We start from the raw sequence: 94,451 nt of genomic DNA on the forward strand, positions 1-94,451 counted from the left end.
AAATAGATCGCCGACAGCGCCGTCAGCACGCCGCAGATGACGTAGGCGGCGATGATTACCCGGCCGGTGCGGATGCCGGAATATTTCGCCGCTTCCTCGTTTTTGCCGATGGCGTAGAGATAGCGGCCGAAGACCGAGCGGTGCAGCACTACCCACATGACGACGGCGATAACGATCAGCGCGATGAAGCTGTTCGGTAGGCCATAGGAGCGGCCGGCGGTCAGGAATTCGAGCGTCGGAAAATTCTGCCCGAAGGCGAAGCCCGCCGTGCCGTCGGCGGTGTAGAAGCGCGCCACGCCGCGATAGATGAGCAGGCCGCACAGCGTCACCACGAAAGGCTGCAATTTGAGCCGCGTGATCAGCCAGCCATGCACGAAGCCGATGACGGCGCCGAGCGCGATGATCAGCACGAAGGCCAGCGGCCAGCTCACCTCGCGCACCGCGATGAAGTCGATGAACAGCGTGCCCAGCAGCGCAATCACCGAGCCGACCGACAATTCGATGCCGCCGGTGATGATGACGAAGGCCTGGCCGATCGACAGGATGCCGAACAGCGCGACCAGGTTGGAGGTGTTGGCGAGATTGATCGCCGACAGGAAGCGCGGATTGATGGCCGTCACCACCGCGCCGACCACCAGGATCAGGATCAGCAGGCCGAGATCTTTCTTGCTCATTGCGCTGCTCCCGCCGCTTGCAGCAGTTTCGGCTTCTTGCCGACCGCCAGCAAGAGCACGTTTTCCTGGCTGAAATCGTCCTTGTCGAGGATGCCGGAGATCTGCCCCTCATGCATGACCGCGATGCGGTCCGACACGCCGATCACTTCTTCCATGTCGCTGGAGATCATCAGCACGGCGACGCCGGCATCGGCGAGCGCCCGCATCAGCCCGTAGATCTCGGCCTTGGCGCCGATGTCGATGCCCCGCGTCGGCTCGTCCAGGATCATCACCTTGGGGTTCATTGCCAGCCATTTGGCCAGGACCACCTTCTGCTGGTTGCCGCCCGACAGGGTGCCGGTGCGGGTAAGCACCGACGGGGCCTTTATGCCGAGGTTCTTCTTCTGCTTTTCCGCCGTCGCGAGCTCGGCGCCGACCGAGACCAGCGAGCGCCTGGCATGGGCCGGCAGGTTGGGCAGCGAAATGTTTTGCGCGATCGAGAGATCGAGCAATATGCCGGTCAGCTTGCGGTCCTCCGGCACGAGGAAAATGCCGTTCGCCACCGCGTCGGCGGCCGATGTCACATTCAGCGGCTTTCCGTCGAGCGTGACGCTGCCGGCCAACCGCTCGTCGATGCCGAACAGCACGCGCGCCAACTCCGTGCGGCCGGAGCCGACCAGGCCCGCCAGGCCGAGGATCTCTGCGCGCCTCAGTTCGATGCTGACCGGCCTATCCGGATAGGTGCCGGTGCGGATCGCGTCGGCCGACAGCGCAACGCTGCCCGGAGCCCGCGCGGCTTCGCCGGCCTTCTCGCGCTCCTTCAGCATGCGGCCGATCATCAGCCTGACCATTTCGTCGTGGTTGATCCGGTCCTTCGCCAGCGTGCCGGCCAGCGTGCCGTCGCGCAGCACCACGACGCGGTCGGCGACGCGCTCGATCTCATGCAGCCGGTGCGAGATGAAGATGACGCTGATGCCTTCGGCCTTCAGCCCCTTGATGACGTCGAGCAGCTTTTCGGTCTCGGCGATCGGCAGGCTGGAGGTCGGCTCGTCGAGGATCACAAGGCGTGCCTTGATCGACAACGCCTTGGCGATCTCGACCATCTGCTGCTGGGCGAGCGACAGCGACGCGACAGGGGCGTCGGCCGAGAAATTGGCGCCGACGCGCTTCAGCAGTGGCGCCACCATCTCGCGCAGTTTCGCGCGGTCGACCAGCTTCAGCGGTCCGGCGCGCAGCGGCTCGCGGCCGAAGAAGATGTTGGCGGCGACGTCGAGATTTTCGAAGAGGTTGAGTTCCTGATGCACGAAGGCGATGCCGGAGCCGATGCTGTGCTCGACGGTCAGCGCGTCATGTGCTGCGCCATCGACGGTTATGGTGCCGCTGTCCGGCCGCGTCACGCCGCCGAGGATCTTCATCAGCGTCGATTTGCCGGCGCCGTTTTCGCCGACCAGACCGATGACCTCGCCGGGCCGGACCTCCATCGAGAACCTGTCCAGCGCGACGACGCCCGGATAGGTCTTGCGCACGGCATCCAGGCTCAGGAACGGAGCAGTGATCGGTTGAGTGGTGTCGGTAGAGGTCATCGCGCCTAAGTTTACCGCACGGGGCAACTGCCGGTGGCCACAGACTGACGGGCCTTGGCGGGTCCGTCAATACGAACGCCGGCTCAAGGCGAACCTTGAGCCGGCGCAACAGTGCTGAGCTTACTTGCCCTGCATCGCCTTGAGGTTGGCGGCGTAGGCGTCCACGTCATCCTTGCCGATGATCTTGGTCGGGATGATGATCAGGTTGTTGGCCGGGATGCCCGACTTGTCGCCCTTGAGATAGGCGGCCATCAGCTTCATGCCCTGATAGGCCCATTCGAACGGCTGCTGCACCACGGTCGCGGCGACCGTGCCCTCCTTGACGCCGCCCAGCGTGATCGGATCATCGTCGAAGCCGACGACGGTGATCTGGCCGAGCTTGCCGGCGTCGCGCAACGCTTCATAGATGCGCGGCGTGTTGTACGAGTAGAAGCCGACCATGCAGGTGATGTCGGGGCTGGCGACCAGCGCGTCCTCGACATTCTTCTTGGCGCGCGCCTGGTCGATGTCGTCGCCGCGCACATCGACCAGCTCGATCTTGCTGCCCGCGAGCCCGTCCTTCATGCCCTGGATGCGCTCCTTGGCGTTGTCGGCGCCGAGCAGGCCGACGAAACCCAGGCACTTGCCGCCGTTGGGCATCGCTTTCTTGGCGATCTCAGCCGCCTGCTTGCCGGCATCGACGTTGGACGAGCCGATATAGGCGACGCGCTTGGTCTGCGGCGCATCCGAGTCGGTGGTGAACAGCGCGGTTTCCGACGCGATCTTGTTCAGCCCGTCGGTCGAGGTCTTGGGATCGACGGCCGAGACCATGATGCCCTTGACGCCTGCCGTCACCAGATCGTCCATCAGCCGCTGCTGGATGGCGACCGAGGACTGTTCCGGATATTTGAGCTCGAGATTGTAGTCGGGCAGTTCGCCCTGCGCCTTCTTCACGCCGGCTTCCGCCGCCTTCCAGAAGTCGGACGCGCCGTTGACGACGAAGGCCAGCGTCGGCTTGTCGTCCGCGCGGGTTACCGCTGTGGCCGCAAGCCCGATGAGCAAGGCCGACGCGGCGACAGATGCATTACGGATCATGGATTTCATAGTTCAACCTCCCTTGTAGAACTTGCCTTGTAGAACTCGTTGCCGATGTCTCGGCTGCGGCCCGGACAACCCTCCTCCTCAAGGGTACGGCGCAAAGGTCCGCCGACTTAAGAACGGTGCCGATCCGGCCGCGATGGGGACACTAGACACTCATGTGACGTTCGTAAATAGTCCGATTTGTCTGACATTTTCGTGAAGATGGGGCGCGAGCCCGGACCGGCGATCCCGCCGGGTTTCGAGCGAGCGTCCCTCACACCCGCCGTCACCCAACGGAAGCCCGGGCGGTGACGACGAGTTGACAGTAGAACGCTGACGGCTATTAGTAAAGAGTATTAGTTATAAGACCAAGACGCGCGCTTTCGAAGCGCAGGAGTTGCTGGTCGAAGGACGCGCGGGGAGCGAGGAGAGTGAGCGCGGCAAGTCTTGCAGCCGCGCAGAAAACACAGGAATTGTCAGCATTGCTGACCTTGTTTGGCCGGTTTCGTCGCGAAGCGGCGCAGCCAGCGATTTGCATGTTGCGCTTGCTAATATATATAAGCCAAGGCGATCGCAGTAACGTACGGACCTTGACCATCTGGCCATTGCCGGCCTTTGCTTTAGGGCCGGCTGGGTTTTGGGAAACGACCATGAGCGAACCGACGGAACTGCGCGATCCTCCCGGGGCTTCCAGGCGCCGCAAGCCGGCCGCCAAGCCCAAGGGGCGCGTCACCATGACCGACATTGCGCGCGCCGCCGGCTGCTCGCAGGCGACGGTCTCGTTCGTGCTCAACAATTCGCCGGGCATCAGGCTGTCGCAGCAGACCCGTGACCGGGTGATCGAGGCGGCCAGGGCGCTGGGCTATTCGCCACCGGTCTTTTCGGCGTTGCGGCCGCCGGTGACGCCGTTCGAAAGCCTGGACGGCGTCATCGGCTTCGCGGTCGACCAGCTCGCCACCAGCCCCGAGGCGGTGGTCGCCATCGAGGGGGCACGGCAGGCCTCGTGGAATGCCGGCAATGTGCTTCTGGTGGCGCAGACCATGGGCGACGCAGTGATGGAGCCGCGCGCCATCCAGGCACTGACAAGGCGCGGCATCTCGGCGCTGATCTATATGACCATCTTCACCCGCGAGATCGCCGCGCCCGATTTTCTCTACAGCCTCGACATCCCGGTCATCCTGCTCAACTGCTATACCGCCGATTATGCCTTCCCGGCCGTGGTTCCCTCCGAGATCGCTGGCGGCCAGAGCGCGACCAGGCATCTGATCGCCCACGGCCATCGCCGCATCGCCACCATCACCGGCGAGCCGTGGATGCAGGCCGCTCAGGATCGGCTCAAGGGCTACCGCCGCGCTCTAGCCACCGCCGATATCCCGTTCGATCCGGAACTGGTGGTAGAGGGCGACTGGTCAGCCAGCGCCGGCTACGCCGCGACGGTCAAGCTACTCGGGCTCAAGGAGCGGCCGACCGCCATCTTTTGCCAGAACGACCGCACGGCGATCGGCTGCTACGAGGCGCTGAAGGAAGCCGGCCTGCACATCCCGCAGGACATCTCCGTGGTCGGCTATGACGATGAGGAGATCGCCCGCCATCTCTTCCCGCCGCTGACGACCTCCATCCTGCCGCATCTGGCGATGGGCCAATGGGCGATCGAGCAGCTCGAAACACCGCCGACGCCCGGCCGCGGACGGTATCCGATCACCAAGCTGGAATGCCCGCTGGTGGAGCGAGAGAGCGTGGCAGACGTGAAGGGATAGGATGTCCCAGCCCGCAAGCCAAAATCGAAATGTATTGACATTGTACCGACGGCCGCTAGATCTCTTATCCTGAGATAGGAGGGTTCGATGGTGCAGTCCGGTCATGCTGGCGGCAATCACGACGCAGCACGCAAGGATGACGTAATTCAAATCCGCGCTTCGGCGGGGACGAAGGCTATCCTCAACCGCGCGGCGAGCTTGCGCGGGCAAAAACTGTCGGAGTTCATGCTGGATAGCGCCCGCAGGCAGGCCGAGGAGACCATTCTCGACCAGCGCGCCTTCTTTCTCGATACCGACGCGCATGAGAAATTTCTTGATCTGCTTGATGCTCCGAACGAACCATCGGACGAGCTTCGGGCACGTATCACGCGCAAGCCAATCTGGGAGCGCTGATGCCCGCCGGGCAGCCGCAGGGATTGCGGGTATGCGCTCCGGAACGGCTGAGCGTCAGCCATGACGTTTCCGAATTTCAAAATGGCAAGCATTCGTCTCTCGATGACTGGCTGCGAAACCGTGCCTTAGTTGGCGAAGGGCTGTCCGCGCGAACCTATGTCGTTTGTGACGCGGGCACGAAAAATCGTGTTGTCGGTTACTATGCGATCTCCACGGCGATGGAAGAACGGATCGCGCTGCCAAGCGCCAAGCTGCGCCGGGGCATGCCCGAACAGGTTCCCTTGCTGCTGATAGGCCGTCTGGCGGTCGATCAGGCGTTCCAGGGAATGGGCCTCGGGGGCGACCTGCTTTCCGATGCGCTGCGGCGTTGCCTCGCGGTTTCGGATATTGCCGGGGTTCGTGCCGTGGTGGCACACGCCATCGACGACGGCGCCGTTGGTTTCTACCAGCGTCACGGCTTCATTATGTCTCCGCTGGGCGAGCGCGTCATGCTGATGCCGATCGAGACGATACAGGCGCTGTTCTCGAAAACTTGAGGCGAGCTGTGCAGGCCACTGCAATGACGAGGAGATCGCCCGCCATCTCTTCCCGCCGCTGACGACCTCCATCCTGCCGCATCTGGCGATGGGCCAATGGGCGATCGAGCAGCTCGAAACACCGCCGACGCCCGGCCGCGGACGGTATCCGATCACCAAGCTGGAATGCCCGCTGGTGGAGCGAGAGAGTGTGGGGAGCGTACCCGCACAATTCCGGTGACCCGGCCCCGAGACCGGCTTATGATGGGTGGGCGTGTGTTCCTTCCCAACAGGAAAAACGCTCATGTGGCCGAACCGCCGCTTATGCGATCTCTTGAAGATCGAGCATCCGATCATCCAGGCGCCAATGGCGGGCTCTGCGACGCCGGAACTCGCCGCCGCGGTGAGCAATGCCGGTGGGCTGGGGTCGCTCGGATGCGCATCGATGCTGCCGGATGGCCTGCGCAACGCTGCGCGCCAGATGCGCGCCTTAACCGGGCGTCCCTTCAACCTCAACTTCTTTGTTTTTCCCAGGCCCGACACCCGCGACGCCGTGCTGACCCGGGTCATCGAAAGGTTGCGGCCCTACTACGAGGAGCTGTCGCTCGACGAACCCTCGCGGAGGCTTCCGCCGATCGGACCGGGTTTCGACGAAGAAAAGCTTGAACTGCTGCTCGAGATCCGCCCGCCGGTCGTGAGCTTTCATTTCGGCATTCCGGATGCGGCTGCCATTGGCAGGCTGAAGCATGCCGGGATCGCAATCATCGGCACCGCGACGAATGTCGCCGAGGCGCGCAAGCTCGCCGACGGCGGGGCCGACGCGGTCATCGCCCAGGGCTGGGAGGCGGGAGGTCACCGCGGTTCGCATGCTCCCAATGGTCCTGGCGACGGCGTTGGAACGATGGCGCTGGTTCCCCAGGTAGTCGATGCCGTCGAGCTCCCGGTCATTGCCGCGGGAGGCATCGCTGATGGCCGCGGCATAGCGGCCGCTTTCGCGCTAGGCGCCAGCGGCGTGCAGATCGGCACCGGTTTCCTGTCCTGCGACGAGGCCGGCACGGACGCACCGCGCCGCGCCCTGATCCGCACCGCGACCGACATGGACACGATGGTCACCGATGTCTTCACCGGCCGCGCGGCGCGGGCGAGACGCACCCGCTACGTCCTGGAAATGGAGGAGAGCAGGGTGCCCCTTCCGGACTTTCCGCAAATGGTCGCGCTCAGCGCTCCGCTCAGCGACGCCAAAGAAGATTTCGCCTTTCATCTCTATGGGCAGGCGGCGGCGCTGAACAGGGAGCTTCCGGCCGGCCAACTGGTGCGAACGCTCGTGGCCGAAACAAGCGAAGTGTTCGACGCTCTCTCGACCGGCAAAACGACGCCTGCGTGAGCGAAGTCTCCGTCGTCGCGGTCCCCGATGAGCTTTCTCCCACGCGTCGAGGCTGGATTGCGAAAGATCAGCCGGCAAGCAGGGATGCCATACGGTCTCGATCGATGATGTTGGGATTCGGCGGCAAGGGACGACCGTCCAGTTCGGCCAGTTTTGCCGCGATATGCGGTCTGGCGACGACATCCTGCTGCAGCGAAACGCACATGGCGATCTCGATCACGCCGCGAAACACGTCGGCATCCTCGCTTGCGGCAGCGAAAAGCCGGGCCATGACCGGATTCGGCGGCGGAACAGGAAGGCCGTCCGCCAGGGCGTTCATCTCCGCGATCCGGGCACGGTCGGCGGCGATCTGGTTGCGATAGAACGGCCCGACCTGGCGCTCGGTCTCGGCATCATATTCTCGCGAGAATCCGGCAGGGTCGTCGATGTGCCGGCGAGCGACGTTCCTGAGCACCTGCGCGTGCAGAAGGCCGACGCTCAACCCCCGCCCGGCGGACGGATTGGTGCAGGCCCAGGCATCGGCCACAGCCGCAAACCCGGTGACGACAGGCTGGCCGTTGACGACAAACCGCCAGTAGCGGTCGAGAACACCCGCCATCAGCAGGACATGCGTGATCGGCTCGCCGTCAAGCCAATGGGCCTGCATCGGACACGCCATGACGACACGGCGGAACGTGGCGGTGTCGCGCAAAGCCCGCATGGCCTTGTTTCTCGCGGAGGTGAACAGGGTGACCGACCAGGTGTCGTTGTCGCCATCCAGGGTGAGAATCGAGAACAGCCCCATCGGAGTGAGCAGGCGGCCCTTTCGGCGCGGCCGCTGCTTGCCCGTGAAATAGCGAGTGAAATAGACGAAATTGCTGTCTTCAGCTTCCTCGCTCGGACTGCGGCCTCCGGCGGCAACGATCCATTCGCAGGCAGGGCTTCGCCGCCCCATCGCATCGATCACCAGGTCGGCACGAATCTCCTCGCCGGACGTTGTGCGAATGCCCGCAATATGCGGCACGCCGGGAATGGCTGAGGCTCCGGTGATCAGCTCGCGAACCTTGATTCCCCGCCGGACCGTCACATTGGGCGCAGCTTGCGCCATCTCGGCTACGGCCCACTCGATCACCGGCCGCCTGCCGGTGACGAAGCGCATGGCTTCGTCGCCCGGGCGGGGCGCCCTGTCCGTTATTGTCGGGGGCAACGATCGAGGGTCGAAGAAATCCATCCAGACGCAGCCGGCGCGCAGCAATTTGTCCGTCAGCCCCGGCAGCTCCTGGTCGGCGACCATCCGGAAACGCGAGCTGAGGTTATGAGGCTGCCTAAATTGCGCAACACCTGGGCGCTCCCAGTCCCATCCTTGAATGGAACTCGAAGGCCGATCCGCTGGATCAGCCTCGAGGACCGTCACGTCATGACCGTCGCGGCCAAGCATGGCCGCTGTGCACAACCCGATTACGCCTCCACCGCAAATCAGGATCTTGCTCACCCCGTCCCCCAATTTTCGCGAGGGTCCGGCGCTATATTAGCTTCTGTACACATTCCCAGCAACGTGCCTGGCCGGCGGCGCCCACCCGCTCCAACCCTTGTGTGCGACCACGGAACGATCAGCTGCTTTCGTTGCTTGGCATGGCTTCCGCGCAGGTCTAGGCTGAAGCCAGCGAAGGGAGGGCGGGATGACATCAAGCTTCACCGTTCACGCGGCGTCCGGCTATGAGCAGCTCATGGGGCGATGGAGCAGAAGACTCGCGCCCAAGTTCATCGACTTCGCAGGTCTGGCCGGCGGCGAAAAAATCCTCGACGTCGGCTGCGGCACCGGCAGCCTCACCTTCGAACTGGCGAAATCAGGCGATCTCGGCGAGATCCAGGCCATCGACTTCTCGCCGGTCTTCGTCGCGGCGGCGAAGGAGAGGAACACCGATCCGCGTGTCACCATTCAGCAGGCGGATGCCACCGCCCTGCCGTTCGCCGACGATGCGTTCGACCGCGCGCTGGCGCTGCTGGTGCTGCACTTCGTGCCGGAGGCCGGCAAGGCGGTGGCCGAGATGCGCCGCGTGACGCGGCCGGGCGGCGTGGTCGCGGCCGTGGTCTGGGACCATTACGGCGGCATGACCGGCATGCGCATGATAATCGACACTGTCGCGGCGCTCAGCGAAAGCGGACGCCAGATGCGCAGTCGCTATTGCTTCCAGCCCATGATGCAGCCGGGCGAGATGAAACGGACCTTTGTCGAGCAGGGTCTGGTCGATGTCAGCGAAGTCGAGCTGATGATCCGCATGGACTACGCGGATTTCGATGACTTCTGGGCGCCGATCGGCGCCGGCGAAGGCCCGCTCGGTAAATACATGACCACGCTGGACGCGGCCGAGCGAACCAGCACGGAGGCCGCAGTTCGCGATGCCTATCAGGCCGGCCGGCCCGACGGCCCGCGATCCTTCGCCAATGTAGCCTGGGCCTGCCGCGGCATCGTGCCCTGAAATCGCATCGACCGCGGCGGGGTAGCGGCTCAGTTGCCGCCGGCGGCCGCGGCATTGATCTCCCAGCCGTCGACCCAGACCTGCCGCAGCCGGTCGCCTTCGCCCTTGAACCACAAGCCGGTCTCTCGGCAATCCTCAATGCGATCGCTGCGGAAATTGCGGATGGCCTGCCGCAATTCGCACCAGGCGACGATGTTGGCGGTCTCGGCATAATAGATCAGCGCAACCGGACGGATGATGCGGTCGCTCGCCCGCCCCGCTTCGTCGCGATAGGAGAGGCTTAGCTTCTCCTCGTCGCGGATGGCGCGGCGGACCAAAGCGAGGTCGACAGCGGAAGCGGAGGGTGCGGCAAAGCCCCAGGCATGGAGCGCGTTGGCGTCGAGCGTCTGCCGTAAAGGCGGCGGCACGGCGCCGGCGATCTTGGCGCCGACGCGTTTGGCGGCCTGCTTGAGCTCCTCGTCGCCGGTGCGCTCGAGCAGCGCCAAGGACAGCACGATCGCCTCCATCTCCTCGATGGAAAACATCAGCGGCGGCAGGTCGAAGCCGGGGCGCAGGATGTAGCCGATGCCGCGCCCGCCCTCGATCGGCACGCGCATCGCCTGCAGGGCCGCGATGTCGCGATAGACCGAGCGCACGGTGACTTCCAGCTGCCCGGCGAGCATCGCCGCCGTCACCGGCTTCTTGGCCAGCCGCAGGACCTGGATGATCTCGAACAGCCGCGAGGCCTTGCGCATTTCCTTGGCCCGATCAGAACGCAACTGACACATCCTCGTCAGTTGGAGTGACCTATAGAGTCGCCTACCCGCTTGAAAAGCAACCGATTCCCTTTTCGCGCAAGCGGATAATGCGACAGGCAACTGACATGAGCTATGCCGAAAACCTCTGGCTGTTCTTCGTGCTTGTGTTCGGCATCATCGCCGTTCCGGGCATGGACATGCTGTTCGTGCTGGCCAATGCGCTGGCCGGCGGCAGCAACAGGGGCCTGGCCGCGACCGCCGGCGTCATGCTGGGCGGTGCAGTGCACACGCTGAACGGCGCGATCGGCGTCGGCCTGCTCATGCATTTCGTGCCGATCCTGTTCACGCCGCTGCTGGTCGCCGGCGCCGCCTACATGGCTTGTATCGGCATTTCGCTGATACGCAGCTCGATCACCGTCGGCGATGACGGGCCTGCGGGGAGCCGCTCGGCCTGGAAGGCGTTTCGCCAGGGCCTGGTCACCTGCCTGATCAATCCGAAAGCCTATCTCTTCATCCTTGCCGTCTATCCGCAATTCCTGAAGCCGGCTTACGGCCCGATCTGGATGCAGGCGGCGATCATGGGATTGCTGACGGTCGCCACGCAGGCCGCGATCTATGGCGGGCTCGCCGTCACCGCCGGCCACAGCCGGAGCCTGCTGGTCGACAATCCGAAGGCGACCATATTTGCAGGCCGCGCAGCGGGGCTGCTGCTGTTTGCCGTTTCGATATTCACGGCCTGGGAGGGGTTGAGGGCGGCGTGATCGCCGCCCTCGCCTTTCCGCTCAAGCCGCGCCCTGACGGCTGGCGAGCATCTCGCGCCTCGCCGACCGGCGCCATTCGACGGCGCCGGCGAGGCCGTGCAGGACCGTCTCGGTGGTCGCCCAGTCGATGCAGCCATCGGTGATGCTCTGGCCGTAGACGAGCGGCTTGCCGGGCACAACATCCTGGCGGCCGGCGACGAGATTGCTCTCGATCATGACGCCGATGATGCGCTCTTCGCCCGCTGCGACCTGGCCCGCCACGTCATGCGCGACCTTCGGCTGGTTCTCCGGCTTCTTGGCGCTGTTGGCGTGGCTGACATCGATCATCAGCCGCGGCGCGACGCCGATGCGGCCAAGTTCGGTAGCGGCGGCATCGACGCTTGCGGCATCATAGTTCGGCGTGATGCCTCCGCGCAGGATGACATGGCAGTCCTCGTTGCCGGTGGTCGCCGCGATGGCGCTGCGGCCGCCCTTGGTCACCGCCATGAAATGATGCGGCTGGGCGGCCGATTTCACCGCCTCGCCAGCGATCCTGAGATTGCCGTCGGTGCCGTTCTTGAAGCCGACGGGACAGGAGAGGCCCGAGGCCAGCTCGCGATGGATCTGGCTTTCGGTGGTGCGCGCGCCGATCGCGCCCCAGGCGACGAGGTCGGCGATGTATTGCGGCGTCGTCATGTCGAGGAACTCGGTCGCCGCCGGCAGACCGAGATTGTTGACGGCCGACAGCACGTTGCGCGCCATGCGCAGACCCTTGTCGATGTTGAAGCTGCCGTCGAGGTCGGGATCGTTGATCAGGCCCTTCCAGCCAACCGTGGTGCGCGGTTTCTCAAAATAGACGCGCATGACGATCTCGAGCCGGTCGGCCAGGGCCTCGCGCAGCGCCGCCAGACGGCTGGCGTAGTCCACGGCGGCGACCGGATCGTGGATGGAACAAGGGCCGACGATGACAACAAGTCGATCGTCGGCCCCCGTGAGGATGGAATGGATGGCGTTGCGCGAGGCGGCAACGGTGCGCGTCGCAGTGAGCGAGCGCGGTATCTCGCGCATCACCTCGTCCGGCGTGGTCAGTACCTTGAGTTCCTTGACCCGAAGGTCGTCTGTGGTGGTCAACACGGCTTTCTGCTCCTGGTTTAGGAGACCTGCCGGCTTGAAACAAAAAAGCCGCCAGGTCTGGCGGCTTGTCGGATTTTTTGATCTGGAGTTTTCAGATCGAGCGCAATCCTCCCGCCGCCAGCGAGCTGTCATAAAAGTACCAAAACGAGGCGGTCAGGTGGATCATGCGGCCCATATAATCGATGCGTGGGCGTTTGTCACGTGCCGATGATGCTGCCTGAAGGTGATCGCCTGAAAGAGCGACGGCCGCGCTTGGAAGTGCCAATTGTCAATACTGGCGCTACTGGCGCTGCCCTCGTTGCCCTGCCGGGCATTTCTCCCCTTATAGTGACGGGTAGAAAGGGGTGGCCGCAGCGCGGTTCTTACTCTCCGACCACGCCGGCGATGTTCTGGTCGTAATCGACCAGAGAACCGGTCATGACGCCGGCTTGGGGGCTCAGCATATAGGTGATCAGCCGGGCGAGTTGCGCCGGCTTGACCAGTTGGCCCATGGGCTGCGCGGCCTCGGCCTTTTCCAGCCAGTCGTCCGGCGCGTCATGCCACTTCTTCTGCACGATCGCCTCGCCCTCGGTGTCCATCCATCCCGGCAGCACAGCATTGCAGCGGATGCGGTTCTTCCGATAGGAGCTCGCGACATTCTTGGTCAGCGTCATCAGCGCGCCCTTGCTGGTCGAATAGGGCGTGAGGAAGGACTGGCCGGCATGCGCCGACATCGACAGCACGTTGACGATCGAGCCCGGCGCTTTGCGTGCCAGGAGATGCGCGACCAGACCCTGCATCAGGAAGAAGGGGCCGCGCACATTGGTGTCGAATATCTGGTCGAAGAGTTCTTCCGATGTCTCCACCAGCGAGCCGCGCGCGGAAGTGGCGGCCGCGTTGACCAGCGCGTTCAGCGTTCCGAAATGCTTGATCGCGGTCTCGACGGCGCGCTTGCAGTCGGCGACCTTGGCAACATCGGCGCTGATGAAGATGGCGTCGACGCCGTTCTTCTTCAGCGCCGCGACCGCCCTGTCGCCCTTTTCCTGCGAGCGCCCGATCAGGGCCAGCGCGCGGCAGCCCTCATCGGCCAAGGCTTCCGCAACCGCGAAGCCGATGCCCTGCGCGCCGCCCGTGACGATGGCGCGCGTTTCTGAATTGCGACCGGCCAAACCGTTCATCGCTGTGCTCCTCAATCCGTATTCAAATTTCAATCGACGCGGATGGTCTTGCCCGTCTTGGCCGACTGCAAGGCCGCGTCGGCCAGCTTCAGCGCGATCAGCCCGTCCTTGCCGCTCGGCGCCGCCTTCTTTCCGGCAGTTGCCGCGGCGATGAACGCCGCGATCTCGTTGGCGTAGGCCTCGATGTAGCGCGTCATGAAGAAGTCGTGCAGCGGCGGACGGGTGTAGCCCTTGTCGTTGGCCAGTTCGATCGACACCGGCCGCTGGTTCTCGGCCGCGACCATGCCCTTGGAGCCATGCACCTCAATGCGCTGGTCATAGCCATAGGTGGCGCGGCGCGAGTTGGAGATGACGGCCTGCTTGCCGGAGGCGGTTTCGAGGATGACGCTGACGCTATCGAAATCGCCGGCTTCGCCGATTTTTTTGTCGACCAGCACCGAAGCGTGCGCGCTCACCGCGACGGGCTCCTCGCCGAGCAGGAAGCGCGCCATGTCGAAATCGTGGATGGTCATGTCGCGAAAAATGCCGCCCGAGCGGGCGATGTAGTCGAGCGGCGGGGCGCCCGGATCGCGCGACGTGATGGTGACCATCTCGACGGTGCCGATGGCACCGTCGTCGATCGCCTTGCGCACGGCGGCGAAATGCGGGTCGAAGCGGCGGTTGAAGCCCACCATCAGCGTGGCTCCGGTCTGCTCGACCACCGCAAGACATTTTTCGACGCGCTTGACGTCGAGGTCGATGGGCTTCTCGCAGAAGATCGCCTTGCCGGCCTTGGCGAAACGCTCGATCAGATCGGCATGGGTATCGGTCGGGGTGCAGATGATGACGGCGTCGATGTCCTTGGCCTGCTCGATGGCATCGACCGTGCGGACTTCGGCGCCATAGGCGGAGGCCAGTTCCGTCGCCGCTTTCTCGAAGGCGTCGGCCACGGCCACCATTTTGGCCTGCGGGTTGGAGGCAACGGCGCGGGCATGCACCTTGCCGATACGGCCGGCGCCGAGAAGAGCGAAGCGTAGTGTCATGGAATGTCCTTCGAGATGGTGTTAAAGGCTCGCCCGCGCCTTCCGGCGCGGACAATTGGTTGGTCCCGTCGCGACGCGCCGTCAGGCGGCCTGGAGCTCCGCCTGTCCGGTCTTGGCGCCGGTGATGTAGGCGACGATGTCGTTGCCGTCGGTGTCCTGCTTGCGCAGATTGGCGACGATGCGGCCGCGGCGGAAGACGACGATGCGGTCGACCAGGTCGAACACCTGGCGCATGTTGTGGCTGACCAGGATCAGCGGCTCGCCGTTCTCCTTCAGCGTGCGGATGATGTTTTCGACCTGCGCGGTCTCCTGCACGCCGAGTGCCGCCGTCGGCTCGTCCATGATGATCAGCTTGGAAGCGAAGGTCGCGGTCCTGGCGATCGCCACGCATTGGCGCTGGCCGCCCGACATGTGGCGGATGGTGCTGGACAGGTTCGGGATCTTCACCGCCGTGCGGACAAGCGCTGCCTCCGTCGCCTTGCGCATCGCCTTGCGGTCGAGGATGGAAAAGGGGCCGAGGTTGAACAGCACCTTCTCGCGGCCGAGGAACAGGTTCGACGGCACGTCGAGATCGTCGGCCAGCGCAAGGTTCTGGAACACCGTCTCGATGCCCGCCTCGCGCGCCTCGATCGGGCCGGCAAAGTTCACCTCCTTGCCGTCGAACCAGATCTTGCCTTCGGTGCGCTGCTCGACGCCGGTGATCTGGCGCACGAAGGTCGACTTACCGGCGCCGTTGTCGCCCATGATGGCGACATGCTCGCCCTTGCGCAGCTCGAAATTCGCCTCCTGCAAGGCGTGCACGCCGCCATAATGCTTGGTGAGGTTTTCGGTCTTCAGAACGATGTCGGACATGGTCATGCTCCTATCGCGCGGCGGCGCTGGCGCCATTGATCGAGAACGACCGCGCCGACGATGATCACGCCCTTGACCATCTCCTGATAATAGGCGTCGAGGCGCAGGAAGGTGAAGCCGGAAATGATGACGCCGAAGATCAGCGAACCGATGACCGTGCCGATGATCGAGCCGCGACCGCCCGACAGCGAAACGCCGCCGATGACCGCCATGGCGATGGCGTCGAGCTCGTACATGACGCCCATGCCGGCCTGGGCGGTGAGGTTCTTGGAGGACAGCACCACCGCGGCGATCGCGGCCAGGATACCGGCGATGGCATAGACCAGCACCTTATGGTTGGCGATCTTGATGCCTGACATGCGCGCGGCATCCTCGTTGGAGCCGATGGCGTAGCAGTGCTTGCCGTATTTCGTGTAGGTCAAAATCAGCTGGAACAGGACCGCCAGCGAGATGAAGATGACGACAGGCATCAGGCCCTTGCCGATGGCCGCGAAACTTTCGGTCGGGAACGAGATCGGCTGGCCCTTCGACCACCATTTGGCAATGCCGCGCGCCGTGACCATCATGCCGAGCGTGGCGATGAAAGGCGGAATGCGCGTGTAGGCGATAAGGAAGCCATTGATCAGGCCGGCGATCAGGCCGCAGCCGATCGCGACCAGCAGCGGCACGATGACCGGCAGGTCGGTCCAGCCAAAGTCGATGAACATCGCCTTGGGATTGGGATTGCCGTTGACGGTCGCAACCTGGGCGAAGCTCATGGCGATCATGGCGGTGGCGCCGACGATCGAGCCGGAGGACAGGTCGATGCCGCCGCAGATGATAACCTGGGTGACGCCGATGGCGATGATGCCGACGATCGAAACCTGCAGGATGATGATCTGCAGGCGCTGCTCGTTGAAGAGCCCGGAGACGTTCTCGCGGGTGTTGAACAGGAAGCTGTCGCCGAGGAAGACGCGGCCGATCAGCTCGAAGGCACCGACCAGGATGACCAGCGCCAGGAACACGTTGAACTCGGCCGGCCACGGGCGCTTCTTGGCGTCATAGCTCAGCCCGCCAATGCCATGCGATGTCTGTGACACGTCTTCTTCCTCCGAATGACCACGCCCGTCCTCCCGCTCGGTCGGGCGGGAGGGGAGAGGAGCGGCGCCGCTTCGTCAGCAGCCGATTTCAGCCAGTCCGATGCGTCGCAGCACCACTCCGCGGTTCGTTCTCGCAATTCCGTACGGAAAACCGCTGCGCGATTTTCCCCGGAATTGCGCGGGCGCAGCTCAGTTCTTCTTCAAGAACCTGTCGATGTTCGCAGGGGTGACGAGCTGGAACGGGATGTAGACCTTGTGTTCCACCTTTTCGCCCTTGGCGAGCTTCAGCGCGGCGTCGAGCGCGCCGGCGCCCTGACCGGCCGCGTCCTGGAAGACGGTCACGTCGAGATCGCCCGCCTGCATCGCGGCCAGCGCATCCTGGGTGGCGTCGACGCCGCCGACGACGACCGACTTCATGTCGATGTTGGCCGCCTTCATCGCCTGGATGGCGCCGATGGCGCTTTCGTCATTGTTGGCGATGACGCCGTCGAACGGCTTGCCCGACGACAGCCAGTTGGTCATCAGGTTCTGCGCTTCGTCGCGCTTCCAGTTCGAGGTCTGCTTGTCGATGATCTTGATGAAGCTGCAGTCCGGCGTGGCGATCACTTCCTCGATGTCCTTGGTGCGCTGCACCGCGGCCTGGTTCGAGAGCTCGCCCATGATCACATAGACATTGGCTTCCTTCTTGCCGGCTTCCTTGAGCAGGCGGCAGGCTTCCTTGGTCTCGAGCGTACCGGATTCGGCCTCGTTGGAAGCGACAAAGGCCTGGTTGTCGGGCAGTTTGTCGACATTGACCGGCTCGCGGTTGACATAGACCAGCGGGATCTTGGCCGCGGCGGCCGCGTCCGACATGGCCTGCGTGGCCGAGGTGTCGACCGGGTTGACGATGATGGCGTCGACGCCCGAGGCGGCGAAGTTCTTGATCTGATCGAGCTGCTTGGCGACGTCGTTCTGCGCGTCCTCGACCTGCAGCTCGACGCCGCTCATGCCCTTGGCCTGCGCGATCATGCCGTTGCGCAGCACGGTGAGGAAGTTGTCGTCGAAAAGAGCCATCGAAACGCCGATCTTGGCGGCGAAGGCGGATGAACACATCAGCGCCGAAAGCGCGACGCCCAAAAGAAGTTTCTTCATTTTATTCTCCTCCACTTGGTGTCCGGCTGCACCCATTGAACCGGAATCCCCGGTTTGCCCGAGGAATCTCCCTGCGGCCATGCGGCGTCGCCAATTCGATTGGACCGCCTCTTCCTCCGTTCGAACAGGCGTTCCGGAACGAAAGAACCAAAAAGCCTAGTTAGTGAAATATTTATTCCATTTCGTTTGGGAAACGTCAAGGGCGATTCCGACCGGGGCGGCCGGTTTTCGATCACTATCGACGTGACGAAGACCAAAAATCGTCGAAACTTGCACCCGAATCCGAATGAACCGCGATGAAAGAATCCATCAGCCTGATAAATTCCATCACACGGGTTACATCGCTGTAGGCGCCTAGATGTTTTCCGGCAGATAGATGTCGAAAGGCAGGAAGGTCTGCCCGGGCGCATTGGCAGCACCGCTTTCGATGGCATGCGCCATCAGCCCGACGAGTTCCCGGCAGAGCGCCGCGAGCGGAGTCGAGATCACCATGGTGAGGATGTTGTCGGCAAGCGCCGCGCGCGAGACGGCGTTGATTTCGTTGCAGATGACGACCGGCATCTCGGCCGGGCGCGCCGTCCGCAGCGCCGAGACCGCGCCTTCCATGCCGCCGCCAGCGACATAGCAGCCGGCAAGATCGGGATGGCGCGCCAGAAGGTCGAGCATGGCGTCATGCGTCACGTCGTTGGCCTCGAGGTTGACCAGCGTCTCCATCACAGTGAAGTCCGCCGCATGCTCGCGGAAGAAAGAGCGGAAGCCGATCTCGCGCAACTCATGGCCGTGGAAGCGGTGGCTGCCGACGAAGAGCGCGACCTTGCCGGGCTTCCTGGCGGCCTTGGCGATCATCCAGGCCGCGCTTCGCCCGACCTTGCGGTTGTCGAGCCCGACATAGCCTTCACGGATGCCGGCGGCAAAATCCGACAGCAGCGAGAAGACCGGCTGGCCCCTCGCCTTCAGCGTCTCCACGACCGCCGTCAGCGTCGGATGATCAGGGCCGACGACGGCGATGGCTCTCGACTTCGCCGCCAGGCTGCGCATCTGGGCGGCGATCTCGTCGGGCGCCAGCGAAGCGACGAAGTCGACCGTCGCGACGCCGCGAAAGCGTTGCGATTGCGCGACCGCGAGTTCAAGCTCCCTGGCGAAATCGCCGTAGAAGACATCATTGCCCCTGAGCAGCAGGAAGCCGAGCCGGTATTCCGGCAATTCCTGGCGCATGCGCTGCTTGATCAGCCCGGCCGCGTGATAACCGATCTCGGTGGCGGCGTCGTAGACCCGGCGCGCCGTCTCCTCGCGCACCGGCAGGCGGCTGTTCAGCACCCGGTCGACGGTGGCGACGCTGACGCCGGAGACGCGCGCGAGATCGGTGATGGTCGGCCGCTTTGCCATGAATGCTTCCTCGCTTGTCCGACTAACGATATCTCATTCTGATAGGAAATGATAGAAACTATCTTTGTGATGTTGAAGCTATCAGACCTTGCGGCTATGCTGAAGTCGAAAGTCAGCGATGCGCGAGCCCCGCAGGGTCGGGGCGGTCGCCAAGGCGCTGGCGGAGGAACCCCAATGACGGCAATCACGTCTTCGGCGGCGTCGCCGCGCGACTACAGCCTGACCGGTCGCGACGCCAGGCTCGCGGTCGAGAACGGGCTGGCTGCGGCCGAGTGGTACCACACCGAAGTCCCGCGCAAGCAGATGAAGGCGCTGATGCAGCGCTCGGACCAGCCGGCGATCCGCGACACCATCATCTGGCTGACCGCGTTCATCGTCAGCGCCGCGGGCGGCATCTGGTTCTGGGGCAGCTGGTGGTGCGTGCCGTTCTTCTTCGTCTACGGCACGCTCTACGGCTCCTCGACCGATTCCCGCTGGCACGAATGCGGCCACGGCACGGCCTTCCGCACGCAGTGGATGAACGATGCCGTCTACCAGCTCGCCTGCTTCATGATCATGCGCAACCCGGTGACCTGGCGCTGGAGCCATACGCGCCACCATACCGACACGATCATCGTCGGCCGCGACCCGGAGATCGCCGTCATGCGCCCGCCGGACCTTTTGCGCGTGGTGCTCAACTTCTTCGGCATTCTCGACGCCTGGCATGCCATGGTCGACATGGTCCGCAACGCCGCCGGAATCATCAGCGCGGCGGAAAAGACCTTCATTCCCGAGCAGGAACAGCCGAAGGCGATCCGTGTGGCCCGCATATGGCTCGCCATCTATCTCGCGACCATCGCCTTGGCGCTCTATCTGCATTCGTGGTTGCCCCTGATGCTTGTCGGCCTGCCTCGCCTCTATGGCGCCTGGCATCACGTCATGACCGGCCTGCTGCAGCATGGCGGCCTCGCCGACAATGTCATCGACCATCGGCTCAACAGCCGCACCGTCTACATGAACCCGGTAAGCCGCTTCATCTACTGGAACATGAACTACCATGTGGAGCATCACATGTTCCCGATGGTTCCGTACCACGCGCTGCCTAAGCTGCATGAGATGATCAGGCACGATCTGCCGGCGCCGACGCCGTCGATCCTGGCCGGCTATCGCGAGATGATCCCGGCCTTCCTGCGCCAGCTGCGCAACGAGGACTATTTCCTCAAGCGCGCGCTGCCGCCGACGGCGAAGCCCTACCGGGAAGAGCTGCACAACGACAATCCGGTGGCGGCAGCGGCCGAATGATCTGCCGAAGAGCCTAACCAACCGATTTTCGCGGAGGACGAGATGAGCGACTGGGTCGAGGCCTGCGCGGCTGGAGACATCGACGAAGAGGACGTGATGCGGTTCGACCATGGCGGCCGCACCTTCGCCATTTACCGCAGCCCCGACGACGAATATTTCGCGACCGACGGCCTGTGCACGCATGAAAAGGTGCATCTGGCCGACGGGCTGGTGATGGATGACATCATCGAATGCCCGAAGCACAATGGCCGCTTCAACTACAAGACCGGTGACGCGCGCGGCGCGCCGGTCTGCGTCAATCTCAACACCTACCCGGTCAAGGTCGATGCCGGAAAAGTGCTGATCCAGATCGGATGAGACCATGCAGGCGGGGATGGTGATCATCGGGGCGGGCGAATGCGGCGGACGGGCCGCGCTCGCTCTGCGCGATCTGGATTTCGAAGGGCCAGTGACGCTGGTCGGCGACGAGCCGCATCTGCCCTATGAGCGGCCGCCGCTGTCGAAGGAAGCGATGACCGGCGAGGCTCCGGCCATCAAGGCGATCGCCACCGACGCGCTTTTCGCCGAACGGTCGATCCGCCACATCCATTCCGTCCGGGCCGTCGCGATCGATCGTGCCGCGCATGTCGTGCAGCTGTCGGACGGATCCTCCCTTTCCTACGACAAGCTTTTGCTGGCGACCGGCTCCGTGCCGCGCCAGCTGCCGATGTCGGGCCTCGGGGGCCGTTGCGTTTATCTCAGGACCTTCAACGACGCCTTGGCCATCCGCGCCCATCTCAACGCCGGCAACCGCGTCGCCATCATCGGCGGCGGCTTCATCGGCCTGGAGCTTGCCGCTTCGGCGCGCAAGCTCGGCGCCACGGTCGCCATCATCGAGGCGCAGCCCCGCATCCTGATGCGCGGCGTGCCGGCCGAGATCGCCGAGATCATCCACAAAGCGCATGCGGCCGAGGGCGTTACGATCCGCACCGGCCAAGGGATCGCGGCGATCGCCGACGACGGCAACGAAGTCGCCATCACACTGGCCGACGGGCAGACGATCGTCGCCGATCTCGTGGTGATCGGCATCGGCGCCGTGCCGGTGACCGCGCTTGCCGCCGAGGCAGGGCTTGCGATCGACAACGGCATCGCGGTCGACGAGCATTTGCGCACCGCCGACCCGGATGTCTTCGCCGCCGGCGATTGCTGCTCGTTCCCGCTCGCCGTCTATGGCGGGCGGCGCGTGCGCCTCGAAGCCTGGCGCAACGCGCAGGAACAGGGCGCCTTGGCCGCGAAGAACATGCTGGGCGCCGGCGAGGCGCATGCCGCTGTGCCGTGGTTCTGGTCGGATCAGTATGGGCTGACCCTGCAGATCGCCGGGCTGTCCGATGAAGGCAAGAGCATCGTGCGGCGCGACCTCGACGACGGCGCCTTCATCCTGTTCCACCTGGCCAAGGACGGCAGGCTGGTCGCCGCCAGCGGCGTCGGTCCCGGCAATGCGGTGGCGCGCGACATCCGCCTGGCGGAAATGCTGATCGCTAAAAGGGCGAGCCCGGCGCCGGAAGCGCTCGGCTCGCAAGCGGTCAAGCTGAAGTCGCTGCTGGCGGCGTGAACTGTCGCGCCAATTGTTGATCGCGGCGCTGCCCCTCATCCGCCTGCCGGCATATCCTTCGTCATTCTAGGGTCTGCGCGCGTCGCTTCGCTCCTTGCTCCGCCCTAGAATGACGAAGGGATAGGGTCGCGGGCCTTGAGGGGCAGCGCGAATGTGACGCGCCTAAAACAGCGCCTTCAGCTCGTCCAGCTTATCGTTGACCAGCCAGCCGTAATAGTTCTCCTCGGGCAGCTTTTCCGGCTCGCCGGCGGCGCGGCGCTTTTCGTTCTCGGCCTTCAGCGCATAGGCGCGCTGTTCGGGGTTGCCGACATTGTAGAGTGTGGCGGTCAGGCCCGGATTCTTCGAGATGTCGACGCCGGCGATGCTGCGGTAGGCGTCGATCGACTTCTTGATGGTCGCGGCGACGTAAGGCAGCGTCAGGTCGGGATCCATGATGGTCTTGTAAACGGTGTTGGGGTCATCGACATCAAGCCTCGGCAGGCCGGAGACCTTGTGCACCAAATCGCTCATCTGCAGCGCGGTCAGTGGGTTCAACTGGCCGAGACCGAAGGTCTGGCCGGCATAATAAGGCTGGAAGAAGGTGGCGCCGAAGCGGTCGTTGGGGAAATCCTCGCCGCCGACGGTCTTGCCGCGGAAGGAATGGTTCCAGACCTGCTCGCGGCATTCCCAGAGATCATAACTATCGTCCACGCCGGCGCATTTCTTGAATTCCGGCCGCTGGATGAAATCCGAGATGTCCTCGCCGTGATAGGCGAAGGAAAGCTTGCTCGACAGGTATGAGATCGCCTTGACGTAATAGGTCTGCAGGCGGTCGTAGGCATCGACATTGTAGGTATGCTCGCCGACGATGGCGCCGACGATGTGCATCGGGTCGATGCCGTAGGCAGCCGCCACCTTCCTGATCTTGCCGCGCAATTCGGCATCGTTCTGCAAGAGCGCGTAGACCTTGCGGTACTTGGCCTGGAAGGTGGTGTTGGTGGCCTGGGTGCGCCGGCTGGAGGCGCCGGGGATGTCCGGCTGCACGCTGTTGCGGTTGCCTGGAGGCACGATGGTGGCGGCGTCGGCGGTTGCCACCGCCGCCGCCAAGGCCATGCCGAGAAAAAGCAGGATAAGTTTCTTCATACGCCGCCGCTTTCGAATGCGCGGCAAACTAGGTAAAGCGCATGGCAGAGTCGAGAGAAGGCTTCGAGCGGCCACCAAAAATCGTGGCCAGATGCTTCCATTTGGCCACACTTTGGATTGGGGAAGGGCGTTTCAGGCCGGCTTGAAGGCCAGCCCGAAACCCCGATAGAGCTTAAAGGATGAACCGCGACAGGTCGGTGTTGCGCGACAGGTCGCCGACATGCTTCTCGACATAGGCGGCGTCGATGGTGACCGCCGTGCCGTGGCGGTCGGGTGCATCGTAGGAAATCTCGTCCAGCACGCGCTCCATCACCGTCTGCAGGCGCCGCGCGCCGATATTCTCGACGCTGGCGTTGAGATCGACGGCGATGCCGGCGAGCGAATCGATGGCGTCGTCGGTGAAGGTCAGCTCGACGCCTTCGGTCTTCATCAGCGCGATGTACTGCTTGATGAGGCTCGCTTCGGTCTCGGTGAGGATGCGGATGAAATCCGCCTTCTCCAGCGCGCGCAGCTCGACACGGATCGGCAGGCGGCCCTGCAGCTCGGGCAGCAGGTCCGACGGCTTGGAGACGTGGAAGGCGCCCGACGCGATGAACAATATATGGTCGGTTTTGATCGGCCCGTATTTCGTCGCGACCGTGGTGCCTTCGACCAGCGGCAGCAGGTCGCGCTGCACGCCTTCACGCGACGGGCCGCCCGAAATGTCGCTCCTGGCGGCGATCTTGTCGATCTCGTCGAGGAAGACGATGCCGTCATTCTCGGCCGATTCCAGCGCCCTGCGCACCACCTCGTCCTGGTCGAGCAGCTTGTCGGACTCGTCGTTGACCAGCAGCGCATAGGAATCGCGCACCGTGGTCTTGCGGGTCTTGGTCCTGCGGCCACCCATCGCCTTCGACAGCATGTCGTTGATGTTGAGCACGCCGACATTGGCGCCCGGCATGCCGGGAATCTCGAAGCCGGGCATGCCGCCATTGCCGGTGTCGGCCACCTCGATCTCGATCTCCTTGTCGTCGAGCTCGCCGTCGCGCAGCTTCTTGCGGAAGGAGTCGCGGGTCGCCGGGCTCGCCGTCTTGCCGACCAGCGCTTCCAGCACGCGTTCCTCGGCGTTGATTTGGGCGCGTGCGGCGACATCCTCGCGCATCTTCTCGCGCGTCAGGCCGATGGCGACCTCGACGAGGTCGCGCACGATCTGCTCGACGTCGCGGCCGACATAGCCGACCTCGGTGAATTTGGTGGCCTCGACCTTGACGAAGGGGGCGCCGGCGAGCCGCGCCAGGCGGCGCGAGATCTCGGTCTTGCCGACGCCGGTCGGGCCAATCATCAGGATGTTCTTCGGCATCACCTCTTCGCGCATCTGGCCTTCCAGCTGCTGACGGCGCCAGCGGTTGCGCAAGGCGATTGCAACGGCGCGCTTGGCGTCCTTCTGGCCGATGATGAAGCGATCGAGTTCCGAAACGATTTCGCGGGGAGAAAAGGTGCTCATGTTACTCAAATTCCACTTTGCCACTGCCTGATAAACTCGAACGGATGCAGCAGCATGATCACGTTGAGCGTCAGATTGTCCCGGATGATGTAACCCGTGCCGAGCTCGAAGATGAGCGCCAGGGCCACGATCACCCATATAGGTAGCTTTCGCGCCATCACAAATCCCAGCGCCATGAACAGCGTGTCGGACACCGAGTTGATGATCGAGTCGCCGTAATAGTTGAGCGAGATGGTTCCGGCGCGGTAGCGCTCGATGATGAAGGGGCTGTTTTCCAGGATCTCCCAGCCGCCTTCGACGAGGACGGCGAAAGCCAGCCTCAGCCCGACCGGCGAGCGCGGGAACAGCGCCCAGGACAGCGCATAGAACAGGAAGCCGTGGATGATGTGCGAAAGTGTGTACCAGTCGGCGATGTGCTGGGAATTCTCCGAGCTGTTGACCACGCCGTGCCAGAGTCTCACATAGCCGCAGGTGCAGATCGGCGGATGGCCCATGCCGTACAAGGCGCCTGCCTGGAAGAGGATCAAAGCGAGCACGAGCAGCATGCCCATGCGCCAGCTGTCCTCATAGGCCGAAAGCGTCTTGTCCTCTCCGGATGCGGTCATTCAGTCAGTCCCCAGATTTTCGTCGTCCTCGGCCGTATCGACGGCCATCAGCACGACGTCCCCATATTGCGAATGCCTGCGGCCGATCGGCCTGAAGCCGGCCTTCTCATAGGCGCGGATGGCACGGCCATTGTCGGGATGCGGATCGATGATGACGCGTGGCGCGCCTTCCTCGAACAGCTCCTCGACGAACTGGCGCACGATGGCCGAGCCATGACCGATGCCGACCAGTTCCGGTGGGCCGATCGTGAGATCGATACCCAGCGTGCCGAAGGGCTGGTCGGCATAAGGATGATGGTCCTCCATATGCGGATCATAGCTCTGCAGATAGGCGATCGGCCTGCCGTCGAGCTCGACGATCAGCGGCTCCACCGAGACCGAATCGATATGCTCGCGGATCTCGGCGATTTCCTTTTCCGGATCGTCCCACCATTGGGCGACATGCGGCTCGCGCAGCCAACCGGCGATCATCGGCAGGTCTTTTTCCGTAACCGGCCGAAAATCATATGTATCTACTGGCTCGACCAAGGGCTTGTCGGAAAACCGGCGGCCAGCTTTCGCTTTCGCGATCCTTCGGTTCAGGATCATGGTCGTTCAGGCGGCATCGAGCGTTTCGACGACAAAATTGTTGTTGGTGTAGACGCAGATGTCGGACGCGATCTGCATGGCCTTGCGGGCGATCTCCTCGGCATCCTTGTCGGTGTCGATCAGCGCGCGGGCCGCGGCCAGCGCGTAATTGCCGCCGGAGCCGATGGCCATGACGCCATGTTCGGGCTCCAGAACGTCCCCATTGCCGGTCAGCGCCAGCGAGACAGACTTGTCGGCGACCAGCATCATGGCTTCCAGCCGGCGCAGATAGCGGTCGGTGCGCCAGTCCTTGGCGAGCTCGACGCAGGCGCGCGTCAGCTGGTCCGGATATTGTTCGAGCTTGGCTTCGAGCCGCTCGAGCAGGGTGAAGGCGTCCGCAGTGGCGCCGGCAAAACCGGCAATGACGCTGCCGCCCTTGCCGATGCGGCGTACCTTGCGGGCGTTGCCCTTCATGATCGTCTGGCCGAGGCTGACCTGGCCGTCGCCGGCGATCACGACCTTGTTGCCCTTGCGCACGCTGATGATGGTTGTGGCGTGCATGGTGAGTTCATTCGACATTTGAGCTCCGATGCGCGCTATCCCTTGAAAAGGCGATTGGCGCGGTACGAGTGGGTTTGATCGGCCATATGTATGCACAAGGCCAACGATTGCAAACCACCCCAGACCGAGCCGATAGCGGCCGGAATGGCAACTGGCAATCGCCGGATCATGCTGGTAGAAGGCTTTCGTTTTCAAGCCCCGGCGCCTCCGAGCAGGGCAACAAGGACAAAGCGATGACGCGTTCGGCCGAAGTCAGCCGCAAGACCAAGGAAACCGAGATTTCGGTCTCCGTCGATGTCGACGGCAAGGGAAAATCCGACATTTCGACCGGCGTCGGCTTCTTCGACCATATGCTCGACCAGCTGTCGCGGCATTCGCTGATCGACATGACGGTCAAGGCCAAGGGCGACCTGCATATCGACGACCACCACACGGTCGAGGACACCGGCATCGCGATCGGCCAGGCGCTGAGCAAGGCGCTGGGCGAGCGGCGCGGCATCATGCGCTATGCCTCGATCGACCTTGCCATGGACGAGACGCTGACCAGGGCGGCGATCGACGTCTCCGGCCGGCCGTTCCTGGTCTGGAAGGTCGGCTTCTCGTCGCCGAAGATCGGCACGTTCGACACCGAGCTGGTGCGGGAGTTCTTCCAGGCGCTGGCGCAGAACGCCGGCATCACGCTGCATGTGACCAACCACTATGGCGCCAACAACCATCACATCGCCGAAACCTGCTTCAAGGCGGTGGCGCGCAGCTTGCGCGCGGCACTCGAGCCTGATCCGCGCCAGCCGGATGCAGTGCCGTCCACCAAGGGATCCCTGAAAGGTTAGCCCTATGGCGATCTATGTCGTGATGGCGCCGCCGGCCGGCAACAAAGCCCAGGACGTAAGGTTCGTGCGTGACAGCTTCACCTGGCCGGGTTTCCTGGTCGCGCCGCTCTGGCTCGCCTGGCACTGGATGTGGATCGAGGCGGCCCTGACCTTCATCGTCATGGCGATCCTGTCGGTGGCCGGCAAGAGGCTCGGGCTCGAAGGGGCTGGATCGCTGCTGTCGCTGCTGGTCTCGCTCTATGTCGGCTTCGAAGGCCAGGGCCTGCGCATCGCCTCGCTGCGGCGGCGTGGCTGGCGCGAATGGGGCGTGGTCGAGGCCGGCAATCTCACGGATGCCGAGACGCGCCATGCGCTGGAAACCGGCGAGGTAAGCGACGAGCAGCCAGCCCTGCCGCGCATCGTCCCGGATGCATCGCAGGCACGTCCGCCGCAGACAGGCATGGCGCTCGGCCTGACCCATACACCTGGAAGGCCCTGACATGCGGGTGGCCATCATCGATTACGGCTCGGGCAATCTGCGCTCGGCCACTAAGGCCTTCGAGCGCGCCGCGCATGAGGCGGGCCTTGCCGCGACGATCGAGCTGACGGCCGACGCCGAACGCGTGCGTTCCGCCGACCGCATCGTGCTGCCGGGCGTCGGCGCTTATGCCGATTGCGCCGCCGGACTGCATGCGGTGTCAGGCATGTGGGAGGCAGTGGAGGAGGCGGCAATCGCCAAGGGCCGGCCTTTCCTCGGTATCTGCGTCGGCATGCAACTGATGTCGCAACGCGGGTTGGAGAAGACCGTCACCAATGGCCTCGGCTGGATCGCCGGCGAGGTCAAGGAGGTCCAGCCCTCCGATCCGGCGCTGAAGATCCCGCAGATCGGCTGGAACACGATTGAACTCCAACGCAAGCACCCGCTTTTTTCCGGGATCGAGACCGGTCCGAAAGGGCTGCACGCCTATTTCGTCCATTCCTACCATCTGGATGCGCGGAAGGCGGACGAGGTGCTGGCGACGACCGACTATGGCGGCGCTGTGACGGCGGCAGTAGCGCGCGACAACCTTGCCGGCACGCAGTTCCATCCCGAGAAGAGCCAGGCGCTCGGCCTGGCGCTGATCACCAATTTCCTGAAGTGGAGGCCCTGAAATTGAGCAAGAAGGGCTATTGGATGGCGATGATCGATGTCCGCGATCCGGATGTCTACAAGCAGTATATCGAAGCGAATGCGGTCGCCTTCGCGAAATACGGCGCGAAGTTCGCGGTCCGCGCGGGCCGCTACGAGAGTCCGGAAGGAGCGACCGGCAACCGTCACGTGCTGGTGGAGTTCGAGTCCTACGACAAGGCGATCGAATGCTATCATTCGCCTGAGTATCAGCACGCCTCGAAGTTCCGGCTCGCCGCTTCGACCGGCCATTTCGTCATCGTCGAGGGCGCCTGACCCATGATCCTGTTTCCGGCAATAGACCTCAAGGACGGCCAATGCGTGCGCCTGAAGCACGGCGACATGGCCACCGCCACCATCTACAACGACGACCCCGCCGCGCAGGCCAAGGCCTTCGAGGACCAGGGTTTTGAGTGGCTGCATGTCGTCGATCTCAACGGCGCCTTCAAGGGCCAGAGCGTCAATAGCGCGGCGGTCGGCGCCATCCTGAAGGCGACGAAGAACCCGGTGCAGCTCGGCGGCGGCATCCGCACCCTGCCGCAGATAGAGGACTGGCTGGATCGCGGCCTCGCCCGCGTCATCCTCGGCACCGTCGCGGTGCGCGAGCCGGAGCTGGTCAGGCAAGCCTGCAAGGCTTTTCCCGGCAAGGTCGCCGTCGGCATCGACGCCAAGGGCGGCAAGGTGGCGGTCGAAGGCTGGGCCGAGGCCTCCGAGCTCGGCGTGATCGAGCTTGCCAAGCAATTCGAGGGCGCGGGTGTCGCCGCCATCATCTATACCGACATCGACCGCGACGGCGTGCTTTCCGGCATCAACTGGGACTCGACGATCAGCCTCGCCGACGCGGTGTCCATTCCGGTGATCGCATCCGGCGGCCTCGCTTCGATCGCCGATATCGTGCGCATGACCATGCCCGATGCGCAAAAGCTCGAAGGCGCGATCTCCGGCCGTGCCCTATATGACGGACGCATCGACCCGGCCGAGGCGCTGGCGATCCTGCGTGGCGAGCGGGCGGAGGCAAGAGCGTGAACATTTCGATCATCCTGGCCTCCTATGACAGCGGCCATTTCCACGGCGGCTGCGGCCAGGGCCCGGACGCGCTGATCTCGGGCGGGCTGGCCGAGGCGCTGAAGCTCGCCGGCCACGATGTCGAGGTGAGCGACATCGGCAAGGTGGTCGAGGACGAAGAAGAGCGCGAGATCGGCACCGGATTTGCGGTCTGCAACGCGGTTTCGGGCGAAGTCCGCATGGCGCTGGACAGGAAGCGGTTTCCAATCGTGCTGGCCGGCAACTGCCTGACCGCCGCCGGCGCAGCGGCAGGTGCCGGCGCCGACGCCATCATCTGGGCCGACCAGCATGGCGACCTCAACACGCCGGAAACCACCACAACGGGCTTTCTCGACGGCATGGCGCTGGCGACCGTGCTGGGTCTCTGCTGGCGATCGATGGCGGCGCAGATCCCGGGGTTCAAGCCGGTCGATCCGGCGCGTTGCGTTCTGGTCAATGCGCGCGACCTCGACAGCGCGGAAAAGGAACTGCTGGAGAAGCTGCCGATCATCCGGACCGAATGCCCGGACTGGAAGAGCGCGGCGCAAAGACTGAGGGCCGACGGTGCACGCCAGGTCCACATGCATGTCGATCTCGACGTGCACGACCCCGAGAAGCTGCAGGCCAATCGCTACACCACGCCCGGCGGTCCGGCGCCGGAGCAGATACGTACCGCCATGTGCGGCCTCGCCGGGCCGCTCGCCATCGCCGGGCTCACCATCTCCGCCTACGATCCGGCCTTCGATCCCAGGGGCGACGTGCCGCCGTTGGTCGGCGCGCTGGTGGTCGACCTGCTCTCGACGCTGGAGGGCAAGTGATGCTCAAGGCCCGCGTCATCCCCTGCCTCGATGTCAAGAACGGCCGCGTGGTCAAAGGCGTCAATTTCGTTGATCTCGTCGATGCCGGCGACCCGGTCGAAGCCGCCAAGGCCTATGACGCTGCCGGCGCCGACGAGCTCTGCTTCCTCGACATCACCGCATCGTCCGACAACCGCGAGACGATCTTCGACGTGGTGGCCAGGACGGCCGAGCAGTGCTTCATGCCGCTCACCGTGGGCGGCGGCGTGCGCCAGGTGGCCGATATCCGCAAGCTGCTCCTGGCCGGCGCCGACAAGGTATCGATCAACACTGCGGCGGTGAAGAACCCGGATTTCGTCGCGGAAGCGGCCGACAAGTTCGGCAACCAGTGCATCGTCGTGGCGATCGACGCCAAAAAGATGTCGGCGGCAGGCGAGGCCGACCGCTGGGAGATTTTCACCCACGGCGGACGCGAGAAGACGGGCATCGACGCCATCGACTTGGCAAGGCGCATGGTCGAGCGCGGCGCCGGCGAGATCCTTTTGACCTCGATGGACCGCGACGGCACCAAGGCGGGCTACGACATTGCGCTCACCCGCGCGATTGCCGACGCCGTGCGCGTGCCGGTGATCGCTTCGGGCGGCGTCGGAACGCTCGATCACCTGGTCGAAGGCATCCGCGACGGCCATGCGGGTGCGGTGCTTGCCGCCTCGATCTTCCATTTCGGCACCTACACAATTGCCGAGGCCAAGGCGCATATGGCCAGGGCCGGCCTGCCGATGCGGCTGGACTCGGCCGTCCAGCCGGCTTAAACGACTGTTATGGCAGACTTTTCGCTCGCCGATCTGGAAACGATCATCCACCAGCGCGCCCATTCCGGCGACGCGGAATCGTGGACGGCGAAGCTGTTCGCCAAGGGCATCGACAAGGCGGCGCAGAAGCTCGGCGAGGAAGCGGTCGAGACCGTGATCGCCGCCATCCGCGGCGACAGGCAGGCGCTCGTTTCGGAAAGTGCCGATCTTCTGTATCATTGGCTGGTCGTTCTCGGCATTGCGGGCGTCCCGCTCGACGACGTGCTGAAGGAGCTCGAGGGCCGCACCAGCCGCTCGGGCATCGCCGAAAAGGCAGCCCGATCAACGGATTGAAAGAAACGGGATAGAGCATGATGTCGCCCGAAAACCGCTTCACACTTTTCGGCATCATGCTCTAGGAGGGCAGGAAACCCGATGGACCAGCTGGCTGCGACCGAGAAGTACTCCCCGTTTCGATTCTTCTCCGCCGAGCAATGGTCGCAGTTCCGCGCCGACACGCCGCTGACTCTCAGCGGGGACGAGATCGACCGGCTGCGCTCGCTCAACGACCCGGTCGACCTCGAAGAGGTCAAGCGCATCTACCTCTCGCTTTCCCGGCTGCTTTCGGCGCATGTCGAGGCGAGCCAGCTGCTGTTCAGGCAGCGCCAGGCCTTCTTCAAGGCGCAGGACGTCACCAAGACACCCTTCATCATCGGCATTGCGGGCTCGGTCGCGGTCGGCAAGTCGACCACAGCGCGCGTGCTGAAGGAGCTCCTGGCGCGCTGGCCGTCGAGCCCGAAGGTCGACCTCATCACCACCGACGGCTTCCTCTTGCCGAACGAGATCCTGCGCCGTGAAAACCTCATGGAGCGCAAGGGCTTCCCGGAGAGCTACGATGTCGGCGCGCTGCTCAGGTTCCTGTCCGGCATCAAGTCGGCGCAAGGCAGCGTCCGGGCGCCGGTCTATTCACACCTGACCTATGACGTCATTCCGGGCGAGTTCGTCACCATCGACCGGCCAGACATCCTGATCTTCGAAGGCATCAACGTCTTGCAGCCGGGCAAGCTGCCGAAGGACGGCAAGATCGTGCCGTTCCTGTCCGACTTCTTCGATTTCGCCATCTATATCGATGCCGACGAGAAGCTGATCCATCAATGGTACATCCAGCGTTTCATGCGGCTGCGCGAAACCGCCTTCCGCAATCCGGATTCCTTCTTCCACCGCTATTCTCAGCTTTCGCAGGATGCCGCGCGCGCCATCGCGGAGGGGCTCTGGGCCAACATCAACCTGAAGAACCTGCGCGAGAATATCCTGCCGACCAGGGCGCGGGCCGACCTTATCCTGCGCAAGGGCACTAACCACCTGGTCGAGGAAGTGGCGTTAAGGAAACTTTGAGCGGCGCGTGAGGCAGCCGGTTTTTGGGTTTTTTAAGAGATTCCTGCAAAAAGCCCATCGGACAACGGGCAAGGTTTCATGCAACGGCTGCTGGCATTGCCAAAGCCATATTTGTTTGTTTTCGGGGCCGCATTTGTTGCGGCAGTGGCGCTGGGCTGGCCAATTGGGGTCGCGATCGTTGCGCCAGGGCTGGACCCGAACCTTGCCGACAAGGATTTCGCCAACTACTGGCTGGCGTCCCGATTGCTGCTTTCCGGCAAGGTGCAGGACTTGTTCGCTCCTTGGAGCGTCTATTTCGGCCACCTTCGAGAGACCTTTGGCAGCGGATATCCGTGGCACAATTGGAGCTATCCGCCACATTTCCTCTTCCTGATCTGGCCGCTCGGATTGTTCGGCTACGAGACCGCGCTCCTGCTCTTTCTGACGACGACAGGCGTCGCCTTCCTAATCGCCTACCGTGCGTTCATCGGCGAACGCAGTCTGGTTGCGTGGGTCGCTGCAATGCCCTTCATGGCTCTCAACTTCTGGGCGGCCCAGAACGGTTATCTCTGTGCGGCCCTGGCGCTCGGCGCGCTGGCGCTGCGCGAAAAGCGGCCCATCGTTGCCGGCATCTTGCTCGGGCTGCTGACGATCAAGCCGCAGCTCGGCCTGCTGTTTCCGTTCCTCCTGGTGGCCGAGCGACGCTGGAGCGTCATCGCCTGCGGCATCATGACCGCGCTGCTGCTGGTGATGGCCTCGACCGCTGTCTTCGGGCTCGAATCGTGGCGCGGCTACATCCAGAATGTCGTGCCGTACCAGAATGCGGTCATGGGGCAGCTCCGGGGGCTGTTCCTGGCGATGATGCCCTCTGTCTATGGCGCGCTTCGCAACTGGGACTTCGGTCCGGCCCTGGCGCTGATGCTGCATCTCACGGTGGCCCTGCCCGCCGCGCTGGTGGTGATCATGGCGTTCTTCCGAGTCAAAGACGCGCGCCACCGCGACATACTCCTGCTGGTCGGCACATTCATCATCACACCCTATGCCCTGACCTATGATCTCGGCTTGCTTGCCGGCGCGCTGGGGCTGATGGTGTCGAGAAATCCGTCGTCGCCTGAGAGCGGGGCACGGCTCAGCATCATCACCTTTGCGATGCTGCTTCCCCTCGCGATGATCCATTTTGGATTGCTGAAAATTCCACTCGCCACAGCCGTCCTGTTCGCGCTCTTTTTTGTGGCATTGCGCGACGCCGGTCTTACGCTTGACCTCCTGCGGCGTGGAAGCATCAAAATGGACGCGGTGTCGTAGATCTGCTGGTGCCTGAGCAGCTAAGCCAGGGACGGCTCCCCGGAGAGTTCAGCCTTCCGGCCTCTCGTCCATATCGAAATCAGCATCCAGGCGCCGAGCGAGAGCGGCACCAGAACACCTACGAAAAACCCGGCATTGTTCAGGATATGCGCGAAAAGGGGATAGAGCCAACATAGCGCGAGAAGAAGCCGGGGCGGTCTGGACGCCATTGTGAACAGCATGGCGACCGCGACCGCGACACCGATCATGTCGTAGGTGTAGCCGTAGGGCGTGGCAAGGATTGCAAGGACAGCGGTAAGCGCCACGCGTTCCCGATGCGGGACCCGGCGCCCCGGCCACCAGAGCCAGACCGTCGCGGCGATGGAAGCGATCGTCGCGATCGCCTGCACACCATAGGCCGCGGCCAGCCCAAAGCCGCTTACCCTCGCGGTGAAGAACACCGTGACCGCGTTATAGTGGTAGGGCTGCGGATAAGGTGCCTCCATGATCGCCGTCATCAAGGGACGGGTTTCGGTCAGGAACAGGCGCCAGACATCGAAGCCGAAGAACAGGCCGGTGGCGACAGCGATCACGACCGTAGTCGCGACGGCGGCGAACATAGCACGCCAGTTGCCGCTGGCGGCCAGACAGAAGGGCACCAGAATGCCGAGATGCGGCTTGATCGTCAGCAGGCCGAACAGGATACCGGCCAGCAGCGGACGCCTGGGCGCTACGGCGAGGCCTCCGATCAACAGCGCGGTGGTCAACGCGCCGTTCTGGCCGAACACCGAGTTCCAGATGACGGCGGGACTCAAGACGATCGCCAGTTCCACCGCAATCCCGAGCTTCAGCGGTCGGATTGCCCGCCGCAGACACAGAACGGTTCCAACCGTCCAGATCAGATAGGCAGGCAGGATCGGCAGGGTTGCAAGCGGAACGCCGAGCAAGAGAATGCTCGGCGGGTAGCTCCATTCCTGATTTGGAAGATCGGGCGAGAACATGGCGCGCAGCGCGGCGCGGTAGGCATCCACGTCGAAAAGGACGGCAACGTGGCCTTCCATGGCCATGCGGGAGCCGGCCCAGAGATTGGTGAAATCCCAGTAGGGAAGCTTGTGCGAGAGCAGCGACAAGCCGTCGGGACGGTAGGCCCACAATGTGCGCAGGTAAAACTCGGCCATCCAGAAGCCGATCACCGTCACGATAGTCACGGCGGCCATGTCCAAGAGGCGTCGGATCCTGATTCGGGTCGGTTCCATGGCAATCCCGGCTGTCCGATCTTTTCTTACGCTTTTGTGCTTAAGATCGCGTTGCCCGGCGCCAGGCGTGCTCAGCCAGGCACCGTCACCCGCCGCAACGTCAGATTGATGCGGCCGCCATTCTTCAGCAGCGCCGATGTCGCGGGATAGACGCGGTCGACGCCGTGGAAGGCGAGGCGCCCTTCGCCGCCAAGCACGACGACGTCGCCGCTCTTCAGCCTGAACGACTTGGTGCCGCCCTCGCGCTTGTCCTGGCCGACCCGGAAGAGGCAGTCATCGCCCAGCGAGACCGACACCACCGGCGCGTTGAAATCCTGCTCGTCGCGGTCCTGATGCAGGCCCATTTTGGCATCCGCCGCATAGAAGTTGACCAGGCAGGCCTCGGGCGGATGCGGATAGGCCGAAACCTCGCGCCACACTTTCAGCAAGGCTTCCGGGATCGGCGGCCACGGCTCGCCCGTCACCGGATGCGCGGGCTGGTAGCGATAGCCGCGCTCCTTGTCGGTGACCCAGCCAAGCGCGCCGCAATTGGTCATGCGCACGCTCATCTCCTTGCCGGTGCGCGGCATAGCCGGCACGTAGAGCGGTGCGGCCTGCACGACGCGCCTGATCTCCTCGACCAGCGCTTCCTGGGCCGGGCGCGCGAGGAAGCCCGGCATATGGCGGACGCCTTTGGGCAGAACGAGCATGGTCGATCCGTTTTATCCCCAGAGTCGGATGATTTCAGGTCGAACCGACCTGAAATCATCCGACTCTAAATCAAAGAGATAGAGCACGATGTCGTCCGAAAACCGCTTCACGCTTTTCCGCATCATGCTCTAAGCCATGGCATCCTTCAAAAAAGACGGCGACCCGAAAACTGCGGCTTGGCCGGATCAGTCGCTTTCCACCCGACCGCGCAGCTTTTTCACCGTCGACCGGCCTGCCTTGCTCTTGAGGCGGCGCTCCACGGCGCCTTTGGACGGCCTGGTCTTCTTGCGCGGCGGCGGTGGCGGCTCGGCCGCCTTGGCGATCAAGGCCGTCAGCCGCGACCGCGCGTCGGCGCGGTTCTGCTCCTGGGTGCGGAAGCGGCCGGCCTCGATGACGATGACGCCGTCCTTGGTGGCGCGCTGACCGGCTAGCTTGAGGGCGCGCTCGCGGACGCGCTCCGACAGGCCGGATGCGTTCGCCGCGTCGAAGCGCAGCTGCACGGCGGTCGCCACCTTGTTGACGTTCTGGCCGCCCGGGCCGGAGGAACGGATGAAGTCCTCATGCAGGTCGCCAGGACGGATGACCGCTTCGCCGCTGATGATGATGTCGTCGTCGCTCGCCATGCACGCAGTCATGGCGCGGCGGCGGCAAAAAGAAAAGGCCCGGCGCAAGCCAGGCCCTGGAGGTGACTGCTATTCAGCCGCTTCCTGCAGGCGCGGCGCGGCGCCGAGGATGGTGGCGTCGACGTGACGTTCGAACTTCTCGAAATTGGTCGCGAACATGTTGACCAGCTTCGCAGCCTGGCGGTCATAGGCAGCCTTGTCGGCCCAGGTCGAGCGCGGGTCGAGAATGGCGCCGTCGACACGCGGAACCGCCACCGGCACCTCGAAGCCGAAATTGGCGTCGGTGCGGAACTCGGCCGACTTCAACGAACCGTCGAGCGCGGCGCCCAGCAAGGCGCGCGTCACCTTGATCGGCATGCGGCGGCCAGTGCCATAGGCGCCCCCGGTCCAGCCGGTGTTGACCAGCCAGCAATCGACGCCATGGCTGGCGATGAGCTCGCGCAGCAGGTTGCCGTATTCGGACGGATGGCGCGGCATGAACGGGGCGCCGAAACAGGTCGAAAAGGTCGCCTCCGGCTCGGTGACGCCCTTTTCCGTGCCGGCAACCTTGGCGGTATAGCCCGACAGGAAGTGGTACATCGCCTGCGCCGGCGTCAGCCTGGCGATCGGCGGCATGACACCGAAGGCGTCGGCGGTCAGCATGATGATGTTCTTCGGGTGACCGGCGCGGCCGGTCTTAGAGGCGTTGGGGATGAAATCCAGCGGATAGGCGCAGCGCGTGTTTTCGGTGAGGCTGCCGTCATTGAAGTCCGGAACGCGACCGGCGTCGAGCACGACGTTCTCCAGCACCGTGCCGAAGCGCTGCGTGGTGGCGAAGATTTCCGGCTCCGCCTCGGCCGAGAGCCTGATCGTCTTAGCGTAGCAGCCGCCCTCGAAATTGAAGATGCCGTGCGGACCCCAGCCATGCTCGTCGTCGCCGATCAGCGTGCGCGACGGATCCGCGGAGAGCGTGGTCTTGCCGGTGCCGGACAGGCCGAAGAACACCGCCGCGTCGCCGTCCGGCCCCTCATTGGCCGAGCAGTGCATCGGCATCACGCCCTTTGCCGGCAGCAGATAGTTCAGCATGGTGAAAACCGATTTCTTCATCTCGCCGGCATAGGAGGTGCCGCCGATCAGAACGATCTGGCGGGTGAGATCGACCGCGATCACCGTTTCGGTGCGGGTGCCGTGACGCGCCGGATCAGCGCGGAAGGAGGGCAGGTCGATGATCGTCATCTGCGGCACGAAACGCTCGAGCTCCGCGGCTTCCGGACGGATCAGGAGATTGCGGATGAACAGCGAATGCCAGGCGAATTCGGTGACGACCCGGGTCGGCAGCTTCAGATCGGCGTCGGCGCCGCCGACGAGGTCCTGCACGTAGAGGTCCTTGCCGGCTGCATGGGCTTTGAAATCGGCAAGCAGCGTCTCGAACTCACCCGGCGATATCGCCTTGTTGTTGTCCCACCAGACATGCGGACCGGTGCCGTCATCGCGCACGACGAATTTGTCCTTCGGCGAACGGCCGGTGTGCTGTCCGGTCTCGGCGACCAGCGCGCCCCGCGCGGTCAGCCGTGCCTCGCCGCGCCGGATCGCTTCCTCATAGAGTTCGGCCGCGCCGAAATTGTAGCGCACCATGCCCGTGGTCTTCAGGCCGATCGCGTCGATGGCGCAGTCGGGGTTGCGTTTGCCGGCTTCCGACATCAAATTTCCTCTCTGGATTTGGCCGCATGTGACGGGAGATTTCCCGGAGCCCCGCACAGGGCTGCCAAGTTCAGAACCAGAAAAGCCGAATGATATCAAATCATTAATCGATTTAAAAAATTTGAAAGTTGTTTAAATCGTTTATATGTGCAAAAAACCATAGAGGTTGCCCAAAGGATTGGCAGGCTCGGTTTGTCCAATCCCACTATGGGTGCGATCGTGTGTAACGGCAGGCCGCCCGTGACTTCGGACACGGCCCGTGCCACATTTTGTACCCAATTTGTCCTGCAAAAGCCCCTTCTCGACGACAGAAGGGACAGCTCATGAGGGAGCCGCTTGAAATGGCAACAATCGCGCTTGTCGACGACGACCGCAACATTCTGACCTCGGTGTCGATCGCGCTCGAGTCCGAGGGCTATCGGGTCGAAACCTACACCGATGGCGCGTCGGCGCTGGAAGGCCTGGCGGCGCGGCCGCCTAATCTTGCCATCCTCGATATCAAGATGCCGCGCATGGACGGCATGGAACTGTTGCGCCGCATGCGCCAGAAGTCGGACCTGCCGGTGATCTTTCTGACGTCGAAGGACGATGAGATCGACGAATTGTTCGGTCTCAAGATGGGTGCCGACGACTTCATCCGCAAACCGTTCTCGCAGCGCCTCCTTGTCGAGCGCGTGCGCGCGGTGCTGCGCCGCACCAGCGCCCGTGAGGCGGCGGCCAAGGCGCCCACCCAGCAGGCCCGCTCCCTCGAACGCGGCCAGTTGGTGATGGACCAGGAGCGGCACACCTGCACCTGGAAGGGCGAGCCGGTGACGCTGACGGTAACCGAGTTTCTCATCCTGCATTCGCTGGCGCAGCGCCCCGGCGTGGTAAAAAGCCGTGATGCGCTGATGGATTCGGCCTATGATGAACAGGTCTATGTCGACGACCGCACCATCGACAGCCACATCAAGCGGCTGCGCAAGAAGTTCAAGGCCGTCGACGACGACTTCGAGATGATCGAAACACTTTACGGAGTCGGATACCGGTTCCGCGAGGCATAGGCAGTAGTGAGTAGGCAGCAGGGACTAGTCGGCAGTCAGTTTTGAATGGTGCTAGCGGCCGCTCAGCCACCATTTTCTCTATTCCCCTGCTGCCCCACCGCCTACTCACCAATTAAGCAGGGCCTGCTATTCGATGGCAGTGGAAGTAGAGCGAGGCAGACGGGCGGGGGCGGCAAGGCGCCCGCCGCGGATCGTGCCCGCCTTCGTATCGAAATTCACGGTGCCGATGCGCCGGTTTCTCGGCCATCACATCTTCTCCAGCCTGACGCGGCGCATCCTGTTCCTCAACATGGCCGGCCTCGCCGTGCTGGTCACCGGCATCCTCTATCTCAACACCTTTCGCGACGGGCTGATCGACGCGCGCGTCGAAAGCTTGATGACGCAGGGCGAGATCATCGCCGGCGCGATCGCGGCTTCGGCGACCGTCGAGACCGACTCGATCAGCATCGACCCGGAAAAGTTGCTGGAGCTGCAGGCCGGCGAGAGCCTTGGGCCGGGTTCCGACCAGCTCGACAATCTCGATTTCCCGATCAATCCGGAACGCGTCGCGCCGGTGCTCAGGCGCTTGATCTCGCCGACGCGCACACGCGCCCGCATCTATGACCGCGACGCCAATCTGCTGCTCGATTCGCGGCATCTCTATTCGCGCGGCCAGATCCTGCGCTACGACCTGCCGCCGGTCGAGGACGAGCAGCCGGACCTCCTGGAACGGGTCGAGAAGTTCATCTTCGATTTCTTCCGCAACAAGGACCTGCCGGTCTATCATGAGCAGCCCGGCGGCAATGGCGCGGCCTTCCCGGAAGTGGTCAAGGCGCTGACCGGCAGCCCCTCGACCATCGTGCGGGTGAGCGAGCAGGGCGAGCAGATCGTCTCCGTCGCGGTGCCGATCCAGCGCTTCCGCGCCGTGCTCGGCGTCTTGATGCTGTCAACCGAAGGCGGCGACATCGACAAGATCGTCGCGGCCGAGCGCAAGGCGATCCTGCGCGTGTTCGGGGTGGCGGCTCTCGTCACCGCGATCCTGTCGTTGCTTCTGGCATCCACCATCGCCAATCCGCTGCGCCGGCTTTCCGCCGCCGCCGTCAGGGTGCGGCGCGGCGTCAAGAGCCGCGAGGAAATCCCCGATTTTTCCGACCGCCAGGACGAGATCGGCAATTTGTCCATCGCGGTGCGCGACATGACGAATGCACTGTATGCAAGAATCGAGGCGATCGAAAGCTTCGCGGCCGACGTGTCGCATGAGCTGAAGAACCCGCTGACCTCGCTGCGCAGCGCGGTCGAGACGCTGCCTTTGGCGAAAAATGATACGTCTCGCGCGCGTCTGATGGAGATCATCCAGCACGACGTGAAGCGGCTCGACCGGCTGATCACCGACATCTCCGACGCATCGCGGCTCGACGCCGAGCTCGCGCGGGATGATGCGGCGACGGTCGACCTGAAGAAGTTCATCACCGACCTCATCGCGGTCTCGCGCGAGACGACGCGCAACAAGAAGGCGGTCGAGATCGAGCTCAAGGTGGCCAAGCTGCCGGCCGGCGCTCGAGGCTATTTCGTCGTCGGCCACGACCTCAGGATCGGCCAGGTCATCACCAACCTGATCGAGAACGCGCGCTCCTTCGTGCCCGACGAGCATGGACACATCGCGATATCATTGGCTCGCGCGGGCAAGTTCAACATCATCACCGTCGACGACAACGGCCCGGGGATCCGGGCCGAGACGATCGACCGCATCTTCGAGCGCTTCTACACCGACCGGCCGGCGGGCGAGGCGTTCGGCCAGAACTCCGGCCTCGGGCTGTCGATCAGCCGTCAGATCGTCGAGGCGCATGGCGGCACGCTGACGGCAGAGAACATCCCCGGCACCAAGCCCGGCGAGATCAAGGGCGCACGTTTCGTGGTGACGCTGCCCGCGGAAGGCTGATCGCCGAACCGAACATGCCGGACACCGCCACAAAACCCCGCAACATCCATGGGACGGCCCTCCTGATCGGCGAGCGCGGCGTGCTGATCACCGGGCCATCCGGAGCCGGCAAGACGACGCTGGCGTTGGCGCTTATCGATCATTGCCGCACCCGCGGCGTGTTTTCCCGGCTGGTCGGCGACGACCAGTTGTTTGCGACCGCGCATGGCGGCCGGCTGGTGTGCCGCGCGCCGTCCACCATCGCCGGACTCTGCGAGGTGCACGGCATCGGGCCGCGGCCGCTGGCCTTCGAGCCGGCCGCCGTAATCGATCTGGTGGTTCGGCTTGTCGAACCGGCCGACATGGCGCGTCTGCAGGACGAAGCCGCAGAGACGATCCACGGGTGCCGGCTGCCGCGCATCGATGTCGCCCGGCAAAATGTCACCGCCGCGCTGCCCATGCTGATGGCGCGGCTGTCGATCCGGCCTTTTTCGTGATCCGCCCGGGGTTTTTTGTTGCGATGCGTCAAAATGGCCCGGACCGCCGCAATTTTGGGCTTGTCAACCGGCCGTGCGTCGACAAGATAGCGCTCCCGCCGCCTGGAATGGCTGGCGAACATAAGATACGCCTGTGAAGCGGCGATGACGGGAGCCACCAGAGAATGATCGGACTCGTGCTCGTGACGCACGGTCAACTCGCCACCGAGTTCCGGCATGCCGTAGAGCATGTCGTCGGGCCGCAAGACAATTTCGAAACCGTGGCGATCGGCGCCGACGACGACATGGAGCAGCGCCGGGCCGACATCGTCGACGCGGTGGCGCGCGTCGACACCGGCGCCGGCGTCATCGTGCTCACCGACATGTTCGGCGGCACACCCTCCAACCTAGCCATCTCGGTGATGGAATCCGGCCGCACCGAGGTCATCGCCGGCATGAACCTGCCAATGCTGATCAAGCTCTCCTCGATCCGCAAGGGCGACAACATGGCCGCCGCGCTCGACGAAGCGCAGGCGGCGGGCCGCAAATACATCAACGTCGCCAGCCAGCTCCTGAGCAGCAAATGAATGCATCGGCGCCGCAGACGGACGAGGTTGTGCGGGAGTTCCCGATCATCAATCAGCGCGGCCTGCATGCGCGCGCTTCGGCCAAGTTCGTCCAGGTCGCCAGCGGCTTCGACGCCACCATCCATGTCGAGAAGGACGGCGTGAAGGTCGGCGGCACGTCGATCATGGGCCTGATGATGCTGGCGGCGAGCCCGGGCTATTCGATCCGCGTCATCGCCAGCGGCCCTGACGCCGTGCCGGCCATGGACGCGCTGGAGCAGCTGGTCGCTTCGCGTTTCGGCGAGGAAATCTGATCGCGCAACGCTCATATGTTACGCTCTCAGGACATGCGCGCATAAAGATTTCTTTATGTCCCATTGTCGTATGGCGGCCAATCTGCTAGTCAGGCCGGCAACCGCGCCCTTCCACGCGCCTCCCGGCGCCGGCGCGCCTTTGGGAAAAAATCACACCGGAGCACTGCCATGACGGGTAGCAAGGACTATGTGGTCGCCGACATCTCGCTTGCCGGCTGGGGCCGCAAGGAGATCGAGATCGCCGAAACCGAAATGCCGGGCCTGATGGCCTGCCGCGAGGAGTTCGGCGCCAAGCAGCCGCTCAAGGGCGCGCGCATCACCGGCTCGCTGCACATGACCATCCAGACGGCGGTTCTGATCGAGACGCTGAAGGCGCTGGGCGCCGACATCCGCTGGGCCTCCTGCAACATCTTCTCGACGCAGGATCACGCGGCCGCGGCGATCGCCGAGGCCGGCGTCCCGGTCTTCGCCGTCAAGGGCGAGTCGCTCGAGGATTACTGGGACTACACCGACCGCATCTTCCAGTGGACCGACGGCGGCACCTCCAACATGATCCTGGACGATGGCGGCGACGCCACCATGTACATCCTGCTCGGCGCGCGCGCCGAGACCGGCGAGGACGTGCTATCCAATCCCGGCAGCGAGGAGGAAGAAATCCTGTTCGCCCAGATCAAGAAGCGCCTGAAGGCCTCGCCCGGCTTCTTCACCAAGCAGCGTGAAGCGATCCGCGGCGTCACCGAGGAAACCACCACCGGCGTCAACCGCCTCTACCAGTTGCAGAAGAAGGGCCTGCTGCCCTTCCCGGCAATCAACGTCAACGATTCCGTCACCAAGTCGAAATTCGACAACAAATATGGCTGCAAGGAATCGCTGGTCGACGGCATCCGCCGCGGCACCGATACGATGATGGCCGGCAAGGTCGCAGTGGTCTGCGGCTATGGCGACGTCGGCAAGGGCTCGTCGGCCTCGTTGCGCGGCGCCGGCGCCCGCGTCAAGGTCACCGAGGTCGACCCGATCTGCGCGCTGCAGGCGGCCATGGACGGCTATGAGGTGGTGACGCTGGAGGATGCGGCCCCCACCGCCGACATCGTCATCACCACCACCGGCAACAAGGACGTCGTCACGCTCGACCACATGCGGGCGATGAAAGACATGGTGATCGTCGGCAATATCGGCCACTTCGACAACGAGATCCAGGTCGCGGCGCTGCGCAATTTGAAATGGACCAACGTCAAGCCGCAGGTCGACCTGATCACCTTCCCGGACGGCAAGCGGATGATCCTTCTGTCCGAAGGACGCCTGCTCAACCTCGGCAACGCCACCGGACATCCGAGCTTCGTCATGTCGGCTTCGTTCACCAACCAGGTGCTGGCGCAGATCGAGCTCTTCACCAAGCACGGCCAGTATCAGAACCAGGTCTATGTGCTGCCCAAGCACCTCGACGAGAAGGTGGCGCGGCTGCATCTCGACAAGCTCGGCGCCAAGCTGACGGAGCTCTCCGGCGAACAGGCCGCCTATATCGGCGTGACGCCGCAGGGCCCGTACAAGCCAGAACACTACCGCTATTAACCAAAGCGAAATTATCTACCAGATATTGAAGCCGGGTGGTTGACTTTCCGCCCGGCTTTATTTTTTGCGCCAATGATTCTTCACGCCGATTCCGGCAGGCGTTATTGTTGTGATTCGCGGTCCGGGGACATGTTGGGCCGGGGACGCATTCAGGGCGGTCTTGCATTCAAGCGGCGAAGAGGACCAAGACATGCCGGGGGATTACCCGCCACGCGCGGGAAAGGCCGTTTCCGGCGGCCATAGGGATTCGAACGAGACCGGCCCCGCCGTGAGCGGCGGAGGCTTTCGTGCCGGCTTGCGGCTGGCCTCGCTTCTTGCCACCTCGGCGCTTGCCGGCCCGCTGCTTGCCTTTACGGCCCACGCCGAGACAGGCATTCCGGGAAAGGCCGCGGCACCGGTCGACACCGTCGAGGTCATGCAGCTCGCCATGTTCGTCGGCGTCATGGGCGCCGCGCTTGTCTCGGCCATCTTCCTGATCCGCGAGCGCGCCCGCACCGCCTCGCAGAATGTCCAGCTCAGGGCCCGCATCGCGGACGTCAACGCGGCGCTGCAGCGTTCCGAAGCGCTGCTCAACCTGCGCGACCAGCGCCTGATCGTCTGGACAACCGACAACAAGAAGCCCGAGCTCATCGGCAGCCTGCCGCTGGAGAGCGGCGCGCCCGACGACAGGTCAGCCTTCCTCGCCTTCGGCCGTTGGCTCATGCCGCGCTCGGCGGCAGCGCTGGAGCACGCGGTCGCCGCGCTGCGCGAACAGGCGAAGGCCTTCGACCTGGTCATCGAAACGCAGGCCGGCGTGCCGCTGGAAGTGCATGGCCGCAAGAGCGCGGCGCATGTGCTGGTGCGCTTCGTGTCGCTCTCGGAGACGCTGCGCAACCAGGCCAGGCTGAAGATCGAAAACCAGCGGCTCAGCGCTGACTACGACACCCTTGTCGGCCTGCTCGACGCGTTGAAGATGCCGACATGGCTGCGCGCCGCGGATGGGCGATTGCAGTGGGTCAACCGCGCCTATGCCGAGGCGGTGGAGGCCGAAAGCCCGGCCGCGGCGGTGCGCGACGCCAAGGAATTCCTTGGCGGCCAGGCGCGCGAGCAGATCGCCGAGCAGCACAAGACGCGACCGGTCTTCGAACAGACGCTCTCCACCGTGATCGAAGGCGACCGCCGCATGTTCGCGGTCACCGACTTCGCCGGCACCGACGGCTCGGCGGGGCTTGCCTGCGACACAAGTGCGGCCGAGACGATCCGCGCCGAATATGAGCGGACCGTGCGCAGCCATGCCGACACGCTCGACCAGTTGAACACCGCTGTGGCCATCTTCGACACCGACGAAAAGCTGCGCTTCTTCAACCAGGCCTTCCAGAAGCTTTGGGGCCTCGACTCGGGCTTTCTGCTCAGCGCTCCTTCCAACACGCTGCTGCTCGACCGGCTGCGCAGCGAAGGCAGGATCGCCGAGCAGCCGGAATGGCGGCGCTGGAAGGAGAACCTGCTCAGCGCCTATCGCGCCGTCGAATCGCAGGAGCATTGGTGGCACCTGCCGGACGGCAAGACGATCCGCGTCGTGGCGAACCCGCAGCCGAAGGGCGGCGTCACCTGGGTGTTCGAGAACCTGACCGAGAAGATGGACCTGGAAAGCCGCTACCAGACCGCCGTGCGCGTGCAGTGCGAGACGCTGGACAATCTCGCCGAGGGCGTGGTGGTGTTCGGTCCGGACGGGCGGCTGCGGCTGTCCAATCCGGCCTTCGTCGCGCTGTGGGGATTGACGGCGGAAGCGGTCAAGCCGAACGTCCATGTTTCGGCGATCCGCGACCTGTGCGACCAGCGTGCGGCGAACAGCCCGTGGGGCGGCTTCGTCGCCGCAGTCACCGGCTTCGACGACGAGCGCCGCGACCGCCGCGGCCAGATCGAGCTGATGAACGGCGACGTGCTGAGCTACGCGGTGATCCACCTGCCCAACGGCCAGGTGATGATAACCTTCGTCGACGTCACCGATACCGTCAATGTCGAACGGGCGCTGAAGGACAGGAACGAGGCGCTGGAGAAATCCGACCAGCTGAAGAATGAATTCGTGCAGCACGTTTCCTATGAACTGCGCTCGCCGCTGACCAACATCATCGGCTTCACCGAGCTTCTGTCGCTGCCCGCGACCGGGCCGCTGACGCCGAAGCAGCGCGAATATGTCGAGCATGTCGGCTCGTCGTCATCGGTGCTGCTCACCATCGTCAACGATATCCTCGACCTGGCGACCGTCGATGCCGGCATCATGCAGCTCGACATCTCCGAAATGAACGTCGACCGGACGATCGCCGCGGCCGCCGAGCTGGTCGCCGACCGGCTGGACGAGCATCAAATCCAGCTCGAGATCGATGCGGCGGAGGCGCCGGCGAGCTTCCATGGCGACGAGACCCGCATCCGCCAGATCCTCTACAACCTGCTCAGCAACGCGGCGAATTACGCGCCGGAGGCAAGCACGATCCGGCTCACCTGCCGCCGGCTGGCCGACGGCGTCGAGTTCTCCGTGCATGACGACGGCCCGGGCATGCCGCCGGACGTGCTGGAATCGGTCTTCCGCCGCTTCGAGCCGCGCACCAATGGCGGGCGGCGGCGCGGCGCGGGGCTCGGGCTCTCGATTGTCAAGAGTTTCGTCGAACTGCATGGTGGAACCGTGCGCATCGAGACCGGCAAGGACAAGGGCACCACGGTGATCTGCACCTTCCCGGACAAGCCTTCCGGAATCCCCGGTACGCCGGCGGGTATCCGCGACGCGGCCGAGTAGCGCGGACTATATGGCAGGAACGGTGTTGGAGCGTTTTCTCGCCGACGAGGCGGCAACGGCAAGGCTTGGCGAGGACCTCGCCATGGCGTTGCGCGCGGGCGATGCTATCGCGCTGAAAGGCGATCTCGGCGCCGGCAAGTCGACGCTGGCGCGTGCGCTGATCCGGGCGCTTGCCGACGACACCAGCCTCGAAGTGCCGAGCCCGACCTTCACGCTGGTGCAGAGCTACGACACGCGCGTTCCGGTGCATCATTTCGACCTCTATCGGCTGTCCGCACCGGACGAGCTCGATGAGCTCGGGCTCGACGACGCGCTCAACCAAGGCGCGGCGCTCATCGAATGGCCGGAACGGGCCGCAGACCGCTTGCCGGGAAACGCGCTGTGGGTCGGTCTTGCCGAGCAGGGCGAAGGCCGCGTGGCGCGGCTTTCCGGGCTGGGGCTGGTTTTCGAGCGCGTGGCGCGATCATTGGCGATGCGCGATTTCCTGGCCACAGCCGGCTGGGGTGACGCCAGCCGCCGCTATTTCGTGGGCGACGCCTCGGCCCGCTCTTACGAGATCGTCGCGCTGCCGGACCAGGCGCCACGCGTGCTGATGAACTCGCCGCGCCTGGTGCTCGGGCCGCCGGTGCGCGACGGCAAGCCCTATGCGGTGATCGCCCACACGGCGCAATCCGTCACCGCCTTCGTCGCCATCGACCGGGCGCTCTATGCTGCCGGCGTCAGCGTGCCGGCGATCCATGCCCAGGACCTCGACCAGGGTTTTCTGCTCATCGAACATCTCGGCTCGGAAGGTTTTCTCGGCCACGACGGCCAGCCGATCGTCGAACGCTACGAAGCGGCGGCCGAGCTGCTGGCCATGATGCATGGCAAGGCCTGGCCCACGCGCATGGAAGCGGCGCCCGGCGTGTTCCATGACGTGCCGCCTTTCGATCGGGAAGCCATGCTGATCGAGGCCGATCTCTTGGTCGACTGGTATGTGCCTTGGATCACCCGCGAACCGGCTAACGACGAATTGCGGGACGGCTATCACAAGGAATGGAATGCGGTGCTCGACCGCCTCGCCGGCAGCGAATACACGCTGATGCTGCGCGACTTCCATTCGCCCAACATCATCTGGCGCGCGGAGCGTTCCGGCCTCGACCGGCTCGGCATCGTCGACGTCCAGGACGCGCTGATCGGGCCGGCCGCCTATGACGTCGCCTCTTTGGCCATGGATGCGCGTGTCACCGTCCCGCCCGAGATCGAGCGGCGGACGGTTGCTGCCTATGTCGCGGCCAGGCGCGCCGCCGGCGCTTTCGACGAGGCCGGTTTCACCGAGGCGTATGCGATCATGGCGGCGCAGCGGAATTCGAAAATCCTCGGCATCTTCGTGCGGCTCGAAAAGCGCGACGGCAAGCCTTACTATCTGAAACACCTGCCGCGAATCCGCGACTATCTGAGGCGGGCGCTGGCGCATCCGGCGCTGGCCGGCCTGAAGGAATTCTACATGGCCCACGGCCTGCTCAAGGAACGGGTTCCATGAGGCCGACGACCGCGATGGTGCTGGCGGCCGGGCTCGGCAAGCGCATGCGGCCGATCACCGACACGATGCCCAAGCCACTGGTGAAGATCGCCGGCAAGACCCTGCTCGACTGGGGGCTGGACAGCCTGAAAGCCGCCGGCGTCACTAAGGCTGTCGTCAACGTGCACTATCTGCCGGAGCAGCTCGTCGCGCATGTGGCCGACCGCAAAGCGCCGAAGATCGTCATCTCCGATGAGCGCGAAGCGCTGCTGGAATCGGCGGGCGGCATCGTCAAGGCGCTGCCGTTCTTGGGCAGCGAGCCCTTCTACGTCATCAATGCCGATACCTTCTGGATCGACAGCGGTCAGCCCAGCCTCGAGCGTCTTGCCCTTGCATGGGACGCCGCGAGAATGGATATTCTGCTGATGCTTACCGATCTCGACTCAGCGACCGGGCACTGCGTCGGCACGGATTTCCTGGTTGCCCCCGATGGAGCTCTACGGCGCTCGAAGGGTGATCCAACGGGGTTGATCTATGCCGGCGCCGCCATCATCCATCCGCGCATCTTCAAGGACGCGCCCACAGGCTCGCACTCACTCAACGCCTATTTCGACAGGGCGATCGCCGCGGGGCGCCTGTTCGGCATGAAGATGAACGGACGCTGGATCACCGTCGGCACGCCGGACGCGATCCCTGCCGCCGAGGCGGCCGTCGCCGGCGCCTTAGCGAAAGCGGTATGAGCGGCACGCGCCGCGTCTTTTCCATCCCACCCGGAGCGCCGTTTCTGCCGACGCTGGCGGGGGCGTTGCTCGACGGACGCCTGATCCCCGGCTTCCGCTTCGATGGCGAGCCGCTGGCGCTGGCCGATGCCACCATCTACGTGCCGACGCGGCGCGCCGCACGGGCGCTGCGTGGCGCCTTCGTCGACATGCTTTCCGGATTGGGAGGGGGCAGACGCTCTGCCATCCTGCCGACGGTGCGGCCGCTCGGCGAGTTCGACGAGGATGAGGCGGCCTTCGACCCGGAAGCGGCGCCGGCAATAGATCTGGCGCCGCCGATCGCGACGCAGGAGCGGCTGTTGTTGCTGGCGCCGCTGGTGCGGGCCTGGAAGGAAAGCCTCCCCGCGCATGTGAGAGAGCGGTTCAACGAGGAATTCGTCGTGCCGACCTCGGCCGCCGACGCCATCTGGCTGGCGCGCGACCTTGCCCGGCTGATGGACGAGATCGAGACCGAAGGCACGGATTGGGCGAAGCTCGCGACGCTGGTCACCGGCAACCTCGCCGGCTGGTGGCAAGTGACGCTCGATTTCCTCGGCATCGTTACCGACAATTGGCCGGAACTGCTCAAGGAGCGCAACCGTTCCAATCCGGCCGCGCATCGCAGCGCGCTGATCCGCCTGGAAGCGGCCCGGCTGAAGCGGAATCCGCCGGCCGGGCCCGTCATCGCCGCCGGCTCGACCGGCTCCATTCCCGCCACCGCCGAACTGCTTGCCGTGATCGCCGGCCTGCCCAACGGCGCCGTCGTGCTGCCCGGGCTCGACCGCGAACTAGACGATGCATCCTTCGCGGCGATCACGGCGCCCGGCGCGCGTCCGGCAACGCTCGGCCACCCGCAATACGGCCTCGCCAAGCTAATCGGCGGCATCGGCATTCCGCGCCGCGACGTCGAGGACGTCGTCGCCGCGCCACCGCCGCTCGCGTTGCGAGCGGCCCTTGTCGGCGAGGCGCTGCGTCCGGCAGAGACAACCGAATACTGGACCGAGACGCGGCCGCGCTTCACCGCATACAACATCGAACAGGCGCTTGCCGGCGTGACGCTGGTGGAAGCGGCGAACGAACGCGACGAGGCGGCGGCAATCGCCATTGCGTTGAAGCGCGCCGTGGAGGCACCGGGCAAGCGCGCGGCGCTCGTCACCGGCGACCGCGCGCTGGCGCGGCGGGTTTCGGCCGAGCTCCTGCGTTTCGGCGTCGTCGCCGACGATTCCGGCGGCGCGCCGCTCATCAACACACCGGCCGCCAGCTTGCTCAGGCTCGCGCTGAGCGCCGCCTTCCGGCCCGGCGATCCCGTCGGCCTGCTTGCCTTGCTCAAGCATCCGCTGCTCGGGCTCGGCCTCGAACGCCCGACCGTGCGCAAGGCGGCCGAGCTTGTCGAGCTGGTGGCGCTGCGCGGCGGCACAGGCCGGCCCGATGTCGCATCGCTCGGCGCGCTTTTCGAGGCACGGCTGGCGGAGCTGAGCGGCGACACAAGGCAGCCCTTCTGGTTTTCGCGCCTGACGGTGCGCGGCATCGAGCAGGCGCGAGGTATGCTTAGCCGCCTTACCAATGCGCTCCTGCCCCTCACCGCGATGCGCGATGCGAAAGACGCCGACATCGCGACGTTGACCAGCGCCAGCGTGGTTGCGCTGGAGGATCTTGGCCGCGCTGCCGATGGAAGTCTGGCGGAGCTCTATGCGGGTGACGCCGGCGAAAAACTCGCCGAGCTGCTGCGCGGACTGGTGGCGGCGTCGTCGCCCTTCACTTTCGCCGCTTTGGAGTGGCCCGACGTGACGGAGGCGCTGATCGCGCCCGAGACGGTGAAGCCGGCGCAAGGCACCGACCGCAACATCGCCATCTGGGGCGCGCTGGAAGCCCGGCTGCAGAATGTCGACACGCTGGTCATCGGCGGGCTCAATGAAGGGGTTTGGCCGCGCAAGCCCGAGAGCGACCGCTTCATGTCGCGGCTGATGAAGACCGGCATCGACCTCGAGCCGCCAGAGCGGCGCATCGGCCTTGCCGCGCATGATTTCCAGATGGCGATGGGCGCTGGCGAAGTGGTGCTGACGCGTTCGGCGCGTTCGGGCGACGCGCCGGCGGTACCGTCGCGCTGGCTGCAGCGCATCCTGACCTTCATCGGCAAGGAGCCGGCGGCAGCACTTCGCGGCCGCGGCGACGCGCTGCTTGCCTGGGCGCGCGCGCTCGACGCCGGCGAGAAGAAGGATTTTGCCTCCCGCCCGCAGCCCAAGCCGCCGCTCAGCATGCGCCCGCAGCATTTCTCGGTCACCGAGATCGAGACGCTGCGTCGCGACCCCTACGCAGTCTACGCACGGCGCATCCTCGGCCTGATGCGGCTCGAGCCATTGATCCGCGATCCGGGTGCCGCCGAACGCGGCACTTTGTTCCACGAAATCCTGCATTTGTTTTCGCGGCGGGTGGAGGATCCAAGGGCGTCTAACGCGCTGCCAAATCTCATCGAGGCCGGCCGTCTCTGCTTTGCCGAGGCAAAGCTTCCGCCTGATATCGAGGCCATCTGGTGGCCGCGTTTCGAAAAGCTCGCCGAAAACATCATCGAATGGGAGCACACCCGCGCCGATGCCGTTGCCAGGCGCTACGCCGAGGAGCGCGCCGAGAAGACGGTGGTCGGCCGCACCGGGGTGACGCTTTCCGGCTATGCCGACCGCGTCGACCTGCTTGCCGGCGGCATGGCCGACATCCTCGACTACAAGACCGGCTCCTCGCCCTCGAAAGCGCAGGCGCACACGCTGCTGTCGCCGCAGCTTGCGCTGGAAGGCGCGCTGCTCAGGCGCGGCGCCTTCAAGGAGCTTGGAATTCGCGAACCGTCGCAGCTTGCCTTCGTGCGGCTGAAGCCGAATGGCGAGGTGTTCGAGGAGTCGATCCTCGAATACAACCGCAAGCCCCGCACCGCCAACGATCTCTCCGAGGAAGCCTGGGCGCGGCTGGAGCGGCTGCTCTTCCACTATGCCGACCCGACCACCGGCTATCTGTCGCGCGCCCTTCCCTTCCGCGAGGGCGAAGCGGACGGCGACTACGATCATCTGGCGCGCGTGCTCGAGTGGTCGGCCGGCGGCGCCAGCGAAGACGAGGCGGAAGGATGAAATATCCGATCCCCTCCGATACCGCCGCCAGCCAGGCCCGCGCCTCAGATCCCGCCTATTCCGCCTGGGTGTCGGCCAATGCCGGTTCGGGCAAGACGCATGTCTTGGCGCAGCGCGTCATCCGGCTCCTGCTCAACGGCACCGATCCGTCGAAGATCCTCTGCCTCACCTATACGCGGGCGGCCGCCGCCAACATGTCGAACCGCGTGTTCTCGACCCTCTCGGAATGGACGGCGCTGCCCGATGCGGAGCTGGCGGTCAGGATCGCGGCGCTGGACGGCCGCGGCGCCGACCGCGACATGATGCGGCGCGCGCGGCGGCTGTTCGCCGAGGCGCTCGAGACGCCGGGCGGGCTGAAGATCCAGACCATCCACGCCTTCTGCGAATCCGTGCTGCACCAGTTCCCGCTCGAAGCCAACATCCCGGCGCATTTCGAGATGCTCGATCCGCAGATGGAGGCCTCGCTGTTCGCCGATGCCCGCCGCGACATGATCTCCGGCGCAAGCGCCGGCGTCGAAGGGCTGGCGGAAGCCTTTGCCACCGTGCTGGAACGCGGCGGCGAGTTCGGGCTCGATTCGCTGCTTGCCGAGATCGTCGGCAAGCGTGACGAATTGCGCGACTTCATCGCCAAGCTCGGCAAGGAGCGGGACTTCCGGCCGCTCTTCGGCGAGTTCGGCTTCAGGCCCGGTCAGACGGCCGAAGGCATCGCCGCTTCGCTCTGGCCGCTGCCCGGCTTCGACCCCGGCCAGTTCGCCGAATTCGCACAGGCCGCCGAAGCCGCCGACGCGCGGCAGGTGCTGAACAATGTGATCCCCTATGCACGAGGCGCATTCGCCGAAGCCGACCCGATCCGTCGGCTGCGGCTTCTGGCAAAGGCCTTTCTCAAGGCCGACGGCGACCCCTATGAGCCACCAAAGATCTTCAGGAAGGCGCTGGTCGACCGGCTGCCGGATCTGCCGGAACGCTACCTCGCGGCGGCCAATGTGATCCTCGACGTGTCGGACCGGCTGGCGCTGTTCCGCATGCTGGAAGGGACAGCGGCAGCGCTCACCGTCGCCGGCTGGCTGATCGCGCGCTATGAGCAGTTGAAGCGCGGGCGGGGTTTCCTCGACTTCAACGATCTCATCACCCGCACCGTGAGCCTACTGTCGCGACCCGATGCCGGACCATGGGTGCAGTTCAAGCTCGACCAGGGCATCGATCATATCCTGCTCGACGAGGCGCAGGACACCAGCCCGGACCAGTGGGAGGTGGTGAAAAAGCTGACCGAGGAATTCTTTGCCGGGCTTGGCCAGCGCGAGGCGGTCACGCGCACGATCTTTGCCGTGGGTGACGAGAAGCAGTCGATCTATTCCTTCCAAGGCGCAGCGCCCGATTCCTTTGCCGAAAGCCGGCTGTTGTTTGCCGGGCGCGTGCGCGATGCGGAAGCCGCCTTCGCCAATCTCAAGCTCACCTGGTCGTTCCGTTCGACCGACGACGTGCTTGCCGCCGTCGATCGCGTCTTCGCCGAGCCTGGCGTCAGGCGCGGCATCAGCCACGATCCAGACCCTCTGAGCCACAAGGCGATCCGCAATGACGCGCCGGGCTATGTCGAGGTGTGGCCTTCGATCGGCGCTGAGATGGTCGAGGAGCCGGACGACTGGACCTTGCCGGTCAACCATGCCAGCGCGCCGGCGGTGCGGGTGGCCGAGCATGTCGCCACGACCATCCAAACCTGGCTGCGCAGCGGCGAGGTCATCGAAGGCAAGGGCAGGAAGCTGACCGCGGGCGACATCCTCGTCCTGGTGCGCAAGCGCGATCGCTTCGTGCATGCGCTGTCGCGCAGCCTCAAGAACCGGCAGATCCCGGTCGCCGGCGCCGACAGGCTGAGCCTGCCCGGCCATATCGCCGTGCAGGACCTGATCGCGCTTGGACATTTCCTGATCCAGCCGGAGGACGACCTGTCCCTGGCCGCGGTGCTGCGCAGCCCGATCTTCGAGGTCTCCGAAGAGACGTTGCTGACGCTGTCCGGCGGGAGGCCGAAAGGCCAGTCGCTGATTGCCTCGCTCCGGCAACATGCGGCCGAGGATGTGGCGCTCGCCGCAGTCGTTAGCCAGCTCGACGGCTGGGCAACCGAAGTGGCCTTCAAGCCGGTGTTCGAATTCTACGCCGCCGCGCTGGCGCGCGACGGCCTGCGCCGCAAGATGACGGCGCGGCTCGGACCGGAGGCCGGGGATATCCTCGACGAGTTCCTGAGCTTCTGCCTGGCCGAGGAACGCACCGGCCTGCCGGGGCTGGAGTCCTTCCTGTCGACGCTGGAAAATGCCGGCCCCGAGATCAAGCGCGAGATGGACCAGACGCGCGACGAGGTGCGGGTCATGACCGTGCACGCCGCCAAGGGTCTCGAAGCCCCGGTGGTCTTCCTGGTCGATGGCGGCTCGGCGCCGTTCAGCGATCAGCATCTGCCGCGGCTGATGCCGTTCGAGAGCTCCGGCGCGCAATGGAAAGGCAAGGGCTATCTGTGGCGCTCGGCCAGCGATGTCGCCAATGGCGTCTCGAAGGCGGCCTCGGTCCGGGCGCGCGAACTGGCCGACGACGAATACCGGCGGCTGCTCTATGTCGGCATGACGCGCGCCGAGGACCGGCTGATCGTCTGCGGCTATCACGGCAAGCGTCAGCCCAGCACCGGCAGCTGGCATTCGATCGTCAGCAGGGCATTGCTGGGCGCGCCCGAGAGTTTGGAGCGGCGGCATCCGGCAACGGCCGAGGTGGCCGTGCACCGGTTCCACATGACGAAATTGCCGCCGGTGGCGCTGACCAGCGCCGACGAGGCAGGGCCGTTCGAGCACACAGCGCCGCTGCCTGAAAACCTGTTTCGGCCGCTGCCGCCCTATGAGGAGCTGCCGCGGCCGCTTTCGCCTTCCGGCGCGTCGGCGCTGATCGAGGAAGCGAAAGACGCTGCGCCCGATACACGCTCGCCGGTGCTCGACGCTGCGGCCGAGCCCGGCTTCGCCGTGGTGCGCGGGCTGGCGCTGCACAAATTGCTGCAGATGCTGCCCGGCATCGCGGAGGCGGAGAGGCAAGGCGCGGCCGAGCGCTACCTGGCGCGCGCCGGCGCCGGCTGGCCGGATGGTGAGCGCGACAGGGCGCTGGACGCCGTACTTGCGATCCTGTCCGACGGCCGCTTCGGCGCGTTGTTTTCGCCGTCGTCACGCGCGGAAGTCGCGATCATGGGCAGCCTCGAGGTGAAGGGCAGGCTCCGCTCGATCTCCGGCAAGATCGACCGGCTGGCCGTCACGCCGGAAAAGGTTTCGATCGTCGACTACAAGACCAACCGGCCGGCGCCCAAAGGCCTGACGGAAGTGCCACCGGCCTATGTGCTGCAGCTTGCGCTCTACCGGGCGCTGCTTGAGCCGCTCTATCCGGGCCGCGAGGTGACGGCGGCGCTGCTCTTCACCGAGGCGCCGCGCCTGATCGAGCTGCCGCCCAAGGCCATGGACGATGCCCTTGCCCGACTCACGGGAGCGTGACACAAGAACTGCTTGAACATCGCCGCTACAACCACCACATTTGGTGCAACCCGCGTTTTCGAAAGGATTTCAGCATGGCCACCGTCAAGGTCGACAAGGGCAATTTCCAGGCCGATGTGCTCAACGCCAAGGAGCCGGTCGTGGTGGATTTCTGGGCAGAGTGGTGCGGCCCGTGCAAGATGATCGCCCCGGCGCTGGAAGACATCGCCAAGGAGCTCGGCTCGAAGGTGAAGGTCGCCAAGCTCAACATAGACGAGAATCCCGAGCTTGCCGCGCAGTTTGGCGTGCGCTCGATCCCGACGCTGATGATCTTCAAGGGCGGCGAAGTGGCCGACATGAAGGTGGGCGCCGCGCCGAAGACGGCGCTGTCGCACTGGATCAACGGCGCCATCGCCTGAGCCAATCCGGATATCTAAGGAACGAGCCCGGCCAATCGCGCCGGGCTTTTTCTTTGGCGTCATCGCTCGACGCGCTCTGGCCCTCGCACGCAGGCACGTCATACTCTCTGCTTCAGAAAAAGGAGAGCGCCATGACCGGGACAGCCAAGGCCACAGTTCACGTCGACAATGAGCGCGTCATCGTCACCGAGTACCGCTTCGCGCCCGGCGCCAACACCGGCTGGCACCGCCATGGCCACGACTATGTCGTGGTGCCGCTGATGGACGGCAAGGTGAAGCTGGTGACGAAGGACGGCGAATCCTTCGCCGAGATGAAGCAGGGCGCGCCCTATTTCCGCCGGGAAGGCGTCGAGCACGACGTCATCAACGCCAATGACGGCGAGTATGCTTTCATCGAGATCGAGCTGAAGTAGGCCGGCCGTGATTGCCGGCTTGCGCGGTTCCTTTCCGGCCTCGTGCGGGATGTCGTGGGTCTAGCACCTCTCTTCGCCTTTGCCGGTTTTGCGGCCGTGGCCGCTTATGTCCAGACCCTGACAGGCTTCGCCTTCGGCCTTGTGATGATGGGCGCGATTGCGCTTGCCGGCTTGCTGCCGCTGCCAGACGCAGCCGCCATGGTCGGCATGCTGACCCTGGTCAACGCCACGCAGATGCTGATCCAGGGCGGCTGGCGAGAGATTGCGCGTCGGGAGCTACGGCTTATCCTGGTCGCAAGCCTGCCTTCGCTGCTCTTGGGTTATGCCCTGTTGGAATGGCTGGCGGACACAAGGGCCGACCTGCTGAAAATCGGCCTCGGCGTGGTCATCATGATGTCCAGCCTGCAACTGGCGATCAAACCCGCCGGTTTGGCAAAACGGTCATCGGACGCGAGTTTCGTCGGCTTCGGTGTCGTTTCGGGCCTGATGAGTGGGCTGTTTGCGACCGGCGGCCCACCGCTCGTTTATCATCTCTTTCGCCAGCCAATGCCGCACGAACGTGTCCGCGAAACGCTGGTGACCGCTTTCGGCGCCGCGCAGGTGGTGCGGCTTGTCCTGGTGGCGGCAAGCGGCAACCTGCCGACCATGTCGCCTGTCGCGCTCCTCCTCGCCATACCGGCCGTAATGCTGATGACCTATGCAGCGCGGCGCTGGCCACCGTCATTATCGCAAGGGACGATGCGAAAGATCGTCTTTGTTCTGCTTTTCCTGTCAGGGCTCTCGCTGGCGCTGCCCGCCGCGATGCATCTTGCGGTCTAACTTCAACTGTTCATGCGAGCGACGTGTCGCTCCAATCTACCAGTCGGCGGCACGATCGCCGCCGGTGAATTGTGCGCTTTTGGCTGTGTATTCGAACAGCTCGATCTTCACGCCGTTGGGGTCGGTGATCCAGGCCTGGTATGTGTCGTCGCAGGCGAGCTTTTTCGGCGTGACCGCGACGCCCTTCGATCGGATATGAGCGATGGCCGCCTCGATGTCTTCCACCTCAAGGCAGAAGTGGTTGATCTGGTTTGCCTCGCTGTAGCTGGCTTCGCGTTTCTCGAACACCTCGACATGGCTGCGGCCGCCACAGTCAAGATAGAAGCCGAAAATCCTGCCGTCGCGCAGGAAATTGAAGCGTGTGTCCATGCCGAGCACATCGCGGTAGAAGCCGCGCGTCGCCTCCAGGTCGCGCGCGAAGATGCAGACATGGGCGAGCTGCTTCACCTTGATCATGGCCGGTTCCTTTCGACCCCCGCCGAAATCCGCAATGCTGTCCCGGTTTCGCCTCAGGTCGGCGGCGTGCCGTTTTCGGCCAGCACGGCGCCGGCGAAATAGAGCGAGCCACCGATCAGGATGCGCGGCGCCGGACCGTCCCAGCTGTCGCGCAACAGCATCAGCGCGCTGGCGACGGAGCTGACCGGCTCCGCCGACAGGCCGGCCTCTTCGGCACGCAATGCCAGCTCGTCGTTGGGAACGCCGGCGTCGCTGCTGGTCACCGGCACGGTGTAGACGTGGCGGGCGAGGCCCTTGAAGGCGCTGAAATAGCCGGTCTGGTCCTTGGTGTTGATCATGCCGGAGATCAGGACCAGCGGTCTCGGATTCTTTTCCTCCTGCTCGGCCAATGCCTCGGCGATCACGATGCCGGCACCGGGGTTGTGGCCGCCGTCCAGCCAGATCTCCGCGCCCTTCGGAGCCAGATCCACCAATTTGCCCTGCGTCAGCTTCTGCATGCGTGCCGGCCAGGCGACATGGGTCATCGCCCGCTCGGCGGCGCGGTGGCCGATCTCGAAGCCGGCCGCCTTGACGGCGGCGATCGCCGCCGCGGCGTTGGCGTATTGATGGCGCCCCGGCAGGCGCGGCGAAGGCAGGTCCATAAGCCCGTCCTCGTCCTGATAGACCATGCGGCCGTTTTCCTCGAAGGCGAGGAAATCCTGGCCATAGACCACGGTCGGGCAATCCAGCCGCTCGGCCGTCTCGATCAGCACCTGAAGCGCGGTGTCGCTTTCCTGGGCGCCGATCACCACCGGGCAGCCGCGCTTCATGATGCCGGCCTTTTCGGCGGCGATCAGCTCGACGCGGTCGCCGAGATAGGCTTCGTGGTCCATCGATATCGGCATGATCACCGAAACGGCCGGCCGCTTGATGACATTGGTGGCGTCGAAGCGGCCGCCAAGGCCGACCTCGATGATCGCCGCCTCCGCCGGATGCTCCGAAAACAAGATGAAGGTGACGGCGGTGAGGATCTCGAAGACGGTGATCGTCTGGCCCGCATTGGCCTCGGCGACGCGCGCGATGGCCTCGGCGAAAACATCGTCATCGACGAGCTTGCCGCCGCCTTCGGCCGCCAGCCGGTAGCGCTCGTGCCAGTTCACCAGGTGCGGCGAGGTGTGGACGTGGACGAGGTGGCCGGCCGCCTCCAGCAGCGCGCGCGAGAAGGCGGCGCAGGAGCCTTTGCCGTTGGTGCCGGCGATGTGGATGACCGGCGGCAGCCGGTCCTGTGGGTTGCCTAGGCGTTCGAGAAGCCGCGTGACACGGTCCAGCGAAAGGTCGAAGCCTTTCGGATGCAGCGTCATCAGATGTTCGATTTCGCGTTCGGCGGCGAGCGTTGTCATGATGGAATCCTAGAGCGGTTCATCATCTCACGGAATGCAGAACCGCTCTCTCTTTTTTGTTGACGCAATTCCGAACGGAAACCGTTTCACACTTTTCCTGGAATTGCTTTGGCGCACGGCCCCGAAACCGTGAATCGGTTTCGCAACGGCCATGCACAAATCTGAGGCTACAGCACGCAACAAGCGGCGCAAATCGCGGTTCGCGGCGAACGATGTCGCGCCAAGCCGATATCGCTTCAGGCCGATCTCGCCTCAGGCTTGCGGCCGCGCCTCCGCGTTGACCACCGCCGGCGGCAAAATCTCCGGCTCGAGCGGCTTCTCGGCCGGCGGCATCTTGAGCAGCATTTTCAGCAACCGCGCGATGGTCTGGCGCATCTCCAGCCGCGACACAACCATGTCGACCATGCCGTGCTCCATCAGATATTCGGCGCGCTGGAAGCCGTCGGGCAGTTTTTCGCGGATGGTCTGCTCGATGACGCGCGGGCCGGCAAAGCCGATCAGCGCGCCCGGCTCGGCGATGTGGACGTCGCCCAGCATGGCGTAGGAGGCGGTGACGCCGCCGGTGGTCGGGTTGGTGAGCACGACGATGTAGGGCAGGCCGGCTTCCTTCAGCCGATCGACGCCGACCGTGGTGCGCGGCAATTGCATCAGCGACAGAATACCTTCCTGCATGCGGGCGCCGCCGGAGGCGGCGAACAGGATCAGCGGCCGCCTGCGCTGCAGCGCCACCTCGAAAGCATGCACAATGGCCTCGCCGGCAGCCATGCCGAGCGAGCCGCCCATGAAGGCGAAGTCCTGCACGGTGACCACCACCGGCAGGCCTTCGATGGTGCCAACCGCGTTGAGGATAGCGTCTTCCAGGCCGGTCTTCGTCTTGGCCTCTTTCAGGCGGTCGGTATAGCGCTTTTCGTCGCGGAATTTCAGCGGGTCCTGGAAGACCTTGGGATTTTCCAGCGTCTCGTATTTACCGTCGTCAAAGAAGTATTTCAGCCGCTCCTTGGCCGATATCTTCATGTGATGGCCGGAAGCCGGGATGACGAACTGGTTGGATTCGAGATCCTTGTGGAAGATCATCTCGCCGGTCTCGGGATCCTTGATCCAGAGGTTTTCCGGCATGTCGGTGCGCCGGCCGAGCATCGAATTGATCTTCGGGCGGACGTAATTGGTGATCCAGTTCATGCTTTCGGCTCCTGTCCTGGAAAGGACTTTAAGCTATTCCAGGAAAAGTCTGTGGCGGTTTTCCGGCCGGAATTGCGCAGCGAAGAATTAGTCAGGCTATTCGGCGGCGGCAAGGCGAGCCGAACGGACGCCCTGGGCAAGCCCGCTGACCAAAGTGGCGACGGCTTCCGCCGGATCGGCTGTTTTCTCGCCCTTGGGCCCCAGCACATTGGCGATCGCGTTGACGATCGCCGTGCCGACGACGACGCCGTCGGCTGAGGCGCCGATGACACGCGCCTGCTCGGCGGTTTTGACGCCGAAGCCGACGCAGACCGGCAGCGCCGTATGGCCCTTGATGCGCGTGACCGCCGCAGAGACCTTGGCCGTGTCGGCCAGCGCCGAGCCGGTGATGCCGGTCATCGAGACATAATAGACGAAGCCGGAGGTGTTTTCCAAAACCTTGGGCAGGCGCTTGTCGTCGGTGGTCGGCGTCGCCAGCCGGATGAAGTTGACGCCGGCCTTCAGCGCCGGAATGCACAGTTCCTCATCCATCTCCGGCGGCAGGTCGACAACGATCAGGCCGTCGATGCCGCTGGCCTTGGCGTCGGCGAGAAAGCGGTCGACGCCATAGATATAGATCGGATTGTAGTAGCCCATCAGAACGATCGGCGTCTCGTCGTCGCCGACGCGGAATTCGGACGCCATCTTAAGCGTCTTGGCCAGGGTCTGCCCGCCCTTCAGCGCCCGAAGGCCCGCCGCCTGGATCGCCGGGCCATCTGCCATCGGGTCGGAAAAAGGCATGCCGAGCTCGATGATGTCGCTGCCTGCGCCCGGCAGCGCCTTCATGATGGCCAAGGCGGTGTCGTAGTCCGGGTCGCCGCCCATGAAATAGGTGACCAAAGCCGGGCGGCCTTCGGCTTTGAGCTTCGCCATGCGGCGGTCGATGCGGGTGGTCATTGTCAGATCTCCATGCCCAGCATGTTGGCCACCGTATGCACGTCCTTGTCGCCGCGGCCGGACAGGTTGACGATGACGAGCTGATCCTTGTCCATCTTGGGCACGATCTTCATCGCGTGGGCAATGGCATGCGCCGATTCCAGCGCCGGGATGATGCCTTCGACGCGGGTGGTGAGCTGGAAGGCTTCCAGCGCCTCGTCGTCGAGGATCGGCTCATATTGGACGCGGCCGGAATCGCGCAGCCAGGAATGCTCGGGACCGACGCCGGGATAATCGAGGCCGGCCGAGATCGAATGGCCGTCGAGGATCTGGCCGTCCGAATTCTGCAGCAGATAGGTGCGGTTGCCATGCAGCACGCCGGGCTTGCCGGCACTCATCGAGGCGCAGTGCTCGATGCCGTCAAGGCCGCGCCCGCCGGCTTCGATGCCGATGATGCGCACATCCTTGTCGTCGAGGAAGGGATGGAACAAGCCAATGGCGTTGGAGCCGCCGCCGACGGCGGCGATGATGACGTCGGGCAGCCGGCCTTCCTGCTCCAGCATCTGGGCCCGGGCTTCCGTTCCGATCACCGACTGGAAGTCGCGCACCAGCTCCGGATAGGGATGCGGGCCGGCGGCGGTGCCGATCAGGTAGTAGGTGTCCTCGACATTGGTGACCCAATCGCGCAGGGCCTCGTTCATGGCATCCTTCAGCGTGCCATGGCCGGCGGTGACCGGCCGCACTTCGGCGCCTAGCAGCTTCATGCGGAAGACGTTCGGGCTCTGGCGGGCGACGTCGGTGGCGCCCATGTAGACGACGCAGGGATAGCCAAAGCGCGCGGCGACGGTGGCCGAGGCGACGCCATGCTGGCCGGCGCCGGTCTCGGCGATGATGCGCTTCTTGCCCATGCGCTTGGCAAGCAGGATCTGGCCGAGGCAATTGTTGATCTTGTGCGAGCCGGTGTGGTTGAGGTCCTCGCGCTTGAAATAGACCTTGGCGCCGCCGAGATGCTTTGTGAGGCCCTCGGCGAAATAGAGCTTTGACGGCCGCCCGGCATAATGGGTCGACAGGTTCTGCAGCTCGGCCTTGAACTCGGGATCGGTCTTGGCCTTGTTCCACTGCTCTTCCAGATCGAGGATCAGCGGCATCAGCGTCTCGGCGACGAAGCGGCCGCCGAAAATGCCGAACATGCCCTGCTCGTCGGGCCCGGTGCGGAAAGAATTGGGCATTGCCGGCTTGTTCATCGCCGATCTCCTGATGTGAATTGTATTCAGGCGGCGCGGTCGTCGCGCGCGGCCCTGGCGGCCCGGAAAAACTGCTCGATCAGCGCCGGATCCTTGACGCCCGGAGCGCTTTCCACGCCGGACGAAACGTCTATTCCGGGCGGGCTTGCCTGTCTCAGGGCATCGCCGATATTGGCGGCGTTGAGCCCTCCGGAAAGCATGTATTCGACGCCGGCGTCAAGGCCGGCAAGGATGCGCCAGTCGAAGGCGACGCCGTTGCCGCCCGGAAGTTGCGACCCCTTCGGCGGCTTGGCGTCGAAGAGAAAACAGTCGGCGACGCCAACAAAGGGTTTTACCCGCTGCAGATCCGCCGCCTCGCTGACCGACAACGCCTTCATGACCGGGAGGCCATAGCGCGCCTTCAGTTCCGCCACCCGCGCGGGCGTTTCCGAGCCATGCAGCTGCAGCATATCCGGCTGCATTTTGGCGACGATCTCGTCGAGGAAAGCATCATCGGCATCGACGGTGACGGCGACTGCCTTGGCCTTGCCGCGCGCCGCTTCGCGCAGGCGCCCGGCCTCGGCGGGTTCGACATAGCGCGGGCTTTTGGCGAAGAAAATAAAGCCGACATGGCTGGCGCCGCCGGCGAGGGCAGCGGCCATCGCGGCGTCGGTCTTCAATCCGCAGATCTTGATGTCGAGCGTCATGGCGCGGGCTTGGCACGAAACGGGAAAAGAGTCGAGAAAAAGCATGCTGTTGCCGGTCCGGCGGAAAACACTACCTTCATATAGGAATCACAGGCGGGAGCAGGATAATCATGGCCGACCGGACCGTCGCCGAACTGAAGCAGAAGATCGCGCAGGCGCGCGAGGTGATCGCGCATCTGATGGACAAGGCCGCCTTCAACGGCGCCGAGGCGCACCGGGCGCTGGATTATTTCGGCAGCGATACGTTTGATCGGGATTTCTTGCCGTGGCCGCATACCGAGGAAGGGCTGCGGCCGGAAGAGCTGAACGCGGCGAATGACGATTGATGGTCTGATGGGTACAGGCGGATAGCAGAGAGGTCGGCGGGACAGCACCCCTCTCTGGCCTGCCGGCCATCTCCCTGCAAAGGGGAGATCAGCAGCTTCGGCGATGAGCGCTTCCTGCAACGCCGGAGATTGGCGAAAGCTGTGGCGATAGCCAATCTCCCCCCTTGCGGGGGAGATGCCCGGCAGGGCAGAGGGCGGTGTGAAGGAACGCGGCCTAGCCGTGCTACTCAAACACGATCGCCTGCAGGGCCCCACCATTGCGCTTCAGCCAGTCCTTGCAGCGGTCGGTGTCCGGGCAAAGCTTTTCGCACAATCTCCAGAATTTCGGGCCGTGGTTCATCTCTTTCAGATGCGCCACCTCATGCGCCACCAGGTAGTTTATCACCGCCGGCGGCGCCATCATGATGCGCCACGAGAAGGAGAGATTGCCCTCCGAGGTGCATGACCCCCAGCGGCTGGAGGTGTCCTTGTACCTTATCGCCTTGGCGCGCTTGCCGATCGCCTCGGTGTGCTTGACCACCAGTCTCTCGATCTCCTTCTTGGCCTCGCGCTTGAGGTGGTCGGCGATGCGGCGCGGCAGATGGATACGCTCGCCATGGACGATCAGCAACGGGCCGCGCTCGTCGCGCGAGACAGTGATGGTGCCGCGCCTGGAAGGCTCATGGACGATGCGGTGCGGCACGCCGCGGATCGGGATCCTGATGCCGGGGCGCACCTGCGGCCTCGTCGGCACTTTGGCCAGCCGCTGTTCCAGCCAGTCCTGGTGGCGGTCCAGGAATTTCTCCACCTCGCCCCGGCGCAGGCCGGGCGGCACGGTGACGCGCAGGCCCTGGCCGCCGGAATCGATGCGCAGCGTGAGCCGCCTGGCCCTGGCGCTTTCGACGATTTTCAGCGGCAGCGTGCGGCCGGCGACGCAATGTTCGCGCTCCACGACAGGCGTGGGCTTTGGCTTGGTCAGGTTGCGAAAGAAGCCGAGGGTCATGGCTGGACGATACGCGATTCGAAAAAAACGGCCAGTGGAGGGAAGCTACATAGGGAACAAAAAAGAAACGGCGCCGCTAAACGCGACGCCGCATATCATACCGAGACGTGTCGCCGGATCTCAGTCGTCGAGCAGGTTGGTACCTTTGCCGCCTTCCGGACCCGCCTTGTCGGTCGAGCCGGTCGAGGTCGGCGCGGTCGACTTGTTGCGGTTGGCCATGAAGCGGTCGAACTCTTCCTGGTCCTTGGCGCGGCGCAGTTCGCGGGCGTACTCGTCGAACTCGGAGAGCATCTCGTCGAGCTTGCGCCGCTCCTCGGCGAGGCGCTCCAGCTCCTTCTCGCGCCAATCGTCGAAGGCGACGTTGCCGGTGCGGGCCGAGCCGTGGCCCCAGCGGGCCGCCTTCTCGGAGCGACGACGGCAACCGGCGAAGATGCCGTCCGTGGCGCGGTTAACGTCACGCTTGAAGCCTTCCAACCGGTCGCCCCAGATGATGTAGGCGAGCATGGCTAAGCCGAGCGGCCAGAACACCATGAAGCCGATGACCATCAGCGCGATGGTGGCCGGCGTCCAAGCCGGACGGATCAGTGCACTTGTGTTCATTTTCTCCCAATCCTTCCATTGGAGACAGCCAAACCGGCTGCGTGGAATCGAAATGGGAAGGCGAAATCGGCGATTCAAGACAAGTCCGGCCAAAACCGGCGAAACATCTGAAATGATTATCGCTTTTTGAGCTTTTCCAGGAAAAGCACTGCCATTCCGGCAACCAGCCCCCAAAATGCCGCGCCGACGCCGAAAAGCGTGAGCCCCGAAGCCGTCACGGCGAAGGTCACGGTGGCCGGCATGCGTTCGGCCTCGTCCTTGAGCGCGATCGACAGCGCGTTGGCCAAGGGCGCCGTCAAGGCGAGCCCCGCGACCAGGACGATCAGGCTTTGCGGCAGGACGGCGAAGATCGCCACCAGCGAGGCGCCGAAGATCGCGAAGATGAGATAGGCAAGCGCGTAGAACGGCCCGGTCTTCCAGCGTTCGGCCGGGTCGGGGTGGACGTCGGGGCCGGTGCAGATTGCCGCCGAGATCGCCGCAAGATTGGTGGTCGCGGCGCCGAACGGCGCCGAGAGCAGCGAAAACAGACCGGTGACGCCGATCAGCGGACCGGGCTCCGGATGATAGCCGGCGGCGCGCAGCACCGCGAGGCCGGAAAGGTTCTGCGAGGCCATGGTGACGAGATAGAGCGGCAAGGCAAGACCGATAATCGCCGAGGCGGTGAATTGCGGCGCAATGAACGTCAAGGTCGACAGTTCCGGCGCCGGCAGGCTGCCGACGCGGCCGGTGAGGAAAGCGGCGAGGCCGCCGCCGATCAGCACCGCCAGCACCGACAAAGCCGGATTGAACAGGCGGATGACGAAGAAGGCGGCGATCAGCGGCAGGATCAGCCAAGGGTCGGCGGGAATGGCCTTCACCGCATTGACGGCGAAGCTGACCAGGATGCCGGCCAGCATGCCGGACGCGACCGAGGCCGGGATTTTCGCGATCAACCTGGTCAATGGCTTGAATAGGCCGGTGGCGACCAGAAGGACGCCGGTGACCATGAAGGCGCCGATAGCCTGCGGCATCGTGAAACCGCTGGAGGCCCCGATCAGCGCCAGGCCAGGCGTCGACCAGGCAGTGATGACCGGCATTTTCGTGCGCCAGGACAGCCACAGGCATTCAATGACCATGGCCAGGCAGATCGCGGTGACACCGCTTGCGGTCTCGATCTGGGTCGCGCCGACCGGCTTGGCGGCGGCGATGACGAGGGCGAGTGTGCCGCCGAAGCCGACGATTGCCGCGACGAAGGCGGATATCGGGATGGAGATGCGCATTATGCGGCGGCCCGCCTGACCATGTCGCCGACGGTCCGTGTGAGCATTTCGAGATCCTCGGGACGGGACAGGCGATGGTCGCCGTCGGGGATCAGCGACAGCGTCACGTCGTCGGCGGGCAGCATCGCGGCCAGCTTCAGCGCATGGCCGGACGGCACATCCGGATCGGCCAGGCCCTGCAGGATGTGCACCGGGCAATGCGTGTCGATCGGCCCGGTCATCACCCGGTTGGCGCGGCCATCCTCGATCAGCGCGCGCGTATAGATATAGGGCTCGTCCGAATAGTCCGACGGTTCGGCGAAGAAGCCCTTTTCCTCCAGATCGCGGCGTTGAGCGTCGGTCAGCACCGGCTCGATCAGCTCGACGGTGAAGTCCGGCGCCGGGGCGAGCAGCACCAGGCCGGCAACGCGCGTGTCGCCCGCCTTGTGCAGTTCCTGCACCATGCGCAGCGCGATCCACGCCCCCATCGAGGAGCCGACCAGGATTTGCTTGCCCTTGCTGAACCGCCGGAAGACCGCAAGGCTCTCGCCCAGCCACTTGGAGATCGTGCCGTGAGCGAATTCGCCACCCGACTCGCCATGACCGGAATAGTCGTGGCGCAGATAGGCATGGCGCTCGCGAGCGGCCCAGGCGGCAAGCGCCTCGGCCTTCGTGCCAAGCATGTCGGACTTGTAGCCGCCGAGCCAGACCACGCCGGGCGCCGCGCCGGGCGCCTGTCTGACGGCGATGTTCGACCCGTCCACATCGATGAAAACCGGAGCGCTGGCGGCCATGAGCTTGTCCTTTCGGCCGGTCTTTTTGGCACAGGCCGGGGTTCAACGAAAAGTGCTCGCGGCGTTTCTTTGCTTGGTGCAGACAATTGCCGGACAGGAGGTGATTTTCCGGCGCGGCTATGCTATTGACTCCGGCCGCGCGCTCACCACATAGGCGCGTCCACCTGTTTGAACCTAAAGAACCCCTGAACGAAACGGCCGAGGAGACCACGACCATTCGCAGACCTTTCAAAGCAGCGGCACCCACCAAGGATGGGCCGCGCTCCAACCGAGACATCCGGGTGCCCCGGGTCCAGCTTATCGACGCCGACGGCCAGAACCGAGGCGATGTTTCCATCAACGACGCATTGCTGCTGGCCGAGGAGGCCGGGCTCGATCTGGTCGAGATATCGCCCAATGCGGTGCCGCCGGTCGTCAAGATCCTCGATCTCGGCAAGCTGAAATACGCCAACCAGAAGAAGGCGGCTGAAGCGCGCAAGAACCAGAAGGTCATCGAGATCAAGGAGATCAAGATGCGCCCGAACATCGACAGCCATGACTACGAGACCAAGATGAAGGCCGTGCGGCGCTTCTTCGAGGAAGGCGACAAGGTCAAGCTGACGCTGCGCTTCCGCGGCCGCGAGATGGCGCATATGGAGCTCGGCATGCAGCTCCTGAACAAGGTGCGCGAGGAAACCTCGGCGATCGCAAAGGTCGAGGCGGAGCCCAAGCTCGAAGGCCGCCAGATGATGATGGTTCTGGCGCCGCGCTAAATCCCGCCAAAATCATGGTGCAAGGCGTCCCGGCGATCGGCGGGGCGCCTGTTTTCTATCCGATCGCTCTCAAACTCGCGATCGGGTCCCCGATCGCCTGCAAATCTCGACGATCAAGTTCCTCGATCGCGAGCAAATCGACGATCGGGTTTCGCCATGACCGATGAAGTGAAGTCCCAGCCCGCCGAGCAAACAGAAGGTCTCGGCGGCTACCAGCACATGCGCCGGATCGTGCTGGCGGTGCTGGTCGTGGTGCTGTTCTGCGCGCTTCTGTTCGGCCAATCGAGCTTCCCACCCGAGACCTGGATGCACGAGTCGATCGAGATGTTCGGCGTGCTTCTGATCTTTCTCGGCATTGTCGGGCGGCTGTGGTCGACACTCTATATCGGCGGGCGCAAATCCGCCGAAGTGGTCACGGGCGGGCCTTATTCGATCACCCGCAACCCGCTCTATCTGTTTTCGACCGTGGCTGCCGCCGGGGTCGGGGCGCAGATCGGCTCGTTCAGCGGCATCATCCTGTTCTCGCTGCTTTGCGCCGGCGCCTTCCACATCGTCATCCTGCGCGAGGAGCGGTACCTGAAGGAAGTGCTCGACGCGCCCTACCAGGCCTATCTCGCCAAGGTGCCGCGCTTCTTCCCGAACCTGGCGCTCTACCAGGAAGGCGATACCGGCAGCTTCAAACCGCGCCTGCTCTTGAACACGCTGCTCGACGGACTGGTGTTCCTGGTCGCGCTGCCGGCCTTCGAGCTGATCGACAGCATGCAGCAGTCGGGGGTGCTGCCGGTGTGGTTCACGCTGCCCTAAGAGTTGACGGACAGAAGCACTATCGAATTGCCGGGCTAACTTTCGAACATATTAATAGTCTGGCTACACGAATGGTGTAGCGATGATCGTGGCAAATAAAGCGCCGGGGGTGCACTGTGTCGAGCATCAGGTCGGCACCACCACATTTGCGAATGTTTTCCACACGGAGCAAAGCTTGAGGATGAGGACTGCCGTTGCCGCCGTCGGCGGGTTCATTCTCCTGGCTTTGGCTTGGGTGACGGCGATCGCCAACCGCGAACACGCGACCGAGCAATTGTCCTTTACAAAGGACGCCTATGTCGATCACGGAACCTACTTCCGTCTGAAGGTGGACTTTGCCTATAAGGGCGAACAACAACACTATGACATTGTTGTTGGCTGCAACGTCCTCAACATCCACTATAAGGACAGTTCCTCCACATACGAAGCTGGGCTGACCCCGACCGTATGGGGTCAGCGCATGAGTGACGGCAAGGCGGTCGTTGTGCGCGCGCCCGATACCTGCCGCGGCGACACGACGGCAAACGGCGGTGTGCCGGCGGATTTCCTTCCGGTAATGATCGTCTATGACAATGCCGACACCATGGCGTTCGGTATCGGCTATATGACGGACGACGCCTACCGGAGCCCGAAATCGGTGCTGCGGTTTGACAAAGCTACGGTCGAGCGCGCGACGCGCGCCGAGTTCGATGCCTTCCGCGCCACTGGCCCGCAGAACATCATCACGCGCAGCCAGTATCATTCTGCACAAAATGACTACCAGCTCGCACTTCTAGGCCTCCCGAGGAGCTATCCGGCGTTCGGACGAAGTTGCTCCGCCTTTTCCCGCTGGAAATTGGCCGAGCCGGAGCGGGAGATTGTGCGCAAGTACCGGCCAGCGAACGCTGCCCGATACTGGACTATCTCCCAGACTCTCTTAGACACGACCACCCAAGCCTCCCTTACGAGCGAAATTCGCGAAGCGCGAAAAAAGGCGAAAAAACAGACCCGCGACGATGGGCTGGCCCTAGGGGTAAATGGAGGCTTCTGGCAACCGGATTTCGGGGCACTGCGCCGCGATGGTACACAATTGGTGGGGCTGAAAGCCAGCAGTAAAGGTAGCAGCACCACAAAAGCTGCTGCGTTCTATCCGGCGGACACTTCGATGAGGCAAGACAAATGGCCTGTGGAGCGAACCGCGAGGATTGCCGTTTATGAAGCCCTACAGTCGGTAAATACAACAAATATCGATGTCGACGACGGGCGGAACCGAGGCTTCGCTTATTGCTACCTAGGCGACCGGCCGCCAACAAAGGAATTGGGAGACAAGGTGTGGGCCTTGCCGGCGACCACGACCATCGATGGGAAAGATGTGGTAGCGGGTGCTCCGGAGCACTGGGGCTATGGATTTTATCGCGCCGAGCTCGTCTTCGACGGCGATGAATATGTATTGGAACGCGTTCTTTTCAATCTCGAGTCCACACGAGGTGACGTATGACTGATAAGCGCTGCGTTAGCACACTCTGATCTTCGGGAACCTGAGGCGGGCGCGCAGCTTCGGTGCGTGTAGCTTCAGGTGTATCGGCTTCAGGTGTTGCACGCCGGCCATCTTTGATCTATAGGACCGCGGTTCCAAGAAAACCGCCCGGCAGGGCATGCCGTGGCGGTTTCATTTGCTTTTCGGGCTTTGGTCGGCCCGAAGCGAGACAAGAAGCGCGATGGTGCGCCACCAATACGGAGTAGCAAAATGCCCAAGATGAAGACCAAATCGGCCGCCAAGAAGCGGTTCAAGATTACTGCCACCGGCAAGGTGCTGTCGGCTGCCGCCGGCAAGCGCCACGGCATGATCAAGCGTTCCAACAAGTTCATTCGCGATGCCCGCGGCACGATGGTTCTGGCTGAACCGGACGGCAAGAAGGTCATCAAGAATTTTCTGCCGAACGGCCTCTGAGCATTCGGTCTGGACAACGTTTTAAGGAGATCATGACATGGCACGCGTAAAGAGAGGCGTTACCGCCCACGCCAAGCACAAGAAGGTATTGAAGGCTGCCAAGGGTTTCTACGGCCGCCGCAAGAACACCATCCGCATCGCCAAGCAGGCGGTGGAGAAGTCGCTGCAATATGCCTACCGCGACCGCAAGAACCGCAAGCGCTCGTTCCGCGCGCTGTGGATCCAGCGCATCAACGCCGCGACCCACGAGCATGGCCTGACCTATGGCCGCTTCATCGACGGCCTCAACAAGGCCGGCATCGAGATCGACCGCAAGGTCCTTTCGGACATGGCCATCCACGAGCCGCAGGCTTTCGCCGCGCTGGTCGCCAAGGCCAAGGTCGCGCTCGAATATCTGAAGAACACCACGCCGAATGCTTTTGAGAGCGCTGTCGCCTAAGCCAGCGCTTCCCAAGCATTTTTAATACTGATTTGGGGAACCCGCGCTGGCACGGCTGGCGCGGGTTTTTCTTTTGCCTGATGTAATCAAAATGGTGACGCACCGGATCCTGGTGGTCGCCCGATCGAAAGAGTTTCGCCGTGAACGCCACCGCTGGAAATCTTGAAACCCTTGAAGCTTCCCTGATGGCCGACATCGCGGCTGCGGCCGACGAACCGGCAATCGAGGCGGTGCGCGTCTCGGCGCTCGGCAAGAAGGGCTCGGTCTCCGAAATGCTGAAGACGCTGGGCGCGATGAGCGCCGAGGAGCGACAGGTGAAGGGCCCGGCGATCAACGGATTGAAGAACCGCATCACCGAGGCGCTCACCGCGCGCAAGGCGGAGCTGAAGGATGTGGCCATCGCCGCGCGGCTCGCCGCCGAGAAGGTCGATGTCACGCTCCCCGTTCGCCAGTCGCCGGCCGAGCGCGGCCGCATCCACCCGATCAGCCAGGTGATCGACGAGATCGCGGCGATCTTCGGCGACCTCGGCTTCGCGATCGCCGAAGGTCCGGATATCGAGACCGACTATTACAATTTCACGGCGCTGAATTTCCCCGAGGGGCACCCGGCGCGCGAGATGCACGACACCTTCTTCTTCCAGCCGGACGAGAAGGGCGAGCGCAAGCTGTTGCGCACGCACACCTCGCCCGTGCAGATCCGCACCATGGAGCGGCAGAAGCCGCCGATCCGCATCGTCATCCCCGGCAAGACCTACCGGCAGGACTCGGACGCCACCCACTCGCCGATGTTCCATCAGGTCGAGGGGCTGGTGGTCGACAAATCGGCCAATGTCGCCAACATGAAGTGGGTGCTGGAGGAGTTCTGCAAGGCCTTCTTCGAAGTGCCGTCGGTCAAGATGCGCTTCCGGCCGTCCTTCTTCCCGTTCACCGAGCCGAGCCTCGAGGTCGACATTCAATGCGACCGCTCGCGTCCCGGCGAAGTGCGCTTCGGCGAAGGCTCCGACTGGATGGAGATCCTGGGCTGCGGCATGGTGCATCCCAACGTGCTGCGCGCCGGCGGGCTCGATCCAGACGAGTATCAGGGCTTCGCCTGGGGCATGGGCATCGACCGCATCGCCATGCTGAAATACGGCATGCCGGACCTGCGCGCCTTCTTCGACGCCGATGTGCGGTGGCTCGCGCATTACGGCTTCCGGCCGCTCGACCTGCCGACGCTGTTCGGGGGGCTGTCTGCATGACGGCACCTCACACCGGCGGCTGCCGTTGCGGCGCGGTGCGGTTCGAGGCCTCGGCCGAGCCGCATCACATCAGCTATTGCCATTGCGGCGACTGCCGGCGGGCCAGCGGCGCGCCGGTGTCGGCCTTTGTCGGCTTCATGGCCGACCAGGTCGCGCTCAATGGCAAATCGCTGAAAAGCTACCGCAACGGTCCGGTGGAGCGCTCGTTCTGCGGCATTTGCGGCTCGCCTATCGCCTATACCGACCAGCGGCTCGACAACCGGATCTATTTCATGCTCGGCGCCATGGACATGCCTGCCTATTTCAGGCCGACCGTGCATGCGCATGTGCGCGAGCAGCTGCCTTTCCTGCACATGCCCGATGCGCTGCCGCGCGAGCTGAAGACCAGCGTATCCCGGCCCGAAGAACAAAGACCCTCGGAAACACAGTCATGAAATTCACCCTCTCCTGGCTCAAGGACCATCTTGAGACCGACGCCTCGCTTGCCGAGATCGTCGAGCGGCTGACCGCGATCGGCCTCGAAGTCGAGCATGTCGACGACAAGGCCGGCCTGAAGCCCTTCGTCATCGCCAAAGTGCTGACGGCAGTGCAGCATCCGGACGCCGACCGGCTGCGCGTGCTGACCGTCGACACCGGCGACGGCAAGCCGCCCGTGCAGGTGGTGTGCGGTGCGCCCAATGCCCGCGCGGGCATGATCGGGGCCTTTGCGGCGCCAGGCACCTATATTCCCGGCATCGACGTGACGCTCTCGGTCGGCAAGATCCGCGGCGTCGAAAGCCATGGCATGATGTGCTCCGAGCGCGAGCTGGAAATCTCCGACGAGCATAACGGCATCATCGATTTACCGCAGGATGCGCCGGTCGGCACCAGCTTCGCCGCCTACGCGCATCTCGACGATCCGGTGATCGAGATCAATCTGACGCCGAACCGGCCGGACGCGACCAGCGTCCACGGCATTGCGCGCGATCTCGCGGCGAGCGGGCTTGGCCGGCTTACCGGCGGCGCGATTATGCCGCATGTCGGCAACGGCATGTGCCCGGTCAAGGTCAAGATCGAGGCGCCGGAACTCTGCCCCGGCTTCGCGCTGACGCTGGTGAACGGCGTGAAGAACGGCCCATCGCCGAAATGGCTGCAGCAGCGGCTGATCGCCATCGGCTTGCGCCCGATCAGCGCCTTGGTCGACATCACCAACTATGTCACCTTCGACCGGGGCCGGCCGCTGCATGTGTTCGACGCCAACAAGGTCGCCGGCAATCTCGTCGTGCGCCGCGCCAAGCAAGGCGAGACGGTGCTGGCGCTTGACGGGCGCGAATACACGCTGACGCCGGAAATGTGCGTCATCGCCGACGACAATGGCGTCGAATCGATCGCCGGCATCATGGGCGGCGAGCATTCGGGCTGCGACGAGAACACCACCGACGTGCTGATCGAATCGGCGCTCTGGGATCCGATCTCGACCGCCCGCACCGGCCGCACGCTCGGCATCATCAGTGATGCGCGCTACCGTTTCGAGCGCGGCGTCGATCCTGAGTTCATGGTGCCGGGTGTCGAGCTTGCGACCAAGCTGGTGCTCGAGTTCTGCGGCGGCACGCCGACGGAAATCGAGGTTGCCGGCTATGCCGGCCACAAGCCGAAGATCATCTTCTTCCCGCTCTCGGAAGTGAAGCGGCTGACCGGCATCGAGGTGCCAAGAGAGGAAGCGCTCAGCATCCTGACGCGGCTCGGCTTCGAGCCGCGCAGCTCGGGCGACGCCGTCGAGGTGAAGGTGCCGTCTTGGCGGCCGGATATCGACGGCAAGGCGGATCTGGTCGAGGAGGTGATGCGCATCCACGGTGTCGACAACATAGCGCCGCAGCCGCTTACCTCGCATGACGCGGTCAACGGCAAGATCCTGACCACGCTGCAGGTGCGCACCCGCGCGGCCAAGCGCGCGCTGGCCGTGCGCGGCATGATGGAGGCCGTCACCTGGTCGTTCATCCCCGCAAAGCACGCCGAGCTGTTCGGCGGCGGCCAGAACGGCCTGAAACTCGCCAACCCGATCGCCGCCGACATGTCCGACATGCGGCCTTCGCTGCTGCCCGGGCTGATCAGCGCCGCGCAGCGCAATGCCGACCGCGGCATCGGCGATGTGGCGCTGTTCGAGGTCTCCGGCACCTATGAGGGCGACGCCGCCGACCAGCAGCGGCGCGTCGCCGCCGGCGTGCGGCGCGGCACGGCCAAGCTCGACGGCGCGGGCCGCAGCTGGTCCGGCAATGCCGGGCCGGTCGGCGTGTTCGACGCCAAGGCGGACGCGATCGCGGCGCTCGAAGCCTGCGGCGCGCCGGTCGACCGGCTGCAGATCGAGCCCGGCGGCCCGGCCTGGTATCATCCCGGGCGCTCGGGCACGATCAAGCTCGGCCCCAAGACCGTGCTCGGCACATTCGGCGAGTTCCATCCGAAGACGCTCGAAACGCTCGACGTGTCGGGTCCGATCTGCGGCTTCGAGGTTTTTGTCGATGCCGTGCCGGAGCCGAAGGCCAAGCCGACGCGCACCAAGCCGAAGCTGGAGCTCTCGCCGTTCCAGGCGGTGAAGCGCGACTTCGCCTTCGTCGTCGACCGATCGGTCGAGGCCGGCACGCTGGTGCGGGCTGCGCTCGCGGCCGACAAGAAGCTGGTCACCGGCGTTTCGGTTTTCGACGTCTTCGAGGGCGCCTCGCTTGGTGCGGCCAAGAAGTCGATCGCCATCGAGGTCTCGATCCAGCCGGTCGAAAAGACGCTGACCGACGAGGATTTCGAGGCGCTCGCAAAACGCATCGTCGAGAACGTCAACAAGCAGACGGGGGGCGTGCTGAGGGCGTAGCGAGTCTCTGCTTTACATAATTCCGGCTGGAAAACCGCTGTGCACTTTTCCTGGCATTGCTTCTGAGGATTGCCGGAGCATGGCGAATCGCTCTCCAAAAGAGCGATGGACCACCTCCGGTATTCCGGCCTTGCCTTCGAAGAGCAGCGCGCGGCGTTCCTCGCCATCGTTGCGGGCGACCCGCTGCTCAGCGAAACGCTGGCGCGCGTGCGCCAACTCGCGCTGCCCGATTGGCTGGTGGTTTCCGGCGCGCTCTACAACAGCGTCTGGAACTATCTGACCGGCAAGCCGCCGGGCTACGGCATCAAGGATGTCGATCTGTTCTATTTCGATGACACCGATTTGTCCTACGAGGCCGAGGATGCGGTGATCGGCCGGGCGGCGGCGCATTTCGCGGGGTTGCCGTTGCCGGTCGAGGTACGCAACCAGGCGCGGGTGCACTTGTGGTATCCGGTGAAGTTCGGGCAGGAATGCCCGCGCTATGCCAGCGCGAGTGAATCGGTGAGCTATTTCGCGTCGAAGACGCATGCGGTCGGGGTGCGGTACGGCGCCGACGGAGCGCTGGAGATGGTGGCGCCGTTTGGGCTCGACGACCTTTTTTCGTTCCGCATCACGCCGAACCGGGTGCTGGACAATCAGCGCACGCATGAGGCGAAGGGGAGGCGTGCCAAAGAGTATTGGCCGGAGATTGAGGTGGTGTCTTGGTAGGATACGGCGGCGCGAGGCACCCCCCTCTGCCCTGCCGGGCATCTCCTCCGCAAAGGGGGGAGATTGGCAGTTTCGTCGGCGGCACCCTTCTTGCAGCGCTGGTGATTGGCGAGAGGCCAGACGAGATCTGATCTCCCCCTTGCGGGGGAGATGGCCGGCAGGCCAGAGGGGGGTGCCTCGCGCTAACGTCTCGCAATCTTTACACTGCGCGGCTTATGGAGAGGGAAGCGCCGAAGCGCCCCTTCCCTTGCTGTCGCTCACCCATTCACCAGCGCCAGCAGCTCCTCCGTATAGCGCTTGCCGACCACCTTGTCGGGCGACAGCGCATCACCGATCGCTGCCACCTCGGCCGCGCTCAACTCGATCCCGGCCGCGGCGGTGTTCTGCTCAAGGTGCCGTATCTTCCTTGCGCCGGGGATCGGCACGATGAAATCGCCCTGGTGCAGCACCCAGGCGAGCGCCAGCTGCGCCGGTGTCAGGCCCTTTTGGGCCGCCATCTTCTCCAGCACAGCGATCACCGCGTTGTTGGCTTCCATGGCCTCGGCCTGGAAGCGCGGCAGAGTAAGGCGCCAGTCGCCGGCGCCGAGGGCGTCCGGCTTGCTGATCGCGCCGGTGAGCAGGCCGCGGCCGAGCGGGCTGTAGGGGACGAAGCCGATGCCAAGCTCGCGGCAGACGGCGAAGACCTCGTCCTCGGGATCGCGGCTCCACAGCGAATATTCGCTTTGCACAGCGGCGATCGGGTGCACGGCATGCGCCCGGCGCAGCGTCGCGCCGCTCACCTCCGACAGGCCGAGCGCCCGCACTTTGCCCTCGCGCACCAGCTCGGCCATGGCGCCGACCGTGTCCTCGATCGGCACGTTGGGGTCGACGCGGTGCTGGTAGTAGAGGTCGATCACGTCGGTATCGAGCCGCTTGAGCGAGGCTTCGGCCACCGCCTTGACGTGCTCGGGGCGGCTGTCGACGCCGACCATGCGGTCGATGCCCTCGCCGTGCTCGGAAATCTTGAAGCCGAATTTGGTGGCGATCGTTACCTTGTCGCGCACCGGTTTTAGCGCCTTGCCGAGCAGGATCTCGTTCTCGAATGGACCATAGACTTCGGCCGTATCGAAGAAGGTCACGCCGATCTCGACGGCGCGGTGCAGTGTGGCAATGGCTTCCGCCTCCGGCTGGCCGCCATAGGCGAAGCTCATGCCCATGCAGCCGAGGCCGACGGGGAAGACTTCGAGTTTAGTTCCAAGTTTGCGGGTTTTCATGGCGCATCTCCTTTGTTGCGATGGGGGAGAGATAGCGCCCCGCGACACGTTCGATAATTCTGTCTATTTCGCACAGGTCGCTCTATAAAATAGAACAATGAACCGGACGAACCTCTCCCAACTCGCCGTGCTTGCCTCGGTCGCCCAATGCGCCAGCTTCCGCGGCGCGGCCCGCGAGCTCGGCATCGCGCCTTCCGCGGTCAGCCATGCGGTGTCGAGCCTGGAAGCACGGCTCGGCGTGCGGCTGCTCGCGCGCAGCACGCGCAGCGTCGCTCCGACCGAAGAAGGCGCGCAGCTTTTGGAACGGCTGCGGCCGGCCCTGTCCGAGATCGACCTGGCGCTGGAAACGGCGGTCGAGGCGCGCGACCGGCCGGCCGGGAATCTACGGCTCAGCGTGCCGCGCACCGCCGCGCATCTGGTGCTGACGCCGAGGCTCGGCGCCTTTGCCGCGGCCTATCCCGCCATCGTGCTGGAGATCGTCATCGAGGATCGTTTTACCGACGTGGTCGAAGGCGGCTTTGATGCCGGTGTGCGCCTCGGCGAAAGCCTGCAGCGCGACATGATCGCCGTGCGGATCGGGCCCGACATCCGCGGCGCGGTGGTCGCAGCGCCCTCCTATTTCGCTTCTATGCCGAAGCCGCGCCATCCGCGTGACCTCACCGACCACCGCTGCATCCGCTTCCGTTTCTCCAGCGGCATCCTTTACCGCTGGGAGTTCGAGAAGGACGGCGAGGAAATCGAGATGGCGGTCGAGGGGCCTCTGATCCTGGACGAAGATTACCTGATCGCCCAGGCGGCGGTCGACGGCGCCGGCCTGGCCTTCGTCTTCGAGCCCTATGTGCGGGCGCCGCTCGCCGACGGCAGGCTGATCCGCGTGCTGGAGGACTGGTGCCCGCCCTTCGACGGGTTCTTCGTCTATTATCCCAGCCGCCGGCAAATGCGGCCGGCGCTCAGGGCCTTCGTGGATTTCTTCAAGGTGAGCGGGTAGGGAGGCGATTGCGGAACGAAGCCGTCGCTTCGGTTCGCATCCACTTACCGACATTGGCGCCGACCAATGGAATTGGCTGCACATCTCGGAAGAAAGCCGGCGCCGGCTTCGTTCGCCTCGCATGGAATCCATCACCAACACCCCAACCCGCTACGGCTGGGCAATGATTGCCCTCCACTGGCTGATCGGCATCATCTTCATCGGCCAGTTCGTGCTCGGCGTCGTCATGGTGCGGATCGAAAGCCAGCGGACGTCCTTCGAGCTGATCCAGCTGCACAAATCCTTCGGCTTCCTGCTGCTCGGCCTGATCATCCTGCGCATCGCCTGGCGCCTCGGCAATGCGGCGCCGCCCTTGCCGGCTGCGGTCGGAACGCTGGAGCGCAAGACCGCGCCGCTGGCGCATTTCGCGCTCTATGCCTTCCAGATCGCGCTGCCTCTTTCCGGCTGGGCGCTGGTCTCGGTGTCGACGCTGGAGATCCCGACCATGCCGTTCAACCTCTTCGTGATGCCCAATCTGCCGCTGGCCGAATCCGACGCTTCGGAAAGCTTCTGGGCTTCTGCGCACTGGTATCTCGCCTATGCCGGCATCGCGCTGGTGGCGCTGCACATCGCAGCGGCCCTGCGCCACCATTTCCTGCTGCGCGATATGGTGCTGACGCGCATGATCACACCTTCGTCAGGCAGGGAATAGAACCGCGCCATCATTCGTTCGTGGGACGAGAACGCAGAAAAACGTATCTGCGGAAGGAAGAAACCCATGAACGCGCGTATCCCCGGATTGGCGGCTTTTGCCGCTTGCCTTACCATGCCTGCCGTTGCCGCGGTGGCGCTCAGCGACGCCGCCGGCAGCTACACGATCAGCCCGGCAGCCTCCTCGATCCGCTTCACCATCGGCAAGGCCGGAGGCGGCGGTTTCGACGGCGCCTTCGGCCGCTTCAAGGGCACGATCCGCATCGACAATGGCGATGTCGGCCGCTCCAAGGTGGACCTCACCATCTATCCCGAAAGCGTCGGCACCGGGCAGGGCCGCATCGATGCCTTCCTGCGCTCCGACGCAGTGTTCGACGCGGCCAACAATCCGGAGATCCAGTTCCGCTCTACAAGCGTGACGCGCACCGGCGACACGACGGCGCTGGTGACGGGCCGGCTGACGGCGCGCGGCAAGACGTTTCCGGAAAAATTCACGGCCGAGCTCGGCGGATTGAAGGGCGGGACCATCAAATTCCACGTCACCGGCAAGGTTCTGCGGTCGCGCTACGGCATGGATGTCGGCACGCCGCTCTATTCCAATGTCGTCGATTTCGACATGATGCTGACGGGCAAAAGGGGTTAGTCGCAGTCCCGCTTCTCCTCGCCCCCGCAAAGCGGGGGAGAGGTGGCTCGGGCGAAGCCCGAGACGGACCGGGGGGCGACCTTCGCGACGGCAGAGCCCTTTGATCATCCAAGCGGCCACAAATAAAGCCCCAAGAGGCGCTGGGGTCCAAGAACCCGGGACTCTACGAAAACCCCTCTCCGTCCCGGCTTCGCCGGGACACCTCTCCCCACTGCGTGGGCGAGGAAGGGAGCTTCTCCCGCATTGGCTTTTCTCCGGAATTGGGGCACACCTCCATCGATGTAACCGACATGGAGAAGCGTGATGTTCCGATGGGGTGTTCTGTCGACGGCAAAGATCGGCCGCGAGCAGCTTTTGCCGGCAATCGTGGAATCGGAGAACGGCGTCCTGTCGGCGATCGCCAGCCGCGACCTGTCGAAGGCCAAGGCGCTGGGCGAGCGTTTCGGCGCCCGTCATGCTTTCGGCTCCTATGAGGACCTGCTCGCCTCCAAGGAGGTCGACGGTGTCTATATTCCGCTGCCCACCTCCCAGCATGTCGAATGGACGGCAAAGGCGATCGAGGCCGGGAAGCATGTGCTGGTGGAAAAACCGCTGGCGCTCGACGCCAAGGACATCCCACCGCTGATCAAGCTACGCGACGAAAAGAAGGTGCTGGTCTGCGAAGCCTTCATGGTCACCTACCATCCGCAATGGATCAAGGTGCGCGACCTCATTGCCGGCGGCGCTATCGGGCGGCTGCGCCATGTGCAGGGCGCGTTCTCCTATTACAATGTCGACCCCAAGAACATGCGCAACCAGCTCGATCTCGGCGGTGGCGCGCTGCCCGACATCGGCGTCTATCCAACCGTGTCGACGCGTTTTTCGACCGGCAAGGAGCCCGTCCGCGTCCAGGCCAATATCGAGCGCGACAAGAATTTCGGCACCGACATCTATTCCTCGATCCGCGCCGATTTCGGCGATTTCGAGCTGTCCTTCTACCTGTCGACGCAGATGGCGGCGCGGCAGGTGATGGTGTTCCACGGGGAAAAGGGCTTCATCGAGGTCTTCGCCCCGTTCAATGCCGGGCTCTACGACCACCATCGCATCGAGCTGCACAACCAGAACCACACCGAGGCGCAGGTGTTCCGCTTCCCGGGTACGCAGCAATACCGGCTGGAGTGCGAAGCCTTCGTGCGCGCCGCCCAGGGCGGCAAGGACCGCGTCTTCACCCTGGAGGAATCGGTGCTCAACCAGAAGGTCATCGACGCCATCTTCCGCGCCGGCGAGAAGGACGGCTGGGAGCCCGTCTGAGGCTTCGCAATAAGTTTGCCGGCTGGTTTCGGGAGGAAAGATGGCTGACGCGGACGTGATCATTGTCGGCGCCGGGCTGGCCGGCCTCGTCGCCGCGACTGAGTTGGCGGAGGCCGGCAGGAAAATCATCGTCGTCGACCAGGAGCCGGAACAGTCGCTGGGCGGCCAGGCCTTCTGGTCGTTCGGCGGGCTGTTCCTGGTCGATTCGCCCGAGCAGCGGCGCATGCGCATCCGCGATTCCCACGACCTCGCGCTCGAGGACTGGATGGGCACGGCCGCCTTCGACAGGCCAGAGGATTTCTGGGCGCGCAAATGGGCGGAAGCCTATGTCGGCTTCGCCGCCGGCGAGAAGCGCTCCTGGCTGATCGAGCGCGGCCTGAAATTCTTCCCCGTGGTCGGATGGGCCGAGCGGGGCGGCGGCAATGCGACCGGCCACGGCAATTCGGTGCCGCGCTTCCACATCACCTGGGGCACCGGGCCCGGCGTGCTGGAACCTTTCGCGCAGCGCGTGCGCGAGGCGCAAAAGCGCGGGCTGGTCAAGTTCAGGTTCCGCCACTGGGTCAACGAGATCATCCGCACCGGCGATACGGTGACGGGCGTGCGCGGCGATGTGCTGGAACCGAGCAACGTCGAGCGCGGCCACAAGAGCTCGCGCGCCGCGACCGGCGAATTCGAGCTCAGCGCGCAAGCGGTGATCGTCGCCTCCGGCGGCATCGGCGGCAATCATGAGCTGGTGCGCCAGAACTGGCCGTCGCGGCTGGGCGCGCCGCCGAGGCGGATGATCACCGGCGTGCCGGACCATGTCGACGGGCGCATGCTGGCGATCACGGAGGCGGCGGGCGGCTCGGTCATCAACCGCGACCGCATGTGGCACTATGTCGAGGGCATCAGGAACTGGGCGCCGATCTGGACCGAGCATGCGATCCGCATCCTGCCCGGTCCCTCCTCGCTCTGGCTCGACGCGCGCGGCAAAAGGCTGCCGGCGCCGCTCTATCCGGGCTTCGACACGCTGGGCACGCTCAGCCACATCATGAGCACGGGCTTCGATTATTCCTGGTTCATCCTGACCAAAAAGATCGTCCAGAAGGAGATCGCGCTGTCGGGCTCCGAGCAGAACCCCGATCTCACCGGCAAAAGCTGGCGGCAGGTGCTGGGCCGCGCGACGTCGGGCATCCCGGGCCCGGTGAAAGCGTTTATGGAAAAGGGCGAGGATTTCATCGTCGAGGCCGACCTTTCGAAACTGGTGGCGCGGATGAACGCGCTGGCCGGCGGCGAGCCGCTGCTGGACGTCGCCGAGGTTGAGGGCGAGATCCGCGCCCGCGACATGCAACTCGACAATCCCTTCTCCAAGGATGCGCAGATCACCGCGCTGCGCGGCGCGCGCGCCTATCTCGGCGACAGGCTGATCCGCACCGCCAAGCCGCACAAGATGCTCGATCCAGCGAACGGCCCGCTGATCGCGGTGCGCCTCAATATCCTGACCCGCAAGACGCTGGGCGGGCTGCAGACCGACCTCGACAGCCGCGTGCTCGACGCCGCCGGACAGCCGGTGCCGGGGCTTTATGCGGTGGGCGAAGCCGCCGGCTTCGGCGGCGGCGGCGTGCATGGCTACGCGGCGCTGGAAGGCACTTTTCTCGGCGGCTGCATTTTTTCGGGTCGCAGCGCGGGACGGGCAGCGGCGAAGGCGGTCGGCTGAGAGGTTATCTCCCCCTCTGAGGGGGAGATGGCCGGCCGGCCAGAGGGGTCGTCTCACATGGATCGCCAACGTTTCTCTCATCGCAGATGCGGCGGCGTTTCACGCGCTGTGACCCGCTCTGTCGCCTTCGGCGACATCTCTCCCTCGAGTGGGGAGATTTTTTGTGTCCGCACGAATCCTTTCGCCTGCCCGAAACGTCTTCCTCATGCCAACCGAAGGAGACGACCATGACCTACAATCTGATCCGCTACGGCGTGAAGGACGCCGGCATCGCCGAGAACCGGGCGCTGGTGGCAAAAGTGTTCGAGGCGCTGGATGAAACGCAGCCGCAATCGGTGCGCTATCTGGTGCTCGAACTGGAGAATGGCGAATTCGTCCACCTCGTCGGCTACGACAAGGACAGCTCGGCGCTGACCGAACTCGACGCTTTCAAGGCCTTCGGTGCCGATCATGCCGGACGGCGTTCGGCGCCGCTTGTGAGGGCGCCGGCGAAGATCGTCGGCAACTATCGTATGCTGGCCAAGGCCGATGAAGCCGTGCCCGCCTGACCCGGGCACGGCCTCGGCAAGGCGAGAAAGAGGACGATGAGCTCAGCAGGGTTCGGCCGCGCGGAACTTGACGATATGCTCGTCGACTTGCGGCCGAAGCTGCACCGCTACGCCGCCCGCATGGCCGGCTCGTCGATCGAGGGCGAGGACATCGTGCAGGAGACGGTGGTAAAGGCGCTTGCCGCGCATGATGGCGGCGCCCGAGTCGAGCGCCTCGAGCAGTGGCTGTTCCGCATCGTCCACAATGCGGCGCAGGATCATCTGCGCCGCCGCCAGCGGGAGCGCTCCCGAATGAGCGACACCGACATGACGACGATTGAGGATCTCTCGGCCAGCGCAGAGGCGAGGCTTGCGGCGGCAGCAAGCCTGCGCACGTTCATGCAGCTCACGCCGGCGCAGCGCAGCGCCGTGATCCTGATCGACGTGCTCGGCCTCAGCCTTTCCGAAACCTGCGAGGTGACGGGCGCGACTTTGGCTGCCACCAAGGCGGCGCTGCATCGCGGCCGGGCAGAGCTGAAGGCGCTGGCCGGCCGAACCGATGAAGTCGCCATGCCGAAGCTCGACCCGGAGGAGGAGCGCCGGCTGCGCCGCTATGTCGATCTGTTCAACGCGCGCGATTTCGACGGGGTCAGGAGGCTGATCGCCGAGGATGTCCAGGTCGACGTCGTCAATCGCACCCGCCTCAACGGCAAGAAGGAAGCCTCGACCTATTTCGGCAATTACGACCGCCTCCGCGACTGGGCCCTGTCGCTCGGCTTCGTCGATGGCCGGCCGGCGATCCTCATCCGCAACCCGCAGGCGCACGATGCGGTGCGCGGCTTCGTGCTAATCGACTGGCGCGGCGAAGAGGTCGCCCGCATCCGCGACTTCCGCCACGTTCCTTATTGCGTCGTCGAGGCTGATATCTGCTTCCTTACCGATTGAGCTGCGACACATCCGCGAGCTGATCGAGCCGCTGCCTGCGGAGATGATCCCCCAGAGCGCGCGCAAAACGATACGCCTTCGCGGGAGAGATCGGCGCTCCGTCACATCATCGTGAACGTCACGTGGCATGAATTGCCGATCGGAACGCCATCTCAAATCCGCCGCAAAGGCAAATCAACTGGCCCGTCATCGTCAGCCAATTGTCTTTTCGCCAATCACGGCATAGTGCGAGCCATCACGAGCTCGCGGGTCCTCCAATGTCTCTGAATGAAGCAAGCAAACCCGCCAAGAAAAACGCGCCTAAAGCCAAACTAGTGACGGAATCGCCACCGCGCGATCAGATCCTAATCGGCCCCGATTTCATCCATAAGGGTGAGCCGCATGAGAGGCTTGACCGCTTCTTCGGCGATCTGGCGAGCCGCTTCGACGCGGCACCGGCGGTGATTTCCAGCGGCCGGCCATGGTCATATCGCGAGCTGAACAGCCGTGCCAACCAGTTCGCGCATCTGCTGATCGAGCGTGGCGTGAAGCCGGGCGACAGGATAGGCCTTTTGCTGGACCGCTCCGCCGAAACCTATATCGCTATCCTTGCCGTGATGAAGGCCGGGGCGGCCTTCGTTCCTCTAGCCACCGCCTTCCCCGAAGATCGCATGGTGATGATCATCGAGGACGCCAATGTCACGATGGTGATCAGCGTCTCCGGTTATGCCGCGCGCGTGGCGCGCCTGCCGGTTCCGCATATCTCGATCGACTCGGCGGAATCCGAAATCGCTCTCAAGCCGGAAACAGCGCCCCTGCCGGAGGGCAGCCAGGACCAGACCTGCTACATTCTCTACACGTCCGGCACCACGGGCAAGCCGAAAGGCGTGGTCATCACGCATCAGAGCTTCTGCAACTTCATCCGCGTCGCCGCAGCATCCTACGGTTACCAGCCGGGCGACCGCGTGTACCAGGGCATGACCATCGCCTTCGACTTCTCCTCGGAGGAGATCTGGGTGCCCTTTGCCGCCGGCGCCACGGTCGTGCCGGCGCCCGGCCAGCAGCCCCTCGTGGGCGAGGAGCTGGCCAGCTTCCTGCGCGAGCATCACATCACCTGCATGGCCTGCAGCCCGACGCTTTTGTCGTCGATCGAGAGCGACGCGCCCAGCCTGCGTGCGATCCTGGTCGGCGGCGAAGCCTGCTCGCAAAAGCTCGTGGTGCGCTGGGCGAAGCCCGGCCGCCAGATCCTGAACACCTATGGCCCGACCGAGGCGACAGTCACGGCCACCATGGCCTTGCTGACCCCGGACGAGCCGGTGACGATCGGCAGGCCGCTACCTACCTATTCGATAGCCATTCTCGACCCCGAAAAGCCGAAGGTGCTGACCGGCGACGCACTGGGCGAGGTCTGCATCGGCGGCATGGGCGTGGCGGTAGGCTACCTCAACCGGCCGGAGCTTACCGAACAGCGATTCATCAAGGATTTCATCGGCCTGCCGAACAATCCCAGCGGCCGCATCTACCGGACGGGCGACCTCGGCCGCATCAACGACAAGGGCGAGATCGAATATCACGGCCGCATCGACACGCAGGTGAAGATCCGCGGCTACCGCATCGAGCTGGGCGAGATCGAGGCCGTGCTGCTGGAACAGCCGGGCATCGCGCAGGCGGCGGTTACGACGTGGGAGATCGAGCCCGAGCGCACGGAACTGGTCGCCTATTATGCCCCCAGGAGCGGCGGCGACAGTGTGGATCGCACCATGCTCGTGCGGGAGCTCAAGCAGCGGCTGCCCGACTACATGGTTCCGGCCTATCTGGAGCAGCTGCCCGCGATCCCGATGACCGTCTCCAATAAGGTCGACCTGAGGAAGCTGCCAAAGCCGACCAGCGCGCGCGTCGCGGCCGGCCATGCGATGATCGACCCGCGCAACGAGGACGAGAGGTTCCTGGTCGACACGCTGCAGGATGTCCTGAGATTCGAGGACATCTCCATCGAAGACCACTTCTTCGACGACCTCGGCGCGAACTCGCTGTTGATGGCGAGGTTCTGCGCGCGTATCCGCTCCCGCAAAGCCTGGTCGACGACCTCGATGCGCGACATCTACCTGCATCCCACGGTCGCGAAACTCGCCGATTACCTGCGTGCGCCGCAGATGGTCGCGGTTGCCGCGAGCGAGCCGATGCTGACGCATCGGGCTTCCGGCCTTGCCTACTGGAGCACGGGCTTTGGGCAGCTCGTGTTCTACGCGCTCTACAGCTATGCCTCGCTCTGGGCGATCAATGACGGACTCAACTGGGTCTATGACGCGCTGGACGACCCGGCGCAGCTCTATCTGCGCTGCGTCCTCTTGTCCGCCAGCGTGTTCTTCGGGCTCAGCGGCTTTGCCATCATCGCCAAATGGCTGCTGGTTGGACGTTGGAAGGCCGAGACGTTCCCGATCTGGGGCTGGCGTTATTATCGCTTCTGGGTCGTCAAGACGCTGGTCCGCAGCGCGCCGGTGGTGCTGTTCCGCGGCAGCCCGCTGTACAGCCTCTACCTGCGCCTACTCGGCGCCCGGCTCGGCAACCGCACGGTTATCGAGTGCCGCTCCGTTCCGGTCTGCACCGACCTGATCAGGATCGGCGACAACTCGATCCTGCGCAAGGATTCCATGATCCTGGGCTTCCGCGCCCAGGCGGGCTACATCCACACCGGCCCGCTTGACATCGGCCACAACGCTTTCGTCGGCGTCGGCTCGACGCTGGACATCGACACCCGCATCGGCGATGGCGCCCAGCTGGGCCACGCTTCGTCGCTGCATCGCGGACAGGCGATCCCTGCCGGCGAGCGCTGGCACGGATCGCCGGCGATTCCGACCGAGGCGGACTATTGCACGGTTCCCAACGTGCCGCTGTCGCGAGCGCGCCGGATCATCTACGAGGCGATCCAGCTCTTCATCCTCTTCGCCATCGTCACGCCGTTCCCGCTTCTGTTCCACACCTACTGGGAGAATGTCGGCGACGACTATCAGGAGACCATCGGCATCGTGGCGATCGGCACCACGGTGACGCTGGCGGGCTTCATCATCGGCGGCGTATTGCTGGCGGCCATCGTGCCGCGGCTGTTCAACCTCATGCTGAAGCCCGGCCGAGACTATTCGCTCTACGGCTTTCACTACTGGCTCCAATCGATGCTGGAGCTGGTCAGCAACGTGCGACTGCTGAATGTGCTGTTCGGCGACAGCTCGGCCGTCGTCTACTATTTGCGCGCCATCGGCTGGCGGCTGAACAAGGTGAACCAGACCGGGTCGAATTTCGGCACCAACCAGCGGCATGAAAACCCGCAGCTCAGCGAGATCGGCTCGGAAACGATGGTCTCCGACGGACTGTTCATGGTCAACATGCAGAAGTCCGCCAACTCCTTCCGCCTCGAGCACACGCGGGTCGGTGAGCGCAACTTCTTCGGCAACAACATCATCTATTCGCCGGATTCCCGCACCGGCGACAATTGCCTGCTCGGGACCAAGGTGCATGTACCGGTCGATGGTCCCGTGCGCGAGAATGTCGGGCTGCTGGGGTCGCCGCCCTTTGAAATCCCGCGCATGGTCAATCGCGACAAGGAGCTTCTCGGATTGATCTCCGACCAGGAGCGCCGCCGCCGGCTGCCGCTGAAGAACCTCCACAATCTGGTCACCGCGCTGCTGTTCTTGGCCGCGCAGTGGCTGATCCTGTTCCTGACGCTCGCCATCTGGGACAGGGCGCTCAACTACTACAACGAATGGGAGCAGACGGCGCTGTTCCTGGCGGTGGTGCTGACCACGGCGATCGGGATTCCGTTCTACATCTTCCTGGAACGGGTCAGCCTCGGTTTCCGCCGGCTGAAGCCCAGGATGGCCACGATCTACGACCCGGTCTTCTGGCGCCACGAACGCCATTGGAAACTGTCCGATTCGCCGATCATGGGCCTGTTCACCGGCACCCCGTTCAGGCCGCTGATCCTGCGTCTGGTGGGCGTGAAGGTCGGGCGGCGTGTCTATGACGGGGGAAGCATCATCACCGAGCGGTCGCTGGTGGAGATCGGCGACGACGTGACGCTCAACGAGGGCTGCGTCATCCAGGCGCATTCGCTGGAGGAAGGCGCGTTCAAATCCGACTACATCCGCATCGGCAATGGCTGCACGCTCGCCTCGGCCGCTTTCATCCACTACGCGGTCGTAATGGGCGAGGGATCAGTGGCGGACCTCGATTGCTTCGTCATGAAGGGCGAAGTGCTGGAGCCCAACACCGTGTGGCGCGGCAACCCGGCCAAGCTCTATGGCGTGGTGACGCCGATCGACGCGCGCGCGATCGAGATCGGGCAGAAACAGTGACGCGTTCGGCCGAAGCGCGGACGGGCGACCGCCACGTTGTCCTGCGGCCTGTCGGCGAGGACAACCGGGCGGCGATCCTGGCGCTCGAGCTGATGCCTGAGCAGCAAGGCTTCGTCGCCTCGAATGCCGACTCGCTGGAAGAGGCCGGGGAAGACAACGAGGCCCTCGCCCGCGCTGTCGTTGCGGCCGGGCGCGTCGTCGGATTCCTAATGTACAGCGCTCCAGACGACGATGACGAGGCGATCATCTACCGTTTCATGATCGACCGCCGCGAACAGGGCAAGGGGCCTTGGCCGTGCCGCGGTTGCCCGGGCGCTGGAGGAGATCGCGCAGCTCGGCCACATACGCCGCGTCTCGATCTGTTATGAACCGGACAACGAGGCGGCGCGCCGGCTCTATGCCGGCTTCGGTTTCGTCGAGGCGGGACTGGACGAGGATGGCGAGATGATTGCCGTGCTCGAATTGGGCAGCAAGTGAGCTCACGGCCGGACGACGCGCAACCGGACATCGAAAGCGCCGTCGAGGAGGCGCTGGCCTACCTCACGCCGCCCGGCCTCGTCACCGGCTGCCGTCTTGTTCGTGCCGGCGACGAACAATACCTCCTGCCGGCGGAAGGCGCTTCCATCGCCACGCGCGAACAGAGGGCGCGCGCCGCCACTGGAGCGGGCCGTCGGGTCGCGCATGAATTGCTGCGGCGGCTGAGCTTTGCGGATCTCGCCGTCTTGCGGGGCCAACTGGGAAACCCGATCTGGCCTGCAGGGATCGTCGGTTCAATCGCGCATGACGATGAACTTGCCGTGGCGGTCGCCGCGCGATCCGATGCAATGAGAAGCGTAGGCGTCGACATCGAACCTGCCCTGCCCTTGCCACACGAGCTCCGAGGCATGGTGGCAACGCCGCAAGATCGCCTGGGCGATCTTGATTCCCGCCTGGGCAGCCGCATTCTGTTTGCGATCAAGGAGGCGGTCTACAAGGCCTCGTTTCCGCTCGACGGCCGGGTGCTGGGCTTTGAGGACATCGCCGTCGATCTCACCTCGAGCGAGGCGGTCACTTCATCCGGCAATCGTTTGACGGTGCGCTTCACCATTTCGCCCAGAATCCTGGCGCTGGCATATACGGCATAGGCGCGCTGAGCCTGCCCTGACCGTTCAGAGTGGGCGTTGAACACGAATGGCGCCCGAAAGATTCGGACTGCGAAGCTCGGATAACTAGTCTGGTGCGGCACGAGAGGACGTCGCAAGATCAGACAGGAGCGTAGGTCAACCTGATCACATCCTCGCCGATCCGATCATGAGCCATGAGGCGCAGCGGCGGCCGAGGCCCGGCGAAATATGGCTTGCCGTGACCAAGCACCACCGGGTGCAGGTAGATCCGATATTCATCGATCAAGCCCAGTTCGGTGAGGCTTCGCGCCAAATCCGGGCCGGCGACTTCGATCTCGCCGTCGCGCTCGGCCTTCAGCTTGCGGATAGCGCCTTCGAGATCGCCCTCGACAAGACTGGCATTGGGCCCGACAGACTTCAACGAGCGCGAGACGACCCATTTCGGCTGGTTCCGCCACGCCGCCGCGAAGGCCCGCTCGTCCGCATTCCATTCGGGATGCTCGTCGTCCCAGTAGCGCATGACCTCGTACATGCGGCGGCCGTAGATGCTGCCGGCCTGCCGCTCGGCCTCCTCGATGAAATGGCGAAAGAGCGTGGGGCTTGGCCCGAACGCCATGTGATCGACGTAGCCGTCCAGCGACTGGTTCATTCCGAACACGATCTTGGCCATTACCTTCCCCATACGGCATTCGCGCAATCTGATTGCGTTGTGCAATCGGTTCAGCTTAGACCGACTGGTTTTGTTTTGCAATTGGTTTTGGCGGATATAAGAATGCAACATGGCTCGGGCCGGATTGTCGCCCGATCCCACGCTGCGGTTCTTCCAGCCGCGCAGATCCATCCGACGATTCAAAACCGTTCAAAACGGCCATTTGAAACGGTGGGATTCAGCTAAATATCTGAAATGAATGGCGCGCCCGAAGAGATTCGAACTCCTGACCCCCAGATTCGTAGTCTGGTGCTCTATCCAGCTGAGCTACGGGCGCGCAACAGGCCGTGCATGACACAGGCCCCGCGATCCGGTCGAGACGGCCGGCCGCGATGTGGAGTGTTCCCTAACGACTGAATTTGCGAAAAGCAAGTCGATCCGGCAAAAGTTTTGTCGCAGGTGGTTTTGCCGGCTTTGATCGAGGCGCGCCGCTAGCGACAAGCAGCTCTGCCGGCGACGGCGGCCTCAAGCCGGGCGGCGCAGGCCGTTGCGCGCTTGATCGAGCCGGACCGGCTGGTCGGGGATGGTGACGGCGAAGACGGTGCGGCCGCCGATCGATTCGACAAGCTCGACCGTGCCGCCATGGGCGCGGATCAATTCATGCGCGATCGCCAGGCCGAGGCCGGTGCCGCCGCTGCGCGCCGAGCCGCGGAAGGCGGCGAACAGGTTCTCGCGCGCCTTGGACGGCAGGCCGGGGCCGGTGTCGGCGACGGTGATGCGGCTGACGCTGCCATGGCGCTCGGCCGAGACCGCCAGCCGGCGCACCACCGCGCTTTCGGTGTCGGCGGCCATCGCCTGCACGGAGTTGCGGCAAAGATTGGTCAGCACGCGGAACAGCTGGTCGGAATCGGCGTCGACCTCGAAGGCGGCCTCGACGCCGTTGACGAACTCGATGCCCTCCTCGATGTCGAGCAGGCCGTGCACGTCGTCGACCAGCTGGCGCAGCCGCACACGGCGGCGCGACGGAGCCGGCTCCTGCGTGCGGCCATAGTGGAGCACGCCTTCGGAATAGGAGACGGCGCGGTCGAGGGCGCGCAGAAGCTTCGGCGCGAAGGCCTGCACGGTCGGGTCCTTCACCTGGCGCAGGCGGTCCGACATCAGCTGCGCGGAAGCGAGGATGTTGCGCATGTCGTGGTTGATCTTGGAGACGGCGAGGCCGAGGTCGGCGAGATGCTTCTGTTCCGACAGCATCTTTTGCAGCCGGTCCTGCATCAGCGACAGCTCGCGCTCGGCGACCCCGATCTCGTCGGCGCGGTCGGCGGGGCGGATGACGCGTCCGGGATCGTCCGGCGCCTCGGAGAAGGCCAGGATCGAGCGCGTCATGGTGCGGATCGGCCCGATCATGATCAGGTCGATCGCCGCATAGACCAGCATGGCGGTGAAGAGCGAGATGAGCAGCGAGACGACGGCGACGTTGCGCGAGTATCTCAGCATAGCGTCGCGCAACCGGTAGTCCGGCATGATCAGCTCGAATTCCTTGTCGCTGTCGCCGACCGGACCGAAGACGCGCAGCATGCGCTTGCCGCCGAAGAAGAGCGTCTCGAGCGCGCCGGTCATGCCGTTGACCAGGCCGACCTCGGCGATGTCGATATGCTCGTCGACCTGGGGCGGCATATCGGAAACGACGAGCAGCCGGGAGACCCCGCCGTCGCGCACGGCGATCGCCTTGGCGCCAATTGCCATCAGCACGTCGTTCTGAGCGTTGTGCGACAGCGCGTTGGGCTCGCCCTGCAAGAGCACGATCGACACGGCGGCTGCGGTGCTCAAGCGCTCCTTCAGCCAGTTGACCCGGTAGCTCGCGATCCAGGGCAGGAAGATCAGGACTTCGGCCAAAAGCACGAAGGCGATGGTGAGGAAGAGAAGCTTGGTCGACAGGCCGCGCGACAGCGGCACCCGCCGCGACGAATTCGCCGCAGCCGGCCGGGCCTTTTCATCATTGGACAGGACTTCACTCGTCATGACGCGGTCTTCACGAAGCCTTGATCGGTTCAGATTATGCGATTTGCGGCTTTTTTGCCAATTTCAACCTTGGTCCAGCGAAAAAATGCCTCGCGGCCACGCCGGATTGACTTCCAAAAACCTTCTTTCTATAAGCCCGCTCACGCTCGGGCCATTCGTCCCGGCGCGGTTTCGATCGCGCCTAAGCCGGCCCGGCAAAGCTCCTGTTACAGAGTGACAGAATCAAGAAGGGCCGCACGCCGCGGTATTAAAACAAATGAAGCGTACCTACCAACCGTCCAAGCTCGTCCGTAAGCGCCGGCATGGTTTCCGTGCTCGCATGGCCACCAAGGGTGGTCGTGGCGTCGTTGCTGCCCGCCGCAACCGCGGCCGCAAGCGGCTCAGCGCCTGAACGGAAGACGAGATCGTTGCCCGCACCCGGCAAGCCACAGGGGAAAACTCCCGGGCGGCTTCTGAAACGCGCGGATTTCCTGGCTGTGCGCGACGGCGAGAAACGCCGCGGGCGGCTTTTTCTCGTTGAAGTTCTCGACCGCGGCGATGACCTTGCGCCGCGCGTCGGCTACACCGCCACTAAAAAGGTCGGCAACGCCGTGGTGCGCAACCGCGTCCGGCGGCGGCTGAGGGAAGCCGTGCGCGTTCATGCCGCCGATGACATGGCGCCCGGCAATGACTATGTCATCGTCGGGCGTGAAGACGTGCTTGCCATTCCCTTCGGCCAGTTGAAGGCCGAGCTTTCCCGCCGGCTGCGCGGAACACGATAGGCCAGGGCTTTCGATGGAAAACAACCGCAATTTCTTCATCACCATCGCGCTGTCGGTGCTGATCCTGACGCTCTGGCAGGTGTTCTACATGAACCCGAAGATGGAGCAGCAGCGCGAGCAGGCCCGCATCGAGCAGCAGCGCGTCGAAGCGCAGAAGAAGGAAGCGCAAGGGACCAATCCGGGCGCGGCGCCGACGGCTCAGACGCCAGGCGCCATTCCCAGCGCGCCCGGCGGCGACACGGCGACGGCGGCCGGCCGTGACCAGGCCATCGCCGCGACCAAGCGCGTCAAGATCGATACGCCGAGCCTCGAAGGTTCGATCAACCTGACCGGCGCACGCCTCGACGACCTGAAGCTCAAGCACTACACCGAGACGGTCGACAAGAATTCGCCCGAGATCCAGCTGCTCAACCCGCAGGCGCTGCCCACCGGCTATTTCGCCGAGATCGGTTTCGTCGGCACCGACAAGACAGGCGCGGTGCCAAGCTCGGACACGGTGTGGAGCGTCGAGGGCAATCCGACGCTGACCCCGTCGACGCCGGTGACGCTGACCTACACCAACGACAAGGGTCTCACCTTCAAGCGCACCATCTCGGTCGACAACGACTACATGTTCACCGTTTCAGACGCGGTGCAGAATTCAGGCAGCGCCGCCGTCAGCCTGTTCAATTATGGCCGGGTCACGCGCTACGACAAGCCGGCGGTCGCCAGCACCTATGTGCTGCATGAAGGCCTGATCGGCGTCACCGGCGCTGAGGGGCTGTCGGAGTACAAATACGCGACCATCGAGAAGGACAAGGAAGTCAAGCCCGGCAAGTCGACCGACGGCTGGCTCGGCATCACCGACAAATACTGGGCCGTGACGCTGGTGCCGACCGAGAAGCAGCCCTTCCAGCCGCGCTATGCCTATTTCGAGGACGGGCGTCACCGTTATCAGTCCGACTTCCTGACCGACCCGATCAACATCGAGGCCGGCCAATCGGCGACGGTCGAGACCGAAGTCTTCGCCGGAGCCAAGGAAGTCGCCAAGATCAACGCCTATGCCCAGGACCGGCACATCAAGCGGTTCGATCTTTTGATCGACTGGGGCTGGTTCTATTTCATCACCAAGCCGATGTTCTGGCTCATCGACACGCTCTACAAATTCTTCGGCAATTTCGGGCTGGCGATCCTCGCCACGACCGTCGTCGTCAAGGCCATCTTCTTCCCGCTCGCCAACAAGTCCTATGCATCGATGGCTAACATGAAGAAGGTGCAGCCGAAGATGCTGGAGATCCGCGAAAAATACGCAGACGACAAGATGAAGCAGCAGCAGGCGATGATGGAGCTCTACAAGACCGAGAAGATCAATCCGCTGGCCGGCTGCTGGCCGGTGGCGCTGCAGATCCCGGTCTTCTTCTCGCTCTACAAGGTGCTCTACATCACCATCGAGATGCGGCATGCGCCGTTCTTCGGCTGGATCCACGACCTTGCGGCGCCCGATCCGACCTCGATCTTCAACCTGTTCGGCCTGCTGCCCTTCGCGGCGCCCGCCTTCCTGCCGCATATGGGCGCCTGGGCGGTGGTGATGGGCATCACCATGTTCCTGCAGATGCGCATGAACCCGGCGCCGCCGGACCCGACGCAGGCGGCGATCTTCACCTGGATGCCGGTGATCTTCACCTTCATGATGGGCTCGTTCCCGGCCGGCCTCGTCATCTACTGGGCCTGGAACAACACGCTGTCGATCCTGCAGCAGGGCGTGATCATGAAGCGCCAGGGCGCCAAGATCGAATTGTGGGACAATCTGGCATCGATGTTCCGCAAGAAACCATCGCCGGCAGAATAGGCGTGTGAACTTCTAACGAAAACCCCGGCATTGTTTGTCCGGGGTTTTTGTTGATCAGGCCCAGCGAGCAGTCGCCAACGTTCGTGATTGGCCGAGGCCATATTCCCACCCATCATCGGGCGAAGCGACGCGCGCAGACCCTAGAATCCTGTGTGTTGGTTCTGGTGTATGGTTGAAGTGGAAAGGAGACCGAGTGGATCCTGGTCGTCCTTTCGGACAGGCCGTGGCATGGCCCGGTCCCTTCCCACCGGTGAACCATCAACCTGAACAGTTGCACGGGGCTGTTCCAAGCAGACCCCGCACCACAGG

91 protein-coding genes, 1 tRNA gene and 2 pseudogenes (1 of these 94 only partly in view) are annotated in these 94,451 nt (G+C 64.4%); 58 read left to right on the plus strand and 36 right to left on the minus strand.

Features of this window, described 5'->3' with window-relative positions; translation table 11 throughout:
- The 3 genes from O7A05_RS13940 to O7A05_RS13950 all read right to left on the minus strand — a co-directional run.
- Positions 1-674, minus strand: partial view of an ABC transporter permease gene (locus tag O7A05_RS13940; RefSeq protein ID WP_337093663.1) — the 5' portion only. Its footprint begins 322 nt before the window's first position; 674 of the gene's 996 nt are visible here — the first part of the coding sequence; it begins with the start codon at positions 672-674; the stop codon falls past the left edge of the window.
- Entirely contained in the window at positions 671-2,236 is a 1,566-nt protein-coding gene (locus tag O7A05_RS13945) for a sugar ABC transporter ATP-binding protein (RefSeq protein ID WP_337093664.1), read from the minus strand. The genes O7A05_RS13940 and O7A05_RS13945 overlap by 4 nt, the downstream gene beginning before the upstream one ends.
- A 120-nt stretch (positions 2,237-2,356) precedes the next feature.
- Positions 2,357-3,319 (minus strand): sugar-binding protein, encoded by a 963-nt coding sequence (locus tag O7A05_RS13950; RefSeq protein WP_337093665.1) that lies wholly within the window; start codon positions 3,317-3,319, stop codon positions 2,357-2,359.
- 626 nt (positions 3,320-3,945) lie between these two features.
- Here O7A05_RS13950 and O7A05_RS13955 point away from each other — a divergent pair.
- The 5 genes and pseudogenes from O7A05_RS13955 to O7A05_RS13975 all read left to right on the plus strand — a co-directional run bounded on the left by O7A05_RS13955 (position 3,946) and on the right by O7A05_RS13975 (position 7,344).
- Positions 3,946-5,052 (plus strand): LacI family DNA-binding transcriptional regulator, encoded by a 1,107-nt coding sequence (locus O7A05_RS13955; RefSeq protein ID WP_337093666.1) that lies wholly within the window; start codon positions 3,946-3,948, stop codon positions 5,050-5,052.
- 87 nt (positions 5,053-5,139) lie between these two features.
- On the plus strand, positions 5,140-5,445 hold the full coding sequence (locus O7A05_RS13960) for a type II toxin-antitoxin system TacA family antitoxin (protein WP_337093667.1): 306 nt from the start codon (positions 5,140-5,142) through the stop codon (positions 5,443-5,445).
- Positions 5,445-5,981, plus strand: coding sequence for a GNAT family N-acetyltransferase (locus tag O7A05_RS13965; RefSeq protein ID WP_337093668.1), 537 nt, complete (start codon positions 5,445-5,447; stop codon positions 5,979-5,981). The genes O7A05_RS13960 and O7A05_RS13965 overlap by 1 nt, the downstream gene beginning before the upstream one ends.
- 22 nt (positions 5,982-6,003) lie before the next feature.
- Positions 6,004-6,201: pseudogene (locus O7A05_RS13970) on the plus strand (LacI family transcriptional regulator); the annotation flags it as partial.
- A 63-nt stretch (positions 6,202-6,264) separates the two neighbouring features.
- Complete coding sequence (locus O7A05_RS13975) at positions 6,265-7,344, plus strand: NAD(P)H-dependent flavin oxidoreductase (protein ID WP_337093669.1); 1,080 nt, start codon at positions 6,265-6,267, stop codon at positions 7,342-7,344.
- A 67-nt stretch (positions 7,345-7,411) separates the two neighbouring features.
- Here the strand turns inward: O7A05_RS13975 and O7A05_RS13980 are convergent, their stop codons facing one another.
- Together O7A05_RS13980 and O7A05_RS34595 are read right to left on the minus strand one after the other, a co-directional pair.
- Positions 7,412-8,617, minus strand: coding sequence for a hypothetical protein (locus O7A05_RS13980; protein WP_337093670.1), 1,206 nt, complete (start codon positions 8,615-8,617; stop codon positions 7,412-7,414).
- A gap of 87 nt (positions 8,618-8,704) precedes the next feature.
- Positions 8,705-8,815 (minus strand): annotated as a pseudogene (locus tag O7A05_RS34595) (FAD-dependent oxidoreductase); the annotation flags it as partial.
- 187 nt (positions 8,816-9,002) lie between these two features.
- Here O7A05_RS34595 and O7A05_RS13985 point away from each other — a divergent pair.
- A complete protein-coding gene (locus O7A05_RS13985; protein ID WP_337093671.1) occupies positions 9,003-9,803 on the plus strand; it encodes a class I SAM-dependent methyltransferase in 801 nt (266 codons plus the stop codon).
- A gap of 29 nt (positions 9,804-9,832) precedes the next feature.
- Here the strand turns inward: O7A05_RS13985 and O7A05_RS13990 are convergent, their stop codons facing one another.
- On the minus strand, positions 9,833-10,537 hold the full coding sequence (locus O7A05_RS13990; protein ID WP_337093738.1) for a helix-turn-helix transcriptional regulator: 705 nt from the start codon (positions 10,535-10,537) through the stop codon (positions 9,833-9,835).
- 128 nt (positions 10,538-10,665) lie between these two features.
- On the opposite strand from O7A05_RS13990, the gene O7A05_RS13995 reads away from it, so the two are divergent.
- On the plus strand, positions 10,666-11,301 hold the full coding sequence (locus O7A05_RS13995) for a LysE family translocator (RefSeq protein ID WP_337093672.1): 636 nt from the start codon (positions 10,666-10,668) through the stop codon (positions 11,299-11,301).
- A 21-nt stretch (positions 11,302-11,322) separates the two neighbouring features.
- Here O7A05_RS13995 and O7A05_RS14000 read toward each other — a convergent pair whose 3' ends face one another.
- The 7 genes from O7A05_RS14000 to O7A05_RS14030 all read right to left on the minus strand — a co-directional run bounded on the left by O7A05_RS14000 (position 11,323) and on the right by O7A05_RS14030 (position 19,041).
- On the minus strand, positions 11,323-12,414 hold the full coding sequence (locus tag O7A05_RS14000; RefSeq protein WP_337093673.1) for a 3-deoxy-7-phosphoheptulonate synthase: 1,092 nt from the start codon (positions 12,412-12,414) through the stop codon (positions 11,323-11,325).
- Positions 12,415-12,776: 362 nt separating this feature from the next.
- The gene (locus O7A05_RS14005; RefSeq protein WP_337093674.1) at positions 12,777-13,571 is read right to left on the minus strand and encodes an SDR family oxidoreductase; all 795 of its coding nucleotides are present in this window, start codon (positions 13,569-13,571) and stop codon (positions 12,777-12,779) included.
- A 29-nt stretch (positions 13,572-13,600) separates the two neighbouring features.
- Complete coding sequence (gene iolG, locus O7A05_RS14010) at positions 13,601-14,593, minus strand: inositol 2-dehydrogenase (protein WP_337093675.1); 993 nt, start codon at positions 14,591-14,593, stop codon at positions 13,601-13,603.
- A gap of 81 nt (positions 14,594-14,674) precedes the next feature.
- The gene (locus tag O7A05_RS14015) at positions 14,675-15,445 is read right to left on the minus strand and encodes an ATP-binding cassette domain-containing protein (RefSeq protein WP_127303510.1); all 771 of its coding nucleotides are present in this window, start codon (positions 15,443-15,445) and stop codon (positions 14,675-14,677) included.
- 2 nt (positions 15,446-15,447) lie between these two features.
- On the minus strand, positions 15,448-16,524 hold the full coding sequence (locus O7A05_RS14020; protein WP_337093676.1) for an ABC transporter permease: 1,077 nt from the start codon (positions 16,522-16,524) through the stop codon (positions 15,448-15,450).
- A 189-nt stretch (positions 16,525-16,713) separates the two neighbouring features.
- The gene (locus O7A05_RS14025) at positions 16,714-17,655 is read right to left on the minus strand and encodes a sugar ABC transporter substrate-binding protein (protein WP_337093677.1); all 942 of its coding nucleotides are present in this window, start codon (positions 17,653-17,655) and stop codon (positions 16,714-16,716) included.
- A 354-nt stretch (positions 17,656-18,009) separates the two neighbouring features.
- Positions 18,010-19,041, minus strand: a complete 1,032-nt coding sequence (locus O7A05_RS14030; RefSeq protein WP_337093678.1) for a LacI family DNA-binding transcriptional regulator — start codon at positions 19,039-19,041, stop codon at positions 18,010-18,012.
- Between the two features lie 174 nt (positions 19,042-19,215).
- Between O7A05_RS14030 and O7A05_RS14035 the strand changes: the two genes are divergently transcribed.
- From O7A05_RS14035 to O7A05_RS14045, 3 genes are read left to right on the plus strand one after another with little or no spacing between them, the layout of a single operon-like run.
- Entirely contained in the window at positions 19,216-20,322 is a 1,107-nt protein-coding gene (locus O7A05_RS14035; protein ID WP_337093679.1) for a fatty acid desaturase family protein, read from the plus strand.
- 42 nt (positions 20,323-20,364) lie between these two features.
- Positions 20,365-20,679 (plus strand): MocE family 2Fe-2S type ferredoxin, encoded by a 315-nt coding sequence (locus tag O7A05_RS14040; RefSeq protein WP_337093680.1) that lies wholly within the window; start codon positions 20,365-20,367, stop codon positions 20,677-20,679.
- 4 nt (positions 20,680-20,683) lie between these two features.
- The gene (locus O7A05_RS14045; protein WP_337093681.1) at positions 20,684-21,913 is read left to right on the plus strand and encodes an NAD(P)/FAD-dependent oxidoreductase; all 1,230 of its coding nucleotides are present in this window, start codon (positions 20,684-20,686) and stop codon (positions 21,911-21,913) included.
- Between the two features lie 162 nt (positions 21,914-22,075).
- Here O7A05_RS14045 and O7A05_RS14050 read toward each other — a convergent pair whose 3' ends face one another.
- The 5 genes from O7A05_RS14050 to hslV all read right to left on the minus strand — a co-directional run bounded on the left by O7A05_RS14050 (position 22,076) and on the right by hslV (position 26,269).
- On the minus strand, positions 22,076-23,110 hold the full coding sequence (locus tag O7A05_RS14050) for a DUF1402 family protein (RefSeq protein WP_415927009.1): 1,035 nt from the start codon (positions 23,108-23,110) through the stop codon (positions 22,076-22,078).
- 97 nt (positions 23,111-23,207) lie between these two features.
- Positions 23,208-24,518 (minus strand): ATP-dependent protease ATPase subunit HslU, encoded by a 1,311-nt coding sequence (gene hslU / locus O7A05_RS14055; protein ID WP_224514928.1) that lies wholly within the window; start codon positions 24,516-24,518, stop codon positions 23,208-23,210.
- Positions 24,519-24,523: 5 nt separating this feature from the next.
- Positions 24,524-25,123, minus strand: a complete 600-nt coding sequence (locus O7A05_RS14060; protein ID WP_337093683.1) for a DUF2585 domain-containing protein — start codon at positions 25,121-25,123, stop codon at positions 24,524-24,526.
- Positions 25,124-25,651, minus strand: coding sequence for a GNAT family N-acetyltransferase (locus tag O7A05_RS14065; protein WP_337093684.1), 528 nt, complete (start codon positions 25,649-25,651; stop codon positions 25,124-25,126).
- A 66-nt stretch (positions 25,652-25,717) separates the two neighbouring features.
- Positions 25,718-26,269, minus strand: a complete 552-nt coding sequence (gene hslV / locus O7A05_RS14070) for an ATP-dependent protease subunit HslV (protein WP_040986886.1) — start codon at positions 26,267-26,269, stop codon at positions 25,718-25,720.
- A gap of 215 nt (positions 26,270-26,484) precedes the next feature.
- Between hslV and hisB the strand changes: the two genes are divergently transcribed.
- The 10 genes from hisB (at position 26,485) to O7A05_RS14120 (ending at position 33,539) form a co-directional block, all read left to right on the plus strand.
- A complete protein-coding gene (hisB, locus tag O7A05_RS14075) occupies positions 26,485-27,081 on the plus strand; it encodes an imidazoleglycerol-phosphate dehydratase HisB (protein ID WP_337093685.1) in 597 nt (198 codons plus the stop codon).
- A 4-nt stretch (positions 27,082-27,085) separates the two neighbouring features.
- The gene (locus tag O7A05_RS14080; RefSeq protein WP_337093686.1) at positions 27,086-27,559 is read left to right on the plus strand and encodes a DUF2628 domain-containing protein; all 474 of its coding nucleotides are present in this window, start codon (positions 27,086-27,088) and stop codon (positions 27,557-27,559) included.
- A 1-nt stretch (position 27,560) separates the two neighbouring features.
- The gene (gene hisH / locus O7A05_RS14085; RefSeq protein ID WP_337093687.1) at positions 27,561-28,211 is read left to right on the plus strand and encodes an imidazole glycerol phosphate synthase subunit HisH; all 651 of its coding nucleotides are present in this window, start codon (positions 27,561-27,563) and stop codon (positions 28,209-28,211) included.
- Positions 28,212-28,213: 2 nt separating this feature from the next.
- Entirely contained in the window at positions 28,214-28,504 is a 291-nt protein-coding gene (locus O7A05_RS14090) for a DUF1330 domain-containing protein (RefSeq protein WP_337093688.1), read from the plus strand.
- 3 nt (positions 28,505-28,507) lie between these two features.
- The gene (gene hisA, locus O7A05_RS14095; protein WP_337093689.1) at positions 28,508-29,254 is read left to right on the plus strand and encodes a 1-(5-phosphoribosyl)-5-[(5-phosphoribosylamino)methylideneamino]imidazole-4-carboxamide isomerase; all 747 of its coding nucleotides are present in this window, start codon (positions 28,508-28,510) and stop codon (positions 29,252-29,254) included.
- Positions 29,251-30,090, plus strand: a complete 840-nt coding sequence (locus tag O7A05_RS14100; protein WP_337093690.1) for an arginase family protein — start codon at positions 29,251-29,253, stop codon at positions 30,088-30,090. Before hisA ends, O7A05_RS14100 begins: the two co-directional genes overlap by 4 nt.
- Positions 30,087-30,881, plus strand: coding sequence for an imidazole glycerol phosphate synthase subunit HisF (gene hisF / locus O7A05_RS14105; protein ID WP_337093691.1), 795 nt, complete (start codon positions 30,087-30,089; stop codon positions 30,879-30,881). The genes O7A05_RS14100 and hisF overlap by 4 nt, the downstream gene beginning before the upstream one ends.
- A 9-nt stretch (positions 30,882-30,890) precedes the next feature.
- Positions 30,891-31,214 (plus strand): phosphoribosyl-ATP diphosphatase, encoded by a 324-nt coding sequence (locus tag O7A05_RS14110; RefSeq protein WP_337093692.1) that lies wholly within the window; start codon positions 30,891-30,893, stop codon positions 31,212-31,214.
- An 81-nt stretch (positions 31,215-31,295) separates the two neighbouring features.
- Complete coding sequence (gene coaA, locus O7A05_RS14115; RefSeq protein ID WP_337093693.1) at positions 31,296-32,255, plus strand: type I pantothenate kinase; 960 nt, start codon at positions 31,296-31,298, stop codon at positions 32,253-32,255.
- A gap of 78 nt (positions 32,256-32,333) precedes the next feature.
- Positions 32,334-33,539, plus strand: coding sequence for a glycosyltransferase family 87 protein (locus tag O7A05_RS14120; RefSeq protein WP_337093694.1), 1,206 nt, complete (start codon positions 32,334-32,336; stop codon positions 33,537-33,539).
- A 20-nt stretch (positions 33,540-33,559) separates the two neighbouring features.
- Here the strand turns inward: O7A05_RS14120 and O7A05_RS14125 are convergent, their stop codons facing one another.
- The 4 genes from O7A05_RS14125 to O7A05_RS14140 form a co-directional block, all read right to left on the minus strand.
- Complete coding sequence (locus O7A05_RS14125) at positions 33,560-34,735, minus strand: glycosyltransferase family 87 protein (protein ID WP_415927010.1); 1,176 nt, start codon at positions 34,733-34,735, stop codon at positions 33,560-33,562.
- A 110-nt stretch (positions 34,736-34,845) separates the two neighbouring features.
- Positions 34,846-35,463, minus strand: coding sequence for an alpha-ketoglutarate-dependent dioxygenase AlkB family protein (locus O7A05_RS14130; RefSeq protein ID WP_337093696.1), 618 nt, complete (start codon positions 35,461-35,463; stop codon positions 34,846-34,848).
- 186 nt (positions 35,464-35,649) lie between these two features.
- Positions 35,650-36,087, minus strand: coding sequence for an alternative ribosome rescue aminoacyl-tRNA hydrolase ArfB (gene arfB, locus O7A05_RS14135; protein ID WP_337093697.1), 438 nt, complete (start codon positions 36,085-36,087; stop codon positions 35,650-35,652).
- 69 nt (positions 36,088-36,156) lie between these two features.
- A complete protein-coding gene (locus O7A05_RS14140) occupies positions 36,157-37,767 on the minus strand; it encodes a phosphoenolpyruvate carboxykinase (protein WP_337093698.1) in 1,611 nt (536 codons plus the stop codon).
- Between the two features lie 341 nt (positions 37,768-38,108).
- On the opposite strand from O7A05_RS14140, the gene O7A05_RS14145 reads away from it, so the two are divergent.
- From O7A05_RS14145 to O7A05_RS14210, 14 genes are all read left to right on the plus strand, one after another.
- Positions 38,109-38,810: a response regulator transcription factor gene (locus O7A05_RS14145; RefSeq protein ID WP_126063331.1), complete on the plus strand. Its 702-nt coding sequence runs from the start codon at positions 38,109-38,111 to the stop codon at positions 38,808-38,810.
- A 133-nt stretch (positions 38,811-38,943) separates the two neighbouring features.
- Positions 38,944-40,728 carry a sensor histidine kinase gene (locus O7A05_RS14150; RefSeq protein ID WP_318012260.1) on the plus strand — a complete coding sequence of 595 codons (1,785 nt, stop codon included), beginning with the start codon at positions 38,944-38,946 and terminating at the stop codon, positions 40,726-40,728.
- A 14-nt stretch (positions 40,729-40,742) separates the two neighbouring features.
- Entirely contained in the window at positions 40,743-41,204 is a 462-nt protein-coding gene (locus O7A05_RS14155; RefSeq protein ID WP_337093699.1) for an HPr kinase/phosphorylase, read from the plus strand.
- A gap of 164 nt (positions 41,205-41,368) precedes the next feature.
- The gene (locus O7A05_RS14160) at positions 41,369-41,770 is read left to right on the plus strand and encodes a PTS sugar transporter subunit IIA (protein WP_027166957.1); all 402 of its coding nucleotides are present in this window, start codon (positions 41,369-41,371) and stop codon (positions 41,768-41,770) included.
- A complete protein-coding gene (locus tag O7A05_RS14165) occupies positions 41,767-42,063 on the plus strand; it encodes an HPr family phosphocarrier protein (protein ID WP_337093700.1) in 297 nt (98 codons plus the stop codon). The genes O7A05_RS14160 and O7A05_RS14165 overlap by 4 nt, the downstream gene beginning before the upstream one ends.
- A 168-nt stretch (positions 42,064-42,231) precedes the next feature.
- Entirely contained in the window at positions 42,232-43,632 is a 1,401-nt protein-coding gene (ahcY, locus tag O7A05_RS14170; protein WP_337093701.1) for an adenosylhomocysteinase, read from the plus strand.
- A 190-nt stretch (positions 43,633-43,822) separates the two neighbouring features.
- Positions 43,823-46,402: a sensor histidine kinase gene (locus O7A05_RS14175; protein ID WP_337093702.1), complete on the plus strand. Its 2,580-nt coding sequence runs from the start codon at positions 43,823-43,825 to the stop codon at positions 46,400-46,402.
- Positions 46,403-46,412: 10 nt separating this feature from the next.
- Positions 46,413-47,924, plus strand: coding sequence for a tRNA (adenosine(37)-N6)-threonylcarbamoyltransferase complex ATPase subunit type 1 TsaE (gene tsaE, locus O7A05_RS14180; RefSeq protein ID WP_337093703.1), 1,512 nt, complete (start codon positions 46,413-46,415; stop codon positions 47,922-47,924).
- On the plus strand, positions 47,921-48,643 hold the full coding sequence (locus tag O7A05_RS14185; protein ID WP_337093704.1) for a nucleotidyltransferase family protein: 723 nt from the start codon (positions 47,921-47,923) through the stop codon (positions 48,641-48,643). The genes tsaE and O7A05_RS14185 overlap by 4 nt, the downstream gene beginning before the upstream one ends.
- Complete coding sequence (addB, locus tag O7A05_RS14190) at positions 48,640-51,774, plus strand: double-strand break repair protein AddB (protein WP_337093705.1); 3,135 nt, start codon at positions 48,640-48,642, stop codon at positions 51,772-51,774. Before O7A05_RS14185 ends, addB begins: the two co-directional genes overlap by 4 nt.
- A complete protein-coding gene (gene addA / locus O7A05_RS14195; protein WP_337093706.1) occupies positions 51,771-55,283 on the plus strand; it encodes a double-strand break repair helicase AddA in 3,513 nt (1,170 codons plus the stop codon). Before addB ends, addA begins: the two co-directional genes overlap by 4 nt.
- A gap of 74 nt (positions 55,284-55,357) precedes the next feature.
- Positions 55,358-55,681, plus strand: a complete 324-nt coding sequence (gene trxA, locus O7A05_RS14200) for a thioredoxin (protein ID WP_224514891.1) — start codon at positions 55,358-55,360, stop codon at positions 55,679-55,681.
- Between the two features lie 131 nt (positions 55,682-55,812).
- Complete coding sequence (locus O7A05_RS14205; RefSeq protein WP_027166948.1) at positions 55,813-56,094, plus strand: cupin domain-containing protein; 282 nt, start codon at positions 55,813-55,815, stop codon at positions 56,092-56,094.
- A 54-nt stretch (positions 56,095-56,148) separates the two neighbouring features.
- On the plus strand, positions 56,149-56,913 hold the full coding sequence (locus tag O7A05_RS14210; protein ID WP_337093707.1) for a sulfite exporter TauE/SafE family protein: 765 nt from the start codon (positions 56,149-56,151) through the stop codon (positions 56,911-56,913).
- Positions 56,914-56,949: 36 nt separating this feature from the next.
- Here O7A05_RS14210 and O7A05_RS14215 read toward each other — a convergent pair whose 3' ends face one another.
- The 6 genes from O7A05_RS14215 to O7A05_RS14240 form a co-directional block, all read right to left on the minus strand.
- Positions 56,950-57,369, minus strand: a complete 420-nt coding sequence (locus O7A05_RS14215) for a VOC family protein (protein ID WP_337093708.1) — start codon at positions 57,367-57,369, stop codon at positions 56,950-56,952.
- A gap of 53 nt (positions 57,370-57,422) precedes the next feature.
- Complete coding sequence (locus O7A05_RS14220) at positions 57,423-58,748, minus strand: bifunctional folylpolyglutamate synthase/dihydrofolate synthase (RefSeq protein WP_337093709.1); 1,326 nt, start codon at positions 58,746-58,748, stop codon at positions 57,423-57,425.
- Between the two features lie 252 nt (positions 58,749-59,000).
- Positions 59,001-59,927 carry an acetyl-CoA carboxylase, carboxyltransferase subunit beta gene (gene accD / locus O7A05_RS14225; protein WP_224586168.1) on the minus strand — a complete coding sequence of 309 codons (927 nt, stop codon included), beginning with the start codon at positions 59,925-59,927 and terminating at the stop codon, positions 59,001-59,003.
- 96 nt (positions 59,928-60,023) lie between these two features.
- The gene (trpA, locus tag O7A05_RS14230) at positions 60,024-60,863 is read right to left on the minus strand and encodes a tryptophan synthase subunit alpha (RefSeq protein WP_337093710.1); all 840 of its coding nucleotides are present in this window, start codon (positions 60,861-60,863) and stop codon (positions 60,024-60,026) included.
- A 2-nt stretch (positions 60,864-60,865) separates the two neighbouring features.
- Positions 60,866-62,086, minus strand: coding sequence for a tryptophan synthase subunit beta (trpB, locus tag O7A05_RS14235; RefSeq protein WP_224514884.1), 1,221 nt, complete (start codon positions 62,084-62,086; stop codon positions 60,866-60,868).
- Positions 62,087-62,112: 26 nt separating this feature from the next.
- On the minus strand, positions 62,113-62,772 hold the full coding sequence (locus tag O7A05_RS14240; protein WP_337093739.1) for a phosphoribosylanthranilate isomerase: 660 nt from the start codon (positions 62,770-62,772) through the stop codon (positions 62,113-62,115).
- Between the two features lie 110 nt (positions 62,773-62,882).
- Between O7A05_RS14240 and O7A05_RS14245 the strand changes: the two genes are divergently transcribed.
- Complete coding sequence (locus O7A05_RS14245; RefSeq protein ID WP_140686825.1) at positions 62,883-63,098, plus strand: hypothetical protein; 216 nt, start codon at positions 62,883-62,885, stop codon at positions 63,096-63,098.
- A 223-nt stretch (positions 63,099-63,321) separates the two neighbouring features.
- On the opposite strand, the gene O7A05_RS14250 is transcribed toward O7A05_RS14245, so the two are convergent.
- From O7A05_RS14250 to O7A05_RS14265, 4 genes are all read right to left on the minus strand, one after another.
- On the minus strand, positions 63,322-64,080 hold the full coding sequence (locus tag O7A05_RS14250) for a M48 family metallopeptidase (protein WP_337093711.1): 759 nt from the start codon (positions 64,078-64,080) through the stop codon (positions 63,322-63,324).
- Between the two features lie 120 nt (positions 64,081-64,200).
- Positions 64,201-64,680, minus strand: a complete 480-nt coding sequence (locus tag O7A05_RS14255; protein ID WP_337093712.1) for a DUF2852 domain-containing protein — start codon at positions 64,678-64,680, stop codon at positions 64,201-64,203.
- Positions 64,681-64,796: 116 nt separating this feature from the next.
- Positions 64,797-65,939: a benzoate/H(+) symporter BenE family transporter gene (locus O7A05_RS14260; protein WP_337093713.1), complete on the minus strand. Its 1,143-nt coding sequence runs from the start codon at positions 65,937-65,939 to the stop codon at positions 64,797-64,799.
- The gene (locus O7A05_RS14265; protein WP_337093714.1) at positions 65,939-66,712 is read right to left on the minus strand and encodes an alpha/beta hydrolase; all 774 of its coding nucleotides are present in this window, start codon (positions 66,710-66,712) and stop codon (positions 65,939-65,941) included. Before O7A05_RS14265 ends, O7A05_RS14260 begins: the two co-directional genes overlap by 1 nt.
- A gap of 215 nt (positions 66,713-66,927) precedes the next feature.
- Here O7A05_RS14265 and infC point away from each other — a divergent pair, with 215 nt between their 5' ends.
- From infC to O7A05_RS14310, 9 genes are all read left to right on the plus strand, one after another.
- Positions 66,928-67,464 carry a translation initiation factor IF-3 gene (gene infC, locus O7A05_RS14270; RefSeq protein WP_140757206.1) on the plus strand — a complete coding sequence of 179 codons (537 nt, stop codon included), beginning with the start codon at positions 66,928-66,930 and terminating at the stop codon, positions 67,462-67,464.
- A gap of 156 nt (positions 67,465-67,620) precedes the next feature.
- Positions 67,621-68,268, plus strand: a complete 648-nt coding sequence (locus O7A05_RS14275) for a methyltransferase family protein (protein ID WP_337093715.1) — start codon at positions 67,621-67,623, stop codon at positions 68,266-68,268.
- An 82-nt stretch (positions 68,269-68,350) separates the two neighbouring features.
- Complete coding sequence (locus tag O7A05_RS14280) at positions 68,351-69,745, plus strand: hypothetical protein (RefSeq protein ID WP_337093716.1); 1,395 nt, start codon at positions 68,351-68,353, stop codon at positions 69,743-69,745.
- 249 nt (positions 69,746-69,994) lie between these two features.
- On the plus strand, positions 69,995-70,198 hold the full coding sequence (rpmI, locus tag O7A05_RS14285) for a 50S ribosomal protein L35 (protein WP_027166935.1): 204 nt from the start codon (positions 69,995-69,997) through the stop codon (positions 70,196-70,198).
- A 37-nt stretch (positions 70,199-70,235) separates the two neighbouring features.
- Complete coding sequence (gene rplT / locus O7A05_RS14290; RefSeq protein ID WP_042637600.1) at positions 70,236-70,637, plus strand: 50S ribosomal protein L20; 402 nt, start codon at positions 70,236-70,238, stop codon at positions 70,635-70,637.
- A 185-nt stretch (positions 70,638-70,822) separates the two neighbouring features.
- The gene (gene pheS, locus O7A05_RS14295; RefSeq protein WP_337093717.1) at positions 70,823-71,875 is read left to right on the plus strand and encodes a phenylalanine--tRNA ligase subunit alpha; all 1,053 of its coding nucleotides are present in this window, start codon (positions 70,823-70,825) and stop codon (positions 71,873-71,875) included.
- On the plus strand, positions 71,872-72,309 hold the full coding sequence (locus O7A05_RS14300) for a GFA family protein (protein ID WP_337093718.1): 438 nt from the start codon (positions 71,872-71,874) through the stop codon (positions 72,307-72,309). The genes pheS and O7A05_RS14300 overlap by 4 nt, the downstream gene beginning before the upstream one ends.
- On the plus strand, positions 72,306-74,714 hold the full coding sequence (gene pheT, locus O7A05_RS14305; RefSeq protein WP_337093719.1) for a phenylalanine--tRNA ligase subunit beta: 2,409 nt from the start codon (positions 72,306-72,308) through the stop codon (positions 74,712-74,714). Before O7A05_RS14300 ends, pheT begins: the two co-directional genes overlap by 4 nt.
- A 105-nt stretch (positions 74,715-74,819) precedes the next feature.
- Positions 74,820-75,422, plus strand: a complete 603-nt coding sequence (locus O7A05_RS14310) for a nucleotidyltransferase family protein (protein ID WP_337093720.1) — start codon at positions 74,820-74,822, stop codon at positions 75,420-75,422.
- A gap of 257 nt (positions 75,423-75,679) precedes the next feature.
- On the opposite strand, the gene O7A05_RS14315 is transcribed toward O7A05_RS14310, so the two are convergent.
- Entirely contained in the window at positions 75,680-76,675 is a 996-nt protein-coding gene (locus O7A05_RS14315) for an aldo/keto reductase (RefSeq protein ID WP_337093721.1), read from the minus strand.
- A gap of 97 nt (positions 76,676-76,772) precedes the next feature.
- Between O7A05_RS14315 and O7A05_RS14320 the strand changes: the two genes are divergently transcribed.
- From O7A05_RS14320 to O7A05_RS14370, 11 genes are all read left to right on the plus strand, one after another.
- Positions 76,773-77,663: a LysR family transcriptional regulator gene (locus O7A05_RS14320; RefSeq protein ID WP_337093722.1), complete on the plus strand. Its 891-nt coding sequence runs from the start codon at positions 76,773-76,775 to the stop codon at positions 77,661-77,663.
- Between the two features lie 121 nt (positions 77,664-77,784).
- On the plus strand, positions 77,785-78,354 hold the full coding sequence (locus O7A05_RS14325; RefSeq protein WP_337093723.1) for a cytochrome b: 570 nt from the start codon (positions 77,785-77,787) through the stop codon (positions 78,352-78,354).
- A gap of 66 nt (positions 78,355-78,420) precedes the next feature.
- On the plus strand, positions 78,421-78,996 hold the full coding sequence (locus O7A05_RS14330; RefSeq protein WP_337093724.1) for a YceI family protein: 576 nt from the start codon (positions 78,421-78,423) through the stop codon (positions 78,994-78,996).
- 303 nt (positions 78,997-79,299) lie between these two features.
- Positions 79,300-80,286 (plus strand): Gfo/Idh/MocA family protein, encoded by a 987-nt coding sequence (locus O7A05_RS14335; RefSeq protein ID WP_337093725.1) that lies wholly within the window; start codon positions 79,300-79,302, stop codon positions 80,284-80,286.
- A gap of 40 nt (positions 80,287-80,326) precedes the next feature.
- Complete coding sequence (locus O7A05_RS14340; RefSeq protein WP_337093726.1) at positions 80,327-81,982, plus strand: FAD-binding dehydrogenase; 1,656 nt, start codon at positions 80,327-80,329, stop codon at positions 81,980-81,982.
- Between the two features lie 227 nt (positions 81,983-82,209).
- Positions 82,210-82,530: a hypothetical protein gene (locus O7A05_RS14345; RefSeq protein ID WP_337093727.1), complete on the plus strand. Its 321-nt coding sequence runs from the start codon at positions 82,210-82,212 to the stop codon at positions 82,528-82,530.
- A gap of 36 nt (positions 82,531-82,566) precedes the next feature.
- On the plus strand, positions 82,567-83,454 hold the full coding sequence (locus O7A05_RS14350) for an RNA polymerase sigma factor (protein ID WP_337093728.1): 888 nt from the start codon (positions 82,567-82,569) through the stop codon (positions 83,452-83,454).
- 314 nt (positions 83,455-83,768) lie between these two features.
- Positions 83,769-87,782 carry a Pls/PosA family non-ribosomal peptide synthetase gene (locus O7A05_RS14355; RefSeq protein WP_337093729.1) on the plus strand — a complete coding sequence of 1,338 codons (4,014 nt, stop codon included), beginning with the start codon at positions 83,769-83,771 and terminating at the stop codon, positions 87,780-87,782.
- Entirely contained in the window at positions 87,779-88,150 is a 372-nt protein-coding gene (locus O7A05_RS14360) for a GNAT family N-acetyltransferase (protein WP_337093730.1), read from the plus strand. Before O7A05_RS14355 ends, O7A05_RS14360 begins: the two co-directional genes overlap by 4 nt.
- Positions 88,107-88,259: a GNAT family N-acetyltransferase gene (locus O7A05_RS14365; protein ID WP_337093740.1), complete on the plus strand. Its 153-nt coding sequence runs from the start codon at positions 88,107-88,109 to the stop codon at positions 88,257-88,259. The genes O7A05_RS14360 and O7A05_RS14365 overlap by 44 nt, the downstream gene beginning before the upstream one ends.
- On the plus strand, positions 88,256-88,906 hold the full coding sequence (locus tag O7A05_RS14370; protein ID WP_337093731.1) for a 4'-phosphopantetheinyl transferase family protein: 651 nt from the start codon (positions 88,256-88,258) through the stop codon (positions 88,904-88,906). The genes O7A05_RS14365 and O7A05_RS14370 overlap by 4 nt, the downstream gene beginning before the upstream one ends.
- 118 nt (positions 88,907-89,024) lie before the next feature.
- Here O7A05_RS14370 and O7A05_RS14375 read toward each other — a convergent pair whose 3' ends face one another.
- The 3 genes from O7A05_RS14375 to O7A05_RS14385 form a co-directional block, all read right to left on the minus strand.
- Positions 89,025-89,555, minus strand: coding sequence for a dihydrofolate reductase family protein (locus O7A05_RS14375; RefSeq protein ID WP_337093741.1), 531 nt, complete (start codon positions 89,553-89,555; stop codon positions 89,025-89,027).
- 239 nt (positions 89,556-89,794) lie between these two features.
- A tRNA-Arg gene (locus O7A05_RS14380) sits at positions 89,795-89,871 on the minus strand.
- A 188-nt stretch (positions 89,872-90,059) separates the two neighbouring features.
- Positions 90,060-91,553, minus strand: coding sequence for a HAMP domain-containing sensor histidine kinase (locus tag O7A05_RS14385; protein WP_337093732.1), 1,494 nt, complete (start codon positions 91,551-91,553; stop codon positions 90,060-90,062).
- A gap of 256 nt (positions 91,554-91,809) precedes the next feature.
- On the opposite strand from O7A05_RS14385, the gene rpmH reads away from it, so the two are divergent.
- From rpmH to yidC, 3 genes are read left to right on the plus strand one after another with little or no spacing between them, the layout of a single operon-like run.
- Positions 91,810-91,944, plus strand: coding sequence for a 50S ribosomal protein L34 (gene rpmH / locus O7A05_RS14390; protein ID WP_008833937.1), 135 nt, complete (start codon positions 91,810-91,812; stop codon positions 91,942-91,944).
- Positions 91,945-91,960: 16 nt separating this feature from the next.
- Positions 91,961-92,314: a ribonuclease P protein component gene (rnpA, locus tag O7A05_RS14395; RefSeq protein ID WP_337093733.1), complete on the plus strand. Its 354-nt coding sequence runs from the start codon at positions 91,961-91,963 to the stop codon at positions 92,312-92,314.
- A gap of 13 nt (positions 92,315-92,327) precedes the next feature.
- Entirely contained in the window at positions 92,328-94,142 is a 1,815-nt protein-coding gene (gene yidC, locus O7A05_RS14400) for a membrane protein insertase YidC (protein ID WP_337093734.1), read from the plus strand.
- The last annotated feature ends 309 nt before the right edge of the window (positions 94,143-94,451 follow it).

It is taken from the genome of Mesorhizobium argentiipisi (SeqCode) (genome assembly GCF_037179585.1).
GTDB lineage: Bacteria > Pseudomonadota > Alphaproteobacteria > Rhizobiales > Rhizobiaceae > Mesorhizobium > Mesorhizobium argentiipisi.

Coding starts and splice junctions, on each gene's coding strand:
- O7A05_RS14215 (WP_337093708.1), bottom strand. CDS start 57,369: ATGATCAAGGTGAAGCAGCTCGCCCATGTCTGCATCTTCGCGCGCGAC.
- O7A05_RS13980 (WP_337093670.1), bottom strand. CDS start 8,617: ATGGTCGCCGACCAGGAGCTGCCGGGGCTGACGGACAAATTGCTGCGC.
- ahcY (WP_337093701.1), top strand. CDS start 42,232: ATGACGGGTAGCAAGGACTATGTGGTCGCCGACATCTCGCTTGCCGGC.
- O7A05_RS14205 (WP_027166948.1), top strand. CDS start 55,813: ATGACCGGGACAGCCAAGGCCACAGTTCACGTCGACAATGAGCGCGTC.
- O7A05_RS14340 (WP_337093726.1), top strand. CDS start 80,327: ATGGCTGACGCGGACGTGATCATTGTCGGCGCCGGGCTGGCCGGCCTC.
- addA (WP_337093706.1), top strand. CDS start 51,771: ATGAAATATCCGATCCCCTCCGATACCGCCGCCAGCCAGGCCCGCGCC.
- O7A05_RS13965 (WP_337093668.1), top strand. CDS start 5,445: ATGCCCGCCGGGCAGCCGCAGGGATTGCGGGTATGCGCTCCGGAACGG.
- accD (WP_224586168.1), bottom strand. CDS start 59,927: ATGAACTGGATCACCAATTACGTCCGCCCGAAGATCAATTCGATGCTC.
- O7A05_RS14265 (WP_337093714.1), bottom strand. CDS start 66,712: ATGGCCGCCAGCGCTCCGGTTTTCATCGATGTGGACGGGTCGAACATC.
- iolG (WP_337093675.1), bottom strand. CDS start 14,593: ATGACACTACGCTTCGCTCTTCTCGGCGCCGGCCGTATCGGCAAGGTG.
- O7A05_RS14385 (WP_337093732.1), bottom strand. CDS start 91,553: ATGACGAGTGAAGTCCTGTCCAATGATGAAAAGGCCCGGCCGGCTGCG.
- hisH (WP_337093687.1), top strand. CDS start 27,561: ATGCGGGTGGCCATCATCGATTACGGCTCGGGCAATCTGCGCTCGGCC.
- O7A05_RS14130 (WP_337093696.1), bottom strand. CDS start 35,463: ATGCTCGTTCTGCCCAAAGGCGTCCGCCATATGCCGGGCTTCCTCGCG.
- O7A05_RS13945 (WP_337093664.1), bottom strand. CDS start 2,236: ATGACCTCTACCGACACCACTCAACCGATCACTGCTCCGTTCCTGAGC.
- O7A05_RS14125 (WP_415927010.1), bottom strand. CDS start 34,735: ATGGCCGCCGTGACTATCGTGACGGTGATCGGCTTCTGGATGGCCGAG.
- trxA (WP_224514891.1), top strand. CDS start 55,358: ATGGCCACCGTCAAGGTCGACAAGGGCAATTTCCAGGCCGATGTGCTC.
- O7A05_RS14040 (WP_337093680.1), top strand. CDS start 20,365: ATGAGCGACTGGGTCGAGGCCTGCGCGGCTGGAGACATCGACGAAGAG.
- hisB (WP_337093685.1), top strand. CDS start 26,485: ATGACGCGTTCGGCCGAAGTCAGCCGCAAGACCAAGGAAACCGAGATT.
- trpA (WP_337093710.1), bottom strand. CDS start 60,863: ATGACCACCCGCATCGACCGCCGCATGGCGAAGCTCAAAGCCGAAGGC.
- O7A05_RS13990 (WP_337093738.1), bottom strand. CDS start 10,537: ATGCGCAAGGCCTCGCGGCTGTTCGAGATCATCCAGGTCCTGCGGCTG.
- O7A05_RS14320 (WP_337093722.1), top strand. CDS start 76,773: ATGAACCGGACGAACCTCTCCCAACTCGCCGTGCTTGCCTCGGTCGCC.
- hisA (WP_337093689.1), top strand. CDS start 28,508: ATGATCCTGTTTCCGGCAATAGACCTCAAGGACGGCCAATGCGTGCGC.
- O7A05_RS14120 (WP_337093694.1), top strand. CDS start 32,334: ATGCAACGGCTGCTGGCATTGCCAAAGCCATATTTGTTTGTTTTCGGG.
- O7A05_RS13955 (WP_337093666.1), top strand. CDS start 3,946: ATGAGCGAACCGACGGAACTGCGCGATCCTCCCGGGGCTTCCAGGCGC.
- yidC (WP_337093734.1), top strand. CDS start 92,328: ATGGAAAACAACCGCAATTTCTTCATCACCATCGCGCTGTCGGTGCTG.
- O7A05_RS14350 (WP_337093728.1), top strand. CDS start 82,567: ATGAGCTCAGCAGGGTTCGGCCGCGCGGAACTTGACGATATGCTCGTC.
- O7A05_RS14330 (WP_337093724.1), top strand. CDS start 78,421: ATGAACGCGCGTATCCCCGGATTGGCGGCTTTTGCCGCTTGCCTTACC.
- O7A05_RS14255 (WP_337093712.1), bottom strand. CDS start 64,680: ATGAACACAAGTGCACTGATCCGTCCGGCTTGGACGCCGGCCACCATC.
- O7A05_RS14245 (WP_140686825.1), top strand. CDS start 62,883: ATGGCCGACCGGACCGTCGCCGAACTGAAGCAGAAGATCGCGCAGGCG.
- O7A05_RS14005 (WP_337093674.1), bottom strand. CDS start 13,571: ATGAACGGTTTGGCCGGTCGCAATTCAGAAACGCGCGCCATCGTCACG.
- rplT (WP_042637600.1), top strand. CDS start 70,236: ATGGCACGCGTAAAGAGAGGCGTTACCGCCCACGCCAAGCACAAGAAG.
- O7A05_RS14150 (WP_318012260.1), top strand. CDS start 38,944: ATGGCAGTGGAAGTAGAGCGAGGCAGACGGGCGGGGGCGGCAAGGCGC.
- tsaE (WP_337093703.1), top strand. CDS start 46,413: ATGGCAGGAACGGTGTTGGAGCGTTTTCTCGCCGACGAGGCGGCAACG.
- O7A05_RS14220 (WP_337093709.1), bottom strand. CDS start 58,748: ATGACAACGCTCGCCGCCGAACGCGAAATCGAACATCTGATGACGCTG.
- O7A05_RS14045 (WP_337093681.1), top strand. CDS start 20,684: ATGCAGGCGGGGATGGTGATCATCGGGGCGGGCGAATGCGGCGGACGG.
- O7A05_RS14260 (WP_337093713.1), bottom strand. CDS start 65,939: ATGCGCATCTCCATCCCGATATCCGCCTTCGTCGCGGCAATCGTCGGC.
- O7A05_RS14240 (WP_337093739.1), bottom strand. CDS start 62,772: ATGACGCTCGACATCAAGATCTGCGGATTGAAGACCGACGCCGCGATG.
- O7A05_RS14280 (WP_337093716.1), top strand. CDS start 68,351: ATGATCGTGGCAAATAAAGCGCCGGGGGTGCACTGTGTCGAGCATCAG.
- O7A05_RS14275 (WP_337093715.1), top strand. CDS start 67,621: ATGACCGATGAAGTGAAGTCCCAGCCCGCCGAGCAAACAGAAGGTCTC.
- O7A05_RS14175 (WP_337093702.1), top strand. CDS start 43,823: ATGCCGGGGGATTACCCGCCACGCGCGGGAAAGGCCGTTTCCGGCGGC.
- O7A05_RS14160 (WP_027166957.1), top strand. CDS start 41,369: ATGATCGGACTCGTGCTCGTGACGCACGGTCAACTCGCCACCGAGTTC.
- O7A05_RS13950 (WP_337093665.1), bottom strand. CDS start 3,319: ATGAAATCCATGATCCGTAATGCATCTGTCGCCGCGTCGGCCTTGCTC.
- O7A05_RS13985 (WP_337093671.1), top strand. CDS start 9,003: ATGACATCAAGCTTCACCGTTCACGCGGCGTCCGGCTATGAGCAGCTC.
- O7A05_RS13960 (WP_337093667.1), top strand. CDS start 5,140: ATGGTGCAGTCCGGTCATGCTGGCGGCAATCACGACGCAGCACGCAAG.
- trpB (WP_224514884.1), bottom strand. CDS start 62,086: ATGAACAAGCCGGCAATGCCCAATTCTTTCCGCACCGGGCCCGACGAG.
- O7A05_RS14080 (WP_337093686.1), top strand. CDS start 27,086: ATGGCGATCTATGTCGTGATGGCGCCGCCGGCCGGCAACAAAGCCCAG.
- rpmH (WP_008833937.1), top strand. CDS start 91,810: ATGAAGCGTACCTACCAACCGTCCAAGCTCGTCCGTAAGCGCCGGCAT.
- O7A05_RS14250 (WP_337093711.1), bottom strand. CDS start 64,080: ATGACCCTCGGCTTCTTTCGCAACCTGACCAAGCCAAAGCCCACGCCT.
- O7A05_RS14325 (WP_337093723.1), top strand. CDS start 77,785: ATGGAATCCATCACCAACACCCCAACCCGCTACGGCTGGGCAATGATT.
- O7A05_RS14315 (WP_337093721.1), bottom strand. CDS start 76,675: ATGAAAACCCGCAAACTTGGAACTAAACTCGAAGTCTTCCCCGTCGGC.
- O7A05_RS14335 (WP_337093725.1), top strand. CDS start 79,300: ATGTTCCGATGGGGTGTTCTGTCGACGGCAAAGATCGGCCGCGAGCAG.
- arfB (WP_337093697.1), bottom strand. CDS start 36,087: ATGGCGAGCGACGACGACATCATCATCAGCGGCGAAGCGGTCATCCGT.
- O7A05_RS14145 (WP_126063331.1), top strand. CDS start 38,109: ATGGCAACAATCGCGCTTGTCGACGACGACCGCAACATTCTGACCTCG.
- addB (WP_337093705.1), top strand. CDS start 48,640: ATGAGCGGCACGCGCCGCGTCTTTTCCATCCCACCCGGAGCGCCGTTT.
- pheT (WP_337093719.1), top strand. CDS start 72,306: ATGAAATTCACCCTCTCCTGGCTCAAGGACCATCTTGAGACCGACGCC.
- O7A05_RS13975 (WP_337093669.1), top strand. CDS start 6,265: ATGTGGCCGAACCGCCGCTTATGCGATCTCTTGAAGATCGAGCATCCG.
- O7A05_RS14375 (WP_337093741.1), bottom strand. CDS start 89,555: ATGGCCAAGATCGTGTTCGGAATGAACCAGTCGCTGGACGGCTACGTC.
- O7A05_RS14310 (WP_337093720.1), top strand. CDS start 74,820: ATGGACCACCTCCGGTATTCCGGCCTTGCCTTCGAAGAGCAGCGCGCG.
- coaA (WP_337093693.1), top strand. CDS start 31,296: ATGGACCAGCTGGCTGCGACCGAGAAGTACTCCCCGTTTCGATTCTTC.
- hslU (WP_224514928.1), bottom strand. CDS start 24,518: ATGAGCACCTTTTCTCCCCGCGAAATCGTTTCGGAACTCGATCGCTTC.
- O7A05_RS13995 (WP_337093672.1), top strand. CDS start 10,666: ATGAGCTATGCCGAAAACCTCTGGCTGTTCTTCGTGCTTGTGTTCGGC.
- O7A05_RS14030 (WP_337093678.1), bottom strand. CDS start 19,041: ATGGCAAAGCGGCCGACCATCACCGATCTCGCGCGCGTCTCCGGCGTC.
- O7A05_RS14035 (WP_337093679.1), top strand. CDS start 19,216: ATGACGGCAATCACGTCTTCGGCGGCGTCGCCGCGCGACTACAGCCTG.
- O7A05_RS14015 (WP_127303510.1), bottom strand. CDS start 15,445: ATGTCCGACATCGTTCTGAAGACCGAAAACCTCACCAAGCATTATGGC.
- O7A05_RS14025 (WP_337093677.1), bottom strand. CDS start 17,655: ATGAAGAAACTTCTTTTGGGCGTCGCGCTTTCGGCGCTGATGTGTTCA.
- pheS (WP_337093717.1), top strand. CDS start 70,823: ATGGCCGACATCGCGGCTGCGGCCGACGAACCGGCAATCGAGGCGGTG.
- rpmI (WP_027166935.1), top strand. CDS start 69,995: ATGCCCAAGATGAAGACCAAATCGGCCGCCAAGAAGCGGTTCAAGATT.
- O7A05_RS14165 (WP_337093700.1), top strand. CDS start 41,767: ATGAATGCATCGGCGCCGCAGACGGACGAGGTTGTGCGGGAGTTCCCG.
- O7A05_RS14300 (WP_337093718.1), top strand. CDS start 71,872: ATGACGGCACCTCACACCGGCGGCTGCCGTTGCGGCGCGGTGCGGTTC.
- O7A05_RS14185 (WP_337093704.1), top strand. CDS start 47,921: ATGAGGCCGACGACCGCGATGGTGCTGGCGGCCGGGCTCGGCAAGCGC.
- hslV (WP_040986886.1), bottom strand. CDS start 26,269: ATGTCGAATGAACTCACCATGCACGCCACAACCATCATCAGCGTGCGC.
- O7A05_RS14110 (WP_337093692.1), top strand. CDS start 30,891: ATGGCAGACTTTTCGCTCGCCGATCTGGAAACGATCATCCACCAGCGC.
- O7A05_RS14345 (WP_337093727.1), top strand. CDS start 82,210: ATGACCTACAATCTGATCCGCTACGGCGTGAAGGACGCCGGCATCGCC.
- O7A05_RS14060 (WP_337093683.1), bottom strand. CDS start 25,123: ATGACCGCATCCGGAGAGGACAAGACGCTTTCGGCCTATGAGGACAGC.
- O7A05_RS14140 (WP_337093698.1), bottom strand. CDS start 37,767: ATGTCGGAAGCCGGCAAACGCAACCCCGACTGCGCCATCGACGCGATC.
- O7A05_RS14155 (WP_337093699.1), top strand. CDS start 40,743: ATGCCGGACACCGCCACAAAACCCCGCAACATCCATGGGACGGCCCTC.